This window comes from Streptomyces sp. GESEQ-35 (genome assembly GCF_017948485.1).
In the GTDB taxonomy this organism is placed as follows: Bacteria; Actinomycetota; Actinomycetes; order Streptomycetales; family Streptomycetaceae; genus Streptomyces.
On record NZ_JAFFSX010000010.1, the window covers coordinates 1 to 112,633 of the forward strand.

Annotated in this window: 107 protein-coding genes, 1 tRNA gene and 6 pseudogenes (1 of these 114 cut by a window edge); 58 read left to right on the forward strand and 56 right to left on the reverse strand. The window is 69.2% G+C overall.

Annotation, left to right across the window (positions count from 1 at the left end; translation table 11 throughout):
• Positions 1-213: 213 nt before the first annotated feature.
• The 3 genes and pseudogenes from KCH87_RS20490 (at position 214) to KCH87_RS20500 (ending at position 1,324) form a co-directional block, all read left to right on the forward strand.
• Positions 214-513 carry a hypothetical protein gene (locus KCH87_RS20490; protein ID WP_210587633.1) on the forward strand — a complete coding sequence of 100 codons (300 nt, stop codon included), beginning with the start codon at positions 214-216 and terminating at the stop codon, positions 511-513.
• Positions 440-727 (forward strand): annotated as a pseudogene (locus tag KCH87_RS20495) (hypothetical protein); the annotation flags it as partial. The gene KCH87_RS20490 and the pseudogene KCH87_RS20495, both read left to right, overlap by 74 nt.
• Before the next feature lie 45 nt (positions 728-772).
• Positions 773-1,324 (forward strand): carbonic anhydrase, encoded by a 552-nt coding sequence (locus tag KCH87_RS20500; protein ID WP_210587634.1) that lies wholly within the window; start codon positions 773-775, stop codon positions 1,322-1,324.
• Positions 1,325-1,350: 26 nt separating this feature from the next.
• Here KCH87_RS20500 and KCH87_RS20505 read toward each other — a convergent pair whose 3' ends face one another.
• Positions 1,351-2,043 (reverse strand): GntR family transcriptional regulator, encoded by a 693-nt coding sequence (locus tag KCH87_RS20505; RefSeq protein WP_210587635.1) that lies wholly within the window; start codon positions 2,041-2,043, stop codon positions 1,351-1,353.
• A 224-nt stretch (positions 2,044-2,267) separates the two neighbouring features.
• On the opposite strand from KCH87_RS20505, the gene KCH87_RS20510 reads away from it, so the two are divergent.
• Positions 2,268-3,122: an acyl-CoA dehydrogenase family protein gene (locus KCH87_RS20510; protein ID WP_210587636.1), complete on the forward strand. Its 855-nt coding sequence runs from the start codon at positions 2,268-2,270 to the stop codon at positions 3,120-3,122.
• A gap of 17 nt (positions 3,123-3,139) precedes the next feature.
• Here KCH87_RS20510 and KCH87_RS20515 read toward each other — a convergent pair whose 3' ends face one another.
• Positions 3,140-3,829: a GntR family transcriptional regulator gene (locus KCH87_RS20515; protein ID WP_210587637.1), complete on the reverse strand. Its 690-nt coding sequence runs from the start codon at positions 3,827-3,829 to the stop codon at positions 3,140-3,142.
• A 258-nt stretch (positions 3,830-4,087) separates the two neighbouring features.
• Between KCH87_RS20515 and KCH87_RS20520 the strand changes: the two genes are divergently transcribed.
• The 5 genes from KCH87_RS20520 (at position 4,088) to KCH87_RS20540 (ending at position 10,224) form a co-directional block, all read left to right on the forward strand.
• A complete protein-coding gene (locus tag KCH87_RS20520; protein ID WP_210587638.1) occupies positions 4,088-4,567 on the forward strand; it encodes an NAD(P)H-dependent oxidoreductase subunit E in 480 nt (159 codons plus the stop codon).
• Positions 4,564-6,207, forward strand: a complete 1,644-nt coding sequence (locus tag KCH87_RS20525; RefSeq protein ID WP_247196521.1) for an NADH-quinone oxidoreductase subunit NuoF — start codon at positions 4,564-4,566, stop codon at positions 6,205-6,207. Before KCH87_RS20520 ends, KCH87_RS20525 begins: the two co-directional genes overlap by 4 nt.
• Positions 6,204-9,020, forward strand: coding sequence for a formate dehydrogenase subunit alpha (gene fdhF, locus KCH87_RS20530; protein ID WP_210587639.1), 2,817 nt, complete (start codon positions 6,204-6,206; stop codon positions 9,018-9,020). The genes KCH87_RS20525 and fdhF overlap by 4 nt, the downstream gene beginning before the upstream one ends.
• A 1-nt stretch (position 9,021) precedes the next feature.
• Positions 9,022-9,234, forward strand: a complete 213-nt coding sequence (locus tag KCH87_RS20535; RefSeq protein WP_247196522.1) for a formate dehydrogenase subunit delta — start codon at positions 9,022-9,024, stop codon at positions 9,232-9,234.
• Positions 9,235-9,300: 66 nt separating this feature from the next.
• Complete coding sequence (locus KCH87_RS20540) at positions 9,301-10,224, forward strand: LysR family transcriptional regulator (protein ID WP_210587640.1); 924 nt, start codon at positions 9,301-9,303, stop codon at positions 10,222-10,224.
• A gap of 69 nt (positions 10,225-10,293) precedes the next feature.
• Here KCH87_RS20540 and KCH87_RS20545 read toward each other — a convergent pair whose 3' ends face one another.
• Complete coding sequence (locus tag KCH87_RS20545) at positions 10,294-11,889, reverse strand: FadD7 family fatty acid--CoA ligase (RefSeq protein WP_210587641.1); 1,596 nt, start codon at positions 11,887-11,889, stop codon at positions 10,294-10,296.
• 254 nt (positions 11,890-12,143) lie between these two features.
• Between KCH87_RS20545 and oxc the strand changes: the two genes are divergently transcribed.
• On the forward strand, positions 12,144-13,895 hold the full coding sequence (gene oxc, locus KCH87_RS20550) for an oxalyl-CoA decarboxylase (protein WP_210587642.1): 1,752 nt from the start codon (positions 12,144-12,146) through the stop codon (positions 13,893-13,895).
• Positions 13,896-13,952: 57 nt separating this feature from the next.
• Positions 13,953-15,209 (forward strand): formyl-CoA transferase, encoded by a 1,257-nt coding sequence (gene frc / locus KCH87_RS20555; protein ID WP_210587643.1) that lies wholly within the window; start codon positions 13,953-13,955, stop codon positions 15,207-15,209.
• Positions 15,210-15,304: 95 nt separating this feature from the next.
• Here frc and KCH87_RS20560 read toward each other — a convergent pair whose 3' ends face one another.
• Positions 15,305-15,730, reverse strand: a complete 426-nt coding sequence (locus KCH87_RS20560) for a PAS domain S-box protein (RefSeq protein WP_210587644.1) — start codon at positions 15,728-15,730, stop codon at positions 15,305-15,307.
• Between the two features lie 170 nt (positions 15,731-15,900).
• On the opposite strand from KCH87_RS20560, the gene KCH87_RS20565 reads away from it, so the two are divergent.
• Positions 15,901-15,985, forward strand: a tRNA-Leu gene (locus KCH87_RS20565).
• Positions 15,986-16,165: 180 nt separating this feature from the next.
• Here KCH87_RS20565 and KCH87_RS20570 read toward each other — a convergent pair.
• Positions 16,166-17,356, reverse strand: coding sequence for a recombinase family protein (locus KCH87_RS20570; protein WP_210587645.1), 1,191 nt, complete (start codon positions 17,354-17,356; stop codon positions 16,166-16,168).
• A 710-nt stretch (positions 17,357-18,066) separates the two neighbouring features.
• Between KCH87_RS20570 and KCH87_RS20575 the strand changes: the two genes are divergently transcribed.
• The 4 genes and pseudogenes from KCH87_RS20575 (at position 18,067) to KCH87_RS50090 (ending at position 20,648) form a co-directional block, all read left to right on the forward strand.
• A complete protein-coding gene (locus KCH87_RS20575) occupies positions 18,067-18,645 on the forward strand; it encodes an ester cyclase (RefSeq protein ID WP_210587646.1) in 579 nt (192 codons plus the stop codon).
• Positions 18,646-18,678: 33 nt separating this feature from the next.
• A pseudogene (locus KCH87_RS20580) lies at positions 18,679-18,991 on the forward strand (NAD(P)H-dependent oxidoreductase); the annotation flags it as partial.
• A 210-nt stretch (positions 18,992-19,201) separates the two neighbouring features.
• Entirely contained in the window at positions 19,202-20,134 is a 933-nt protein-coding gene (locus KCH87_RS20585) for an LLM class F420-dependent oxidoreductase (RefSeq protein WP_210587647.1), read from the forward strand.
• Positions 20,135-20,519: 385 nt separating this feature from the next.
• Complete coding sequence (locus tag KCH87_RS50090; RefSeq protein WP_282612967.1) at positions 20,520-20,648, forward strand: hypothetical protein; 129 nt, start codon at positions 20,520-20,522, stop codon at positions 20,646-20,648.
• Positions 20,649-21,025: 377 nt separating this feature from the next.
• Here the strand turns inward: KCH87_RS50090 and KCH87_RS49140 are convergent, their stop codons facing one another.
• Positions 21,026-21,298: a pirin family protein gene (locus KCH87_RS49140; RefSeq protein ID WP_308298869.1), complete on the reverse strand. Its 273-nt coding sequence runs from the start codon at positions 21,296-21,298 to the stop codon at positions 21,026-21,028.
• Between the two features lie 300 nt (positions 21,299-21,598).
• On the opposite strand from KCH87_RS49140, the gene KCH87_RS20595 reads away from it, so the two are divergent.
• The gene (locus tag KCH87_RS20595; protein WP_210587649.1) at positions 21,599-22,096 is read left to right on the forward strand and encodes a MarR family winged helix-turn-helix transcriptional regulator; all 498 of its coding nucleotides are present in this window, start codon (positions 21,599-21,601) and stop codon (positions 22,094-22,096) included.
• Between the two features lie 405 nt (positions 22,097-22,501).
• Positions 22,502-22,921 carry an ester cyclase gene (locus KCH87_RS20600; RefSeq protein WP_210587650.1) on the forward strand — a complete coding sequence of 140 codons (420 nt, stop codon included), beginning with the start codon at positions 22,502-22,504 and terminating at the stop codon, positions 22,919-22,921.
• Positions 22,922-22,930: 9 nt separating this feature from the next.
• Here the strand turns inward: KCH87_RS20600 and KCH87_RS20605 are convergent, their stop codons facing one another.
• Positions 22,931-23,134, reverse strand: coding sequence for a hypothetical protein (locus tag KCH87_RS20605; protein WP_210587651.1), 204 nt, complete (start codon positions 23,132-23,134; stop codon positions 22,931-22,933).
• A gap of 105 nt (positions 23,135-23,239) precedes the next feature.
• Here KCH87_RS20605 and KCH87_RS20610 point away from each other — a divergent pair, with 105 nt between their 5' ends.
• From KCH87_RS20610 to KCH87_RS20625, 3 genes are all read left to right on the forward strand, one after another.
• Positions 23,240-23,773 (forward strand): nuclear transport factor 2 family protein, encoded by a 534-nt coding sequence (locus KCH87_RS20610; protein ID WP_308298870.1) that lies wholly within the window; start codon positions 23,240-23,242, stop codon positions 23,771-23,773.
• Between the two features lie 600 nt (positions 23,774-24,373).
• The gene (locus KCH87_RS20615; RefSeq protein ID WP_247196524.1) at positions 24,374-24,958 is read left to right on the forward strand and encodes an MEKHLA domain-containing protein; all 585 of its coding nucleotides are present in this window, start codon (positions 24,374-24,376) and stop codon (positions 24,956-24,958) included.
• A 38-nt stretch (positions 24,959-24,996) separates the two neighbouring features.
• A complete protein-coding gene (locus tag KCH87_RS20625; protein WP_374199010.1) occupies positions 24,997-26,676 on the forward strand; it encodes a ketol-acid reductoisomerase in 1,680 nt (559 codons plus the stop codon).
• A gap of 83 nt (positions 26,677-26,759) precedes the next feature.
• On the opposite strand, the gene KCH87_RS20630 is transcribed toward KCH87_RS20625, so the two are convergent.
• The 20 genes from KCH87_RS20630 to KCH87_RS20725 form a co-directional block, all read right to left on the reverse strand.
• Positions 26,760-26,927, reverse strand: coding sequence for a hypothetical protein (locus KCH87_RS20630; protein ID WP_308298871.1), 168 nt, complete (start codon positions 26,925-26,927; stop codon positions 26,760-26,762).
• A gap of 178 nt (positions 26,928-27,105) precedes the next feature.
• Entirely contained in the window at positions 27,106-27,348 is a 243-nt protein-coding gene (locus tag KCH87_RS20635; RefSeq protein ID WP_210587652.1) for a hypothetical protein, read from the reverse strand.
• Between the two features lie 179 nt (positions 27,349-27,527).
• Positions 27,528-28,355, reverse strand: a complete 828-nt coding sequence (locus tag KCH87_RS20640; RefSeq protein ID WP_210587653.1) for an alpha/beta fold hydrolase — start codon at positions 28,353-28,355, stop codon at positions 27,528-27,530.
• Between the two features lie 110 nt (positions 28,356-28,465).
• Complete coding sequence (locus KCH87_RS20645) at positions 28,466-28,873, reverse strand: M20/M25/M40 family metallo-hydrolase (RefSeq protein WP_210587884.1); 408 nt, start codon at positions 28,871-28,873, stop codon at positions 28,466-28,468.
• 72 nt (positions 28,874-28,945) lie between these two features.
• Positions 28,946-29,104, reverse strand: coding sequence for a muconolactone Delta-isomerase (locus KCH87_RS20650; protein WP_210587885.1), 159 nt, complete (start codon positions 29,102-29,104; stop codon positions 28,946-28,948).
• A gap of 4 nt (positions 29,105-29,108) precedes the next feature.
• The gene (locus KCH87_RS20655) at positions 29,109-29,336 is read right to left on the reverse strand and encodes a hypothetical protein (RefSeq protein WP_247196526.1); all 228 of its coding nucleotides are present in this window, start codon (positions 29,334-29,336) and stop codon (positions 29,109-29,111) included.
• Positions 29,333-30,499 (reverse strand): amidase, encoded by a 1,167-nt coding sequence (locus KCH87_RS20660; RefSeq protein ID WP_210587654.1) that lies wholly within the window; start codon positions 30,497-30,499, stop codon positions 29,333-29,335. Before KCH87_RS20660 ends, KCH87_RS20655 begins: the two co-directional genes overlap by 4 nt.
• On the reverse strand, positions 30,496-31,011 hold the full coding sequence (locus KCH87_RS20665) for a flavin reductase (RefSeq protein WP_308298872.1): 516 nt from the start codon (positions 31,009-31,011) through the stop codon (positions 30,496-30,498). Before KCH87_RS20665 ends, KCH87_RS20660 begins: the two co-directional genes overlap by 4 nt.
• Positions 31,012-31,064: 53 nt before the next feature.
• A complete protein-coding gene (locus tag KCH87_RS20670) occupies positions 31,065-32,012 on the reverse strand; it encodes a PDR/VanB family oxidoreductase (protein WP_210587655.1) in 948 nt (315 codons plus the stop codon).
• Positions 32,013-32,060: 48 nt separating this feature from the next.
• The gene (locus tag KCH87_RS20675; protein WP_210587656.1) at positions 32,061-32,822 is read right to left on the reverse strand and encodes an SDR family NAD(P)-dependent oxidoreductase; all 762 of its coding nucleotides are present in this window, start codon (positions 32,820-32,822) and stop codon (positions 32,061-32,063) included.
• Positions 32,819-33,346, reverse strand: a complete 528-nt coding sequence (locus tag KCH87_RS20680; protein ID WP_210587657.1) for an aromatic-ring-hydroxylating dioxygenase subunit beta — start codon at positions 33,344-33,346, stop codon at positions 32,819-32,821. Before KCH87_RS20680 ends, KCH87_RS20675 begins: the two co-directional genes overlap by 4 nt.
• Positions 33,336-34,595: a Rieske 2Fe-2S domain-containing protein gene (locus KCH87_RS20685; protein ID WP_210587658.1), complete on the reverse strand. Its 1,260-nt coding sequence runs from the start codon at positions 34,593-34,595 to the stop codon at positions 33,336-33,338. Before KCH87_RS20685 ends, KCH87_RS20680 begins: the two co-directional genes overlap by 11 nt.
• The gene (locus tag KCH87_RS20690; RefSeq protein WP_210587659.1) at positions 34,592-34,951 is read right to left on the reverse strand and encodes a hypothetical protein; all 360 of its coding nucleotides are present in this window, start codon (positions 34,949-34,951) and stop codon (positions 34,592-34,594) included. The genes KCH87_RS20685 and KCH87_RS20690 overlap by 4 nt, the downstream gene beginning before the upstream one ends.
• Positions 34,952-34,965: 14 nt before the next feature.
• A complete protein-coding gene (locus tag KCH87_RS20695; RefSeq protein WP_210587660.1) occupies positions 34,966-36,078 on the reverse strand; it encodes an acyl-CoA dehydrogenase family protein in 1,113 nt (370 codons plus the stop codon).
• Positions 36,079-36,333: 255 nt separating this feature from the next.
• Positions 36,334-37,905, reverse strand: coding sequence for a cation acetate symporter (locus tag KCH87_RS20700; RefSeq protein ID WP_210587661.1), 1,572 nt, complete (start codon positions 37,903-37,905; stop codon positions 36,334-36,336).
• A 6-nt stretch (positions 37,906-37,911) separates the two neighbouring features.
• Positions 37,912-38,262: a DUF485 domain-containing protein gene (locus KCH87_RS20705; RefSeq protein ID WP_210587662.1), complete on the reverse strand. Its 351-nt coding sequence runs from the start codon at positions 38,260-38,262 to the stop codon at positions 37,912-37,914.
• A 242-nt stretch (positions 38,263-38,504) separates the two neighbouring features.
• Positions 38,505-39,980, reverse strand: coding sequence for a PAS domain S-box protein (locus KCH87_RS20710; protein WP_210587663.1), 1,476 nt, complete (start codon positions 39,978-39,980; stop codon positions 38,505-38,507).
• 20 nt (positions 39,981-40,000) lie between these two features.
• Positions 40,001-40,690, reverse strand: a complete 690-nt coding sequence (locus tag KCH87_RS20715) for a response regulator transcription factor (RefSeq protein ID WP_210587664.1) — start codon at positions 40,688-40,690, stop codon at positions 40,001-40,003.
• 16 nt (positions 40,691-40,706) lie between these two features.
• Positions 40,707-40,979, reverse strand: a complete 273-nt coding sequence (locus KCH87_RS20720; protein WP_210587665.1) for a hypothetical protein — start codon at positions 40,977-40,979, stop codon at positions 40,707-40,709.
• A 36-nt stretch (positions 40,980-41,015) separates the two neighbouring features.
• The gene (locus tag KCH87_RS20725) at positions 41,016-41,459 is read right to left on the reverse strand and encodes a nuclear transport factor 2 family protein (protein ID WP_210587666.1); all 444 of its coding nucleotides are present in this window, start codon (positions 41,457-41,459) and stop codon (positions 41,016-41,018) included.
• 405 nt (positions 41,460-41,864) lie between these two features.
• Between KCH87_RS20725 and KCH87_RS20730 the strand changes: the two genes are divergently transcribed.
• Together KCH87_RS20730 and KCH87_RS20735 are read left to right on the forward strand one after the other, a co-directional pair.
• Positions 41,865-44,282 (forward strand): SpoIIE family protein phosphatase, encoded by a 2,418-nt coding sequence (locus KCH87_RS20730; RefSeq protein ID WP_210587667.1) that lies wholly within the window; start codon positions 41,865-41,867, stop codon positions 44,280-44,282.
• A 2-nt stretch (positions 44,283-44,284) separates the two neighbouring features.
• Entirely contained in the window at positions 44,285-44,461 is a 177-nt protein-coding gene (locus tag KCH87_RS20735; protein WP_210587668.1) for a hypothetical protein, read from the forward strand.
• 73 nt (positions 44,462-44,534) lie between these two features.
• Here KCH87_RS20735 and KCH87_RS20740 read toward each other — a convergent pair whose 3' ends face one another.
• Positions 44,535-47,333: a LuxR family transcriptional regulator gene (locus KCH87_RS20740; protein ID WP_210587669.1), complete on the reverse strand. Its 2,799-nt coding sequence runs from the start codon at positions 47,331-47,333 to the stop codon at positions 44,535-44,537.
• Positions 47,334-47,494: 161 nt separating this feature from the next.
• Here KCH87_RS20740 and KCH87_RS50425 point away from each other — a divergent pair, with 161 nt between their 5' ends.
• Complete coding sequence (locus tag KCH87_RS50425; RefSeq protein WP_210587670.1) at positions 47,495-50,203, forward strand: LuxR C-terminal-related transcriptional regulator; 2,709 nt, start codon at positions 47,495-47,497, stop codon at positions 50,201-50,203.
• Between the two features lie 52 nt (positions 50,204-50,255).
• On the opposite strand, the gene KCH87_RS50095 is transcribed toward KCH87_RS50425, so the two are convergent.
• The 3 genes from KCH87_RS50095 to KCH87_RS20760 form a co-directional block, all read right to left on the reverse strand.
• Positions 50,256-52,985: an AAA family ATPase gene (locus tag KCH87_RS50095; protein ID WP_210587671.1), complete on the reverse strand. Its 2,730-nt coding sequence runs from the start codon at positions 52,983-52,985 to the stop codon at positions 50,256-50,258.
• A 507-nt stretch (positions 52,986-53,492) separates the two neighbouring features.
• Positions 53,493-54,128, reverse strand: a complete 636-nt coding sequence (locus tag KCH87_RS20755; RefSeq protein WP_210587672.1) for a nuclear transport factor 2 family protein — start codon at positions 54,126-54,128, stop codon at positions 53,493-53,495.
• A 524-nt stretch (positions 54,129-54,652) separates the two neighbouring features.
• Positions 54,653-54,907: a hypothetical protein gene (locus tag KCH87_RS20760; protein WP_210587673.1), complete on the reverse strand. Its 255-nt coding sequence runs from the start codon at positions 54,905-54,907 to the stop codon at positions 54,653-54,655.
• 112 nt (positions 54,908-55,019) lie between these two features.
• On the opposite strand from KCH87_RS20760, the gene KCH87_RS20765 reads away from it, so the two are divergent.
• Positions 55,020-55,592 (forward strand): TetR/AcrR family transcriptional regulator, encoded by a 573-nt coding sequence (locus tag KCH87_RS20765; protein WP_210587674.1) that lies wholly within the window; start codon positions 55,020-55,022, stop codon positions 55,590-55,592.
• A 499-nt stretch (positions 55,593-56,091) separates the two neighbouring features.
• On the opposite strand, the gene KCH87_RS20770 is transcribed toward KCH87_RS20765, so the two are convergent.
• Both KCH87_RS20770 and KCH87_RS20775 read right to left on the reverse strand, forming a co-directional pair.
• Positions 56,092-56,376, reverse strand: coding sequence for a hypothetical protein (locus KCH87_RS20770; RefSeq protein WP_210587675.1), 285 nt, complete (start codon positions 56,374-56,376; stop codon positions 56,092-56,094).
• A gap of 155 nt (positions 56,377-56,531) precedes the next feature.
• Entirely contained in the window at positions 56,532-57,083 is a 552-nt protein-coding gene (locus KCH87_RS20775; RefSeq protein WP_247196527.1) for an HdeD family acid-resistance protein, read from the reverse strand.
• 229 nt (positions 57,084-57,312) lie between these two features.
• Here KCH87_RS20775 and KCH87_RS20780 point away from each other — a divergent pair, with 229 nt between their 5' ends.
• The 6 genes and pseudogenes from KCH87_RS20780 to KCH87_RS20795 form a co-directional block, all read left to right on the forward strand.
• A complete protein-coding gene (locus KCH87_RS20780) occupies positions 57,313-57,741 on the forward strand; it encodes a DUF1003 domain-containing protein (protein ID WP_247196528.1) in 429 nt (142 codons plus the stop codon).
• Positions 57,742-57,785: 44 nt separating this feature from the next.
• Positions 57,786-58,097: a WhiB family transcriptional regulator gene (locus tag KCH87_RS20785; protein WP_210587677.1), complete on the forward strand. Its 312-nt coding sequence runs from the start codon at positions 57,786-57,788 to the stop codon at positions 58,095-58,097.
• Positions 58,098-58,122: 25 nt separating this feature from the next.
• A complete protein-coding gene (locus KCH87_RS50430) occupies positions 58,123-58,401 on the forward strand; it encodes a hypothetical protein (protein ID WP_308298873.1) in 279 nt (92 codons plus the stop codon).
• A 286-nt stretch (positions 58,402-58,687) separates the two neighbouring features.
• The gene (locus tag KCH87_RS50435) at positions 58,688-59,116 is read left to right on the forward strand and encodes a hypothetical protein (RefSeq protein ID WP_308298874.1); all 429 of its coding nucleotides are present in this window, start codon (positions 58,688-58,690) and stop codon (positions 59,114-59,116) included.
• 95 nt (positions 59,117-59,211) lie between these two features.
• A complete protein-coding gene (locus KCH87_RS50440; RefSeq protein ID WP_308298875.1) occupies positions 59,212-60,102 on the forward strand; it encodes a hypothetical protein in 891 nt (296 codons plus the stop codon).
• A pseudogene (locus KCH87_RS20795) lies at positions 60,103-60,793 on the forward strand (alpha-amylase); the annotation flags it as partial. It lies immediately after the preceding gene.
• Positions 60,794-60,819: 26 nt separating this feature from the next.
• Here the strand turns inward: KCH87_RS20795 and KCH87_RS20800 are convergent.
• Complete coding sequence (locus tag KCH87_RS20800; RefSeq protein ID WP_210587678.1) at positions 60,820-61,287, reverse strand: SsgA family sporulation/cell division regulator; 468 nt, start codon at positions 61,285-61,287, stop codon at positions 60,820-60,822.
• A 529-nt stretch (positions 61,288-61,816) separates the two neighbouring features.
• Between KCH87_RS20800 and KCH87_RS20805 the strand changes: the two genes are divergently transcribed.
• A complete protein-coding gene (locus KCH87_RS20805; protein ID WP_210587679.1) occupies positions 61,817-62,368 on the forward strand; it encodes an HdeD family acid-resistance protein in 552 nt (183 codons plus the stop codon).
• Positions 62,369-62,786: 418 nt separating this feature from the next.
• Here KCH87_RS20805 and KCH87_RS20810 read toward each other — a convergent pair whose 3' ends face one another.
• Complete coding sequence (locus KCH87_RS20810) at positions 62,787-63,749, reverse strand: LuxR C-terminal-related transcriptional regulator (protein ID WP_210587680.1); 963 nt, start codon at positions 63,747-63,749, stop codon at positions 62,787-62,789.
• Positions 63,750-64,262: 513 nt separating this feature from the next.
• On the opposite strand from KCH87_RS20810, the gene KCH87_RS20815 reads away from it, so the two are divergent.
• Entirely contained in the window at positions 64,263-64,454 is a 192-nt protein-coding gene (locus tag KCH87_RS20815) for a hypothetical protein (protein WP_210587681.1), read from the forward strand.
• A gap of 129 nt (positions 64,455-64,583) precedes the next feature.
• Positions 64,584-64,739 (forward strand): annotated as a pseudogene (locus KCH87_RS50445) (nuclear transport factor 2 family protein); the annotation flags it as partial.
• Between the two features lie 189 nt (positions 64,740-64,928).
• On the opposite strand, the gene KCH87_RS20825 reads toward KCH87_RS50445, so the two are convergent.
• The 6 genes from KCH87_RS20825 to KCH87_RS49165 all read right to left on the reverse strand — a co-directional run bounded on the left by KCH87_RS20825 (position 64,929) and on the right by KCH87_RS49165 (position 69,810).
• The gene (locus KCH87_RS20825; RefSeq protein ID WP_210587682.1) at positions 64,929-65,909 is read right to left on the reverse strand and encodes a LuxR C-terminal-related transcriptional regulator; all 981 of its coding nucleotides are present in this window, start codon (positions 65,907-65,909) and stop codon (positions 64,929-64,931) included.
• Positions 65,906-66,844, reverse strand: a complete 939-nt coding sequence (locus KCH87_RS50450) for a helix-turn-helix transcriptional regulator (RefSeq protein ID WP_210587683.1) — start codon at positions 66,842-66,844, stop codon at positions 65,906-65,908. Before KCH87_RS50450 ends, KCH87_RS20825 begins: the two co-directional genes overlap by 4 nt.
• 343 nt (positions 66,845-67,187) lie before the next feature.
• A complete protein-coding gene (locus KCH87_RS20835) occupies positions 67,188-67,958 on the reverse strand; it encodes a pirin-like bicupin family protein (protein WP_210587684.1) in 771 nt (256 codons plus the stop codon).
• Positions 67,959-68,022: 64 nt separating this feature from the next.
• Positions 68,023-68,490 carry an ester cyclase gene (locus KCH87_RS20840; protein WP_247196529.1) on the reverse strand — a complete coding sequence of 156 codons (468 nt, stop codon included), beginning with the start codon at positions 68,488-68,490 and terminating at the stop codon, positions 68,023-68,025.
• A 67-nt stretch (positions 68,491-68,557) separates the two neighbouring features.
• Positions 68,558-69,235 carry a TetR family transcriptional regulator gene (locus tag KCH87_RS20845; protein ID WP_210587685.1) on the reverse strand — a complete coding sequence of 226 codons (678 nt, stop codon included), beginning with the start codon at positions 69,233-69,235 and terminating at the stop codon, positions 68,558-68,560.
• Positions 69,236-69,477: 242 nt separating this feature from the next.
• Positions 69,478-69,810, reverse strand: coding sequence for a hypothetical protein (locus KCH87_RS49165; RefSeq protein ID WP_247196530.1), 333 nt, complete (start codon positions 69,808-69,810; stop codon positions 69,478-69,480).
• Between the two features lie 456 nt (positions 69,811-70,266).
• On the opposite strand from KCH87_RS49165, the gene KCH87_RS20855 reads away from it, so the two are divergent.
• The gene (locus KCH87_RS20855; RefSeq protein ID WP_247196531.1) at positions 70,267-70,551 is read left to right on the forward strand and encodes a nuclear transport factor 2 family protein; all 285 of its coding nucleotides are present in this window, start codon (positions 70,267-70,269) and stop codon (positions 70,549-70,551) included.
• A 186-nt stretch (positions 70,552-70,737) separates the two neighbouring features.
• Here KCH87_RS20855 and KCH87_RS20860 read toward each other — a convergent pair whose 3' ends face one another.
• Both KCH87_RS20860 and KCH87_RS20865 read right to left on the reverse strand, forming a co-directional pair.
• Positions 70,738-71,139, reverse strand: coding sequence for a tautomerase family protein (locus KCH87_RS20860; RefSeq protein ID WP_210587686.1), 402 nt, complete (start codon positions 71,137-71,139; stop codon positions 70,738-70,740).
• Positions 71,140-71,279: 140 nt separating this feature from the next.
• On the reverse strand, positions 71,280-72,077 hold the full coding sequence (locus KCH87_RS20865; protein ID WP_210587687.1) for an acetoacetate decarboxylase family protein: 798 nt from the start codon (positions 72,075-72,077) through the stop codon (positions 71,280-71,282).
• Positions 72,078-72,191: 114 nt separating this feature from the next.
• On the opposite strand from KCH87_RS20865, the gene KCH87_RS20870 reads away from it, so the two are divergent.
• On the forward strand, positions 72,192-72,818 hold the full coding sequence (locus KCH87_RS20870) for a TetR/AcrR family transcriptional regulator (RefSeq protein WP_210587688.1): 627 nt from the start codon (positions 72,192-72,194) through the stop codon (positions 72,816-72,818).
• 214 nt (positions 72,819-73,032) lie between these two features.
• Here KCH87_RS20870 and KCH87_RS20875 read toward each other — a convergent pair whose 3' ends face one another.
• The 4 genes from KCH87_RS20875 to mdlC all read right to left on the reverse strand — a co-directional run bounded on the left by KCH87_RS20875 (position 73,033) and on the right by mdlC (position 77,415).
• Positions 73,033-73,434, reverse strand: coding sequence for a tautomerase family protein (locus tag KCH87_RS20875; RefSeq protein WP_210587689.1), 402 nt, complete (start codon positions 73,432-73,434; stop codon positions 73,033-73,035).
• 157 nt (positions 73,435-73,591) lie between these two features.
• A complete protein-coding gene (locus KCH87_RS20880) occupies positions 73,592-74,353 on the reverse strand; it encodes an SDR family oxidoreductase (RefSeq protein ID WP_210587690.1) in 762 nt (253 codons plus the stop codon).
• Between the two features lie 72 nt (positions 74,354-74,425).
• A complete protein-coding gene (locus KCH87_RS20885) occupies positions 74,426-75,586 on the reverse strand; it encodes an alpha-hydroxy-acid oxidizing protein (RefSeq protein ID WP_210587691.1) in 1,161 nt (386 codons plus the stop codon).
• Positions 75,587-75,804: 218 nt separating this feature from the next.
• Positions 75,805-77,415 carry a benzoylformate decarboxylase gene (gene mdlC, locus KCH87_RS20890; RefSeq protein ID WP_210587692.1) on the reverse strand — a complete coding sequence of 537 codons (1,611 nt, stop codon included), beginning with the start codon at positions 77,413-77,415 and terminating at the stop codon, positions 75,805-75,807.
• A 233-nt stretch (positions 77,416-77,648) separates the two neighbouring features.
• Here mdlC and KCH87_RS20895 point away from each other — a divergent pair, with 233 nt between their 5' ends.
• Both KCH87_RS20895 and KCH87_RS20900 read left to right on the forward strand, forming a co-directional pair.
• A complete protein-coding gene (locus KCH87_RS20895) occupies positions 77,649-78,284 on the forward strand; it encodes a non-oxidative hydroxyarylic acid decarboxylases subunit B (protein WP_210587693.1) in 636 nt (211 codons plus the stop codon).
• Entirely contained in the window at positions 78,247-79,728 is a 1,482-nt protein-coding gene (locus KCH87_RS20900) for a UbiD family decarboxylase (protein WP_210587694.1), read from the forward strand. Before KCH87_RS20895 ends, KCH87_RS20900 begins: the two co-directional genes overlap by 38 nt.
• A 14-nt stretch (positions 79,729-79,742) precedes the next feature.
• Here the strand turns inward: KCH87_RS20900 and KCH87_RS50455 are convergent, their stop codons facing one another.
• On the reverse strand, positions 79,743-82,571 hold the full coding sequence (locus KCH87_RS50455; protein ID WP_210587695.1) for a LuxR C-terminal-related transcriptional regulator: 2,829 nt from the start codon (positions 82,569-82,571) through the stop codon (positions 79,743-79,745).
• 537 nt (positions 82,572-83,108) lie between these two features.
• Positions 83,109-83,801, reverse strand: a complete 693-nt coding sequence (locus tag KCH87_RS20910) for a SpdA protein (protein WP_210587696.1) — start codon at positions 83,799-83,801, stop codon at positions 83,109-83,111.
• A gap of 397 nt (positions 83,802-84,198) precedes the next feature.
• On the opposite strand from KCH87_RS20910, the gene KCH87_RS20915 reads away from it, so the two are divergent.
• The 3 genes from KCH87_RS20915 to KCH87_RS20925 all read left to right on the forward strand — a co-directional run bounded on the left by KCH87_RS20915 (position 84,199) and on the right by KCH87_RS20925 (position 88,386).
• Complete coding sequence (locus tag KCH87_RS20915) at positions 84,199-85,014, forward strand: ABC transporter ATP-binding protein (protein WP_210587697.1); 816 nt, start codon at positions 84,199-84,201, stop codon at positions 85,012-85,014.
• Positions 85,011-87,497, forward strand: a complete 2,487-nt coding sequence (locus tag KCH87_RS20920; protein WP_210587698.1) for an FtsX-like permease family protein — start codon at positions 85,011-85,013, stop codon at positions 87,495-87,497. Before KCH87_RS20915 ends, KCH87_RS20920 begins: the two co-directional genes overlap by 4 nt.
• Positions 87,498-87,744: 247 nt before the next feature.
• Complete coding sequence (locus tag KCH87_RS20925; protein WP_210587699.1) at positions 87,745-88,386, forward strand: TetR/AcrR family transcriptional regulator; 642 nt, start codon at positions 87,745-87,747, stop codon at positions 88,384-88,386.
• 45 nt (positions 88,387-88,431) lie between these two features.
• Here KCH87_RS20925 and KCH87_RS20930 read toward each other — a convergent pair whose 3' ends face one another.
• The 5 genes from KCH87_RS20930 to KCH87_RS20950 all read right to left on the reverse strand — a co-directional run bounded on the left by KCH87_RS20930 (position 88,432) and on the right by KCH87_RS20950 (position 93,977).
• Complete coding sequence (locus KCH87_RS20930; protein ID WP_210587700.1) at positions 88,432-89,238, reverse strand: amidohydrolase; 807 nt, start codon at positions 89,236-89,238, stop codon at positions 88,432-88,434.
• A gap of 12 nt (positions 89,239-89,250) precedes the next feature.
• Positions 89,251-90,429, reverse strand: coding sequence for an alpha/beta hydrolase (locus tag KCH87_RS20935; RefSeq protein ID WP_210587701.1), 1,179 nt, complete (start codon positions 90,427-90,429; stop codon positions 89,251-89,253).
• A gap of 94 nt (positions 90,430-90,523) precedes the next feature.
• Entirely contained in the window at positions 90,524-92,026 is a 1,503-nt protein-coding gene (locus tag KCH87_RS20940; RefSeq protein WP_210587702.1) for an FAD-dependent monooxygenase, read from the reverse strand.
• Positions 92,027-92,169: 143 nt separating this feature from the next.
• The gene (locus tag KCH87_RS20945; RefSeq protein WP_210587890.1) at positions 92,170-93,153 is read right to left on the reverse strand and encodes an endonuclease/exonuclease/phosphatase family protein; all 984 of its coding nucleotides are present in this window, start codon (positions 93,151-93,153) and stop codon (positions 92,170-92,172) included.
• A gap of 137 nt (positions 93,154-93,290) precedes the next feature.
• The gene (locus tag KCH87_RS20950) at positions 93,291-93,977 is read right to left on the reverse strand and encodes a M15 family metallopeptidase (RefSeq protein ID WP_210587703.1); all 687 of its coding nucleotides are present in this window, start codon (positions 93,975-93,977) and stop codon (positions 93,291-93,293) included.
• Between the two features lie 87 nt (positions 93,978-94,064).
• On the opposite strand from KCH87_RS20950, the gene KCH87_RS20955 reads away from it, so the two are divergent.
• The 5 genes and pseudogenes from KCH87_RS20955 to KCH87_RS20975 all read left to right on the forward strand — a co-directional run bounded on the left by KCH87_RS20955 (position 94,065) and on the right by KCH87_RS20975 (position 97,591).
• Positions 94,065-94,760, forward strand: coding sequence for a response regulator transcription factor (locus tag KCH87_RS20955; RefSeq protein ID WP_210587704.1), 696 nt, complete (start codon positions 94,065-94,067; stop codon positions 94,758-94,760).
• Positions 94,761-94,770: 10 nt separating this feature from the next.
• Positions 94,771-95,865 carry a HAMP domain-containing sensor histidine kinase gene (locus KCH87_RS20960; RefSeq protein WP_308298876.1) on the forward strand — a complete coding sequence of 365 codons (1,095 nt, stop codon included), beginning with the start codon at positions 94,771-94,773 and terminating at the stop codon, positions 95,863-95,865.
• Between the two features lie 27 nt (positions 95,866-95,892).
• Positions 95,893-96,359 (forward strand): annotated as a pseudogene (locus tag KCH87_RS20965) (ATP-binding protein).
• 81 nt (positions 96,360-96,440) lie between these two features.
• Positions 96,441-96,851, forward strand: a pseudogene (locus KCH87_RS20970) (dienelactone hydrolase family protein); the annotation flags it as partial.
• Positions 96,782-97,591 carry an NADPH-dependent F420 reductase gene (locus KCH87_RS20975; protein ID WP_282612971.1) on the forward strand — a complete coding sequence of 270 codons (810 nt, stop codon included), beginning with the start codon at positions 96,782-96,784 and terminating at the stop codon, positions 97,589-97,591. The pseudogene KCH87_RS20970 and the gene KCH87_RS20975, both read left to right, overlap by 70 nt.
• Before the next feature lie 20 nt (positions 97,592-97,611).
• Here the strand turns inward: KCH87_RS20975 and KCH87_RS20980 are convergent, their stop codons facing one another.
• Positions 97,612-98,649, reverse strand: coding sequence for a LacI family DNA-binding transcriptional regulator (locus KCH87_RS20980; protein WP_210587707.1), 1,038 nt, complete (start codon positions 98,647-98,649; stop codon positions 97,612-97,614).
• A 165-nt stretch (positions 98,650-98,814) separates the two neighbouring features.
• Here KCH87_RS20980 and KCH87_RS20985 point away from each other — a divergent pair, with 165 nt between their 5' ends.
• The 10 genes from KCH87_RS20985 to KCH87_RS50770 are packed head-to-tail and all read left to right on the forward strand — an operon-like array spanning position 98,815 to position 108,939.
• Entirely contained in the window at positions 98,815-99,735 is a 921-nt protein-coding gene (locus KCH87_RS20985) for an NAD(P)-dependent oxidoreductase (RefSeq protein ID WP_210587708.1), read from the forward strand.
• Positions 99,732-100,967, forward strand: coding sequence for a Xaa-Pro peptidase family protein (locus KCH87_RS20990; protein WP_210587709.1), 1,236 nt, complete (start codon positions 99,732-99,734; stop codon positions 100,965-100,967). The genes KCH87_RS20985 and KCH87_RS20990 overlap by 4 nt, the downstream gene beginning before the upstream one ends.
• A gap of 12 nt (positions 100,968-100,979) precedes the next feature.
• Entirely contained in the window at positions 100,980-101,951 is a 972-nt protein-coding gene (locus KCH87_RS20995; protein ID WP_308298877.1) for a thiamine pyrophosphate-dependent dehydrogenase E1 component subunit alpha, read from the forward strand.
• Positions 101,939-102,916, forward strand: coding sequence for an alpha-ketoacid dehydrogenase subunit beta (locus KCH87_RS21000; RefSeq protein ID WP_210587710.1), 978 nt, complete (start codon positions 101,939-101,941; stop codon positions 102,914-102,916). The genes KCH87_RS20995 and KCH87_RS21000 overlap by 13 nt, the downstream gene beginning before the upstream one ends.
• An 11-nt stretch (positions 102,917-102,927) precedes the next feature.
• On the forward strand, positions 102,928-104,154 hold the full coding sequence (locus KCH87_RS21005) for an amino acid ABC transporter substrate-binding protein (protein ID WP_210587711.1): 1,227 nt from the start codon (positions 102,928-102,930) through the stop codon (positions 104,152-104,154).
• A gap of 7 nt (positions 104,155-104,161) precedes the next feature.
• Positions 104,162-105,043: a branched-chain amino acid ABC transporter permease gene (locus KCH87_RS21010; RefSeq protein WP_210587712.1), complete on the forward strand. Its 882-nt coding sequence runs from the start codon at positions 104,162-104,164 to the stop codon at positions 105,041-105,043.
• Positions 105,040-106,833, forward strand: coding sequence for an ATP-binding cassette domain-containing protein (locus tag KCH87_RS21015; protein ID WP_210587713.1), 1,794 nt, complete (start codon positions 105,040-105,042; stop codon positions 106,831-106,833). The genes KCH87_RS21010 and KCH87_RS21015 overlap by 4 nt, the downstream gene beginning before the upstream one ends.
• Positions 106,827-107,582, forward strand: a complete 756-nt coding sequence (locus KCH87_RS21020) for an ABC transporter ATP-binding protein (protein ID WP_210587714.1) — start codon at positions 106,827-106,829, stop codon at positions 107,580-107,582. Before KCH87_RS21015 ends, KCH87_RS21020 begins: the two co-directional genes overlap by 7 nt.
• 1 nt (position 107,583) lies before the next feature.
• Positions 107,584-108,663, forward strand: coding sequence for an alpha/beta hydrolase (locus KCH87_RS21025; RefSeq protein WP_210587715.1), 1,080 nt, complete (start codon positions 107,584-107,586; stop codon positions 108,661-108,663).
• A gap of 24 nt (positions 108,664-108,687) precedes the next feature.
• Positions 108,688-108,939: a hypothetical protein gene (locus tag KCH87_RS50770; protein WP_374199011.1), complete on the forward strand. Its 252-nt coding sequence runs from the start codon at positions 108,688-108,690 to the stop codon at positions 108,937-108,939.
• Positions 108,940-108,953: 14 nt separating this feature from the next.
• Here the strand turns inward: KCH87_RS50770 and KCH87_RS21035 are convergent, their stop codons facing one another.
• Positions 108,954-110,711, reverse strand: coding sequence for a coagulation factor 5/8 type domain-containing protein (locus KCH87_RS21035; RefSeq protein WP_210587716.1), 1,758 nt, complete (start codon positions 110,709-110,711; stop codon positions 108,954-108,956).
• A gap of 227 nt (positions 110,712-110,938) precedes the next feature.
• Between KCH87_RS21035 and KCH87_RS21040 the strand changes: the two genes are divergently transcribed.
• Positions 110,939-112,255, forward strand: coding sequence for a sugar ABC transporter substrate-binding protein (locus tag KCH87_RS21040; protein WP_210587717.1), 1,317 nt, complete (start codon positions 110,939-110,941; stop codon positions 112,253-112,255).
• A gap of 14 nt (positions 112,256-112,269) precedes the next feature.
• Positions 112,270-112,633 carry the 5' end (the start) of a carbohydrate ABC transporter permease gene (locus tag KCH87_RS21045; RefSeq protein WP_210587718.1) on the forward strand. It continues 635 nt past the right edge of the window, so the window shows 364 of its 999 coding nt (coding positions 1-364); its start codon is at positions 112,270-112,272; its stop codon lies off the right edge, out of view.

Sequence of the window (112,633 nt, forward strand, 5' to 3'; positions counted from 1 at the left end):
ATCCTTCTCGGTGAACTCGGTATCCCCCACGACGAGTTGGCCCAGCTCAAGGCGCAGGGCGTGATCTGACCGCTTGATAGGCGCCGTCTATCAACTGGAAGTTGTTCTGTCTTTGACCACCGCTCGCGGCCCGGCCGAAGCTGATCTCGAAGCGGTCACGGCGTCGGATCCGCCGCACGCGCGAGAGCGGCAGAAAGGCGCAGGGGCCAGACCATGAGCACCATCGAAGACCCGGCGGAAGACGGCCTGGAGGTCACCCCACCCCAGACCTGGGCCACCGGCCCCGCGCCGGGCGAGCGGGCGAAGAACGAGTACTGCGAGAACGGCGCCAAGCACCTCAACGACGAGGCGACCTCGCGCCGCGTCACCGCGGACTTCTTCCGGGAGCACTCCGTCGCGGAACTCGGCGAGAAGCCCGACTACTGGCTCAACCAGCAACGCCCGCCGGATCGTCCTCGTCAACCCCGTCAACCCCGTCAACCCCGTCGACCTGGAGGCGTTCGGGCTCGCTGACCGCAGCGTGGTGGACCTGGTGAGCGTGTGGAGCGACGGGGTGGAACGACGGGCGGAGAGGTTCCGGGTGGCCGCCTGCCCGACAACTCCCGGTTCGGCCGCGGCCTATTACCCCGAGACCAACGTCCTCGTGCCCTTGGGCAGCGTGGCCGACATCAGCGACACCCCCACGTCGAAAGGCGTCGTGGTCCGACTGCAAGCAACGCACACGTAAGGCCTGGTACGCGTCTCGAACCCGACCGGAGTGAGGTAGCCCAGCATGTCGACTCCAGCATCCCGTTTCGTCCAGCCCACCCGATCCGCACCCGTCGCCGGGACGGTCACCGACCGGCTCGTGGAAGCCAACCGCGCCTACGCCGCCGGATTCGTCGACCCGGGTATGGGCGCTCGCCCCGTCCTGCGTGTGGCCGTCGTGGCCTGCATGGACGCCCGTATCGACCTGCACGCGGCGCTCGGCCTGGAACTGGGCGACTGCCACACCGTCCGCAACGCGGGCGGAGTCGTCACCGACGACACGATCCGCTCCCTGACGATCAGCCAGCGTGCGCTCGGCACCCGCAGCGTCATACTCATCCACCACACCGGCTGCGGTCTGCAAACCCTGACCGAGGACTTCCGGCACGAACTGGAGATGGAGGTCGGCCAGCGCCCCGCCTGGGCGGTGGAGGCCTTCCGGGACGTCGACCAGGACGTACGGCAGTCGATGCAGCGGGTGCGCACCTCGCCGTTCCTGCCGCACCCCGATGACGTGCGGGGCTTCGTGTTCGACGTGACCACCGGGCTGCTGCGGGAGATCGACCCGCAGTCCTGAGCCGACGCCCCGGCCCCGCCCGCGCGTCAGACGCTCCGGCCGGTCACCGCGGCGATCTGCCGGCAGTAGAAGTCGGTGGTGTTCCGCGTGTGCCGGCGCATGAGCTCCTCCGCGCGTTCGGGGTCGCCGTCGGCGATGGCCTCGATGATGCGGGCATGCTCGCTCCAGGCGTCCTGACCGCGTGGTTTGGCGATCGGCATGTAGTACCAGCGCACGCGTCGGTCGACCTGGGGGATGAGTTCGGCGAGGACCGCGTTGCGGGAGAGGCGGGTGATGTGGGTGTGGAGGGCGGCGTTGGCCTCCACGATGGCCCGTGCGTCGCAGGCCGCGAGAGCGGTGAGGCCGGTCTGCTGGAGTTCCCACAGCCGGGCCACGTCGTGGGGAGTGGCGTGCAGGGCGGCGCCGCGCGCGGAATGGGTTTCGAGGAGCCCCCGGACGCTGAGGAGCTGGGCGCACTCCTCCGTGGTGGGGGAGTGGACGAAGGCGCCCTGAGAGGGGCGCAGGTCGACCCAGCCGGCAGTGTGGAGCCGTTGCAGCGCCTCGCGTATCGGCTGGCGGCTGACGCCGAGCTGCTCGGCGAGTTCGGCCTCTACGAGGTGCTGGCCCGGTTTGAGCGAGCCATTGATGATCAGTTCGGTCAGGGCGTCGTAGACGGCCTGGCGCAGTGGGGCGGGCCGACTGATCGGGCCGCGGGCTGCCACGGTGGGTGTGTCGGGCATGGGCCCTCTCTCCGTCGTTCGAGCGCTGACGCCAAGCCGTCGTTGCCAATGATCGGCTACGGAATACTGAGTTTAGTATGCAATAGCCACTGCCGCGCGGCCCTCGTTGCGAAGTCGTGGAATTCGCCTGGTTCCCCCTCTGGCGTCTGAAGCTGGATGCAGAATACTGTATGCAGTCATCGCCCTGGCAGTGGACCAGAAGCCGTTCCCGAGGGGGTCACCCCGTGTCGTACCGCACCGCTCTCTCAGAAGTCCTGACCAGTGTCATCGAACCCGCCGCCGAAGCGACCGGCATCGAGGGCAGGTTCCCCCGTGGCGCGGTGACGGCCCTCGGCCGTGCCGGACTGTTGGGGCTCACCGTCTGCACCGAATTCGGCGGCGGCGGACGGGGGTTGCCGGAAGCCGTCGAGGTCGTGGCCCGAACAGCGCGCGTCTGCCCGGCGACGGCGGCCGTGCTCCAGTCCCACTACACGGCGGTCGCCGTCATCGAGTCGTACGGCAGCCCCTGGGTACGCGGCGAGATCGCCGCCGGACGTCACCTCAGCAGCCTCGCTCTCGCCGAGACGGGGACGGAGACGGAGAAGGAGAAGGAGATGGATGTGGGCGGGGTGGCGGCGCAGGGCGGCGCCGATCGGCAGCCGACGCAGGACCAACTCCTCGTGCCACGTTCCACCGCCGCCCGATCCGGTGACGTGGCCGCACTGCGTGGTCGTAAGAACCAGGTGGTCGCGGCGGGAGAGGCCGACAGTTATGTCTGGTCCTCCCGGCCGCTCGCCGCACCGGACGGTCTGACTCTGTGGGTGGTTCCGGCGCACGCTCCGGACCTGTTCGTCCCGGCCAGGCCCGGCGGCGTGGGGCCGGGCGGCAGTGCGACGTCCACGGTGCTCGCCGACCCGGTGCTCGTGCCCGCCGACGCGATGCTCGGCGGGGACGGCACCGGGCTCGACACCGTGCTGCGCACGGTCCTGCCGTGGCTGCTCGAACTGCGGGCCGCCGGTGCCGGCGCACTGAGGCCTCCGGCCGTCGACGTCTCCGTCGGAGCGGCCCGCCGCCACGCCGGCTCCCTCGCGTCGTCCTGAATCGCGCCCCGGAGGTGTCAGTCCTGGCTCGCCCTGGCGGCGATCTGCCTGCGGTAGAAGTCTGTGGTGCGCTCGGTGTGCTTGCGCATGATCTCGCCCGCGCGGTCCGCGTCGCCCTTGGCGATGGCTTTGATGAGCTGGGTGTGCTCGTTCCAGGCTTCCTTGCCGCGGGGCTTGGCGATGGGGGTGTAGTACCAGCGCACCTTCTGGCCGACCTGGGCGATCAGCTCCGCCAGTACGGCGTTGTCGGCCATGGCGATGATGTAGTCGTGCAGGGCGGTGTTGGCCGCGACCAGGCGTTCGATGTTGCCGTCGGCGAGAGCGGCAACACCTTCGAGCTGAAGTTCGTCAAGACGTGTGACGTCCTCGGGCTTCGCGTTCTGGGCGGCGAGCTGGGCCGAGTAGGTTTCCAGTACCGAGCGGACGCCGAGGAGTTGGGCGGCCTCCTCCTCGGTGGGGGAGTGCACGAAGGCTCCCTGGGCGGGCCGCAGATCGACCCAGCCGGAGGTCTGCAGGCGCTGGAGGGCCTCACGGACCGGTTGCCGGCTGACACCGAGGTGCTCGGCGAGTTCGGCCTCGACCAGGTGCTGGCCGGGCTTGAGCGAACCGTTGATGATCAGCTCGGTGAGGGCGTCGTACACGGCCTGACGCAGAGGTGCCGGGCGGGTGACGCGCCGGGACGCTGCGGCCGTGAGTGCCTCGCGCATGGTTGTCCGTTCTGCCGCCGGGCCTCGGAAGGCGGCGGCTTTGCCAAGTGGTGGCCGCCGAGGGGTTGCCGACGGCGGCGTCAGCATACAGGTTTTGGTATGCAGGATGGCGTGTGCAGTCGGCCTCGAGGTCCTGATGGGCGTCCTTCTGGGTGTACCTTTCTCGATTGAGTTCTGTATACAGAAGCCTGTATGGGGTATTGTTTCAGTCTCCTGCAACCCTCGCCGGGGACCCGTGTGACGGAAGGCGAAGCGATCATGACGACCAGCGGGAGTGACGTGACGGTCGAGAGCGTGGTCCGGAGTGTGGTGGCCCGGCACCGGGGCCAACGCGGTGCGCTGCTGCCCGTACTGCACGCCCTTCAGGCGGAGTTGGGTCATGTGCCGCAGGAGGCGATCCCGGTGCTGGCCGACGAGCTCAACATCTCCCGCGCGGACGTCCACGGAGTGGTGACCTTCTACCACGACTTCCGTCGCGAGCCCGCGGGACGGTCCACCGTGCGTATCTGCCGAGCCGAGGCGTGCCAGGCCCTGGGCGCCGAGCGCCTGGTGGGCTACGCCCGCGAGGCCGGACTGACCCTGGGGGAGACGACGGCGGACGGTTCGGTCACCGTCGAGCAGGTCTTCTGCCTCGGCAACTGCGCACTCGGCCCGTCGGTGGAGGCGAACGGCAGGCTGTACGGACGCGTCGGCCCCGCCCGACTGGGCTCGATCCTCAACGGGACGGTCTCCTCATGAACCACCTCGTGAACAACACATCGCACTCCACGGCAACGGTCTACGTCCCCCGCGACTCGGCCGCGAAGTCCGTCGGCGCGGACGAGGTCGCGCAGGCACTCCAAGATGCCTCCCGCCGCGGGGACTTCGCCATCGACGTCGTACGCAACGGATCGCGCGGCATGCTGTGGCTGGAGCCGATGGTCGAGGTCGTGACCCCGCAGGGCCGCGTCGGCTACGGGCCGGTGGCACCCGAGGACGTGGACGGACTCCTGGCCGCAGGGATGCTGGACGGGGCAGACCACCCACTGCGGCTCGGCATGGTCGACGAACTGCCCTGGCTGGCCCGCCAGAACCGCGTCACCTTCGCCAGAGTCGGCGTCACCGACCCCCTGTCCACGGAGGACTACGAGGCGCACGGCGGCCTCGCAGGCCTGCGCGCCGCCCTCCGACTCGCCCCCGCCGACGTGGTCACGGAGGTCACCGCCTCCGGACTGCGCGGCCGGGGCGGCGCAGGATTCCCCGCCGGCATCAAGTGGAAGACCGTGCTGGAGTGCGCAGACGAGCTGAAGTTCGTCTGCTGCAATGCCGACGAGGGCGACAGCGGGACCTTCGCCGACCGGATGGTCATGGAGGGCGACCCGTTCATGCTCATCGAGGGCATGACGATCGCCGCGCACGCGGTCGGCGCGAGCGAGGGCTACTTCTACATTCGCTCCGAATACCCGGACGCGATCGCCACGATGCGCGCGGCGATCGTCATCGCACGTGAGCACGGCTGGCTCGGCAAGGGCATCCTCGGCTCCGCGCTCGACTTCGACCTGCATGTCCGCGTCGGCGCCGGCGCGTACATCTGCGGCGAGGAGACCTCCATGCTGGAGAGCCTGGAGGGCAAGCGGGGTATGGTCCGCGCGAAGCCGCCGATCCCCGCGATCGAGGGCCTGTTCGGCAAACCCACCGTGGTGAACAACGTCCTCACCCTGGCCACCGTGCCCGTCGTCCTAGCCGAGGGCGCGAAGGCGTACCAGGAACTCGGCGTCGAACGCTCCCGAGGCACCCAGGTGTTCCAGCTCGGCGGCAACATCGCGCGCGGAGGCATCGTGGAGACCGCCTTCGGAATCACCCTGCGCGAACTCATCGAGGAGTACGGCGGCGGGACCCACTCCGGGCGCCCGGTACGCACCGTGCAGGTCGGCGGGCCGCTGGGGGCGTATCTGCCGGAGTCGATGTTCGACCTGCCGATGGACTACGAGGCGTTCGCGGCGGCCGGTGCGATGGTCGGGCACGGCGGCATCGTCGTCTTCGACGACACCGTCGACATGGCCGCCCAGGCGCGCTTCGCGATGGAGTTCTGCGCCGAGGAGTCCTGCGGCAAGTGCACACCGTGCAGGGTCGGTTCGGTACGCGGCGTCGAGGTCATCGACAAGATCGTGACCGGCACACACCGGGACGAGAACCTGGCCCTCCTCGAAGACCTGTGCGACCTGATGACCGAGGGTTCGCTGTGCGCGATGGGCGGGCTGACACCGATGCCCGTCCGCAGCGCCCTCGCCCACTTCCCCGACGACTTCCACGGCGGCCGTCAACTCCTGGAGATCCAACCCGTACAGGGGATCCAACCCGTACGAGCGAACGGCGTGAGGACGGAGGGAACGGCATGACACTTCTCAAGGAACCCGACTTCGGAACCCCGGAACGGCCCGGACCGGCAACGGTGTCAGTGGAGGTGGACGGCCTTCCGGTGACCGTCCCGGAGGGCACGTCGGTGATGCGCGCGGCCGCGCAGGCCGGCGTCGAGATACCCAAACTGTGCGCCACCGACAGCCTGGAGGCGTTCGGCTCCTGCCGGCTGTGCGTGGTGGAGATCGACGGCCGGCGCGGCACCCCCGCGTCCTGCACCACACCGTGCGCCGACGGAATGAAGGTGAGCACCCAGACCCCGAAGGTGGAGAAGCTCCGCCAGGGCGTCATGGAGCTCTACATCTCCGACCACCCGCTGGACTGCCTCACCTGCCCCGCCAACGGCGACTGCGAACTCCAGGACATGGCAGGCGTGGTGGGGCTCCGCCAGGTCCGGTACGGCTACGAGGGCGAGAACCACCTCGACGCCGAGAAGGACACCTCGAACCCCTACTTCGACTTCGACCCGTCCAAGTGCATCGCCTGCTCCCGCTGCGTGCGGGCCTGTGGCGAGGTGCAGGGTACGTTCGCGCTGACCATCGAGGGGCGCGGCTTCGAATCCAAGGTCTCGCCGGGCGCCGGCGAGACCTTCATGGACTCCGAGTGCGTCTCCTGCGGGGCCTGCGTGCAGGCCTGCCCGACGTCGACCCTCCAGGAGAAGTCGGTCGTCGAACTCGGCATGCCCACCAGGTCAGTTGTGACCACCTGTGCGTACTGCGGAGTCGGCTGCTCCTTCAAGGCCGAGTTGCGCGGCGACGAACTCGTGCGCATGGTGCCGTACAAGGACGGCGGCGCGAACGAGGGTCACTCCTGTGTGAAGGGCCGCTTCGCCTTCGGCTACGCCACCCACCCCGACCGGGTTCTCAAGCCCATGGTCCGCGAGCGGATCACCGACCCGTGGCGCGAGGTCGAATGGGACGAGGCGATCGGCACGGTCGCCCGCCGCATGCGCGAGATCCAGGACCGGCACGGATCGAGTGCGGTCGGCGCCATCACCTCCTCGCGCTGCACCAACGAAGAGGTCTACGTCGTACAGAAGATGGTGCGCGCGGCTTTCGGCAACAACAACGTCGACACCTGCGCCCGGGTCTGCCACTCCCCGACGGGATACGGCCTCAAGCAGACTTTCGGCGAGTCGGCCGGCACCCAGGACTTCCGTTCGGTGGCCGAGGCCGACGTGATCGTGGTGATCGGTGCCAACCCCACCGACGGACACCCGGTGTTCGCCTCCCGGATGAAGCGCCGGCTGCGCGAGGGCGCGAAGTTGATCGTCGTGGACCCGCGCCGTATCGACCTGGTGCGCTCGCCGCACATCGAGGCCCAGCACCACCTCCAGCTCAGGCCGAGCACCAACGTCGCCGTCGTCAATGCCATGGCGCACGTGGTCGTCACCGAAGGCCTGGTCGACAGGTCCTTCGTGGACGCCAGGTGTGAAGGCTTCGACGACTGGGCGGAGTTCATCGCCCGCCCGGAGAACAGCCCCGAGGCGGTGGAAGAGATCACCGGCGTCCCGGCCGAGGAACTCCGGGCCGCGGCAAGGCTGTACGCCGAGGCACCCAACGGAGCCATCTACTACGGCCTCGGCGTCACCGAGCACAGCCAGGGCTCGACCATGGTCATGGGAATGGCCAACCTCGCGATGGCCTGCGGCAACATCGGTCGCGACGGCGTCGGCGTCAACCCCCTGCGCGGCCAGAACAACGTACAGGGCTCCTGCGACATGGGCTCGTTCCCGCACGAGCTGCCCGGCTACCGGCACGTCTCCGACGACGCCGTACGTACCGTGTTCGAGAACCTCTGGGGTGGAACGATCCTCTCCGAGCCGGGACTTCGTATACCGAATATGTTCGACGCGGCGATCGACGGCACCTTCCGCGGCCTGTTCGTCCACGGCGAGGACATCGCCCAGTCCGACCCGAACCTCAAGCACGTCACCGCCGCACTCGAAGCGATGGAACTGGTCGTCGTACAGGACCTGTTCCTCAACGAGACGGCCAAGTTCGCGCACGTCTTCCTGCCCGGCGCGTCCTTCCTGGAGAAGGACGGCACCTTCACCAACGCCGAACGCCGCATCAACCGCGTGCGCGCGGTGATGAAACCGAAGACGGGCAAGCACGAGTGGCAGATCGTCAGCGAGATCGCCACCGCGATGGGTTATGCGATGGCGTACGACCATCCGAGCCAGATCATGGATGAAATCGCCTCCGTCACACCGACGTTCACCGGGGTGTCCTTCGAGGTGCTGGACAAGCTCGGCAGCGTCCAGTGGCCGTGCAACGAGCGGGCTCCGGAGGGGACGCCCATCATGCACGTGGACGAATTCGTCCGAGGCAAGGGCAGGTTCGTGGTCACCTCGTACGTCCCGACGAACGAACGCAGCACCCGCCGCTTCCCGCTGGTCCTCACCACGGGACGCATCCTCAGCCAGTACAACGTCGGCGCGCAGACCCGCCGTACCGGCAACGTCGCCTGGCACCCCGAGGACATCCTGGAACTGCACCCCCACGACGCCGAGGACCGCGGCATCACCGACGGCGACATGGTCACCCTGGCCAGCCGCGTCGGGCAGACGACCCTGCGCGCCGAGATCTCCGACCGGATGCCGACCGGGGTCGTGTACACCACCTTCCACCACCCGGTCACCGGCGCCAACGTCGTGACCACCGAGAACTCCGACTGGGCCACCAACTGCCCGGAGTACAAGGTGACCGCCGTACAGGTCGCCCTCGCGCGCCCGGACCGGCACACCGACACCGAAGTCACCGAGAACGACCTCGTCACGGTGGTGGACTGAGATGACAGCGACCGTGCCGTCCGAGCTCAGGATGGCGAACGACATCGCCGCGAACCTCGGCCACCTGCCGGGGGAGCGGGCCGCCGAGGAGATCGCGGGACACATCGGCAGGTTCTGGGACCCGCGCATGCGGACCAGGCTGTACGAGTTCGTCGACGCCGGAGCCGACGGTCTCGACCCCCTGGTGGTGGCAGCCGTGAGCCTGCTGCGCTGACCCGCGCGCCTCAGTTCCGTATGCTCGGACGAAGATCGCGGGAGCCTCGCTCGAAGGGAGTCGTTCATGCTGTTCAGGCAGCTCGAATACTTCGTGGCGGTGGCGAGGGAGCGGCACTTCGCCCGGGCGGCGGAATCCTGCTACGTGTCCCAGCCCGCGCTCTCGGCGGCGATCGCCAAGCTGGAGCGCGAGCTGAACGTCACGCTGATCAACCGCGGGCACAACTACCAGGGCCTCACCCCGGAGGGCGAACGCCTTGTGGTGTGGGCCAAGCGGATCCTCGCCGAGCAGGACGCGTTCAAGGCCGAGGTGGCCGCCGTGCAGTCGGGCATCACCGGAACGCTGCGGCTCGGCACGGACCCCACGGCCTCGACGACCCTGGCGCTGCCCGTGGCCGCCTTCTGCGCGGCGCACCCGCTGGCCAAGGTGCAGGTCCGCTCCCGGCTGTCGACGAAGGAACTCCACCGCCAGCTGCGCGACTTCGAACTGGACGTGGCGATCGCCCACTTCGACCCGGGCGACCAGGAAGGCCTCCAGGTCGTTCCCCTGTACCAGGAGCGGTACATGCTGCTGGTGTCCGACGACCAGCTGACGTCACAGGCCTCCACCATGACCTGGGCGGACGCGGCCCAGCTGCCGCTCGCGCTACTCACCCCCGATATGCGGATCCGGCAGATTGTAGACACCGTGTTCGCGGAGAAGGGATACGTGGTGACGCCGCAGGTGGAGACGGACTCCATCGCGTCCCTCTACGCGCACGTGGGTGGCGGTGGGTGGGCGAGCATCGTGCCGAACACCTGGCTGCGCGCGATGCCGGTGATCGGCCGGACGAGAGCGCTGCCGCTGGTCGACCCGGAGGCCGGGGCCCAGGTCTCGGTGGCGATCCATGCGGGAACCCCCGGTTCGGTTGCCGCCCGGGCGTTCGTCAACGCGGCCACGGGGTTGTCGCTGGACGACTTCTTCGACGGGCCGCTTCCTACCGTGCGGTAGCGCTCCGGTGGTTGGGCGGTTCGTTCTGGCGCGGGCCGGTGGGGGCTGGTCGCGCAGTTCCCCGCGCCCCTATGGGGCGTATGGGGCGCTGCCATACCTAGCCTGCACCCCCTTCCTGTCCAAGCCCCCCTTCGCGGTGTGCGGCAGCGCGGCGACCAGTTCGAGCCGGTCCGGCACCTCGAACGCGGCCAGGTGGTCGCGGCAATACTGAAGGATCTCCTCCGTCCCGATGCTCTCGCCCTCGCGCACCACCACGGCAGCACCGACCCGATGCCCGTACATCGCGTCGGGCACGGCGAAAACGGCCGCCTCGGCCACCCCCGGGCAGCCGGCCAGGATGTCCTCGACATACTCGGGGGAGATCTTCTCGCCGCCGCGGTTGATGAGGTTCTTGATCCGCCCGGTCAGCGACAGATACCCGTCCTCGTCGAGCGTGCCCAGGTCACCGGTGTGCAGCCACCCGTCGACGAAGGTGTACGACGTCCCGTCCCGGTCGGCGAGATAGCCGCGGGCGACGGTGGGACCGTGCACCCACACCTCGCCCTCCACTCCCGCCGGACACGGACGCCCGCTCCGGTCGACGACCCGGACCTCGACCCCGGTCGCCCGGCCGACCGACCCCTGCTTCAGCGCTCCCCGCTGGGGCAGCGGTTCGCTGGTCGCCTGGTGCGTGGACTCGGTCATTCCGTAGGCGGACAGCAGCGGCGCGCCGAATGTGCGCTCCAGCGCCCGCTGTGTCGCGCTGTTGAGGGGTGCGCTGCAACTGCGCACGAACTTCAGTGGCGGAGCCTGCGGCCCCGGGTACTCCCTCTCCGACCGGTCCAGGAGGATCTCGTGGATGGTCGGGACCGCGGTGAACCAGGTGGCCGCGGCGGCCCGCATGTCGTCCCAGAACGTGCCCGCCGAGAACCGTCCCCGTTCCGGCAGCAGGACGCAGCCCCCACTGGCCAGGGAGGCGAGCAGTGCCGCGAACAACCCGTGGCCGTGAAAGAACGGCATCACGGCGACCGTCGCGTCACCTGGGCCCAACTCATAGGTGGCGCAGATGGTCTGGATGGACGCGGCCACGTTGGCGTGGGTCAGCGGGACCATCTTCGCCCGGTCGGTGGTGCCGGCGGTGAACAGGACGAGGGCGTCGCCGCCCGACAACTCGCCTGCGGCACCACGGACTTGGGGCGTGGCGAGGATGTCCGGCTCCAGCACGACCGCCGCCGTGCCCGCGCGGGAGGCGTCCACCCGCAAGGGCCACGCCGGCACGGGCAGCGGGACGCCGGTCGCGGCCGGACCGAGGAGCACCGCCCGTGCACCCAACGCCTCCAGCCGCGCCGAGAGTTGGGACCCGGGCAGCGCGGGATCCAGCGGCGCGACCACCAGACCGGCGCGCGCCGCGCCGAGCAGCGCGACGACGAACTCCGCGGTGTTGGCGCAGATCAGGCCGACCGCGTCGCCGCGGCGCAGCCCCGTGCGGATGAGACGGGACGCCACGTCGTCCGCGAGCGTCGCAAGAGCCCGGTAGGACAGGTGCACCCGCTCTCCGCCGACGACGAGGGCACGGGCGTACGGCCGTTCGCGCACCTGCCGGTCGAGGAGATCGACGAGGCCCGTGACCGCCGGAGGCCGGTAGCGGTTCGCGTCGCGCACGGTTGCCGCGGCCGGAGCGGCCATGACCCCACCTCCTCGCGCCCAGTCGGACGAAACCGTCCTCTGCGAGCCTGCGGTGGCGCACGGTGGGCGTCCAATACGTACTGGCGAACGGCCGATAGCAACCATCTATCAAGGGAGTTGCGCGGCCCCCACCAGCCATCGATAGATGCTGTTTATCGGCTGGTCGCCGATGGGTCTTGGACGCGGGCGGGCGCGCTGCGGATGGTGTGAGGAGTAGCCGCACGGCAGGACCTGCCCAAGGAGGACCTCGGACCATGACCGCCCCCTCGACACTGGAGACCGCGGCAGCAGCCGACGTTCCGACCGAGCTCACCGACGGGTACCACCTGGTCGTCGACGCGCTCAAGATGAACGACGTCGACACCATCTACGGGGTGGTCGGCATCCCGATCACGGACCTGGCCCGCCTCGCGCAGGCGCAGGGAATCCGCTACATCGGCTTCCGTCACGAGAGCAACGCCGGACACGCGGCGGCCGCCGCCGGCTACCTCACGAAGAAGCCGGGCGTGGCGCTGACCGTGTCGGCACCGGGCTTCCTCAACGGTCTTGTCGCGCTGGCGAACGCGACCACGAACTGCTTCCCGATGGTCCAGATCTCCGGCTCCAGCGAGCGCCACCTCGTCGACCTCAAGCAGGGCGACTACGAGGAGATGGACCAGCTCGCCGCCGCTCAGCCGTTCGTCAAGGCCGCCTACCGGGTGAGCCGGGTCGAGGACATCGGGCGCGGTATCGCCCGCGCGCTGCGCACCGCGATCTCCGGGCGCCCCGGCGGGGTCTACCTCGACATCCCCGCCGCGGTGCTCGGCTCCATCATGCCCGCCGCGGACGGCGCCAGGACGCTGAGCCGGCTCGTCGACCCGGCGCCGCGCCAACTGCCCGCGCCCGAGGCGGTGGACCGCGCGATCGAGCTCCTGGCGAACGCCGAGCGGCCGCTGGTGGTCCTGGGCAAGGGCGCCGCGTACGCCCAGGCGGACGCCAAGATCCGCGGGTTCATCGAGTCGACCGGCATCCCCTACGTACCGATGTCGATGGCGAAGGGCCTGCTGCCCGACGACCACCCGCAGTCCGCGGCCACGGCCCGTTCGATGGCGCTGAAGAAGGCCGACGTCGTGATGCTCGTCGGCGCCCGCCTCAACTGGCTGCTCAACCACGGCGAGGGGCCGTCGTGGAACCCCGACGCGAAGTTCATCCAGGTGGACATCGAGCCCAAGGAGATGGACAGCAACCAGCCCATCGCCGCCCCGCTCGTCGGCGACATCGCGTCGGTCCTCGACGCACTCGCCGAACGCACCAAGCCCGGCCAGATCGCGGCTCCCGCCGCCTGGCGCGAGGAGCTGGGGGCACGTTCGGCGCAGAACGTCGCCAAGATGGCCGAGCGCCTCAAGGCCGACCCGCACCCCATGCAGTTCATGGGCGCCCTGAAGGCCGTACGCGATGTACTGCATACACGCCCCGAGGCATACCTCGTCAACGAGGGCGCCAACGCCCTGGACATCGCGCGCAACGTGATCGACATGCACGTACCGCGCCATCGCCTCGACAGCGGCACCTGGGGTGTCATGGGCATCGGTATGGGATATGCGATCGCCGCCGCCGTCGAGAGCGGTGCACCGGTCGTGGCCGTGGAGGGCGACAGCGCCTTCGGGTTCAGCGGCATGGAGCTGGAGACGATCTGCCGCTACAAGCTGCCTGTCGTCACGATCATCATGAACAACGGCGGTGTCTACCGCGGCGACGACGTCAACCCGCTCGACGACGCGCCGTCCCCGACGACCCTGATGCTCGCCGCCCGCCACGACCTGATGATCGAGGCGTTCGGCGGCAAGGGCTACCGCGCGACCACGCCCGCCGAAGTCACCGCCGCCCTGACCGAGGCACTGGCCTCCGGCGGCCCGGCGCTCATCGACTGCGTGATCGACCCCTCGGCCGGCACCGAGAGCGGCCACATCTCGCACCTCAACCCGAAGGGCATCACCGTCGGCAACATCACGGCGGCGAAGAAGTAAGCGCCTTCACCCCCAACTCCCTCCCCGCACGCGTTCATTCACGAGAAGGAAGCCAACATGAGTGAAAAGCCGCTCGCCGGAATCAAGGTGATCGACTTCACCGGGGTGCAGGCCGGTCCCGCATGCACCCAGATGCTCGCCTGGTTCGGCGCCGATGTCATCAAGGTCGAGCGCATCAACGGTGGCGACGTGACCCGCAAGCAGCTGCGGGACATTCCCGACCTCGACGCCCTGTACTTCACCATGCTGAACAGCAACAAGCGTTCGCTGGCGATCAACACCAAGACCCCCGAGGGCAAGGAGGTCATGGAGAAGCTGATCCGCGAGTCCGACCTGCTCGTCGAGAACTTCGCGCCGGGCGCCATGGACCGCATGGGTCTCAGCTGGGAGTACATCCACGAGCTGAACCCGCGGCTGATCTTCGGCTCGGTCAAGGGCTTCAACGACGAGTCGAAGTGGAACGACCTCAAGGTCTACGAGAACGTCGCCCAGGCTGCCGGCGGCGCCGCGTCCACCACCGGTTTCTGGGACGGTCCGCCCACCATCAGCGGCTCGGCCCTCGGCGACAGCAACACCGGTATGCACCTGATGATCGGTCTCCTCACCGCGATCATCCAGCGCAACCAGACCGGAGTGGGCCAGAAGGTCTCGGTGTCCATGCAGGACGCCTGCCTCAACCTGACCCGGGTCAAGCTCCGTGACCAGCAGCGCCTGGCGAAGATCGGCTACCTGGAGGAGTACCCGCAGTACCCGCACGGCGAGTTCGGCGACGCGGTGCCCCGCGGCGGCAACGCGGGCGGCGGTGGTCAGCCGGGCTGGATCCTGAAGTGCAAGGGCTGGGAGACCGACCCCAACGCCTACATCTACTTCACGGTCCAGGAGCAGAACTGGAAGCGCACCGCCGAGGCCATCGGCCACCCCGAGTGGGTCGACGACCCGGAGTACACCACCGCCCGGGCCCGGCAGCCGCACATCATGGAGATCTTCGGCGAGATCGAGAAGTGGCTCGCCGACAAGACCAAGTACGAGGCGGTCGACATCCTGCGCGAGTGGGAGGTGCCCTGCGCCCCCGTGCTCAGCATGAAGGAGCTCGCAGAGGACCAGGACATGCGCAAGAGCGGCACGATCGTCGAGGTCGAGCAGAAGGAGCGCGGCACCTACCTGACCGTGGGCAGCCCGATCAAGTTCTCCGGCTGGAAGCCCGACATCAAGGGCGCGCCGCTGCTCGGCGAGCACACCGACGAGGTGCTCGCGGACCTCGGCTATGACGCGGACGACATCCGCAAGCTGCACGACGGCCAGGTCGTCGCCTAGCGACAGGTCTCCTGACGATGACAGGAGCGGCCGTGGCCTTCGGGCCACGGCCGCTCCTGTGCTGTCCGGTGCGTTCCGGTGTTGTCGGGTGAGGCTCAGACCGTCGCCTCGGCGCGCCGCCGCATCAGCTCCCGCTCCCGCTCGCGTCGCGCGGTGACGTCCCGGATGACCGCTCCGCAGTACGAGCTGCCGTCGGGGGCCGGCAGCAGCACCACGCTGAACTCGATCGACAGCTTCCGGCCGTCCGCGCCCAGTGCGGGAACGTTCAGCAGGTCCGCCTCCCCGTACTTGCTGGACCCGCGGTCCATGGCCTCCTGGAAGCCGTCCCAGTGACGCTTCCGGTGCTTCTCGGGAATGATCACGTCCAGACTGCGACCGGCCACGTCGTCCGCGGAGAAGCCGAAGATGCGCTCCGCGCCCCGGTTCCAGTAACGGATCAGTCCCTCGCCGTCGATGATCACTATGCCGTCGGGTGCCTGGGTGGCCATTCCCAGCACCACTGCGGGATCCAGATCTTCCATGTCGCCTCCGAGCCGGGGCCATTTGGTGGCAACAGTATACAGAATACTGTTGTCATGTACCCCAGTGGTCCTCCCGGACGACGGATATGCAAGTGAAGGGCGCTCTGAAATCTTGGTATTGTTGTCCACGTCGCCGCGCGGAACACCTCCGTCCAGGCGGCAGACACCTGGTCCGGGTGGCGGAATGGCAGACGCGCTAGCTTGAGGTGCTAGTGCCCTTTAACGGGCGTGGGGGTTCAAGTCCCCCCTCGGACACGCACAGTACGCCCACCGGTGTTGGCCGACTCTCGGCCAACACCGTCTGCGTTTCATGGTCATACGTCAGCCGCAGCCCGAGCTGCCGGTAGCCCTCGGCCTTGTCAGCCGGATCGGTCCGGTGCAGCACGGACAGCAGGCCGCCGAGGGCGTCAACCAGGCCACGGATCTCCTCGCGGCTCATCCGTCGGCGGGTTCCCCGCCGGCTCTCGGCCTGCGCCAGTTTGGCGGCGCTCGCAGCCCGCTCGGCTTGCACCTCCCGGCTCCATGTGGCCACGAGGGTGGGGTCGGCTCCGGCTTCGAGGGCGGCGCGATGCCGGGCGAGCTTGCGGTCACACTCGGCCAGAGCACGCCGCAGGGGCTCCGTCTCCGCGTCCGCGGTGGCTGGGCCTGCTCCAGTGCGGTGAGCGAGTGCTCGATGCGCGTCGGAGCGAACGCCAGCGCGGGCCAGGCGTCCAGGGGATCGCACAGGTCGGCCTCGCGCAGGTAGACGTTGAGGGGGTGGTCGATCTTGTTGGCCACGGCGTACTCGCGCGGGAACCGGCACCGGTAGTACGTCTGGTCGTGAGCCCAGTTGCCCTGCATACGGCGTCCGCAGGCGCCATGGACCAGCAGGCCCTTGAACGCGTACCCGTGCCGGGTGCGCACGACGTGTCGCCCGGCGGACGTGGGACCGCGGGAGGCTATCAGCCGCTGGACGTCCTCGACGTCGATGAGGGATTCGTCCTTGCGCTGCTTGTTCCACACCTGGTGGCCGGTGTAGCGGGGGTTGGTCAGGATCACGCGGACCGCGCTCTTGGACCAGGCGATGCCGCACCGGTGCCGGTTGCGCCCCGGGTCGTACGCGGCGGGGCAGGGGACGTTGTCGTCGGTCAGGCGCTGGGCGATGGCGAAGATCCCGATCCCGGCCAGGTACTCGGCGAAGATTCGCCGCACGACCGGGGTAGTGACCGGGTCGGGTTCCAGACGGTGCAGCCGCTTGCCGTCGGCGGCCTTGCCCGGGTTGGGGTGCGGCCCGGCATCGGTCAGCCGGTAGCCGTAGGGCGGGCGTCCGCCCAGATAGCGGCCTTCGAGCTTGGCCTGGGCGGTCATCGCGGTCCGTACCCGGATTTTGATGCGGGTCCGTTCGCCCTTGCCGACCCCGCCGAAGACCGGCATCACCAGGTCGTGCGCTTCGGATTCGGGGTCGATGGGGCCGCCGGCTTCCGGCACCCACAGGGGAACGCCGTAGTGGACGAAGACGGGGAAGGTCAGGCTGAACTGGTTGCCGTAGAAGGCTCGTTGGGGCTCCCCGATCACCACCGCGTCGAAGCCGCGGTCGGGGCGTTTGAGCGCGTCCAGCAGAGCGGAGGCCTGCGGGCGGCGCTCCACGGGATCGACCGCGACTGCCCGACGTCGAAGAACTCCGCCACGATCACCCCCACTGGCGGCGCTACTTGGCCAGTAGGGCGTTTCTGTGACGTCCATAGACCAGACGGAATCTGGGTGCGAGACACGGAGCAAATGGGCGCCCAGGCCGGAGCCTGGAAGGCCGTGAAGCTGCATGTTGAACACAAATCACTTCAAAAAGGCCAAGCAGCAAGAGCGACGTAACACCGCAAGACATACCTAAATGCCCAGTTAGGGCCAGTTACGCGCTCCTGGCCGTGCAGGCCGGACCGGCCGGCGGTTGCCCTCTCGCCTCACGGGTGTTGCCGTCCCATCCAGGTGCCGCCGCGGTGAGGCGTGCGGCAAGCACTGACAGCCGCAAGGTCGGCCGCGGGAGGGCGCCTCCTGCCGGGTTCCGCGCCTGCCGGACAGGGCCCCGTGCGGCCGGAACGACCTCCCCCGCCGCGCGGGTCCGATCGCCAGGATTCCCTGGGTAACTTGAGTAGAACAAGTGACCTCATTGCTGAATTCCCGTATCTGCCAGTGATACTCCTCGCCTTGCTCGCCAAGTAACTTGAACGCTAAAGTCATTCGTGATGGCGGTGCGCGACGCAGCTCGATCACCGTCCCCCTTCCGTACAGGATCGAACGCACGGCACCAGACCACACGAGTACCTGTCCCGATTCAGGGGCGTATTGCTAAGGAGATCGGCATGAAGTACTGGCAGCGCATCGCCGTGGGTGCAGCCCTGACCGCCGCCGTGGGCGGCGTGACCGCCGTTGGCTCCGGGGCGAACGCGCAAACTTCTGTCCACCGGGCTGCCGCTCCGGCGTCTGCGGGAATGGTCCATGGCGGTGAGTCCGCGAGGGTTGCGGCCAACAAGCGAGTGGTGAAGGCGTTCATACAGGACGTCCTCAACGAGCACCATGGGGATCGCGCCGCCCGCTATCTGACCCCGGATATGGAGTGGCACGGCGGCACGGTCGGCAACGTGGCCGGCCGAGACAACGTCGCCGGGCTGTTGTCGAGTGTGGTGAACTCGATCCCTGACCTGCACGCCGCCGAACAGGACATCTTCGGCCAGGGTGACAAGGTTGTCGTGCGCCTGGTCGTCACCGGCACACTGCAGGCCCCCCTGCTGGGCATACCCGCCAGCGGGCAGTCGGTCCGATGGGACGCGGTCGACGTCTACCAACTGCGGGACGGCAAGATCAGTGAGGAGTGGGCCGCCGAGGACTTCACCGCGATCCTCAACGACACCGGTACCTACAAGGCGCCCTGGATTCAGTGATCCGCACCCGATCGGGCGCGCGGCCCAACCTGGTGGTCGGCGCACGCCACGGTCACCAACGACATCCCGGTGGCGACCGTGGCCGACATCGAGTGGGCCGACGCCGTCATCTTCGGCACCCCCACCCGGTTCGGCAACACAGCCAGCCAGTTGAAGCAGTTCATCGACACGCTCGGCGGGCTGTGGGCGCAGGGCAAGCCGGCCGACAAGGTCTACAGCGGCTTCACGGCCACGGCCACAGCCACCGCGCACGGTGAAGTTCGCCGACGGCAACCCCTACAGCACCAGCCACGTCAACGGCCAGGGAGCCATACCCGTCGACGACACCGCCTGGGCCGCCGCCCGCGCACACCCGGTGACACCTGCTGACGCGTCTGATCGGCTCGCGGAGCCTCGTGCGGGCTCCGGACGCGACCTGGTCGGCGACGCAGGGGGCCGCACCAGCTTGATTCCGCCGAAAAGTGCACCAAGCGACTCAGACCTCCGGTCCGCCTTACCCGAGCCCCACGATCACCTTGTGTTGAAGCTGAAACCCATCGCATAGGAGCGCACAGTCATGACGACCCGGCTTGGACTCGGCCTCCCGCAGAATCGGCAGTACGACCTCGGCAAGGACGTGCCCGACGTGGCACGCGCCGCCGAAGCGATCGGATACGACAGCCTCTGGGTGTATGAACGGGCGCTGTTCCCGGAGCCCCAGACCCAGCCCCTGTACGGCATACCGGGCCTGCCCTGGCCCGACGCGTACCGGGGCGTCGCCGAGCCGCTGGTCACGCTGACCCTCGCTGCGGCGGCTACCGAGCGGGCCGAGCTGGGCACCGCCGTGCTGGTCGCCCCATTGCACATCCCCTTCCGGCTGGCGAAGTCCCTGGCCACCCTGGACACGGCGAGCGGCGGCCGGGTGATCGCAGGCCTCGGCACCGGCTGGTCCCTCGACGAGTACGCGGCCTCCGCGATCCGCCCCTTCGAGGAACGGGGCAAGGTCATGGACGAGGTGATCGAGGTGTGCCGGGCGGTGTGGGGCCCGGACCCGGTGATGTACGAGGACGGCCGGATCACGAAGATTGCCTCGGCTGTCGTCGGCCCCAAGCCGGCTCGCCCCATACCCATCCTGTTGCCCGGGAACACTCCGCGTGCGATGCGCCGACTCGTCGATCACGCCGACGGCTGGGTTCCCGGCGCCGATGGGGCCGGTCAACTGGCCGCGCAGTGGAGGCAGTTGCAGGACCTGGCCGCCGAGCGTAACCGCACCGAACCGCTTCGGACGGTGGTGCGCGTCAACCCCATCTACTCGGCCAAGCCGCACGGCGGCCAGGACCGACAGCCCTTTCAGGGCAACGTCGAGCAGATCGTCACCGACCTGATGGAGTACGCCGAGATCGGCCTTGACGAGTACCTGATCGACCTCCAGTGGTTCACGCGGGACGCACAGGAGTTGAAGGCCGTGGCCGCAGAGGTCTACTCGACAGCCCGGGCAGCCGGCTTCTGATGGGTTCGGCCAGTCCTCAGGGAAGCTCGACCGGGGCGGTCTCGTCGCAGGTCGTCGCTGGAGCCCGGTTTGGCCCCGGTAGGTCCTCGCCCGCCGAAGTGGTGTGGCCCTATTCATGACTCGCAGGATCAGGCACACATTCCGTGAGGCCGTTCTTCGGCTGCTGAGTGATTCGTCTGATGACGAGCACTCAGGGGACGGGGGGGCCTGCCCTGGATGTGCGGTGACGTCCAACCGAGTGCACAGCACGTATTCCGGCCGCCGCACGCCTGCAGCCCGGCGAGTTCTGGAGGCTGTCGCCGTCGCGCCGGCTGGCCGAACCGGGAGCTGTCTCGTCGCTGTCCTGCACGCACCGGTGAGTCGGACGACACTGCTTCGGGCGGTCATGGCCATGCCCGATCAGGCCTGGACCCTTCCCAGGGTGCTGGGCGTCGATGACTTCGCCATCCAACGCGGACAGCATTTCGGCACCCTGCTCACCGACTGCGAGACCAGCCGGCCACTCGATCTGTAGCCCGGCCGTGACGCTACGACCCTGGCCGGCTGGCTGCGGGAACATCCCGGCTCCGAGATCACCTGCCGTGACCGGGCCGGTCCTTGGGTCGAGGGCGCCCGCACCGGGGCTCCGAGCGCGATCCAGGCCGCCGGCCGTTCCACCCCTGGCAGAACCTCGGCACTGCCGCCGAGCGCAACGTGCGCCGCCACAACAACTGTTTGAAGGCGGCCGCCGTCAAGTGCTGAGGGCCTGACGAACGACGCTGCTGCCGGCCATGCGGACGCCGGGAAGGAATCGTTGCCCATCGAGGACATGGCATCCACGAGATCGCCCGGGAACTACACACGAGCGGTAGCACCGTGCGTCGCACCGTCTGCGCCGAGACCCCCGACGAATTACTGACCGGACGGAGCCAGCCCGGGGTAGATCACGCCGGAGTGGCCGCTGGAGTCCTGGTGGACCAACGAGCCCCGAAGAACCCAGGTGACGATCTCCATATCCCGGTGCGGGTGCGTTTCGAAACCCGTACCCGGCTGCACCAGGTCCTCATTGTTGACCAGCAACAGACCGTGGTGCGTGTTGGCCGGATCCGGCTGGTGAGCGCCAAGGGAGAACGACTGGTTGGAGTCGAGCCAGGACAGCCGGCTCGCCTTGTCGCTGCCCGGCACGTCGCACGTCCACGGCAGGCATGCGATACCAGAGACCCAAGACCTCCGAGCGCCTGCTCTGCCGCCTAGTGGGCCCGGACTATTTTTAACATTCAACGTTCGCCCTACGCCTCGATCGCGTGAGCGTTCAAGTGATGCGTTCGGATCCCGTAAGAGGAGGTCCGACGTGGCAACCTCTCCTGCCCACGGAACCAGGGCTTCTCGTGGCCCGCCGGGTCGACTTCGCAGACCCGCTCGCCCCTGCTGGAGCTGGATGATCCAGGCCTTCGTCCGCCGTGGCGAGGCTGATACGCTCGCCGAATGTCCACCCCTGACTCGCCTCGGCAGGCCGACGAGCATGCCGACCAGTGGCTGACGCCGCCCGAGTTGGCGTCATGGATGTCGGTGGTGCGTCTGATCACCCGGCTTCCGTGGGCCCTCGATGGCCAGTTGCAGCGCGACGCGGAGCTGAGCATGGTCGAATACATGGCCATGGCGACGCTGGCCAAGTCGCCCGAGTGGACCTTGCGCATGAGTGTGCTTGCCGAGCACACCAGTTCGTCACTGTCCCGGCTGTCGCACCTGGTGAAACGATTGGAAAGTCGTGGCTACGTCCGGCGCGAACCGGACCCGGGTGATGGACGCTTCACCAACGCCATCCTCCTGCCCGACGGCATGAGGAAGCTCGAATCGGCTGCGCCCGGCCATGCCGCCTACGTCCGGCACCTCGTGGTGGACAACCTCTCCGGTGAGCGCCTGCGCCGACTCGGCCAGGACGCCGAGCGCATCCTGCAGCGCATCGACTCACCCGTGCGCTGAACGCGCCGGTCGCGCGCCCCAACAGGCGCCTCACTCCGACTCGGCGGCGGTTACCCACACTCTGGCGGCGGCGCAGCCACCACCGCACCCCCGCCATGCAGCTCGAGTGTTTGACTCGCGTTCGGCGCCGGGTCACCCAATTGCCACAACGTCAGTCTTGCGTGGACCAATCACTTGAGTGTTAAAGTCATTGGTGTGAAGGCGGGGCTCGCCACAAACGGGGTTCTGTCGCACCGGCCTTTGCGGGGCCGCCGTAGGGCGCTCCCATGCGACGCGCCGTACTTCACTTCAGGAACGACCCGGCGCCGCCCAGAGCACCTGCACCGGTGGTGCCACTTCATTACCCCTCGTATGCCGGCTCCACCTGCGGGGTGGTACCGGCCGTGTGAACCAGGAGGACCGGAAATGCACCCCAACGAGAAGATCGCTCGCCGTTCCTATGAGCTTGCCGAGGTGGTGGACGCCGCCGGCTTCATAGACGCGTTCACCGAGGACGGGACCTTCAACATGATGACGGTCCCCATCACCTACCGGGGCGCCGAGCTCGGCACGATGGTCGAGAGCCTCGCCGCTGCGTTCCCCGACATGCACCGCGAGCTTCGGCGGGTCTACGTGGTCGGCAAAAACATGGTCATGGTGGAGCTGCGCCTGCAAGGCACCCACCTCGGCCCGTTCCGGACGGCCAACGGCATCCTCCAACCGACCGGCAGGCGCGTCGACGTCCCCACCCTGGACATGATCGAAATCGTCGGCGACAAGATCAAACAGTTCGACTGCTACCCGATGGGCACCGTCAGGCTCCGCCAGCTCGGCGTGCCGGCCTGACACGGCCGCCTAGGGCATCACGGTCAACGTCGTTTCCTCGGCGTTCACCGTCACGCCTTGATTGGCAAAACGGTCGTCGGCGGGGCGGCCGCGCCGCCCGGCATCGACTGACTCCTCGCCGACGAAGAGGCGAGCAAGCGCACCGCCGTGCCCGAAGACATCGTCGGCACGGTGCCGTTCCGCACCGGCGACGACGTCGAGTTCGTACGCCACCGACGGCGGCTGCACCCGCAGCCCCGGCCCCGATCAGAGTCACCTGTGTCCGCCTGAAGCCCATCGTGAAAGGCAGTACCGATCATGCCTGAGTTCGATTCCTCCGTGAACCGTCGTTCGTTCCTGGCCGGGTCAGCGAAGATTGCGGCCATCCCGGCGCTCGCTGCCGTGGCCGGCGGTGTCCTCGCCGAGCCGGCCGCCGCCGACTCCCAGGGAAAGTCCACGGTTAGCAACAACGAGAGCATCATTCGCCGTGCTTATCAGATTGCCGACGACGTGGACATCCCCGGCTGGACGGCGTTGTTCACCGAGGACGGGACCTTCACCGACGTGTCGGTCCCCTTCACCTACGTCGGCAACACGCTCGACAAGCCGATCGCGGACTACGCGAAGGCGTTCCCCGACATCCACCGTGAGCTTGAGCGGGTTTTCGTGGCTGGCAACATGATCTTCGTGCAGTTGCGCCTGCAGGGCACCCACACCGGCCCGCTGGTGACGCCCAGCCGCACCATCCCCCCGACCGGCAAGCGCATAGACGCCCCCTGCGCCGATGTGTTCGAACTCAAGAACGGCAAGATCAAGCGGTTCGACCACTACCCCGAGTACACCGTCATCGCCTCGCAGCTCGGCGTGTCCTGAGTCGGCGGTAACCCGCGCACCTCCAGGTCCGACCCTCCAGGCCCTGGTCGGCCCGCGAACAGGCGACACGTGGGCGCTCATGCCCCATCGGGGAGTCGTGGCGCGCGTGGGCGAAGCGGTCGTTTCCGGAAGCTTCCTGATGGTGTACCCAATACCGCCTCTTCAACGGTCGATCGGCTGCGACAGCCGCGAACTGTCCGATGGCGAAGAGGATGTGTCGCTGGGACCGCATCACGCAGCCAATAGGGCAAGATGAGTGGGTGTCGAACATGGGACTTCGCCGCCAGAGGTGCAACCGACAGGAAAGCGGCCCACGCCGGGGGTGAATCATCACCATTGGGATCGGCGCCGCCGGCCGGCAACCGGGCCAGAGTCTCCGCGTCCTTGTGCTCCACCACGTGATGGGCGGGTGTCCAGTAGTCACTCGCCAAGGCATCCAACCGCCACCGCAGCACATCCGCCAGCGACTAGCGGCGCATGCGGCGTGCATGCCTCGTCCGGCACTGAGCGACGACCCATGTTCCGTTGTGATCCCTCCATCCCCTTCGATGAATGACGAGAGGCGGATCTCAATGGCCATGCTGTTCTACGACGCCGCCGATGACGGCCGACAAGAACCGGCGCGAGTCAGCCGTCGCGCGCCGCGCAAGCCGATGTGCCGGAATGAGGCCTATGTCTGAGCACGGCCGAGCCGAAACCATCGATGGCGCACACCTGCCGTCGCAGAGCCGCGACATGGCCTTCGCCCACCTTCTCCTGTCCAGTTATCAGCGGCTGACGGGCAGTTCCTTGTGTCCTCCGGGGTTCTTGCACACTGGTGAGACGGTCCGCTGGCTCTACGAGGCGGCGCCCTTCGGGCTGCTCGCGCATGGCACGGGCGCGGATCCAATCTTCGTATACGCGAACGCAGTGGCACAGAAATGCTTCGAATACAGCTGGGAGGAATTCGTCCAGCTTCCGTCCCGGCTGTCCGCAGACTCGGAGGCGCAGGGCGACAGAGAGGCATTCGTGCGATCGGTGGCAGAGCATGGATTTGTCTCCGGTTACCGAGGCATGAGACTCGCCAAGTCCGGCCGCAGATTCTGGATAGAGGACGTCACGATGTGGAACCTCGTGGACGCCGACGGCTCTTACCACGGCCAGGCCGCGGTGTTCCGGTCGTGGACGGACGGCCGAGAGGGGTGAGTGGACAGCCCATTCGGCCGGACGCGTCGACTTCGGTGATGAACTCGGCTGAGCGCGGCACTGGATGCAGCGAGCGGCAAGGTGATCGGTTCCTTGCACCGTCGGCATCGGGCCGAGGAGTTCAAGAAGACCTGGCTGCTGGCCCACCCCCGCTTCCACCTGCACTTCACACCCGGGACCTGTCGGCCACCGGACACACAAAAGAGCCAACCTCAAACAGACAACATCAAACAGACGAAGGGGAGCGCGTGACATCTGAACTGGACTTCGAGACCGCCGTATTCGACAGGGAGTACATCACTCTTGGTGGGCGCCGCGAAGCGATCGTGCGGGGCGGGCGTCATCTGTTTGACCGGCTGCCCGCGGCTTTCGAGGGTGTGCGACAGATTGGGGTCATCGGCTGGGGGTCCCAGGGACCTGCCCAGGCGCAGAACCTGCGGGACTCCCTCGGTGATGCCGTCAAGGTGACTGTCGGGCTGAGGAGCGGATCGCGATCCGTTGAAGCCGCTCGTGCGGCCGGGTTCAGCGAGCAGGACGGCACGCTCGGAGACATGTTCGACGTTATCGCAGCATCGGACATGGTGCTCCTGCTGATCTCCGACGCGGCTCAGGCCGAACACTTCCGGGAGATCTTCGCCGCTTTGCGCCCGGGTACGACCCTGGGCCTCTCCCACGGATTCCTCCTGGGTCACCTCACCGACATCGGCGAGACGTTCCCGTCGGATGTCGACGTGATCGCAGTCTGTCCCAAGGGCATGGGGCCGTCGGTGCGCGCCCTGTACGTGCAGGGCGCCACGGTCAACGGAGCCGGTATCAATGCCAGTTTCGCCGTCGAACAGGACGTGACCGGCCACGCCGTCGACCGCGCCCTCGGTTGGTCCGTCGCCCTGGGTACCCCTTATACCTTCCAGACCACGCTGAAGTCGGAGTACCTGTCGGACCTGTCGGGCGAACGCGCCATTCTGCTCGCGGGTGTCCACGGCATCGTCGAAAGTCTCTACCGCCGCTTCCGCGATCACGGCATGAGCGACGAAGATGCCTTCCGCCACTCCGTGGAGTCGGTCACAGGCCCCATCTCGAAGACGATCTCCACCGATGGCCTGATCGGCGTCTACCGGCGGCTCGACGCCGATGGCGCCAAAGTCTTCGCAGACGCCTACTCGGCCGCCTACCCCGTCGGCCTGGAGCTGACCGCCGAGATCTACGACGAAGTCAGCTCGGGCAACGAGATCCGCAGCGTCATCATGGCCGGAAAGCGCTTCGACCGATTCCCCATGGGCAAGATCGACCAGGCCGACATGTGGCGGGTCGGCCAAACCGTCCGTGCCCACCGCACCGCCGACATCCCCCTCAACCCGTTCACCGCTGGGGTCTTCTGCGGGGTCATGATGGCCCAGGTCGACTTCCTGCTCCAGCAGGGCCACCCCTACTCGGAGATCGCCAATGAGTCGGTCATCGAGGCCGTGGACTCGCTCAACCCATACATGCGCGCCCGCGGTGTCGCCTACATGGTGGACAACTGCTCCACCACCGCGCGCCTGGGCGCCCGCAAGTGGGCACCCCGCTTCGACTACCTGCTCACCCAGAAGTCCTATCCGGCCGTGGATGAGAAGGCCGTCGACTCAGCCCCGTTCGCGGCCTTCGAGCAGCATGTCATTCACGGAATCCTCCGTGTCTGCTCCGAGATGCGCCCGTCTGTCGACATCTTCGTCGAATAGGCCTCAACTCTTCAGTCCGGCCTCAGGATTGTCGGGTACGGGTGTGTAAGCGGTGGGTGCGGCGGTAGGCGGCGGCCACCCGGTCAGGTTGTTTCGGGCGGTCCCGGCCGAAGCCGACGGTGGAACTCATCGAACGCGAAAACCCGGTCGGAGAAGCGGTCCACCATTTCCTCAATCCGGTCCGGCTTCGCCTCGCGGTCGGGGTCCGGCCACTCCTTGCACACCTTGGTGCGCTGGAAGGCGGGCTCCACCCATTTCAGAGCAGCTCACCGCGGTCCGGCTTTTCCGCGCCGTCGCGGCGGAGCCGGGCGAGGGAGGCGCCGTCTGCCTCCTTGGCAGGCAGTCGTTTGGTTGTCTGGATTCCGGTGGCCTTTGGCCTGGTCCCCGTGGTGGCCGGCTCGGCGCCGATGGGAGCCAGCGCGAGCCAGTTCAGCAGGCCGGCTGCGCATCGGGCACGCTGTCGACGACGCTCGGGAGGTCGAACACGATGTCCTGCCGGTCAGGTTCGTTGGCCGGCAGTTGCATCAGTACGTTGCCGTCGGCACCGCCGGGATCGGTAACGATCTTGCCATCGGGTAGCCGGTAGGTGTCGAGCATGGCGGCGCCCATGCCATCTCCGCCCGCCGACATCCCCGCGTTCTGCAGTTCGACGAGTTCAGGCTGCTCGGTCACCCAGTCGAACGTGCGTCCGTACGAGAGGTCCCTCGGTCGCCGCCAAGGCGAGACCGCCAATTGCGCCTACGCCTTGGCCGGCACGTCTGATGAAGCCGATGTGGATGCGCACCTCCCGATGCCGTCTGCGTACGGTCGCCTCGAAGCGGGCCTTGTCGGAGATGACGTTGGCCTGGGTGTCAGAGGTGTGGCGGCAGGTCCGAGATGAACTGCTCCAGCAGGGCGGCCAGTTCCTCCGGAGTCTCCTCCTGCGGCGCGTGTCCGGCGCCGGTTATGACCTGGACGGAGCCGCGCCACAGGGTGGGGGCGTGGAGCTTGTGGAGGTAGTCCAGGCTGACGAACTGCTCGTCGGCGCCGTGCAGGATGGCCAGCGGTCTGCCCAGGGTGCCCACGGCTTCCACCTCATCGGCATACGACGTGCCGGCCAGGCCGGCTCCCAGCTCGCTGCGGGCCGCCGGGTCCGTGGCCAGGATGTCGGCGACCAGTTCAGCGGTCGGCAGTGGTGAACCCGGGGCCAGGCAGGAGGCGGCGTAGGCGAGAGCGCTGTCCCGGTCCACGTCGGCGGTGAAGCCGGTCTGGAGCGAGGGGTTGGGCAGGAACGCCTCGGGAATGTCCGCCGGCCCGCTGACGGGCGGGGTGCCGAAGATGACAAAGCCGGCCGCGTCCGGCAGTGCGGCGGCCGCCTCCAGCGCGATGTGGCCGCCCAGGCTCCAGCCGACGATCACCGCATCCTGTGCGTCGAGCGCCTCGACGAAACCGGTCAGGACGGCGGCGTAGCCGGGCAGGGAGTACACACCCGAGCCTGCCGCCGGTGCCGGGGACGCTCCGTGCCCGGGAAGATCGAGTGCCAGGCAGCGGTGGCGGCGGCCGATGGGGCCGTCCAGGAGATGGTTCCAGGTCCTGGACGAGGAGGAGTTGCCGTGGATCAGGACGACCGGGCGTTCCTCGCCGTGGCTTTGCCGATAGGCGATGTCCAGGTCTGACACGCGTACCAATTCGTGGGTCATGAGGACTCCTTGGAGGGACTACGGGTGGCTCTGCGGCCGGTGGGGTCGCGGACGGTGAACATGGGCCGGAGCAAGTGAACATGGGCCGGAGGAAGGGGAGCCGGAATCGGTCACGGCTGAGCCAGTCTGCGCAGCGCGAGTTCGGCGTAGAGGGCCGCGCCGTCGGCGAGCACAGTGTCGTCGAAGACGGCGTGCGGGGAGTGGTTGTAGGCGGCATGGGCGGGGTCGGCGCCGGGTGAGCAGGCGCCGAAGGTGACCAGGGCGCCGGGGACCTCGTGCAAGACGCGGGAGAAGTCCTCGGAGGCGGGGAGCGGGGTGTCGGCCCAGGCGAAGCGTTCCTCGCCGTGCAGCTCCGCGACGGTATGGGCGGCGAACTCGGCCTCGGCGGCGTCGTTGACGGTCACCGGGTAGCCGGGTTCGTAGACGATGTCGGTCTCCAGCGCGTGGGCCGCGGCGATGCCGCGTACGGTACGGACGATGCCGTCCTTGGCACGGGTCCGGGCGGTTTCGGAGTGGATGTCTGGGCGGTCGGCACTGGTCCCGCGCGGATGAGGTCGAAGCCCTCATCCGCTGGCTCAGGGGACCGCCCGTCAGCGGATGGCGGAGGGGTGCCGGGCCAGCGGGGTCACGGTGATGTTCATGTGGGGGAAGAGCGGCAGGCCCCACAGGATGTCGTTGAGCCGGTCGTTGTCGGGCACGTCGAAGATGCTGAGGTTCGCGTACCGACCGGCGCAGCGCCACAGGTGCAGCCACTCACCGGACTGCTGGAGCTGCTGCGCGTATTCCTTCTCCGATCACGGACGCCTGCGTCTCGCCGTAGGTGAACGGGCGGGGCGGCGCGTCGGCCACGCCGGTCAGCCCTGCGTCGGTGTGGACGCGGACGAGGACGTGTTCGGCGGTTCGCACCTCGCCGCTCGCGAAGCGCAGGGGTTTGGTGTACGGGATCGCGTACGGGACGGCCTCGATCGCGGTGATCTTCACTGGATGGCCTCCTCGGCTCTGCGGGCGACACCGAGCAGGCGGCCCACTCGGTCGGGGTGGCCGACCAGTTGGAGGCCGAGCGGCATGCCGTGCGGGTCGCGGTGGCCGGGGACGGTCACCACGGGCAGGCCCAGCAGTTGCCAGGGGCGGCTGAGAACCGGGTTGCCGGTGGCGTCCAGACCGTGCGGGGCGGGGCCTGGGGCGGCCGGGCCGAGGATCGCGTCGACACGGGTGAGGAGTTTCAGGACCGCGGCGCGTGCCGTGCGGGCGGTGATGAGCGCCGCCCGGTACTCGTCCTCGGGGGTCTTGCGGCCGCGTTCCAGGAGGTTGTTCAGGTGGCTGCTCAGCGACTCGGGGTGCCGGGCCTCGGCGGCGAGGGTGCGGGCGGCCTCGTAGGCCATGACGACGGCGTGGGCGTCGGCCAGTTCGGGTGTGCTGAGGACGGGATCCAGTGCGTCCGCCCCTAGCGCACGGGCGGTGCGCTCCAGTACGTCGAGCATCGCCGGGTCGATGTCGGCCAGTTCGGTTCCGCGCCACACCAACACCCTCATGGAACGCGGGTCTTCGGCCGTGGTGCCGTCGACGGCCTCGATCGCCGCGGCCAGATCGGCGACCCGGGCCGCGAGCAGCCCTGGCGCGTCCAGGCTCGGGCTGAGGCCGGTGAAGCCCTGTGTGGACCAGGCGCCCACGGGAGCGACGTACCCGGCGACACCGCAGTAGGAAGCGGGTCTGGTCAGTGAACCGGCGGTCTGCGAGCCCAGGGCGAGGGGCACCACGCCCGCGGCGACGGCGGCGGCCGAGCCGCTGGAGGAGCCGCCCGGGGTGTGGGCGGGGTTGTGCGGGTTACGGGTGGGGCCGGGCTGGAAGTACGCGAACTCGGTGGTGACCGTCTTGCCCAGCGGTACGGCGCCCGCCTGGCGCAGCCGGTCCACCAGCCAGGCGTCGCCCTCGGCGACCCGGCCCCGACGCAGCACGGAACCGCACTCGGTGGGCAGCCCGGCGACGTCGATGATGTCCTTCACGCCGAACGGCAGGCCGTGCAGCGGACCGTCCGCGACCTGCCGCGCCGCCGCGCTGGCGCCGTCCGCGTCCACGCGAACCCAGGCGCGGATCTCCGGCTCGGTCTGCTCCAGGCGCACCAGCGCGTCCTCGACCGTGGTCATGTCCCCGCGCCTTCGGGGAGGAGGGGCGCGGCGTCGAGCCGGTGGAACGCCCGGTTGTAGTAGACGAGGCTCTGGCCGCCGGCGCGGGTGCGGATCTGCTCGATGTCGATGAACAGCACGCTGTGGGAGCCCATGGGGACCGTGTGCTTGATCGTGCCGACCGCGGTGACCAGGGCGTCCTTGAGGACCGGCACGTCGTGGGTTCGGTCCCAGACGTCCCAGGTGAAGCGTTCGGCCATGGCGACCTTGGTGGCTCCGGCGAAGTGCAGGGCGAGTTCCTGCTGGTCTCCGCCGAGGACGTTGAGCCCCACGCGTCCGTTCGCCTTGAAGACGTCGTGCATCGCGCTCCCGCGGTTCACGCACGCGAGGATCGTCGGGGGATCGTCGGTCACCGAGCAGACGGCGCTGAGGGTGATGCCGCAGCGGCCGTTCGGCCCGTTGGTGGTCAGGATGTTGACGGCTGCCGGAAGGTGAGCCATCGCCTCCCGGAAGTCGGTCCGGCTGGGGGGCACGGTTTCCCCCCTCCTCTCGTTGTCGTACGTCTCGTTGTCGTACCTCGGAGCGCTCACCACAGCTCGACTACCAGCCGCGGCGACTTCGCACGTGACACACAGGCGGCGATCTGATCCCCGGCCGCCTTCTCCTTCGCGGACAGGCAGTGGTCCCGGTGGTCGGGTTCGCCCTCGACCACCCGCAGCACGCAGGTCCCGCAGATGCCCTCGCGACAGGAGGTCTCCACCGGGACGCCGTTCTCCTCCAGCACCTGGGCAATGCTCTTCCCGGACGGCACGGCGTATACCTCACCCGTGTCGAGTTCGACCTCGAAGGCTTCTCCCGCGTCGGACGGCTCACCGGCCTGGAACAGCTCGGAGTGGATCTGCTCCTCGGGTACGCTGCGGGCCGCGAGCGCGGTGACACGGTCCATGAAGCTCCGCGGACCGCAGGTGTAGACGTGTGCCGCCGCCGGCAGGCAGGCCAGTTCCGCGGCGAGCGCCTCAGCGGCTGCCTCCCGGCCGAGCCCGCAGTGGAAGACGACTCGGCCGGCGAACCCGGATTGCCTGAGCAGTCCGTCGAAGGCCGCCTCGGCGCGGCTGCGCGTCACATAGTGCAGCCTGAACTCCTCGCTGCTGCTGTGCAGTTCGTACGCCATTGCCAGCAGCGGTGTGATACCGATGCCCGCCGCCACCAGGTGGTGCTCGACAGCGTCCCGGGCGAGGCCGAACAACTGCCGGGGCGTGCCGATGGTCAGCTCCGTGCCCGGTCCTGTCTTGTCGTACAGGGCCTGGGAGCCGCCGCGTGAGGGGGCTTCGCGTTTCACGGCGATCGTGTAGGCGCCGGTGTCTTCCGGCGGGCCGCACAGCGAATAGGGACGGGTGATTCCGGTGGGCCCGGTCACGTCGATGTGCGCGCCGGCCTCGTAGAGGGCGAGGGCGGCACCGTCGGAGCGGACGAGCCGGAGGACCTTGATGGTGTCGGTTTCATCGACGGTGTCGGTGACGGTGACAGGGAACATCCGTCTGCCTTCGGGTTCGGGTGTGGAGCTGACGCGCCGACGGCGCTGTCAGCGCATGTACAGGCCGCCGTTGGCGTCCCAGCAGGCTCCGGTGACCGCGTCCGCGTGTTCGGAGGCGAGCAGGACGGCCATGTCGGCGATGAACCGGGGGCGCCCCAACCGCTGTACGGGGATGGCCTGTTCGATCGCGGCGAGCTGGGCGGGCGGAACCATCGCGCGGACCACCGGCAGGTCCTGCGGTCCCGGCGAGATGGCGTTCACCGTCACCCCGTTCGGGCCGAGTTCGCGGGCGAACACCTTCGTCAGGGTCGCCACTCCGCCCTTCGCCGCGGCGTAGTGGGCGCCGGTCGCCGTGCCGCCGTTCTGGCCGGCGAGCGAGGCGATGTTGACGATGCGTCCGTAGCCGCGCTCGGCGAAGTAGGCACCGAACACCTGGCAGCCGTAGAAGGTGCCGTTGAGGTTGGTCGACACGACCGCCTCGAAGCTTTCGGGGCTGATCTCCATCAGCCTTTCGACCTTGGACTGCCCGGCGTTGTTGACCAGCACATGAACCGCGCCCCAGCGTTCCACCAGGTGGTCGCGGACCCGGGTGAAGGCGTCCTTGTGGCGAACGTCCAGCGCCAGCCCGACCGCCTGGCCGCCCTCCGGATCGAGGCCCGCCGCCGCTTTGACCGCGGCCTCCTCGTCCAGATCGGTCAGCGCGACGCGGTAACCCCGGTCGTAGAGCCGGCCCGCGATGCAGGCACCCAGACCACCGGCCGCCCCGGTCACCAGCGCGACGTGCGGCATCTCCTCCTCGTGCGGGCTCACAGCAGGAACCCCGACGCCGTGACGGCGTCCTCGGAGTTGACCAGCCGCACGATCTTCCGGGAGATGCGCGGCCCGTCCGCACCGAACACGATCCGATGGGTGACGTCGGCGGCCAGGACGAAGGTCTCCTCCCGCTTGTAGCCGACCAGGATCTGCGCGGAGCAGACCTCGATCGCGTCCTCCTCGCGTCCCGTCACCACGAACCGGGAGACCGAGCGGACGGTACGGGCCGCGGCCGCCGCCGAGATGGAGAACCCGCCGGTGAGGCGCTCAATACGCATACGGCGCATACGGTCGTCGTCGTAGACGAGGTTGAGGCGGGAGGCGAAGTCGGTCGCCTCGCGGTCGATGGGGACGACGTACTCGCCGCCCTCGGACCACAGTCCGTCCCATTCCTCGTAACGTCGGGCGTCCAGCAGATGAGCCTCGCGCCAGATCAGCGACACGGCGGCGAGGGCACGGGGGTCGTCGAGCGGGAGTTCCGCGACCTCGTCAATCGCCGTGCCTGGGGCGTTACTTGGCATGGGTCATCATCCTCTTCCACATCGCGTACGCCTCCCGCATCCCGGTCTCGTCGGTCGCGTGGGAGGTGGGCTGCCCGAAGTCGTTCGGCTTCTCGCGGCCCAGGCCGCGGTTGACCAGGATCGGCATGTCCGTGCCGCCGGCCACGCCGCGCTGGACGCGGTTCCACGCCTCGGCGTCGTCGGGGCTGCCGAAGCCGAAGGGGCCCTGGAAGTGCTCGTGGATGCGTAGTCGTTCGCGGTTGACGATCTCCGGGCCGCCGTCGAGGCCGAGGGCGATGTGCCGGATCTCCGTCTCCGCGACCGAGACCGGACGCAGGACGCGGAAGAACGACATCGACATGGCCACGTTCGGGAACAGGTTGAGGTTGAAGCCCGCGCCGTGCATCGAGCGCACGATCCGCCGCACCCGCTCCGGAGGCAGGTCCTTGGACAGCTCCTCGACGACATGGCTGAAGCGGTCCTGGAGCTTCTCGGTACCGTCGTCGACGTCCAGGTCGACGTGTTCGGCGACGGAGACGGACACGCTGTGGCCGTTGCCGAGGGCATGGGTGACCGCGGTCTCGTCGGTCATGATCGACAGCATGCTCGCGGTCTCGGCGTCGACCGAGGACATCCAGGAGCGGTGCACGATCGGGAAGTGGTACCAGTCGGTCGTGTTCTCCAGCTGGATCTTCCAGTTGCCCCGGAAGCGGAACCTGTGCTCGCCCTGCACCTTGATCGGATAGCCGGCGCCCTGCTTCATGAAGCGGTCGATCCACAGGCGGGCCCCGCCGAGGAAGTCCTCCAGCGGCTCGATGTCGTGGTCGAAGCTCGCGAAGACCATGCCCGCGTACGTGCCGACCTTGACCCGTTGCAGCGGCATGTCCTTCTTCTCGACGACGTCCTCGTAGCCCTCGGGGTACGGGATGCCGCGCAGGGTGCCGTCCAGGGCGTACGACCAGGCGTGGTACGGGCAGGTGAAGCCGTTGCCGTTGCCCTTGGGTGTCTCGCAGACGCTGGCGCCGCGGTGGCGGCATCGGTTGAGCAGGACGTTGATCCCGCCCTTGCGGTCCCGGCTGACGATGACGGGTCGGCGGCCGACCCACGCCGTCTTGAAGTCGCCGGCCTTGGCGACCTCGCTCTCGTGTGCCACCCACACCCACGTGCGGTGGAAGATCCGGTCCATCTCGCCTTCGAAGAGGGCCGGGTCGGTGTAGAGAGTCCCGGCCACGCGGTCGGACTCGACCAGGGAGGAGACGTCGGGGTTCATCGGGCCACTTCCGGCTCAGGAAGCGGCCGGCCGACGCGCGCCTCGATCTTCATGTAGCGCCACAGGCCGTGGTCGCCGACCTGGACGGTGCGGAAGAGGTTGCAGGCCGCGGCGACGGTCGGCTGGTCGACGACGTCGGCGAGGACGTAGCACGTCCAGGGCCAGGAGTCGGAGGGGCCGACCATGTGCAGGTCATCGTCGACGGTGCCGAGGACCGTGACGCCGGGCAGCTCGTACAGCTGGGTGAGCATGGTCGTGAAGCCGTCCCAGACTGACTTGCCCTGACCGGTCGGAAGGTCGAAGAAGTTCTGGTTGACGCCGATGCAGAACAGCACCCGCAGTGGTGCGTCGGACATGGGTTTCCTGCCTTTCAGAGGTAGCCGGGGAAGGGCTGGACGCCCATCAGGACCGCGCCGGCGCCGTCGTACATGCCCTCCTGGAGGAAGGCGTGCTGCGGTACGACCGAGGCGTCGCGCAGGTAGCGCTGCATGGGGCTGCCGTCGGCGATGGCGGCGATGCCGCCCAGTTGGTACGCGACGCGTACGACCTCGAAGGAGGTCTTGGCGAGGTGTGCGGAGGCGAGCCGCAGCAGACTGGCCTGCTCCGTGGTCGCGGAATCTCCCGCTGCCACCGTGGCCCAGGTCTCCTCCGTCGTCTCGTAGAAGAAGGCGCGCGCCGAACGGAGTTGCGCCTCGGCCTGGCCGACCGCGATGCGGTAGGTGGCGCGCTCGGCGGGCTTGGGCGCGCCGGTGTAGCCGGCCCGGCCGCCGTCGGCGATGGACAGGTCGAGCGCGGCGCGGGCCACGCCGAGGCCGACGACAGCAAGGACCTGCGCGGCGTACGGGATGGTCGGGTAGCGGTACAGCGGTTCGTCGACGGTGGGCTCTCCGCCGCGGACGAACGTCCAGTCCTCCGGTACGACGACACCGTCGACCACCAGGTCGTGGCTACCCGTGCCCCGCATGCCGATGACGTCCCAGTTCTCGGCGATCTCCACCTGGTCGGGCCGCAGCACGGCGGTGAGCGGCCGGCCGGCCCTGTCCGCACCTGCCTTGATGCCCACGCCGAGCAGGTCCGCGCCCATGCAGCCGCTGGCGAACTTCCACCGGCCCGAGACCCGGTGGCCGCCCTCGACGAGTTCTGCCTCCTGTACCGGGAAAAGACCGCCCGCGAAGGCCACGTCGGGCCCGTCGGCGTACAGCCGCGCCTGTGTCTCCAGGGGAAGTGCGGCCAGGTATACGGAGGACGAGCCGAAGCTCGCGACCCAGCCTGCCGAGCCGTCGACCATCGATATCCGCTCGATGAGGCGAAGGAATTCGGCGGGAGGCAAGGCGTCGCCGCCGAACAGCTTCGGGGTGCTGGCCCGGTAGATACCCACACTCTTGAATTCAGAGATCACATCCCGCGGGACGTGCCGCTTTTCCTCGAATTCAGAGCGCCGCTCGGCCACCAGGGCCAACACCTGATCGAGCGTCTGCGTCATGAGAGGCTCTCCTCGCATTTCTGGGCAGTTCTTTCCTCCGCCTTGTCATCACGTTATGTGCGGCGGATCCGCTCCCACCATTGGGACTTGGATGCTTCGTGTAGGGGATTTCCCGTACGCTCTTTGCCGGCCGGATCGCACGGTCGTCGTTCGGGCCGCGGCCGTGCTCGACGCTGGTGGCGCAGCCGCCTGTCGAGCCGACGCCCTGCCGGGTCCGGCCCGGCAGGGCGTCGGCTCACCACTCCGTCCCTTCGGTCAGCCGGCGGCCGTGCTACCCGCAGCGACCGCAGGCTGCTCGACAGGACGGGAACCGGAGTCGTACCCGGTCAGCGCCTTGAGACGCATGGCGAGGAAGGTCGCCCGGCCGCGGTCGGCCGCCTCACCGCGGGCGGGGAACAGCAGGGCGACCGCCACCGAGACCAGCAGGCTGAGCGGCACCGACACCAGGGCGGGGTTGGAGAAACCGAGCACCGCGTCGGGTCCGTTCAGCGCCGGGCTGAGCAGGATGATGCCCAGGGAGACCGCCAGCCCGACCACCATTCCGCTGATCACAGCCCTTGCGGTCATACGCCGCCAGTAGATCGTCAGCAGCAGCGCGGGCATATTGGCGCTGGCCGCCACGGCGAAGGCCAGTGAGGCCAGGAAGGCGATGTTCTGGTTCTGGGCCGCGAGCGCCACCATGATCCCGATCCCGCAGGTCGCCAGGGTCGCGATGCGAGCCGCGTACATCTGGCCGCGCGGGGTGGCGGTGCCGCGCTTGAAGACCTGGCCGTAGAGGTCGTGTGCGATGGCGCCGGTGGTCGCCATCACCAGTCCGGCCAGAACCGCGAGGATGGTGACGAAGGCGACCGCCGCCACGAGGGCCAGCAGCACCCCGCCGCCCAGCGACTCCGCGAGCTGCGCGACTGCCAGGTTCCCGGCCGGGTGCTTCTTCGCGATCGCGTCCTTGCCGACGAGCATGGCAGCGCCGTAGCCGATCACCGGAATCATCAGATAGAAGGCGGTGAACACCCAGATCGCGGTGACCGCCGACGACCGCGCCGCCTTGGCGTCGGGGACGGTGAGGAAGCGGATCATCACGTGGGGCAGCCCCAGGACACCGAGTACCAGGCCGACCACCATGGACAGTTGGTCGAAGCCGGCCAGCGGCGTGCTCCGGACGGGGGCGACCGCCTGCTGCCCGAAAGTGTGCAGGGCTTCACTGAACGCGCCCAGCGGGTTGAAGTCGTACTTGTACAGAACCAGCACGAACAGCGCCGCCGTGCACGCCATCATCAGCGTGGTCTTGACGATCTGGATCCAGCTCGTCGCCAGCATGCCGCCCAGCAGGGTGTAGACGGTGGTGAGACCGCCGATGACGAGAACGGCGACGGTGTAGTCGATGTCGAAAAGCAGCGTGACCAGCAGGGCGGCGCCCACGAACTGCGCGACGAGGTAGAGGGTGCTCACCACGACCGTGCTGACGGCCATGACCGTGCGGATGTCACGCCCGGGGAACCGTGCCGCGAGCACATCGGCGAGCGTGTACCGGCCGAGGTTCCGCAGCGGCTCGGCGACCAGCAGCAAGGCGAGCACATAGGCCACGGGGACGAACACGGCGAGGTAGAAGCCGTTGAATCCGGCGAGCGCGATCGCACCGGTCACGCCGAGGAACGATGCCGCGGAAATGTAATCACCCGCGATGGCGATGCCGTTCTGCCGCCCGGTGAGCTGACCGCCTGCGACGAAATGGTCCGCAGCCGAACTGCTGCGGCGATTGGCGGCGTAGGTGATGCCCAGGGTGATCAGCACCAGGGTGAGGAACATGCCGGCGGAGACGAGGTCCATGGCCGTTCAGCCTTTCTTCTGGAGGGCTTCGGCCGTGGCTCTGTCGAGGCCGGCGGCGCGCGAGGCATAGCGGGCCGCCACCAGGACAGCGACGACGAACTGCAGGAACGCGAATACCCATGCCCAGGTCAGCCCGCCGAAGGCGAGACCGTCCAGGGCCGAGGTGAACTGGCCGAGGACGGGCAACGGGAAGAAGACGAGACACACCGCGGCGGAAAAGGTGAGCACCAGCCTGATCCGCTTCGCCGCTATGTTCTCCAGCGCCTCTCGTACGGCTCCATCGAGAGTTTGCATACCGGCTTGCCGGTCCTGTGATTCTTCGATCACCGATTCCTCGGTGACGGGTTCTTGGGTCACGTGTGGCTCCCGACTCCAGTGAGGCTGTTCAACGCCGGTATTGCGGCAGCAGCGCTGGACTACGCAATGGCGTGGGCAGCGGATTGCCTGGATTGCAGTGAGTGGAAACACCGAGAGTTTCCACTTTCCGATGATGCCGGGGATGCTATTTCCGTTCCGGAATGGCACGCAATCAGGGTTCCACCCACGCAGCTGCGGGTTTTCCCTAAGGGGATAAAGAATCCTTTACGGGAACCTGATGCTCAGGCCGAGGGGAGGGCGAAGGAGAAGGTCGCTCCGTGAGGAGTGTTCTCCGTGGCCTCGATGCGGCCTCGGTGCCGGGTGACGATGCGGTGGCTCAAGGCCAGGCCGATGCCGTTTCCGTTCTCCTTCGACGTGAAAACGCCGTCGAAGACCTTGCCCCCCGGCACCATGGAGAGGCCCTGTCCGTAGTCGCGTACGGTCAGTTCGGCATACCCGTGTGTGCTCCGGGTGGCCAGTTCGACTCTGCGCTGTTCCACCGGCCACCGCGCCATCTCGTCGATGGCGTTGAAGGCGAGATTCATCACGACCTGTCCAATGAGGACCTTCTCGCAGCGCACCGGCAGCGGCTCGGCCGTCAGATCGAGGACCAGGCCGACGGAATGCTGCTGGGCTTGCAGGTCGATGAAGTACAGGCAGTCCCTGACGATCGCGTTGAGGTCGATCAGTTGCTCGGACTGTTCGAGCCGTACGACGTACTGCCTCAGGCTCTTGAGGATCTGGCTCGATCGCTCGATCTGGCGTTTGGCGTTCTCCAGCCCCCAGGCGACCTGCTCGTGATCGGCGAGGTCGGACTCGCCCAGCCTGCTGCGGGCGCCCTCGATGAAGTTGTACGCGGCGGCGAGCGGCTGGCTGACCTCGTGGGCGATGGCCATCGCCATGTCCCCCATCGCGTTGTACCTGGCCAGGTGGTTGAGGTACTGAGTGTCCCGGCGGTGTTCCTCCTCGGCGCGCACCCGGTCGGAGATGTCATGGAAGAGCAGAAGATGTCCGCGCAGGTCGCTCTCGATGTCGATGTACTGACAGGTGCCCGCGTACCACCGGGGTTCGCCGCCGGGCGCGGCCAGCCGGTACCGCGAATCCTGGGGAGGTGCGCCCTTGGATGTCTTCTCTATGCTCTGCGCCAGGACAGTCCGGGACTCGGGATGGCAGAAGCGGGCGAAGTCCGATCCGGTCAGCGCGGCGACGTCCGCGTCCAGCAGTTTGGCGGCGGACTCGCTGGCGAACGCCACCACACCGTCGCCGTCGAGGACGACGATGCCCTCCGCGAGACTGCCCAGGAACGCCCGCATCCGGCCCTCGGTCCGGAACAGGTCCCGCTGGGTGGCCTTCTCCTCGGCGATGTCGCGGAACTGCACCATCAGAATCGGCCGGGACGGCAGCTCCACCCGGATCGCGATGGCCTCGGTCAGGATCTCCTCGCCGCTCTTGGAGCGGTAACACCATTCGGTGGCGCTCACCCCGTGGTCGACCGCCCGGCGTAGCCAGCGGTGTCCGAGTTCGCGGCTGTACTGCTGTGCGTTCTTGCTCATGTCCGGCGCCTTGAGCGGCTTGAGCTCGTCGACCGTCCACTCCAGCAGTTCGCAGGCGGCCTTGTTCGCCCAGAGGATGTCGTACGTCCTGGCGTCGTGCAGCAGCACGCAGTACTTCAGCGCCTGGACGAGTTCCCGGTAGTCGTCGGGTTCGAGGTCGGCCACACCGTTGCTCCGTATCCGTGTCACTGGGACGGCAGGTCGAGACCTGCCTGAAGCACGTCTCGGACGAGGGTCGCCATACTCTCGGCGCCGGCCTTCTCCCGAATGCGGGTGCGGTGCACATCGACGGTCTTGGCGCTGATCCCCAATCGGGTCGCGATGTTCTTGCTGGGCACGCCGTCGATCACCAGACGAAGGATCTCGCGTTCACGCAGGCTGAGGCCGGCCAGGCGTGCCTGGAGCCGCTGGTGTCCGGCCGCCAAGGCGAACCGTTCCTGCGCGGTTCGCAACGCCTGCTGGACGACCTCCAGCATGTGCTGAGGATCGTAGGGCTTCTCCAGGAAGTCCACGGCCCCGTTCTGCAGGGCCCGCACCGACATCCTGATGTCGCCGTGGGCGGACACGAAGATGACCGGGATGACTGATCCGGCCCGGTTCAGGATCTCCTGCAGTTCGAAGCCGCTCACTTCCGGCATGCGTACGTCCAGCACCATGCAGGCGGGCTGGTCCCGGTCGTAGGACTCAAGGAAGGTCTGCACGTCCGTGAAGCAATGCGACCGCATCCTCACCGACTCCAACAGCCAGGCCAGTGACCTGCACAACTCCTGATCGTCGTCGATGATGTAGACGACGCCGCCCGGGGGGTGCCGGTCCGTCGGACCCGGCGACGTCTGGTGGGCCTGCGGTACCGGGGATGTGTAAGGGGCACTCATGGTCATCATCTCCGGCTCATTCGTCCCACGCCGCTCGGGCCGTCCAGTAGCTGCTGCCGTCCGCCCTGATCCCATGCTCCCACTCGCTGGTCCGGCGCAGCGCCGGCTCGACATGGGCGGTCTCGCGGTCGGCGGCGTCCGGCCCGTCCTCGGCGACCTGCCAGTGGACCCAGTTGATCTCCCGGCCCGCGGCGTCGTGGACGAAGAGGTCGACATGATGCCAGCCGTAGCCGTGCAGGTCGTCATAGCAGGTCAGGAAGGTGGTGTGCCCGCCGTCCAAGTCGGTCATCGCTCTCTGTTCTCCCTGCGCAGACAACAACTGCGCTCACCTCGCCAGCGGAGCGCTGAAGAGCTGCTCGGTCCGGAACTGCTGGATCAGCGCCCGCCGCTCGTCCAGCTGGAAGGTCACGTCCAGCCTGGCCACCATCATCTCGGCAGCGCCCGATTCATAACGTGAGAGCTGTTGCATCAACCAGCTTCCCCGGGCTGTCGAGTCGCTGAGCTCGATGGTTCCAGGGAAGAGCAGGTGCACATTCTCCTGGAAGTGACTGTGCGGCGGCAGGTACGCCGAAATCATGTCGATGATCGGCTGCCGGCCCTGAGTGCGGCCGAACTTCTCACCGTACTTCCGGCCCCCGCCTTCCCAGACCGCGTCGTCCGTGAACAGATCGCCGAGTTCGCCCCCCTCCGCACCGTCCGGGCCTGGAACATCACACAACTGCAGGTAACGGGTAAGAGTGCTCATCACCCGGTCGCGCGGGAAAGCCATGGGCGATTCCTCGAATCCCGAAGGTGTCTTTCCAATGAGACTAAGAATCCGAGGGGTCCGGAACAACCCTGGTATCGGGGAATTCGCGTGGGAAGAACCTTTCCCGGTGTAAAGGTTTCCCCTACTGCGCAGCACAGCACGCCCGTCATGCGGCCGGGGGAGGCGAAGGGCTCAGGGCCGGGCATCGCAGTGTGGAACCTCGCGTCCGCAGCCGATGTGTCGGCCACAGGAGATCGCCGCACGCGCTATTCGGGACATCCGTGACTTTCGGACGGTAATCTGATGGAAAAGTACATCCATGCGTTTCTTCTCTCTGCGGCGGACTGTCCACAGACGTTGCGGTCCGTCCCCGACAAACGGTCGACACCAGGTGCCGGGATCAGCGAGGAAGCGAGGCACGCTGCGATGAACAACTCAGCCGCCGCCGGAGACGGCCGTAACCAGCCGTGGTCATCGCCCGCTCGGAATGCCGCCGTGGTCACCGTGGACGGCGCCGGTACGGTGACCCGGTGGAGCCCAGGTGCCGCGCAGCTGCTGGGGTACGCCCCCGAAGAGGTCGTAGGACGGCCGGTGGGAGACCTCCTCGCCGACGGTGACGGGCCACTCCCGCAGGCCCGGGACGGTTGGACGGGCGAACTGACCTTCCGATACCGGAAGCACCATCCGCTGACGCTGTTGGTGCGCACGCACGCTCTCGGGCGCGGACGTGGCACGGAGTGGCTACTGGTCCCGGCCGAACCGGAGGGAGCGCCGGTCGGCCTCGACGATTCGGCCGTGCTGGACTGGCTGTTCAGGGATTCGCCGGTGGCTCTCACCGTCTACGACACCGAACTCCGCTTCGTTGGCCAGAATGCCGCGATGAGCAGCATGGTCGGCATATCGCAACAGCAGCGCCGCGGAAGGCAACTCAGAGATGTCCTGACAGGCCCGGACACCGAGCGGTGGGAACAGCGGATGCGGCAGGTACTGAGGACGGGCACCCCCGTAGAGGGCTTCACGATCCGGGGACGCACCCCGGCCGACCCGGACCACGATCACGTGTTCTCGGCGGACGCTTCAGTCCTGCGCAGTCGGGCCGGACGGACGCTGGGGGTATGTGTCACGGTCCGCGACGTCACCGAGCAGCACCTGTATCGCCAGCGACTCGCCATTCTGAATGAAGCCAGTACCCACATCGGCAGCACGCTGGACGTACGGAAAACGGCACAGGAACTGGCCGATGTCGCCGTCCCACGGCTCGCCGACTTCGTCAGCGTCGATCTCCTGGAGCCCCTGCTCCAGGGCGACGAGCCGGGCCCGGTCACCGATCGTGCCGTGCTGCGCCGGATGGCTCACCAATCCGTCCGCGACGGCGCTCCCGAAGCCGTGGTCAAACTGGGCGACATCGACATCTATCCCGGGCACTCGCCTCCGGCCCGCTGCCTGGCCGCCGGACGGCCCGTGCTGTTGCGGGCCATGGACTCCGACATCGCCGCGTGGTTCGCCGACGACCCGTTGCGCGCGGCAAGGGCTGAACAGTACGCGTTCCGCTCCTGGCTGCTGGTACCCGTACGGGCGCGGAGCGTGACCCTCGGGGTGACGGTGTTCTGCCGATCCCGGGATGAACCGTTCGAGGAGGAGGATCTCCGCCTCGCAGAGGAGATCGTGACGAGAGCGGCGGTCAGCCTGGACAACGCCCGGCGCTTCACCCGGGAACGCAACGTCTCGCTCGCCCTGCAGCGCAGCCTGCTTCCCCGGCAGCTTCCCCATCAGTCCGCGCTGGAAGCCGCGTTCCGGTACCTGCCGGCGAGTTCCCAGTTCGGTGTCGGAGGCGACTGGTTCGACGTGATCCCGCTGTCTGGAGCGCGGGTCGCCCTGGTGGTCGGCGACGTGGCGGGGCATGGCCTCCATGCCTCGGCCGCGATGGCCCGCATGCGCACCGCGGTCCGCACCCTCGCCGACGTCGACCTGCCCCCGGACGAGCTGCTCACGCAATTGGACGACCTGGTCACGCACCTCTCAGACACGGAAGACGGGGACTCGGCCGAAGTCCCCGTCTCGGACACCTGGGCGACGTGCACGTACATGGTGTACGACCCCGTCTCGACGACCTGTTCCCTTGCCTGCGCCGGCCATCCGCCCCCCGTTCTCCTCACCCCGGACGGCACCGCTGCCTTCGTCGACGTCCCGGTGGGCCCTCCGATCGGCCTGGGCGGGCTGCCTTTCGAGACCACCGAGCTGCGTGTGCCGGAGGGCAGCGAAATCGTCCTGTACACCGATGGACTGATCGATCTGCGTGCCACGGACGTCGATGATGCGCTGGAACGACTGCGAGAAGCCATTGCCAAGCCCGCGGCCTCGCTGGAGTCACGGTGTGACGCTGTTCTCGACGGTCTGCTCCCCGGACCTCCCGACGACGACGTAGCCCTCTTGATCGCCCGCACTCGTGCTCTGCACGAGGACAAGGTCGCCGTTACGGATGTGCCGACGGACCCGGCCGCCGTCTCCGGCATCCGTTCTTGGGCCACCGACCGGCTCGAAACCTGGGGTCTGGAGGAAATGACCTTCGTCACCGAACTCGTCGTCAGCGAGCTCGTCACCAACGCGATCCGCTATGGAGCTCCCCCCGTCCATCTGCGCCTGATCAAGGACACATCACTGGTCTGCGAGGTCTCGGACACCAGCAGCACGGCTCCCCATCTCCGCCGAGCACGTATCTTCGACGAGGGAGGGCGCGGCCTGCTCCTGGTGGCCCAGCTGACCCAGCGCTGGGGTACCCGGCACAACCGTTCAGGAAAAACAATATGGTGCGAGCAACTTCTGACTGATTCCATCACAGCGTAGGCATGCGAGTCGCCCGCGTTGAGGTCCAGGATCAGGGCATCGAGGAGCAGCAGCGCGCTCTGCTCGAACAGCGTGCCGCCGAACTGGCGGGTACTGGCCGTCGGGACCTCGATCACGGCGTCGGCGAGCTGTGCAAGAGTGCCCAACCCTCGCTGCACTCCCCACCGCCAGGCCGTTGACGGGCATGCCCTGCGCGGACAGCAGCACCATCATCTGTGCCCGCCGCCAAGTCAAAGCTTCTCTGATGCGGCACTAGGTGCGCCGACCCGCTGGCAAACGCGATGTCAGCTGGGCGGCGAGCTGGGTCCGCGACGTCACGTTGAGTTTGCGGAATACCTTGCGAAGGTGGTAGTCGACGGTGCTGGGGCTGACGAACAGGTTCGCCGCGATCTCGCTGTTGGACGCACCGGCCGCCGCGAGGTCCGCTATCCGCGATTCCTGCGGAGTGAGGTCGAGGGCGGTCTCCGGGGCACGGGTCCGGGTGCGTTCGCCGATCGCTCGCAGCTCAACTGCTGCCTGCTCGGCGAACCGCTCCGCCCCCATGGCGGCGAACATGTCGTACGCGGTGTACAGCTCGTGCCGGGCGTCGCGTCGCCTCTTGGCCCGGCGGAGCCACTGGCCGTAGAGCAGGTGCGTGCGCGCGAGATCGACCACCATGCGGCATCGCTTGAGCTGGCTGATGGATTCCAGGTAGGCGCCCTCGGCGTCCGCGCCCTCGGCCAGCAGCGCCTCGCAGCGGGAACGCAGCCCGAGCCCCCAGGGGGTGCCGGCGGCGAGTGCCCGTTCGGACAGGGTTCTATAGGCTGTGGCCGCAACCTCGCGACGACCGGCCCTGACTGCTGCCTCGATCAGCTCGGGCATGGTCCCCTCGGCCGTATAGGCGGGATCGTCATCGATCACGGTCAGCGCGCTGGACATCGCCGCCTCGTAGTTTCCGGCGAACAGGTCCGCCATGGCGGCGTTGTACCTACCGATGTCCGCCGGGCCGCCCTGGCTTCGAGCGGCAGACTCGCGGACCTGGGCCAGCCCGGTCGCACGGGCCTCGGTCACGTGGCCGCGGTAGGCGAGCAGCACACCGTTGCTGCGGCTGTTGGTGCCGAGCACGGCGGGACCGTGACTCACGGTCAGCACTTCCAGCATCATGGCCCACCTCGCGTCGGCTTCGCGGAAGTGTCCGGCCATGGCGTCCGAAACCGCATGGAAAGCCAACGCGACCGGCAGGGTGGTGAACGCCCCCGCGGCACGCGCCAGGTTCACCCAGCGGTCCGATATTTCAAAGGTGGCCTTGTCATCCCACAGGCTGCCGGCTGCCGCAGCCCCGAGCGCGAACCACCGCAAGCCCACTGCGGGATCGAGGTCGTCGGCCAGCAGCGCGGTCACCGCGGCGCGGAACGGCTGCACGGAAGCCTGGTAGCCGAGCGTGAACCGGGCGCTATACCCCTCGAGCAGCAGGTCGCTGATGGACGGTGACGCGTCGGCAACAGGCGGCAACGCGTGCGCCAGGCGGGCGATCTCCCTGGTCAGCACCGGCCCGGACCAGATGGCCGCCTCCAGCGCCCCGAGCATCGTGTCGCGGGCCAGCCTGTCGTCATGCTTGAACACCTGGGACGCTCCGGCCAGGATGCGCGCGGCCTCCGCGGCGTCACCCTGCGCGAAGCGGATAGCGCCCTCCAGCGATTGCGCGTGGCCACGGGCCACCGCATTCGTAAGCCGTGGCTTGGCGCTGTCAAGCGCCGTCTGGGCCCCGGGAGGGTCACCGGCCATGAGCGTGGCCTCGGCCAGCGCGACTTCGCGCACTGCGCGGTGCCCGTCGTCAGGCGTCAGGTCGGCCGAGCGCCGCAGCAGCGCGGCCCTGGCCGCGTAGCCGCCGCGGGCGGCCGCGCGTTCGGCGGTCCACTGGAGCTCGGCGGCGAGCTTCTCGTCCGGGGCGGTCGCAGCCGCCGCCAGGTGCCACGCCCGCAGCTCTGGGTTGCCCGCTTCGCCCAGAACCTGGTGAGCTCGTCGGCGCTCAGCGGCGTCGGCGCCGTAATAGACCGCGGACCGCACCAGCGGGTAGCGGAACCGGACAGAGCTACCGGAAAACTCAAGCACACCACTCCACGCCGCCTCGGCTGAGGCAGCGTCCGGGTCGATGCCCGCCTTCACCGCAGCACGCCACAACGGGGCGCGCTCACGCTCGGGGTCCGCGGCGGCCAGCAGCGTGAACGCCTGGGCGTCCGCTTGCAGACCGCGCACCTGGCGCAGGAAATGTTCCTGGAGACGCCGGCCCAGCGGAAGCGGTTCGGGTAGCGCGGCGTGGCCGGAAAGCTGGTCGGCCGTGTACTTGCTTCCCAGTTCCACCAGCGCGAGCGGGTTATTGCGCGTATCCGCCAGGATGCGGTCAACGGCTTGAGCGTTGAGGGCTCCGCCCGCGACCGAGCTGAGCAGACCGCGGGCATCGGTGTCGGGCAGTCCGTCCACCGTGATCGTCGGAAGGTGCTCGAACACCTGCCGTGCGGCAGGCTCGCCAACGGCGACGATGAGACCGACGCGGTCGGCGTGGAGACGGCGGCCGACGAAGCCGAGCACCTGCGCCGATTCGGGATCAAGCCAATGAGCATCGTCGACGACGCACAGCAGCGGCTGTTCCTCAGCCGCCCGAGAAAGCAACGTCAGCGACGCCAATCCCACCAGGAACCGCTCAGGAGGCGGTCCGGTCTCCTCGCCGAAAGCGACCCGCAGCGCGTACCGTTGCGGCGGCGGCAGTTCCCCCACCAGCGGCAGGAACGGGAGCAGCAGGTGGTGCAGGCCGCTGAACTCCATGCTGATCTCCGACTCGACACCGGCGATGGTGCAAGCCTGCATGTCCGGCGACACGTCGACCGCGTATCGCAGCAGGGTCGTCTTTCCGATGCCGGGCGCTCCGCGCAGCACCAGCGTGCCGCTGAGGCCATCGCGCACCGTGCCGAGAACCCGGTCGATCGCCGCCCGCTCCGTCTGGCGGTCAAGCAGCGCGAACTCCTTACCCGGCCGGTCTGCCCGCTGCGGTCCAGCACGCTCATCGACAGCCACCGATTCCTCCGCCGGGTCTTCTCCACTCTCGGATCAAGCTGTCATCAGCCTCGGCGGCACGGCATCATCCAGTTCTGATGATTTCTGCCTGCCAGCAACCCACCTCACCGGATGACGCCATGGAATCAGACTTCACCGTCGGTCGCACAGCCCGTCCTGGCGTGGGCGGAGTCGTCCCCCGGCCGGGACTGTTCGAGGTGCTCCAGACGTCGGCACGGGTGGCTGTGGTGTCAGCACCGGCGGGCGCCGGCAAGACGGTTCTGCTGCGGTCGTGGATCAGCGAGGCAGGCCTGGAGGGACGCGTCGCGTGGGTGTCGGTGAGCCCGGATGAGCGTGATCCGCAGCAGTTCTGGCCGGCGGTGCTCGGTGCGCTCCGCCAGACAGTCCCGGGGGCGGCGCTGGTGCGGGAACTGACGGCGGCACCGGACCTCGACGGATGGGCGGTCGTGGAGCGGCTGCTGAAGGACCTGGCACCGCTGGACAACCCGGTCTGGTTGGTGATCGACGACGTGCACGAGCTGGGCTCGGTAGATATCCAGCGGCAGCTGGAGCTGCTGGCGATGCGGGCACCGCCGGAGTTGCGGTTCGTCCTTGCCACCCGGCACGACGTGCGGCTGGGCCTGCACCGACTGCGGCTGGAGGGTGAACTGACCGAGATCCGCCCGGCCGATCTGCGGTTCAGCCTGGCCGAGGCGCGGGAGCTGTTCGCCGTGGCAGGGATAGAACTGGCCGAGCCGGCGCTGGTGATGCTGCACGAGCGGACCGAGGGCTGGGCGGCCGGGCTGCGGCTGGCCGCGCTCTCTCTGACCGGGCACCCTGATCCGGCGCGGTTTGCCGCGGAGTTCTCGGGCAGCGAGCGGACGGTGGCGGAGTACCTGCTGGCCGAGGTGCTGGAACGGCAGAGCCCGGAGGTACGCCGCCTGCTGCTGCGGACCAGCGTGCTTGAGCGCGTCAGCGGCCCACTTGCCGATGCCCTCACCGGGGGCGCGGGCGGGGAGCGGGTCTTGCAGGAATTGGAGGCCGCGAACGCGTTCGTAGTGTCGCTGGACGCGGCGCGGTCCTGGTTCCGCTACCACCATCTGTTCGCCGGCCTGCTGCAACTGGAACTGCGTCGCACTGCACCTGAAGAGGTCGACGCGCTGCACCGGGCTGCCGCACGGTGGTTCGCGGACCACGGGCATCCGGTGGAGGCGGTCCGGCACGCCCAGGCGGCGCGCGACTGGGCGTCGGCCGCCCGCCTGCTGGCCGACCACTGGCCTGGCCTGCACCTGGACGGGCAAGCGGCCACCGTGCACGCGCTCCTGGCGGGGTTTCCCGCCGAGGCGCGCGCGGCGGATTCCGAGCTGGCGGTGCTGGCCGCAGCGGATGAGCTGGCGGCGGGATCGCTCGAGGAAGCAGAGCGGTTGCTGGGGCTCGCGACAGGGAGAACGGCGTCGGTGCCGGTGACCCGGCGCAGCCGGCTGGGCGTGCTGGTCAGCATGGTCCGGCTGATGCTCGCCCGGCAGCGGATGGATCTTCCGGCGGTGGCCGCCGAGGCGAAGGCGCTGAGGGTCGTGGCCGACGCTCCGGATACGGCGCCGCTCGGACTGAGCGGGGACCTACGCGCACTGACGCTGATAACTCGCGGTATCGCCGAGTACTGGGGTGCCCGCCTCGCGGAGGCCGAACCGCACCTGGAACACGGCATCGCGCTGGCGCGCCGGATCGGCCGGCCATACCTGGAATTCCTCGGCCTGGCGCACTGCACGTCGATCGCCAGCGTGCGGTCGTCACCGTACGCACTGGCGGAAGAGCGTGCCAGGCAGACCATCGAATTGGCCAGGCGGCACGGCTGGACCGACGAGCCTGCCGTCGGCATCGCCTACATATCGCTCGCGGCCGGGCTGATCTGGCGACGACAGCATGAGGAGGCGGGGGAGTGGGTGCGGCGCGCCGAGCGCACCCTCCGGGCGGAGGCCGAGCCCATGACCGCCATGGCGATCCGCTACGTCCGAGCGCTGCTGGAGTTGGCGCGTGGCCGTGACCAGGAAGTGCTGGCGACATTCCAGGCCGCCGAGCGGCTGTCCCGGCTCCTTGACGCGCCGGACTGGCCGCTCATGCGGACCCGCGCGCTGCGGCTGCACGCTCTGGTGCGGCTGGGCGAAACCGGACGCGCCGAGCAGGACATCGCGGAAATCAGCGAGCAGGACCGTGACAGCGGCGAGATACGCATGGCTGTAGCGGCGCTGCGGATCGCCCGGGACGACCCGCACGCGGCGACCGTCGCGCTCGCACCGGTCCTCTCCGGCGCCGCACGAGTTCCTCCGACGACCTGGCTGGCGCACGCCTACCTGCTGGAGTCGACTGCCCGGGACGCACTCGGTGACCCGACCGCCGCCGGGCACGCCATGCGGCGCGCGCTTGAAACAGCCGCATCCGATGGCGCGCTGACGGCGTTCCTTTTCCATCCGCCCACTCAGCAGCTGTTCGATCGCTACGCCCCGGATGGCAGCGAGCAGGCAACCCTGGTGGGCGAGATCCGTAGCCTGCTCCCAGCGGAGCCAGGACCAAAGGGGTTTGGGGCGACAGAGCCTCCCCGGTCGGCAGACCCACCGTGGCTGGTGGATCCGCTCACCCAGAGCGAGATCCGGGTACTGCGCTACCTACCGACCAACTTGTCGGCTCCAGAGATCGCCCGCGAATTGTTTGTGTCGGTGACCACAGTCCGTACGCACCTTCGCCACCTGTTCATCAAGCTCGGCGCACACCGTCGCACCGAGGCTGTGGCAGTGGCCCGCGCCCTCGGCCTGCTCGCAGCGTCCCCGGACGCACACATACGTGGCGCCCATAGCCCGACAGCGCTCGACGCCCCGACGTCCACCGGAAAGTAGCCGCTGATTCCCCACGGCTACAGGCGCCGCCGATACGCCGAGAACAAGCCGCTCAGCCTGTGATGCCGGCACCGACGAGGGCCTGGGCGAGGAGGACGCGCCGGCTGACGCCGAGCTTGCGGTAGACGCTGCGCAGGTGGTAATCGACGGTGGCAGCGCTGAGGAACAGCCTGGTGGCGATATCCCGGTTGGTGGCGCCGCCCGCGGCCAGCTGGGCGATCTGGAGTTCTTGCGGGGTGAGCCGGACACCGGCCGGATCCGCTTGCTTGTGCCGATGCTCGCCGGTGGCGGCCAGTTCGGCGCGGGCCCGGTCGGCGAAGCCGTACGCGGGCATCCGCTCGAAGCTTTCAAGTGCGGTGCTGAGCTGATGGCGGGCGTCGCGTCGGCGCCGTTGACGGCGCAGCCATTCTCCGTAGACCAGACGAGAGCGGGCCACCGCGAGAGCGACGGGGGTGCGCTGGAGGTAGTCGATGGACTGCTGATAGTCGTCGTCGGCGTCGGGGTGGTCACCCCTGAGTAGCGCCTGGCAGCGCGCCGTCACTCCAAGGACCCATGGTGTGCCGGCCGCCGCGGCGAGCGGGGAGAAGTCATCGAGGGCGGCCCGGGCGATCTCGGGTCGGCCGCAGCGCATGGCAGCTTCGATCACATCTTCCGGTGACAGCAGCGACCACAGCGCGCGAGCGTCGAGGGCGGCGTCGAGCGCCTCCTCATAGCGGCCGGCTCCCAGTTCGAGCACCGCGACCGCCAGGCGGATCGTATCGCGCCACACATCTGGGATCGGCTCGCTGAGCAGGCGGTCAGCCAGGGCCCTGCCCTCGGCCAGTTCGCCCCGCAGGCCCAGCAGCCAGACGTCGGCCTGGGCGAAGCTGGGGCCCCAGCCCTGGTCGCCGACCGCTTCGGCAAAGGCGCGGCCCTCGGCCAGGGCCGCTTCCGCGGTGGTGAGGCGACCGGCCCGCAGATGGTCGTACCCGAGCGAGAAGAGCGCCGGGACGAGCGCGGCAACCGCTCCGCGGTCTCGGAAGGCGGGTATCCAATACCGCTCCAGATCCGTCCAGGTGGAATGGTCGAAGACGAGGCCGGACGCGTACAGCCACGCCACCAGGCGGGGCATGCTGGTATCCGGAGAGTCGCGCACGGCGGCGAGCGTCCGGATCCCTTCGCGCAGCAGCGCATAGCCCTCAGTCGTACGGCCGTCACGGATGGCGGCGAAGCCGTCGAGCAGCCCGTCACCGGCCGCCCCAGTCGCGGGCCGGGGAAGCTCGCGGACGGCCAGAACGACCTCAGCGGCCTTCTGCCAGCCTTCGAGCTGGGCGACGCTGAACCCTTCGAACAGGGTGTCGCGTGCCAGGCGGAGATCCTCCGGCCCCATCTCCTGGGCCGCACCGACCAGCAGCTGGGCGGCCTCGGCGACCCGGCCCTCAGCCTGCAGGAACAGGCCCTGTACACGCCGGGCTCGGGCCAGCGCCAGCGGGTGAGTCAGGTGCGGGACGGCCTGTCCGGCGAGCGCGGCCGCCCCGGCGACATCGCCCGCCACGAGGCCTGCCTCTGCGGCAGCCAGCCGACGCTCGGCGTCGCGCACCGGGTCGGCGGTCAGATCCGCGGCGCGACGGAGGAACGTCTGCTCGCTCTCCCACCCGCCGCGGCGGCGGGCACGGCCGGCCGACGACTCAAGTTCCCGCGCCACCACCTCGTCCGGGCCATCCGTCGCCTCTGCGAGGTGCCACGCCCGCCGATCCGGATCCCTGTACGGATCGGTCACCTGCGCCAAGGCGGCGTGCACCCGCCGCTGCTCACCCGGCGACGCACCCCAGTAAGCCGCCGTCCGCATCAGCGGGTGGTTGAACGCCACCCGCGGCGACAATGACAGCATCTGCCCGACCTCCGGCAGCATTGCCACCTCGGGGTCCAGCCCGAGCACTTCCGCTGCCCGCCGTACCTTCTCCGGGTCGCCCAGGTGCTCGGCCGCCGCCACGAGCAGCAGGGTTTGTGCCGCCGGTGTCAGCTTCCTCACCCGGTCCAGGTACAGCCGCTCAAGACGCTCTCCCACCCGCATCGGCAGGCCCGGTACCGCGTCCGGTATACCGCGTCCCTCTCCTAGCTCCCTGCCCAGCTCGATCAGCGTCAGCGGATGACCGGCGGCCACGGCCAGGACGCGGCGCGACAGGGGCTCGGCCACTCTGCCCCCTGCCGCCTGCTCAAGCAGTTCCCGCCCGGCGTCCGGCTCCAGCGCCCTCACCCGGAGCTCGGGAAAGCCGTTCAGTGCCGCGGCACGCTCCTCGCCGTCACGCAGCGAGAAGACCAAGCCCACCCGGTCGGCCAGCAGGCGGCGTGCCACGAAGGCCAGCACCTCCTGTGACACCCGGTCCAGCCACTGAGCGTCGTCGACAACACACAGGACCGGTTGCTTTTCGGCCGCGTCGGTCAGCAGCGTCAAAGTCGCCAGGCCGATCAGGAATGGGCTCGACGCCTTGCCTGCCGCCAGCCCGAACACCGTCTCGAGCGCGGTGCGCTGCGGGACCGGCAGGTCCGGCAGGCCTTCGAGGAAGGGGACAAGCATCTGATGCAGCCCGGCGAAGTCGAACCCCATCTCGGCCTGAGTGCCCATGGCCTGCGCGAGGCGCGTTCCCGCTTTCACGGCCCGTTCGGCCGTCTCTCCCAAGAGCGCCGTCTTCCCTATCCCCGCCTGGCCCCGCAGCACCAGTACTCCGCTCGACCCGGCCTGCACCTCGTCCAGGAGCTTCTGGACGACCTCAATCTCGGCGGTCCGGCCGACCAGCCCCACGTTCGCGACCCTTCAGGCGTACTCGTGGCGACAAGGACAGCAACACGTCGGCCCCTGCGCCTCGACTCGGCCTTTGATAGTACATAGCACAGGGAAACTCCCGGGGTCAGCGGCGACGCTTGCCTCAGAAGCCGTACCGGAGTCGTTCGCCGCCTCGTTGTGACCGGCCCGTGGCGAGTGCCAGCAGGGGCCTGTCGTAGTCGATCACCACGCCTGACGTTCGGCGCGGTCGTCGCGCCAGAGGGCGCGTTGTGGCCCCGCTGACCTGGCGCGACGAGTACTGCGACGTGCGAATGACCGCTCGCGGAAGCGCGTCGCGACCAGGATCGCCTGGTCACGTCCGCGCTGCTGTCGGACGCCGGACTGATCACGCAGCAGCGGGCACGCACAGTAAGTACCCGCACAGTGGAAGGCCGCACAGTCCGGTTTGCGCCGGCGTGCCGGCAGCAAAGCCACGGCGGGTGATGCGCGGCCGGTAGCGCCGGGCATCACCCACCGGGGAACGGCTCAGCCCTTGTTGACTGCCGAGGCCCAGTCGAAGTCCACGCCCATCTGGGCGTACATGGTCGAGTACCCGACGAAGCAGTTGAACTTCTCGACCTTGCCGTTGTCCAGGTACCAGAAGTCGGCAGTCGGTACGTCGACCTTCGCGCCGGTCGGCTTGACGGTGCCCGCCGGGGACTGCAGCGGTCCCTTGAACGTGCCCTGGATCGCCAGCTCGATGCTGACCACGTCGCCGTTCACGGTGATGCTCTTGAGCTCACGGTGAACATCGGGGAAGAGGTTGGCCATGTACGTCGGAACGCCACCGAGCGCCTCGCCCTGGTAGGCCTGGCCGGCGACCACGTCGTTGAAGACGCCGTCCTTGGTGAAGCTGTTGACGAACGCGTTGACGTCCAGACTGTCGCCCTCCGCCACGTGGTACGCGCGCAGGACGACGGCGAGGTTCTCCCTCTCGTGCTTGGTGAGGTCGCGGTCCGTGAGCGGCAGCTTCGACAGCTCGCGAGGACTCAGGTCCGCGCGGACCTGCGCGCTGCTGGCGGCAGGGCTTGCGGCCTGTGTCGGCGCGGCGGCGATGGCAAGACCACCCATGCTCGCGATCGCGACCGTGGCGATGATCGTCTTTCGTCCAAGCAACTTCATGTCGTGTTCCTCCAGGTTGGTTCTCAGGATCTGAGTTCCGTTGCAACGGCCTCTCGTCCTTTGTTAATCAAGTGATTGCTTTACTTTATGCCGATGGCTCAGATTGTCAAGCCAATGTTTGAATTGTGTGGTCGCGCAGGCTTCGCCCTTCGATCGGCGCGGCCGCGTTGCGGCTGGTCAGGTCGGGTCTGCGGTAGCGATCCGGGGCGGCTGCTTGATGCCGCAGTCGCGGCGGGGGGCGGCTTGCTCGCTGCTCAGCGGGGCGGTTCGGGTGATCTGTCCGCGTCGCCGTGAGGGTGACCTCGTGGACGTAGCCGAGCTTGGTGCTGATTCGGTTCCAGGTCTGGCCGATGCGGCGTTCGGCGGCGCGACTAGCGGCAGGGCGAGCCGGCGCGGCAGCACGTGTGCGCGCTTGTGGTGTTCGAGTGGTGGAAGGCCGGCCGCAGTGCCAGCACCGTTTTGAGATCACGAAATCCACGCTCGGCCTCCAGGGGTGTTGCAGCCGACCGCGGTCTCCTCGGTGGTCAGGTGCGGGTCGGAGGTGGTGGCAGGTACTTGCTGTCCAACCGTTCCTCCGTCTCGATCTTGGCGCGCTCGATAGCCAGTCGTCCGCTATCCGAGGTCCTCGACCACCGCTTCAAGGTGGGGTGTTCGATCAGCGCACACTCGGCGCGTACGTGGGCGGCTTCCGCCTTCTCGCGGGCCTTGGCGCCGGTGCCGCGCTTGGCGTCGCGCTCACGTTGGGACCGGATCCGCTCAAGTTCAGCCTCGATCCGCAAGGCGGCTGTTTGACAATGAAGTCAAGCAACTGCTTGACTTCATGCTGTGATACGGGCGAAAACGACGGACCTGCGCCGAGAGGCTGGTCAGCGCACGCGGGACGGCCTGCAGATGGCCGCCCTGGAACTGCTTGCACAACGGGGCCAGGACGGTGTGACACTCCGCGAGATCACAGATCGCGCCGGAGCCAACGTCGCCGCGGTGAGTTACCACTTCGGGTCGCTGAAGGCGCTGTGCGACACGGCGATAGAGCACGCGTTGGAACGCTATCTGGACGCGCAGATCCTGGCACTCGATTCCCTTGGCTCCACTTCGACACTCTATGAGGTGGCGGCAGCCTTCGCCCGGCCGATGGTGCGCGCACTGGCGGCCGGTGGACAAGACCTGGCTGTGATGCGGACCGTGGCGCGCGTCGGCATCGATCCGCCCCAGGGGTGGGAGCGGCTGGCCGGCAAGTTCGACCAGAGTCGCCGGGAGGCCCTGCGGGTGCTGACAGCGAACCTTCCCGGAGTCGACGAGCAGGAACTGATCTTCCGTACGCGATGCGCGGCCGGCCTGCTGAACTGGCTCGCGCTGGCGCCCATCGGCGCCGAGCTGGCCGCCAAGTCCGCCGAGCAGGTCGAGCGGCTGCTGGTACCTGTGGTGACTGGGGCGTTCCGCGGGGACGCAGCCGTCGGCCGCTGACCAGGCCAAAGGTCACCGGAATCCAAACAACTCAAACGATATTTGACAAGGAAGCCGACGGCACCTCCCTCGCCCAGCTCCGTCGCGACGGCGCGGGAGAGCCGCACGGCGCTGAGCTGCTCTGCGCGACCGTACGGCGCCGAGAACGAGGTGCCTGATCAGGCGGAGCTGGTTCGTGGCGCGGGGGTTGAAGAAGCCGAGGGTGCCGATGTGGTCTGATGCCGAGAGCCACGGTCTCGGCGACGGCTTTGTCCCGATCCTTTGACGGCTGGTCGACAACCGTCTACCCGTGGCGCATGACGTTGTCGCGGGCGAGTTCGATCAGTTCGTCTCTCTGCCTGGAGAGAATCATCGTCCCGGTATAGAGGCCGACACCCTTCACCTGACCGAGCGTCACGTGCGGTGGCAGGGAAACCTCCCGCCGCGACTGAGCCGCCGACGGGGCCGGTCCTGGGGCGGTCGGGAAGGAGTGACGGCCGCACGCACGTCAGTCAGTCACTCACTTCGCTGCCTCGGTGGCGTCGGCGGCGTACTCCTCGGCGTCGGCGGCGGCTTTCTGCAGCTGCTTCAGATCGCGTTCCTCCTGGCGTTCTTCGATCTTCTTGCGGGCCGCGGCCACATGCCCCTGCCAGGATGTCTGCACCTGGCTCCAGGCGCCGGTGACGAGCGCCGTCGCCGCCTGCCCGCTCGCCGTCAGCCGCTGAGCGCCCTGCTCGGCCCGGTGCTTCGCATCGGCCACCGCGGCCGACAGGTTCTGCCGGTCCGCCGAGAGACTGGCCTCCACCGTGCGCTGCGCGTCGCGGGCCTTCTCCGAGAGTTCGGCGAGCTTGCTCGCCGGGGCGGCCGGGCTGGGCGGAGGTGCCTGGTTCGAGATGAGTTCATCCCTTGGTTGACGTGCTGTTCGATGAAGGACGTGCTGATTGCGGTGCGGGGACCGAGTCAGTGGGAGCCAACAAGCCGACCTCTGGTCTGAACGGCGCGACGGGTCCTCGCGGACAGCGCGAGCACGAAGGCGCCGTGCAGAATGCTGAAGACGCCGAACACGGAGGTGAGCGTCACCGCTCCGCTGTCGGGCCGCGCGGCGAGTGCGAACCCGAGGAAGATGGAGACGAGGCCGCCGAGCAGCCACATCGCCCGCTCGCCCGCACTCTCGCCGTGCCGGAACGACAGCGCCACCTCCATGATGCCGGTGACCAGTGCCCACGCCGCGACCCATAGCGTCAGCACCAGTGCTGTGGCGCCCGGCCACGTCAGCGCGCCGAACGCCGTGGCAAAGGACAGCGCGGCCAGCACCAGATACCCGAGGACCGGGCCGGCGCGGTCACTGCTGAAGGCACGTATGAGATCGATGCCGGCGGTGAGAAGGGCGTAGACGGAGAACGCGACGACGAACACCGCCAGGGTGATGCCGGGCCACGCCAACGAGACGACTCCCATGACCGCGGCCAGGAGCCCTCGCCAGAACAGCGGGGTGGCGGTCGACTTGGCCATGTGCATGCCCTTCTCGTTCGGAAACTGCCCGCCGGCGCGGCGGGGGCACGGAGGCGGCACAGCGCTCACCCTGCCGGAGCGTGACTCCGCCGGCTTCCGTCGAACGACTCAATGCGCGGCTTACCCCTGCGCATGCGGCGTCGTACGCAGTCGATCGGCGGAAGGGCGGCAACCGCCCGGCGCATACGCTGCCAGCGGCATCTCGTGGAAAGCGAACCGAGGAGTGGTCATGGGCTCTGGGATGGATGAGTCGCGCATCTGGCTCCGGAACGAGCAGGCCGTCCTGGCGCGGATGCGCGGAACCCAGGACCGGATCGCGGACGCGATCACCACCTTCGCCGGGACCATGCAGTTCGTCTACATCCACGCGGTGTGGTTCACGGTCTGGATCGCCTTCAACGAAGGGCTGTTCGGCCACTCGGCGGTCTGGGACCCGTACCCCTTCGGGCTGCTCACGATGATCGTCAGCCTTGAGGCGATCTTTCTGTCCACGCTCGTGATGGTGAGCCAGAACCGCCAGGCCGCCCGCGAGAAGGTCCGCGCCGACTTGGACTTCGAGACCAACATCCGCTCGGAAGTGTGGTCGGTTCACATGGGAAGTGCCTACGGTGCGCACGTCAGTCAGACGACTGAAGCGCCGACGCCGACCAGGCGGTGACGATGCCCTTCACCGGACCGAACTGTCTCCGGGAAGGAAACGTCATGATCCATCGCCACCGCCCTCTCCTCGCCTACTGGGACTGGCAGCAGCACGCACTCTGCCGCGGTATGGACAGCTCCGTCTTCTTCGCCCCGCACGGTGAACGCGGTCCCGAGAAGCGGGCGCGGGAGGAGAAGGCCAGGGCCATCTGCAGGCGCTGCCCTGTGATCGAGGCCTGTGCCTGGACCGCCATGAGCGGTCCTGAAACGTACGGCGTCTGGGGAGGCATGTCCGAGGGGGAACGCATACCGCTTCGGCCACGGCGGCCGCGCAGGGCCGTGGCCGCCGAGTCCGAAAAAGCCGAATCCGAGTAAAGGCGCTGCAACGGAAGGGCGTGCGATGACGGCGAACAGTAGCAGTGGGGACGCCGAGCGGCTGCGGCTCGCGGATGCCGACGCGGGGCGGGCGGCATGGCGGCGCTGGGGTCCCTACCTGAGCGAGCGGCAGTGGGGCACGGTGCGGGAGGACTACAGCCAGGGAGGTGACGCATGGTCGTACTTCACCCATGACCAGGCCCGCTCCCGGGCCTACCGCTGGGGCGAGGACGTATCGCCGGCGTCAGCGACGACAAACAGCGGCTGTGCTTCGCGCTCGCCCTGTGGAACGGGCGCGACCTGATCCTCAAGGAGCGGATGTTCGGCCTCGCCAACGCGAAGGGCAACCACGGCGAGGACGTCAAGGAGTACTACTTCTTCGACGTGTTCGTCGAGTACGCCGAGGCCGGCCCCGAGGACCTGGTGACCAGGAGACCCTCTTCACCGAGAACGACACCAACAACGAGCGCGTCTTCGGCAGTCCGAACGCCACCCCGTACGTCAAGGACGGCATCGACCGATACGTCGCCCATGGCGAGACCGGCGCCGTCAACCCCGGGCACACCGGTACCAGGGCCTCCGTCCACCATGTGCTCACCGTGCCCGCGGGCGACAGCACCACGGTCCGGCTGCGCCTGGCAGGCGGCCAACTCGACGATCCCTTCGACGGATTCGAGCAGGTGCTCCAGGCGCGGCGGGCCGAGGCCGACGTGTTCTTCGAGAGCGTCGTTCCGGACAGCCTCGGCGAGGACGAGCGGCGGGTCGTGCGGCAGGCGCCGGCCGGGATGCTGTGGAGCAAGCAGTACTACTACCTCGACGTGGAGCGCTGGCTGGCCGAGCGCGGCGTGGATCCGCTGGCCGCCGATCCGCGGATCCGCAACAGCGCCTGGTACCACATGGCCAACGACGCGGTCATCTCGATGCCGGACACCTGGGAGTACCCCTGGTTCGCGGCCTGGGACCTCGCCTTCCACACCATCACGCTGTCCCTGGTGGACATCGGCTTCGCCAAGGTGTAACAGGGATTGCTTCTGCGCCGCCTGTAACTGCACCCCACTGGCCAGATCCCGGCGTACGAGTGGAACTTCGGCGACGTCAACCCGCCGGTGCATGCGTGGGCGACTCTCTTCGTCTACGAGCTGGAGAAGCACCGCACGGGCCACGGCGATCGCCTCTTCCTGGAGAACGCGGCTTCCTGGGCCTCGACAAGATCGCCATCGAACGGGCCGCGGAGAACCCTGTCTACCTGGAGCAGGCGCAGACGCCGTTCGAGCACTTCGCGTGGATCGCGGTCGCCATGAACCGTATCGGCGAGGACAACGCGTCTCTGTGGGGCGAGGAGGACGGCTTCTTCTACGATGTCCTGAGGCTGAACGACGGCAGCGCGGCCCGGCCGAACGTCCGCTCCCTGGTCGGTCTCGTTGCGCTCGCCGCGACCAGCGTGGTCGGCGCCTGGACCGATCGCCGCTTCCGCGAACTGGTGGAGGGTGCACGGGACTTCGTGCGGCGACATCCGGCCGTCGAGGCCCTCGTCTCCTCCGCCAACACCGTCGGGTCCGGCGCGGAGGGAAGGCACCTGTTCGCGCTGGACTGGCTGCGCCGGATCCTGGCCCGGATGCTCGACGAGGAGGAGTTCCTCGGCCCGCACGGCATCCGCTCGCTGTCGCGGTACCACGCCGCGCACCCGTACACCTTCGAGGTGCGCGGTGAGACCTACGACGTCGGCTATCAGCCCGCCGAGTCCGATTCCGGGATGTTCGGCGGCAACTCCAACTGGCGTGGCCCGGTGCGGTTCCCGGTCAACATCCTGCTCATCCTCCACCTTCCTGCGCGACGGGGAGGGCCACCGCCCGGTGCACGGCGCCCAGCCGAAGTTCGCCAAGGACCCGCACTGGAAGGACCTGATCCTGTTCTACGAGTACTTCCACGGCGACAACGGCGGCGGCCTCGGCGCCGGGGACTGGGGCGCCCTGAGGGAGGAGCCTCTGTCATGACCGTGATCTAGATCTACGAGATCAACACCGTGGTGTGGCTTGGTGAGTTGAGCGCCCGGTACGGACGTACTGTCGCCCTTGGCGAGGTGCCCGGTGAGGTCTGGGACGAGGTCGCGCGGCCGGGAATCGACGCGGTCTGGCTGATGGGCGTGTGGGAACGCAGCCCGGCCGGGCTTCGGATCGCCCTGCGCAACGAGGAGTTGCTCACCTCCTTCCGCCAAGCCGTGCCCGACCTGACCACCGGTGATATCGCCGGATCCCCGTACTGCATACGGAACTACGTGGTCGACCGGAGCATCGGCGGGCCGGAGGGACTCGCCGAGGCACGGGCCCGACTCGCCGCTCGGGGAGTGCGCCTCATCCTCAACCAGGTCCCCAACCACGTGGCCTCCGACCACTCCTGGCTCACCGAGCGCCCGGGCTGACCCGTACTTCCCGCCGTGGCCGGACGTTGTCCAGCTGAACGCCTTCAGCGACGACATGAGTACGGCGGCGGTGGAGACACTGGTGGCGATCGGCGACCAGGCGGACGGCGTGCGCTGCGACATGGCGATGCCGCTGATGAACGACGTGTTCGCGAAGACGCGGGGAGACCGGGCGGGAGCGGCCCCCGCGGAGGACTTCTGGCCGAACGTCATCCCGCGTGTCCGGGAGCGCCACCCCGATCTCCTCTTCGTCGCGGAGGCGTACTGGGACCTGGATGCGGAGTTCGGGTAGGCGGCGAGGGGTCAGCGGTCCCACTGTGCCAGGACGCGTTCGAAGGACTCGTCCCAGTCCATTGACAGCCCTTCCGTGCCGAAGGGGACAGACCTGAGCGTGCGGACAAGCCAGGCGTGTAGTGGAGCGACGCGGATTTCGAGGAGCGCCGCGCCGATCCGTCCCTGCAGCAGCACCCAGAGACTGTGTCCGTCATGGCGCCGGCACGGCGGCCAGATCCGGACGTCGCCGTGGCCACTCGGTTGGTGCAGGCCCGCTATCAGCAGGTCCCGCGAGAGCGCCCAGGCGACAACACCTCCGGTGGCGTTGGAGAATTCGACTCGCACCTCGAGGGGCAGGGACTCGTCGTAGCTGAAGCGGGCCTGGAGCGGCAGGCTCTCGTTCAGGGACACGTGCAGCCAGATCGTCAAGGTGAGATCCGGGCAGCCGTGCTCCGCGGGGCGTATGTCCCCATCGGGATTGTTCTGCGGGTTGGCCATGCGCTTCCCTTTCTGTGATGAGGCCGCCACCGAAGCGGTGGCCAACTGGGGCGGTACCAGGTGGAGGACCAGGAACGCGCCCACCCGGGCCCAGAACCCTCTTCCAGGTGAAGCGCGCGAGCTGCGCCGGCGGAACCGACGATGCACCGCCGGCCGTCTCGGCCTCGGAGGCGAGATCCGCAGGACCATGTGGGGCTCCTCGTCGGGGCTGAAGGCCAGGGTTCGGCGCCGATCCCGTTGAGGCCACGTCCCCCAACGCCGGAAGCACTGATGGTCTCGCCAGGGCGCAGGCCGAGGCATCCGTCGCATGACTGCACCACCCCTGCGTGTCCTCAGCAGGACGGGTCCACGGCTCGATCCGCCCCGTGGGATGAAGCACCGACGCAGTCGGATGACGGATCACCAACAAGGTCGGCCGCCCTAGCGTTCAGGGGGACAACACGACCCCGAGCAAGGCCGGGTGTACCACCGTGCATCCCTCGCTTCGTGCCAGGAACGAGGCCACACCCTCACCGAGTGGGAGATCATCATGCTCAGTTCACCCAACGCACTGCTCTGGCGCAGTCTGCTGGCGGTTGCCGTCGGAGTGGTAGCCGTGGCGTGGCCCGACATCACCATCGGCGCCTTCGTCATCCTGTTCGCCGTCTACGCATTCATGGGCGCGGCAACGGACGCCATGCGCGCCTTCAGCAGCGATCGGGTGGGCCCGGTCTTCGGCTGGCTGCTCCTTGCCCTGCTGTCGCTTGTCGCGGGTGTGGTCGCGTTGGCCTGGCCCGGCATCACCGCGCTGGCCCTCACGATCTGGATCGGCGCGTACGCCCTGGCCACGGGTGCCCTGGAGGTCGGCCTGGCCTTCCGGCGCGGGGAGAAGCCGGGTGAGCGGGCCCTGTTCATCCTGACCGGCCTGGTGTCGATCACACTGGCCTTCGTGCTGTTCGTCCGGCCGGACATCGGTGCGGTCTCGCTGGCCTCCGTCTTCGGGCTGTTCAGCATCGTGTACGGCATCGGGGGCATCACGGCGTCCGTCCAGGAACGCCGCGTCCTGAAGGATGTCGGCGGCGCAGAGCCAGTGGGCGTCTGAGCTGGGCGATGTCCAGGACCCCGCGACCGGCGAGCGCCCTGACCGACATGACTTCGCGTGGGGGCGCTTCGGCGGAAAGCAGGATCAGTGGACAGCCGGAGGCGGGCGGCCCGAGGATCTCCGGAAGGCGATCAGCGGCCGTCCGCGTGTTCACCGACGACGAGCCGCACGGCCGTGGAGGCACGTGCGGGTACCGAGGATCTCACGGTGGCCGTCGGCGTTGACGTCGCCTACCCGCTCACCGCGCTCATCGTCCAAGAAACGTGGGGCACGGTCCTGCGCGCCGCCTTCGTGCCGCACTTGCAGATGTCGACGAAGTTCTTCTACATCCTCACCGCCGTCATCGACACCGTGATCAGCCCTTGCATGTTGGCGGCCTCAGTGAGCGCGAGGATCGTCTGCGCGCCGTGGTCAACGGTCATCCCGGCAGCATCTCTATGCCGGTCAGGTCGAGACCGCTGAGCTGGGCGCGCGAGGCAATGCCGACCTTGGGAAACACGTGGGAGAGATGGCTGCCGACCGTACGGGGAGAGAGCCCGAGCCGCCAGCCGATCTCCTGGTTGGACAGGCCCTGGGCGGCGAGCCATGCGATCTGGCGCTCCCTCGGGGTGAAGCCGTAGGGGTCCACGCCCGCGTCCCCCGCTCGCGCTGCCTGCAGCTCTGCCGCGACGCGCCGGGTCCACCCGTCGGCACCCAGTGCCGCGAACCCCCGGTGGGCGCAGGTGAGTTGCGACCGCGCCGTGGTCGTTCGGTGGCGGCGGGCCAGCCAGCTGCCGTAGGCGAACCGCGCTCGCGCGTCGGTGAACGGCATGGCTGCGGTGTCGGCGTCCTGGAGCGCCGCGAGGAACAGCCGCTCCGCGTCGGACTCTTCGGCCGTCAGCGCCGCCGCCCTGAACTCCAGGCGCCGCGGGATGCCGTACCGCTCTCGGCGGGCACGCGCCAGCACGGCGTTGGCAACGTCCTGGCGTCCGACGGCGATCGCCGCCTCGGCGATGTCGGCGACCGCCCATGCCGCGACGGCTGGATGGCCGGACACACCCTCTCGCAGTTCGTGCAGGGCGCTCTCCGGGTCTCCTGCGCCCAGCGCCGCCAGGCCGCGCAGCCATCGGGCCCGGGCGGCCAGCATGCGGTCCCCGTGGGGAACGGCGAAGGCGAGGACCCGGCTGGTCCGCTGCCATACCTCGGCCTGGTCGCCCCGGATGGCGAGCAGATGGCTGAGCGCGAGCTCGGTCGCCAGGGCGTCGGCGACCCCGACCTCGGCGCTGCGCGCCACGGCCATCCGGATAAGCTGTTCAGCCTGCTCGAACCGGTCCAGCATCAGTGCGATGGCCTGCAACGCCGGCAGCACTGCGGCGCTTCCGGCGTGGCGTTCTGGTTGCATCGCCCCTCCCACAGCATCGGTGTTCATGTTCGTCAATGCTGTCGAGCACCCATACCGCTCGAATCACGCGATCGCGTAGTACCTGGAACCAATTGAGCCTTGGCGATCTCGCTAGTGCTGACGACGCCGACCGAGGGCCTCGATGTCCAGGCCGAGCGCCTCAATCCTGTCGGCAGGAGAGAAGACCACGAATTACCGGGATCCGACCGCGGTACCGCGCGAGCCACGATTCAGGTGCAGGAAGCACAGGCACCCATCGCTGCATGGGGGACTGGTATGAACCGAGCACAGCCGGAGCAGGCGACTACGCGGCACCGCCGGCGATCGAGCGGCGGCGTCCACGCTATTTCGTACCGCTCGCCGAAGCCCGGAAGAGATCGGCGGCATGCAATTGCTGCCGCGCCGACGGGAAGGAGTGCGGTTCACCACGGCCGGAACTGCGCTGCTGGACGGATCGCGCACCGTGCTGTCACTCGTGGACCACGAATGAAGGGGACGCGCCAGGCACCGAGCATGGGACGGCAGCGCGTGCGGGTGAACCTGCCGCCGCACCCTGCCGGCTACGGGCTGCGGCCGTGGATCGAGCAGTCGCCGGCCCGGGCCCGCACGGAACTGGCTGCCACCGGCCAGCACACCCGCGGGCGCGCGCCCGCGACCGGCGTCCAGCTCACCCCGCCAAATATTCCTCAGCGCCGCCACCGTTGACTACCACCTGCGCAGCCTCCACCGAAAACTCGGCATCAACCGGCGCAGCGGTCTCGCGCTCGCGCTGCTGGACGTCGGACTGGTCGCCGAATCCGAACAGAAGGGATCACCACAACCGTCCATCCACCGATCACCGGTGCCGAAGCCGCCGACGACCGGCTCACCGTCAGGGAACTTGTCGACTCCTACGCGCACTGCGCCGACCAGCGCGACGCCAAGGGCCAGATGGCCTTGTTCACCGAGGACGCCCACGTCGTCGTTCACATGGACGCCCGCGACCCCTGGCCAACGCAGGACCTACACGGCAGCGCGGCCCTGGCGCCTGGTCTTCGACGTGGAACCGGACGGGACACGGACGCTGCCGGTCGCCTCCTTCCGCTGCCTCGACACCGTCGTCGAGCAGGACGGGGGTGGCTGTCCGCCGAGCGCCGCCTGACGGTCAGCCGAACCTACACCCGGCCATCGATTTTCTGATCATCGGTCTGATAGCCGAAGGGCGCTGGGACTTGCCCCGTCGGGCGGCGACCCGGCAAACAACCTGGGGAGTTCGCGGCGGGACCGGACGCCGACGAGTGGGAAGGCGCGGTAGAGGTGGGAGGCTACCGTGCGTGGTGAGATCGACAGTCGCTCGCCGATGTCGCGGTTGGAGAGCCCCTCGGCGGCCAACCGTAGGATCCGTAGGCTGTGAGCGGTGAGCGTCTCGGTGGCGGACGGTGTGTGCTCGCCGGGCACCCGGACCCCGGCGGCCCGCAGCTCCGCCCGGGCCTGTGCAGCCCACGGCGCGGCCGTCAGCCACTCGAAGCGGTTGAGGGCCTCGCGGAACGCCGCGCGCGACTCGTCGCGGCGCCGTGATTTGAGCAGCCGACCGTAGTCGAGCAGGAGGCGTGCGTGCTCCATGGGTCTGCGCGGCATGAGCGGTGAGTGAAGGGCGCGTTCGAAGAAGGGCTCGGGGTCGGCCGTACCGCTCTCGGTAGCCCAGAGTGCGTGAGCGTGCGAGACCCGGGCCGTCGTCATCGGCTCGGCGTCGGAGATGAGGTGCGGTCCGTTTGACAGCATCCGGAGCGCTGCGCTCAGCTGCCCTTCGGCCAGTGCCACCCGTATTACGTCCACGTAGGCGCGCCGCGCGGCCGCCAGATCCAACGGCGCCGTGAGGTTCCGGAGAACCTGCCAGGCCGCCGTCGTGTCCCCGACCGCGAGGTGGCTGAGTCCAGCGGCGTGGTCGAGCAGGCCTGTGGTCTCCTGGTCGTTGTGGGATGTGGCCAGCCGCCTGAGTCGATCGCATCGCCTTTGGTCAAACGCGCCGCGGTGGGCAGCGATGGTCAGGTCGAGCGCGTGCAGCCTGATGACCTCCGACCAGCGCTGAGCCTTTCGTAGGTCCTCCTCGTCGGCGGTCAACCTGGCGCGAAACTGCCGCCACTGCCCGGTGGCGACGAGAGCGTCGTAGTCCATGGTCATCCCGACGGCCTCCTCTCGCCGCCCAGGACGACGTCGCTGAGCTGGACGCGTGTGGCGACGCCGAGGATGGGACAGAGGCGGTACAGAGGGGAGGCGATCGTCCGGGGGGAGAGAGCGAGCCACCACCCGATCTTCCGGTTGGACAATCCCTGGGCGGCGAGCATCGCGATCTGATGCTCTCTCGCGGTGAGGCCGTCGTGGTCCGCATGCTTGGGCCCGGTGCCCGTGCACTGCAACACCGCCGTGGCGCGCCGCGTCCACCCTTCGGCGCGTAGACCCGCGAACCCCTGCTGGGCCTGATTGAGGAGCCGACACGCCGCGGTCGTCTGACGGCGCCGGATCAGCCAACTGCCGCAAGCGAGCCAGGTCCGCGCGCCGGTGTATGGCATGGGCGCGGTGTCGGTGCCCGGGAACGCCGCGCGGAACAGCTCATCGGCGGCCGACTCGTCGGCCGTGAGCGCCGTCCCTCGGAGTCCCACGCGCCGCGCGCCGCCGTACGGGCCTCGTCGGGCGTGCGCTGGCACGGCAGTAGCGACGTCCTGGCGTCCGACGGCGGTTGCCGCCTCGTCGACGTCCGCGACTGCCCATGCGGCGATGGCCGGATGGCCGGACCGTTCGGCCACGCCCTCCCGCAATTCGTGTAGTGCGCTCTCCGGATGCCTGGCGCCGAGCGCCACCAGGCCGCACAGCCACCCGGCCCGGGCCCCGAACAACCGGTGCCCGCCCGGCTCCGCGAAGGCCAGCACCCGCCCGGTCCGTTCCCAGACCTCGGTGTGGTCGCCTCGGATGGCCAGTGAGCGGGTAAGTGCCAGCTCCGTCGTCAGGGCATCGGCGACGCCCGCCTCGGCACCGCACTCCACGGCCACCCGGATCATCAACTCGGCCTGCCGGAACCGGTCCAGCCCCAGCGCGATGAGCTGCAATGCCGGAAGCACAGCTGCACTTCCGGTGTGCTGACCAGGTCGCATCGGCCCTCCCACAGCGTCGGTGGCACCCGGCTGGGTGCCCGGGTTTGTCAATGCTGTCGGGTGTCTTGGGCCGCTCGAATCACGGAATCGCGTAGTCTCCGTCCCCGGCTGGAGTGACTCGTGAGCCGCTTGCCCCGGGTCTGATGGAGCCTCCACCGATCCCGGAACGGTTCAAACCACTGTCGAATCCCCAGCCGGGTGACTGCGTGATCGCGGCAGGCAGATCGTGCTTTCTCGGCATGCGCCGACCGGCAGCCGTGTTGCGCTGGCCCGCGCGGGCCGGTGCCCAGCGCCGCTCGCCTCCGCAGGGTCAGATCGCGAGGTCCGCGTGCATCTCCCAGACGAGAATTTCCGCGGGCGTGGAGGTGCTGATCCGCTGGCCGCCGCTTGCGGTGAGGCGGACCGCGTCGCCCTCTGCCAGCGTGCCGGTGCCTTCGAGTTCGACGGAGCCGCGGGTGACGAACAGGTGCAGATAGGGGGCCTCGGGCAGTTGCACCGGCCGGCCGGGGAGCAGTCGGGCCGCGTGGAATGCCGCGTGGGGGTTCCTGATGCGGATAGTGGCGGCATCGTGGTGCTCAGCCATGCCGGACGCGACCGTGACCAGGCCGCCCGACAACAAGTCGTGGTCGATTTCCTGCTGCTCGTAGCCGGGCGTCCCACCTGACTCGCCGGGCGGGATCCACATCTGGATCAGGTGCACCGGGTTGGTGTGGGGCTCGCCGCCGAGGCGCCAGGAGTCGTTCTTCTCCGAGTGCAGGATGCCGGTGCCGGCGCTCATCCGTTGGGCGAGCCCCGGGTAGATGACGCCGGAGTTGCCGGCCGAGTCCTGATGCACCAGTGCTCCCTCCAGGACCCAGGTGACGATCTCCATGTCCCGGTGCGGGTGGGTGTCGAAGCCGGTGCCCGGCCGGATGGTGTCCTCGTTGTGGACCAGCAGCAGGCCATGGTGGGTGTTGCCCGGGTCGCGGGGCTGACCGCCGACCCAGAACGAGTGCCTGCCGCGAAGCCACGACAGGTTGGTCTCCGACCGGTCGTCGGACCGGCGGACATCGATGAGCGGTGCGGATGGGGTGGTGCCCATGGGTTCGTCCTGCCGAATCGAGGTGGGTTCGCCGGAAGTGGGCGTGAGGCTGCCGTGAGGCCGGTCAGCCCGCTGTGGCGGTCGACGCCGTGACGGCGGCGGCGAAGTCCGGCTGAACGCCCAGTTGGGCGAGCATGACGCTGACGCCGACGTAGCAGTTGAACTCCTTGATCTTGCCGTCCTTGATGTACCAGAAGTCGGCGGTCGGGATGTCGAGCTTGGCGCCGGTCGGCTGTATGACACCCGCGGGCGTCTCGAACGGCCCAGTGAACGTGCCGTGGATCGTCAGCTCGACGGCGGCGATGTCGCCCATGACGTGGAACCGGTGGAACTCGCGGTGGACGTCGGGCGCCAGCCGGCTCATGAAGACGACCAGGTCGCCCAGGTGCTCGCCCCGGTAGCTCTCCCCGGCGACGACGTTGTTGAACACGCCGTCCTCGGCGAACAGGTCCATGAACCCCTGGACGTCCAGGACGCTGCCCTCGGCCGCGTTGTACGCCGCCCGGACCACGGATTCTGCGTCGGGAGTCATGGCCTCTCACCCCTTCAACGAAGAAATCAAATGCTTGATTAATGATGCAACCAGACCTCAGAATTTGTCAAGCATGCATTTGACTTGTTTGGGTCCGGCGACCTTTGGCCAGGTCAGCCGGTGTGCGGTGCCCCTGGAGCGCCCCCGCCACCACGGGGACCAGCAGCCGCTCGATCTCCTCGGCGGACTTGGCGGCCAAATCGGCGCCGATGGGCGCCAGCGCGAGCCAGTTCAGCAGGCCGGCCGCGCACCGTGTACGGAAGACCAGTTCCTGCTCGTCGACTCCGGGAAGGCTTGCCGTCGGCACCCGTAGGGCATCCCGGCGGGTCTGCTCGAACTTGCCGGCCAGCTGCTCACACCCCTGCGGCGATTCGATGCCGACGCGCGCCACGGTCCGCATGACCGCCAGGTCCTCCCCGCCGGCCGCGAGCGCGCGCACCATCGGCCGGGCGAACGCCGCGGCCGGCTCCTGAAGCGTCGAGGTGGGGTCAAGGGAGTCGAGTGCCTGGATCTGCGCGTCCAAATACCGTGCCAATGCATGCTCGATCGCCGAGTCGCACAGTGCCTTCAGCGATCCGAAGTGGTAGCTCACGGCAGCGACGTTGGCTCCGGCGCTCTCCGGGATTTCGCGGAGCGTCACGCTCTCCTGGCCCCGCTGTGCGAGCAGTTCCAGGGCAGCCGCCAGCAGGCTGTCCCGCGTACGCTGACCTGCCTCTCGACGTCGATCCGTCTTCTCTGCCCGCACAGACTGAAGTCAAGCAGCCGCTTGACTTCAGCGCGGATGGTGATCGTCGCCTGCGTCGAAAGCCTGGCGGTATCGCCCGCCGCCAAACGTCGCGAAGCCAGCGGCGCGGCCGCACGGTCAATCAGCACTGCGCATCGCCCTGGCGAATCCCGGCGCTCCGGAAATCCTGTCGATGCGTTCCTGCTTCTCACGAACAAAGTCAACGTGGATGAGTCGCGGACGCACCGAAGGCTCGGCCTCGGTCAAGGGTGGCCTTGGTCAATCGTCTTGGGCGGGGCACTGGCTCCAACTGCCCACCAAGCGGGGGCGCATGCCACGGCGGCGTCGACCAGGTTGTCCTTGGTGATGGACGGATCGCTGAGCCATGCCCTGATCGCTCCGGGGAAGCCATGGGCGAGGAACTGGGCGATCACCTGGTGGTCGGCGCCCGGGAGGCCGGCGCCGGTGGCGCGGGCGAGGAAGGTGAGGGCGTAGCCGTTGAAGTGGCGGACCAGCGCGTCGTAGACGCCGCGGTCCGCCGGATCGTCGAGGGCGTGCCGGTAGACGCCTGCGAACCGCTCGACGTGGTCGGCCACCTCCGCGACGGCCAGTCGCAGCAGTTCCGGCCCCGGGTTCCCTCGGCGCGGCGCTGGTCCTCCAGCCGGTGGCCGGTCTCCAGGTCTGCGTAGAGCGCCTGGACGAGTGGATCGAGGGTGGTGCTGTAGGGAAACGGGTCGCTGCGAGGCGAGTTCCACGGCGGCCCGCTGCAGGGCGGTGATCGTCCGCGCCATGCGGGGATCGGTCCTCTCGCTCGCAGAACTCACAGAGCTGCCCTCCAGTCCCTGCCGACGGGTTGCGGTCGGCTCGCGACCAGTGCTCTTATGCATGTGTCAAATAGTTTGGATGGCGGGAGCCGATATGTCTTCCCATTCTGCGATCTCACCCCAGGAAGTCGCCGACCGGCTGGCCATCCGCGAGCTGATCGACGCCTACGCGCACTGCGCGGACCGTAGGGACGCCAAGGGGCAGATGGCGCCGAGCCGACCCAGGAGTTGCACGGACGCGAGGCCCTCGCGCCGGTGTTCGACAACCTGAACACGTACAAGGCCACCACTCACTTCAACGGCCAGAGCACCCTGTCCCTCGACGGGGATCGGGCCGGCGGTGAGACCTACTGCCTGGCGCACCACATCTCGTTCGGCACGGACGCCGAGCGCACGATCATGATCGCGTCTATCCGCTATCTCGATCAGTTCGTCAAGCGGAGCGGCGACTGGTTCTTCGCCGAGCGTCGGCTGCTTGTCGACTGGACCGAAACCCGCCCCTGCGCACCCTGAGCACCTGGAAAGACCGACTCGAAGGCGGCGCGCGACCCCACCCGAGGCACAGCGGCGCCTGTCCGTAGGACCAGGGCGAAGGGCAAGCGGTACTACGACTGGGCCGCCGCCCGAGTTCCCTCCGTGGCCGAGCAACGAAGCTCTACGTCGGACAAGGGCCCACTGGCTGTCGCCCTGGCCTCGGCTTTACGCCTCGTGCTGCAACAGCCATTCCTTCTCTTGACCCGGGTCGGGCAGGACCTGGCCGGCTATTACAGCGGAACGAGCGGGACTGTCCTGGATCACCACCAGGATGCGGTGCTCTGCTATCCCAGTGATGCGGGAAGCGGCGGCGGACAGCTCGAGGGCCAAGCGGGTCGTCTCCTCCTGCGGGTGGCCTCGGCGTGCCCAGCCGCCGATCAGGAGTGGCGCCCCGGGTTCTCCACCGACGTAGACGCTTTCCTGAGGCAGTTCGGAGAAGAGCACGTTGACGTAGGCGGGCGGGACGTGGTTGATCTCCGCATGGATCCGGGCGATCTCGGCGGCCAGGGCGCCCTTGGCACCGGCCCTCAGAGTTCCCTGAGCGGTGGTGCAGGTGTAGATGGGCACGTCGACTCCTGAGCTGTGAGACCTGTGGGCGTGCCCCCAAGGCATCGGGGGGCACGGCTGCGTTGGCGATGGTTCGTGGTGGAGGAGGGATCCCGCGGCGTGAGGGCTGGCTGCAGCGCCCTCGCGGTGTGCGGGGTGGGTTAGTTGCTGCCGTCGGCGAGGGTCTTGAGGTCGGTGACGGTGTAGGCGAGATCGAAGTGGAATCCCTTGCCGGTGCGCTGGATGGGCAGGTCGGCGAGTTCCTCGCCGTGGGCGGGGAGGAAGGCGAGGTCGGCGGTGCCGACCCAGGCGTCGCTGATGGCGGTGTTGTCCAGGACGGACATGACCAGTTCGTGGACGGCGGGCTTGTCGTGTTGTCCGGCGGCCAGGCGGGGGAAGTGGCGGAGGTTGACCACGGGGCGGTTCATCAGAGCCGCGGGGTCGGGGACCGGCTGCTCCAAGGTGATCTTGGCTTCGGCGATGCGCTGTCCGGTGGCGGAGGCGGTGGCGGCGAACTGCCCGCCCTCGCCGAGGGCCGGGGTGCCGGGGCCGCCAACGGAGTAGGCGCGGGTCTGGTGGACGGCGCCGAGCTTCTTGGGGAAGCCCTGGACCCAGCCGCGGGCCATGGCGGAGTCGTTGTCGACGTAGATGTAGGGGCACCAGGCCACGGGCGTGTCGTTGTAGTGCGCGTCCAGGGTGATCAGGAACTCCCGGTACTGCGAGCGTGCGGGGTCCAGGTACTCCAGGCCGGTGGAGGAGTACTGCCAGTCGATGAACATCGCGACGCCGCGGCCGGCGGAGTCCGGGTCGGGCGTCAGGCCCTCAGGCAGGGTCGCGGCGGCGGCGGCCGGGTCGGTGAAGAATTCCACGCCCACCACGGTGCCGGCGTAGTGCCACGGCGGAGCGGGCGCCAGATTTGCGATACCGCGCGGAGACAGAGGGACGGTGTAGCCCTTCATGACACGAACTCCTTCGAGAAGGTCAGAGTGAAACGATACGTAGCGTTTCACTCGCTTGAACGCGACAGTAGCACGCCTTGACCCAAGAACGAAACGATCCGTATCGTTCTAGTCATGGCACTAGTCTTCTCGTCAGGTTCGGTGACCGGTGGGCCGCGTTCTGCTTCAAAGATCCTTGACGCGGCACGGGATGTCCTGTCGGGACAGGGATACGCGGCGCTGACCATCGAAGCCGTTGCGGCGGCCGCGGGCGTCGGCAAATCGACCATCTATCGCTGGTGGCCCAGCAAGGAGGCGCTTGTCGCCGACGCGCTCGCCCAGATCTTCCGCGCCGAGGAGATCCCCGATCTGGGCGACACACACGCCGAACTGCGCTGCGCCGTCGACATGACCATCGACAACTACGCCAACGAGGACATGGCCGCCTCGCTGCCCGCACTCGCCGCCGGCCTCCTCCCTCACCCCGAACTCTTGGCTCGGTTCCGGGAGGCTTTCTTGCACCGCAAGCGCGAGAACATCGCCGCCGCGCTGCACCGCGGAATCCAACGCGGAGACCTGCCCGACGATCTCGACACCGACCTCGTCCAGGACATATGGGCCGGCACCATCCTCTACCGACGACTCATGATCGGCTCCCCCCTCGACGCCGACCTCGCCGAACACCTCGTCCAACTCGTCACCAACCGTCCGCCGCTGCTCCCTCATCGTGGAGCGGGGGCGCGTGCAGTTACGGACCCGTGAAACGGGCTGCGTGCAGGAGTTCGGAAGAAAGGTTCAGGCTGAGGCCAGAGTCTCCGGTGTCTTTCACCAGTTGCACCGCTGCTGCTGGCGGAGCTGCACGCGGCCGACGAGTTGGACTGGTCGCGGGCCTGCGTGGATGCCCCTCACAGCCGCGCGGCGAAGGGGCGAAAGCCCCCGTCGCCGGTAGCTACCGGCGTGCCAATAGGCCGACCGTTCAAGCCTCGGTCTGGCGCAACCACTCGCTTTCCTTGCCCGGTTCGGGCAGCACCCGACCGCCTTCGACAGCGGACCGGGCGGGACCGTCCTGGAGCACCACCATGATCTGGCTTTCGTCCACGCCGGAGATCCGTGCGGTCGCAGAAGACAGTTCCTGGGCCAGTCTTGTCGCCTCCTCTTGAGGGTGGCCTCGCCGTACCCAGCCGGTGAGGATCAACGGTGTCGCCGGTTGTCCGCCTGCGAAGACACTGTCCGGAGGCAACTCGGAGAAGACCACGTTGACGTAGGCCGGTGGCACATGGTTGATGTCCGCGTGAATCCGGGTGATCTCGGCTGCCAGCAGAGCCTTCAACTCGCTGGTCAGAGATCCCTGGGCCGCCGTGCAGGTGTAGATGGGCATTTTGACTCCTCAACTGTCCGGGGCGGCGCGGCTGTAAGGTTTCCGGCCGCTGCTGCCACTGGAGCTGGCCGTCCTCGATGTGATCCCCACAGGTGGCGACGGCGTCGCCGCAGTCCGCGCGAAGCCCGCGGTACGCGGCGTTGACCCTGAACCCCTGCTAGAAGCCTCGGCGTACGCCCCCGTCGATCGACAGCATCACGCCTGTCAGATACGACGCGGCGGGCGAGAGCAGGAAGGCGGCGCTCCGGCCGAACTCGTCCGGGGTTCCGTACCGGCGCAGGGGGACGTCGGCAGTCGCACGCTCGCGGGTGGCGTCTGCGTCTTCAGCCCGGTCGTAGAGTTCGCGCACCCAGTCGGTTTCGATGTGGGCGGGCACGAGGCCGACGGCACGGATGCCCTGCGGGCCCAGCTCGTTCGCGAGATTCTTGGCGTAGCCGGCCAGGCCCGGCCTGAAGGCATTGGAGATCGCCAGGCTGGGAATCGGCTCGTACACGGAGGTGGAAAGGACGAAACCGATGACACCTCCCTCGCCCAACTCCACCGCGACGGCACGGGACAGCCGCACCGCACCGAGGAAGACCGTCTCGAAGGCGGCGCGCCACTGGTCGTCGTCGATGGTGTCCGACGTACCTGTCGGCGGCCCGCCGACGCTGACGAGCACCCCGTCCAGTCGCTTGAAGGCATCACGGGCCGCAGCGATCAGCCGTTCCGGAGCCCCGGCGTCGGCGTTGTCGGCCACGACGCCGACTACCTGCCCCGTGCCGCCGAGTTCCTCCTCGGCCGCGGCCACCGACTTCTCGCTGCGGCCACTGACCACCACCCTTGCGCCCTCCGCCACCAGCTCGCGTGCGGCGGCCCTGCCCAACCCGCGGGTGCCACCGGTGACGATGTACACCCGGTCCTTCAGTCCCAAGTCCATGACTACTGTCCTTGCTTCGTGAGTTCGAACCGGTCATCCGTTAGAGCTTCGGCACCCGTCAGACCGCGGGTGTCAGGTGAGGCGGCGGAGGGCGTCGGGGGTGAGGTCGGCGAGGGTGGGGTAGCCGTCGACGGCCATGATCAAGTCGGCTTCGGCGAGCAGGGCCCGTAGGACGTGGACGATGCCGGCTTCGCCGCCGTAGGCGAGGCCGTACGCGTAGGGGCGGCCTACACCGACGGCTGTGGCGCCCAGGGCGACGGCCTTGACGATGTCCGCTCCCGTGCGGACACCGGAGTCGAACAGGACCGGCATGCCGTCGGCGGCCTCGACCATGGCGGGCAGAGCGTCGAGGGCGGGCAGGCCGCCGTTTGCCTGGCGTCCGCCGTGGTTGGAGCAGTAGACGCCGTCCACGCCGCCGTCCTTGGCGCGGCGGACGTCCTCGGGGTGGCAGATGCCCTTGAGGATCAGCGGCAGGTCGGTGATCGAGCGCAACCAGGGCAGGTCGTCCCAGGTGAGCGGGTTGCCGAAGATCCGCACCCACTCGGCGACCGCGGCCTTCGGGTCATCCTCCGGGCTCTTGGTGAGGCGGGAGCGGAAGACGGGGTCGCTGGTGTAGTTGGCCAGGCAGTTCCCGCGTAGCTGGGGGAAGTTGCTGGTGGTCAGGTCGCGGGGGCGCCAGCCGGTGATCCAGGTGTCCAGGGTGACCACAATGCCCTTGAACCCGGCCTTCTCGGCACGGTGGATCAGGCTCTCGGCCAGCTCCCGCTCGGTAGGGGTGTAGAGCTGGAAGAAGCCCGGGGTGTCGGCGAGCTCGGCGGCGACCTGTTCCAGTGGATCGTTGGTCAGCGTGGAGGCGATCATCGGCACACCGGTGCGGGCGGCGGCGCGTGCAGTGGCGAGATCGCCGTGGCCGTCCTGCGCGCACAGTCCGATGACGCCGACCGGAGCCATGAACAGCGGTGAGGGCAGGTGTATCCCGAACACGTCGACGGACAGGTCCCGGGCTGTGGCGCCCACCATCATGCGCGGGATGAGGCCCCAGCGTTCGAACGCGGTGACGTTGGCCCGCTGGGTCCGCTCGTCGCCGGCGCCGCCCGCGACGTAGGAGCGGACCGAGGCGGGCATCGATGCCTGAGCCAGCGGCTCCAACTCGTCGTAGGTCATCGGGAAGCGCGGTACCACCCCGCGCAGCCCGTCCTTGTAGATCTCGTCCTGATAGGTGCCGTAAGCCATGATCCGGACCTCCTTCACGCCCGCCGGGTTCGCTCCGTGCCCGCGTCTGTTCGAGCACATGGGCATGGCCTTCGTCGTGATCGGCTGTGCTCCGTCAGCCACCGCCCAGGTTGCCCAGGCAGTGCTCCGATGCCCGCCGACAGGCATCGGGGCACTGCTGTCGAGCCCACCGAGACCCAGGCGTGGAAGATGCACGCCACCTTCACGCTCGACCAGCGCTACAGCATGGCTGTCTGGGGCTGGGTGGAGACCACGATGACGGTGGTGGTTCCGGCGTCCAGGGCGGCGGTGAACTCCTTTTCGAGGGCTTCGGTGGTCTCCACCTCGACGGCCCGGCAGCCGTAGCCGCGGGCCAGGGAGGCGATGTCGATGCCGGGCAGATCGAGTCCTGGCACCCCAGGCGTCTCCTCCAGCACCGCGAAGGACTTGAGGATGGAGTACTCGTGGTTGTGCATGACCACGTAGACGATCGGCAACTGGTGCTGGGCGGCCGTCCAGATGCCCTGCACGGAGTACTGGAAGGAGCCGTCGCCGATCAGCCCGACCACCGGGCGGCTGACTCCGTTGGCGCGGTCGCCCAGAGCGACGCCGACGGCCGCCGGAGTGCCCCAGCCGATGCCACCGCTGGCCGTGGCGAAGAACGATCCGGACCGCACGGTGGGCAGCCACTCGATCTGCTGGGCCATGGTGGAGGTCGACTCGTTCACGATGACCGCGTCAGCAGGCTTGACCCTGCTCAGCGTTGAGTAGACCTCGGGCGGGGTCAGCGGGTTGTTGGGCGTTTGCGGGAGCTGGCGGGGCCGCGCCATAGGTTCGGGTGAGGTGCGGCCTGTGCCCTCCGCGACCAGGTCCACCAGCAGCTCGATGGCCGTTCGGGTGTCGCTGAGGAGGCTGTCGCCCATGCGCGCGTACGCGGCGACGGCGGGGTCGGCGGTGATGTGCAGCAGTTTGGTACCCGCCGGGAGGTATTCGCCGGGGACGTAGGGGTAGTAGCGGAAGACTTCGGCGCCGATCACGATCACCAGGTCGTGTTCGGCCAGGTGGTCGCCGATGGTCTTCACGGACATCCCGAGCGGGCCGCGGAAGAGCGGGTGGTCCTCGGGGAAGGAGGCACGGTCCAGCAGCGGGGAGCCGTAGACGGTCGCGCGGAGCTTCTCCGCCAGGGCGACCGCTGCGTCCCAGCCGCCGGCGCGGTCCACCTCGGGTCCGAAGACCAGGGCGGGGCTGCGGCTGGCCGAGATGCGGTCGGCGAAGAGCCGTAGCCGCTCGATGTCGGGGGCGACCCGGTCGCTGATGGTGCGTGTCCGGGTGAAGCCGTCCAGCGGCTGGTTCCAGTCGTCCATCGGGATGGACAGGTAGACCGGTCCGGCCGGGGGCTGCAGGGCCACCGCGTAGGCGCGCAGGAAGGCTTCGGGGACGTCCTCGGCCCGGTAGGGCTCGTAGGACCACTTCACCCAGGGCTTGGGCAGCGTCGCGGCCTCGCGGTTGCCCAGGTAGGGCTCGCCGATCAGCAGTTCCCGGTGCTGCTGCCCTGAGGTGATGATGAGCGGGGTGTTCCCCCGGTAGGCGGCGACCAGGTTCCCCAGGGAGTTTCCCACCCCGGCGGAGGAGTGCAGGTTGACCAGTGCGGGGCGGCGGGTGACCTGGGCGAAGGCGTCGGCCATCGCGATGACCGACGCCTCCTGGAGCCCCAGGACGTAGTGGAAGTCGTCGGGGAATTCCTGCAGGAAGGTCTGCTCGGTCGATCCGGGATTCCCGAACATCGTGGTGAGTTGCAGGGAGCGCAGCAGGTCGTAAGTGACGCTGCGGACGGTGGAGTTCTCGGTCATGGTGGCGCCCTTCAGCCGTGCGAGAGCATCAACTGAGCGTGAAATTACGCCTGCGACGAGGGGTTCGGCTTCGGTCGATTGACTGCATCGGCTTGGGTCGATCGCTTTCCTGCCGGGGCCGCTCCTGTTCTTTTGAGTCATCTGACGCATGCGGAGCGACCCCACCCGGGCGTGGAATCAGCCGTAGACCATTTCCAGCCGAGGCGATCGGATACGGAAGGCGGCGGACGCCCATGCCACGCAGAGTAATCGTGGGGATGACGGGGGCGACCGGCGCCGTGTTCGGTATCGAGTTGCTTCGAAGGCTGCGGGAGCAGTCGGATGTGGAGACCCATCTGGTGCTGTCCCCGTGGGCCAGGACGACCGTGCGCCTCGAAACCGGATTGTCGGCGCACGAGGTCACCGAGCTCGCGGATGCGACGCACGCCTGGAACGACCAGGGCGCGCCCATCTCGTCGGGGTCGTTCCGGGTGGACGGAATGGTCGTCGTGCCCTGCAGCATGAAGACGCTCGCGGGGATTCGCACCGGCTATGCCGAGGGGCTCATTCCCCGTGCGGCCGATGTGACGCTGAAAGAGGGGCGCCGGCTGGTGCTCGTACCGCGGGAGACCCCGCTCAGCGAGATCCACCTGGAGAACATGCTGGCGCTCTCGCGCATGGGGGCGAGGATCGTCCCGCCGATGCCGGCCTTCTACAACCGTCCCGAGACGATCGGCGACCTGGTCAGCCATCTCGTCGTCCGGGTCCTGGACCAGTTGGACATCCATGTGCCGTCGGCGCAGCGATGGAACGGCATGCCCCACTCTCCCGCACTGAAAGGAACCAGAACCGATGTCCGAGATCACCGACCTCCGGGCCTACCTCTCTGAACTCGAAGCGCTTGGGGACATCGAACGCATTTCCCGCGAGGTGGACCCGAAGCTGGAAGCGGCCGCGGTCACCCGGCTGTCCACCGAGAGGCGCCGGCCCGCCCCGTTCTTCGAGAACATCGGCGGAGTCGCCGAGGGATTCCGCATGATCGGCGCCCCGGGTGCCCTGTCCAGCAGTCCGGGGCATCCGCTGGCGCGCATCTCGCTTTCCCTCGGCCTGCCACACACCACGACCGCCGCCGAGTTGGTCGCGCATCTCGCCCAGGCGGGTACCAAGCCTCCGCTCCCGCCGCGGCGCGTGGACGCCGCCTCCGCGCCCTGCAAGCAGAACATCCTGCTGGGTGAAGACGCGAGTCTGGACCGCTTCCCTATTCCGTTCGTTCATCAGGACGATGGGGGGCCGTACGTCAACACCTGGGGCGTCATCGCCGCGCGCACCCCGGACGGCCGGTGGACGAACTGGTCGATCTCCCGGGTCATGATGATCGACGGTCGGCACATGACCGGGCTGGTGCTGCCGAGTCAGCACATCGGCATGGTCTGGCAGGAGTGGGAGGCCATCGGCGAGCCGATGCCTTACGCCATGGTCCAGGGCGGCGACCCGGGCATCGCGGTCGTCGGCGGTATGACTCTTCCGGCCGGCGTGGACGAGGTCGCCTACCTCGGAGCGCTGCTGGGCAAGCCGGTCGACGTGGTGCCGTGCGAGACCAACGACCTTGTGGTGCCCGCCAGTGCCGAGGTGATCATCGAGGGGCATCTGTCCGCCAGCCGGGACGCGGTGGAGGGCCCGTTCGCGGAGTTCCACGGCTGGGCGCTGCCCGAGACCTCGCCGCAGCCGCTGTTCAGCATCGACGCGATCACCTACCGGGACGACCCGATCTGGCCGCTGGCCGCCGCCGGACGCCCTGTCGACGACTCACATGTCGCACCGGCCGCGGGAATCTCCGCGGAAGTCGTCACCATCCTGCGCGAGGCGGGACTGCCGGTCACCACGGCCTGGCTGCCGCTCGGCGCCGCCTGCTTCTGGACCGTGATCACCGTGCCGCAGAACTGGCGCGAGGCGTTGCCAGGGATGGACACCGCACGGTTCGTGCACCGCATCGGCGAGGTGCTCAACGGCAATCGGGTCGGGCGCCTCTCCCCGGTCGTCTACGTGCTGGACGACGACGTGGACCCGTCGAACGACTCGGACCTGCTGTGGGCTCTGGGCACCCGGGTACATCCCTACCTCCGCCAGGAGCAGTGGTACGGGCCGATCATGCCCTGGTATCCGTGCTTCCTGGAGGAGGAACTGCACCGCGGCTGGGGAGCCGTCGTCGTGCATGACGCTCTGCTCCCGGCGGTGGGCAGCGGACGCGTTCCGCAGGCCAGCTTCGACGGCGTGTTCCCCGCCGATCTGCGGGCCAGGGTCCTGGCCGACGAAGCCGTCGCACCGAACGCGTAAGCGTGGGCGTGCGGCTACTGCTGAAGGTCCCCGCCTGGGTCGGCTTCGGGGTACTGGGCTTCCAGCGCAGCGCGGAGTGCGGCGCGGGAGGTGATACCGAGTTTGGGGAAGAGCCGGTGCAGGTGGGAACCGACCGTGCGGTGGGACAGGAACAGGCGCGCGCCGATCTCCTTGTTGGTGAGTCCGGTGGCGGCCAGCTCGGCGATCTGCCGTTCCTGGGTCGTCAGCACCGGCGGCGCCGTGTCCGACCGTGCAGCGATGGTCAGGCCGGTGGCGCGCAGTTCGTTGCCGGCCCGCTGCACCATCGCTCGCGCGCCGATCCGGTCGAAGGTCTCCATAGCGGCGCGGAGTTGGATGCGGGCGCCGGAGGTGTCACGGGTACGGCGCAGCCACTGTCCGTAGGAGAACTGGATGCGTGCCTGTTCCCAGGGATACCGGGCGGCTTCGGGAAGGGCCAGAGCTGCCTCGAACAGGGCGCCGGCCTCGTCGTCGTCCGCGGCCACAGCTGCGGCTGCGGCCGTGATCAGCGCGATGCGCGAGCCGATGCGGGGGAGGCCGGCCTTCTGGGCGGCGGCGACGTGTGCGCGGGCCTCTTCGCGGCGGCCGGTGCGCATCGCCGCCTCGACCAGGTCCAGCACCACCCACCGGTTCGGGATGCCGGCGCTCGGGGCACTGGGCGGATCGATCTGCGCCACCTGGGCGTGGGCTTCCTCGAAGTCGCCCTGGCCCATGGCCGCGAGATGCCGGGCAGAGCGGGCGTACGCCATGGTGGCGCTCATGCCGCGCGGCGCCGCCCAGGTGGTGGTCTCCTTGCTGCGCTCCCGGGCCAGTTCCACGTCACCGCGCAGCGCGGCACCCGATGCCAGCACGGCCCGGATCTGACGCTCCCAGAACGAGTAGCCGTAGCCGGTCGCCAGCTCCAGCCCCTGGAGCGCGAGGTTCTCGGCCTCGTCCCACTGCCCGTGCACATACGAGTCCTGGCAGAGCAGCATCAGCCCGGGGACCACCATGGCGATCGCGCCGCCGTCCCGCTCCCGCTCGATCATGCTCCGGACCGCGTACCGGTAGTCGGACAGGGTGTCCATCGCGACCGCCGCGAAGGCCAGCGGAATCACCTCCCAGGGCTCGGCGGCCGCCGGGAGAGCCGCGAATGCGCGGACCAAGCCTTCTCGGATGGAGTCCGAGGCCCGGGTGGGGTCGACATACGCGTCGTAGCACAGCTGGAAGGAGGCAACCTGCTCGGGCTCGAACCGGGCCATGGCCTTCCTGAGCAGTTCCCACGGTTCCGGCCGCAGGGTGTAGAGGCTGACAAGCAGCAGCGCGTAGAGGATGCCGTACTGGTCCCAGGAGTCCGGCCCTGCGGTCTCACTGGAATCGAGCGCCCGGGTCAGCAGCCCGTACGCGGCGGCTACGTCACCCTCGTTGTTCGTGAGCAGGTGGGCGGTGGCGGTGAAGACCAGCGCGGTCGGGGCATCCGGGGTCTGCCCGGCATCCGCCAGCAATGAGGTGACCTGGTCGAGTCGACCGGCCATGGTGGCGAGGTGGGCGGCCTCGACCAGGCGCCGGGACCGGTCTCCCGGATGCGGGCTGAGCTCACCCGCGCGCACCAGGGTGGCCACCGCGATCGACGCACGGCCACGCTGACGCGCCAGCAGGGCCGCCTTGTCGAGTGCCCGGGCCACCGCCTCGTCTGGTCCCGTGCTCGCCTCGGCCAGATGCCACGCCTGCCGCTCGGGGTCGAAAGCCAAAGCCTCGGCGAGGGCCCGGTGCACGGCCCGGCGCTCGCCGGGGAGGGCCAGGTACACGACCGCCGAGCGGGTCAGCGGATGGGCGAACGCCACCTGGCCGGAGGCGGCGTCGGCATGGACCATCCGTGCCCGCTGCGCCGGGGCCAGGTCGTCCAGGTCTATGGCGCCCTGGGTGGCGGTCCTTATGGTGTCCAGGTTGTCGTCAGCCGCCAGTGCAGCCAGGAGGAGCGCCTTCCGTGTCGTGGTGGGCAGCTGTTCGATCATGGGGGCGAAAGTTTCCAGCAGCCTCCCAGAGAGGGGCAGCACACTCGGCAGCGGCTGCCCACCGGAGCGCTGCCGGTCGTTGAGTGCCTCGGGCAGTTCCTGGAGGGCCAGAGGGTTGCCCGCGGCCTGGGCCAACAGCCGCCGCCGGACCGTCGGAGCCAGCGCGGGCCACCGGTCCTGCAGGAGCTCTGCCGCCGACTGGTCGTCCAGGGGCTGCACCGTCCGTTCCGGCAGCCGCACTTCGTGGAGGAGTCCCTCCAGCCCGGTGCGGGCGGCGGCGAGTAGCACCACGGGGGCGTGGGACAGCCGACGCGTGGCGAACCCCAGCACCGTGGCGCTGGCCGGATCGATCCTCGGCGCGTCGTCGGCCACCAGCAGCAGCGGGGATTCGGCGGCGGCCGCGCCGAGCAGGGCGAGTACGGCCGTCCCCGCCGTCAGGGGGTCCGGCAGAGCTCCCGGCGTCAGATCGAAGAGCTGGCGGAGGATGTCGCGCTGCGGGCCGGGAAGCTGATCGGCGTCCGTGCGCAGCGGGTAGAGCAGCTGGTGGACCATCGCGAAACTGATCCCGGCCTCGAACTCCATGCCGCAGGCGCGCAGCACGCGCATGCCGACGGCCCTGGCCCGGTCTGCGGCGACGTCCAGCAGCGCTGTCTTCCCCACGCCCGGGTCACCGCGCAGCAGCAGACCGCGGCCGAGCGGGCCGTACTGCGTGCGGTCCTGCCCGGCGAGCAGCGAGTCGATCAGCTCCAGCTCGCCCGCGCGCCCCACGAGGTCTCCGGGGCCGCAATCAGCGGGCTGCGCGGGATGCCGCCGACTGTCGGAAGTCGCCACAATGGCGAGGATAGGTTTCGCTGACGCCACGGCACAACGCGAACCGCGGGCGTGCCACCCAAGTTATGGGCCTTGGGTGCTGAACAGTCTGTCGATGCTGGTCAAGCCGATGGTCGGTATGGGTCGGGGATGGGAACCGATCCGAGTCGGTTCGAGGCTCAGTTCGTCAGCAAGACGGAGGGACCCGACGGAACATCGTGCACCCGGCCGTCTGCTTCACCGTGCTGCCAGGTGCCGTGGAACGCGCGGTCTCTGCCGGCATCGTCGGAGTCCGCGAACGCCTGCACCGACTGTCCCCACACCGCCGCGCACAGGTCCCGAAGCGCCCGCCACCCCAGCGTATGCAGGGCGAATTGAGGAGAGCCGGGCGCGACCGCTTGAGGGTGTGCACGTGTCGTTTGCGCTGCCCACCCACAGCCGGCGTGGGGTGAAACCGATGACGTCGGCGACACCCCCAAAGGGGCCTCGTCGTGTCACCACAGCTCGCCCAGCAACACCACCCTCGTGCGCAGGAACGAGCCCTGGGCAGACGCCCGATCAGCCGCGCCGCGCCTCCGCCTCGATCGCCGCATGATCGGTGGTGGTCGAGCGCACCATGGCGACGAGCATCCGGGACCTGGCCGCACCCACCCGCAGTCGCCTGCGCAAGGTCTCCGCTGAGATCGGCCGCTGATACGTCTCCCAGTGCCGTGCATCTTCCTCACGGGCACGCTGCAGGAGGTCGTCCTCGTCCGACCGCAGTCCTACCTGCTGGTCACCGGAACCGGAAGCCACGTCGGGCGAGTCAGCGACGCGTTCGTTGCTGTCTTTGGCCATCCGCCCCGCGTCCTCCACGGGATGTTGCGGGGCTTCCGGTATCGCGGATGCTGTCCGTCCGCCTTCGACACTGCTGATGGCTTGCAGGAGACCTGGTCCGACCTCGGCCCAGCCGATCAGCAGCAGTGGTCCGACCGCGTCAAAGGCCGCCTTGCCGGTCTGGCCGGCGAGCAGCGGATCGGTCACGTTCAGTGCCAAGGTCATCACGCTGGAGAAAACCAGCAGCCGACGCGCAGGGCGGAGTTGCTCGGGACCTGCGCCGTGCAGGGCGAGGTAGCGGATGCCCAGCAGGAGCCCCAGCACCGACAGATCCACCGCCGGAGCCACCAGGGGCGCCACCCACGGCGGCACGCCCAACCTCAATGCCAGGGTCCACACGTTCCCGAAGCCGAACAAGAAGGTCAGCCCCACCACTGACGCCATGATCATGGTGACAAGGCGAAGAGTGATCTCCCGTTCGAAGGAGGCGCCCGGACGCGTGCTCGTGGGCGTTGGCTGCCTGGCCATCTACCCCACCACCAGCCGCGTGTGCTGCGACAGGGTGTGGGCGTAGTGGTCGCGTCGGTCCCCGGACATGCGGAATCACCCCACCAGTCCCGTTTCGCGGGCAGGGAAACCGGCACCCGCCTCCGGCTCCCGGCCGAGCGCGGGTGCTCTGTCGTTTCAGCGGCTTTCTGGGCTCCTTCTCGAGCCCTGCGCGGTGCCCTCGGGTTATCCCCACCCCGGATCCGCCAGCAGCCGCCATGGTCCGCGATGACCGTGATCCGTAGCTTCGAGTCATCGGCTCGAAAAGATCGCGAGAGGACGGACCATGAGGCTGCGCAGCGGTAAGCGGCAGAAGACGGACGACCGGCCGGAGGCGCAGGGCACCCCCGGTCTCGCCGTCGAACTGCGCGGCGTCCGGCGGCAGTACGGCCGCGGCGCCGGTGCCGTGCACGCGCTCGCGGGCATCGATCTCGCCCTGCCGCGCGGCACGTTCACCGCCGTCATGGGCCCTTCCGGCTCCGGCAAGTCGACCTTCCTGCAGTGCGCCGCCGGCCTCGACCGGCCGTCGGCCGGCTCCGTGCGCCTCGGCGGTACGGAGATCACCCGCATGCGTGAGAACCAGCTCACCGAGTTGCGCCGCAGCCGCCTCGGCTTCGTCTTCCAGGCCTTCAACCTCCTGCCGTCCCTGACCGTCGAGCAGAACGTGCTGCTCCCCATGCGCCTCGCAGGGCGGCGCCAGGACCGCCGACGGGCCCAGGCGGTGCTCGCGCAGGTCGGCCTCGCCGACAAGGCGAAGCGCCGGCCGGGCGAGCTCTCCGGCGGCCAGCAGCAGCGCGTCGCCATCGCCCGCGCCCTGGTCACCAGCCCGGACGTGGTGTTCGCCGACGAGCCGACCGGCGCCCTCGACACCGGCACCGCCGCCGAGGTCCTCGGCCTGCTCCGGCACGCGGTGGACGCCCTCGGGGCCACCGTCGTCATGGTCACCCACGACCCGGCCGCGGCCGCCTGGGCCGACCGCGTGCTGTTCCTCGCGGACGGCGTCTTCGCCGGCGGCCTCGACCGCGGCTCGGCGGACCAGATCGCGGCGCACATGACCGCCCTCACCTCCCGTACCGGCGCGATGGTGGGGGTGGCGGCGTGAGGAGCTTCGCCCCCAACGGCCTCGCCCGCGCCGCCGTACGCTTCAAACCCGCGTCGTTCGCGGGCACGTTCGTCGCGCTGATGATGGCGGCGCTCATCGTCTCCGCCTGCGGCATCCTCCTGGAGACGGGCGTCCGCGCCTCGGTTCCGCCCGAGCGGTATGCGAAGGCGCCGGTCGTCGCGGCGGCGGACCAGTACGCCCGCTTTGTCACGGGCAGCGGGGACGGCCGGTCCGAGTCGGCGGACCTGCTGCCGGACACGGCGCGCGTGGACGCCGCGCTGGCGGACAAGGCGGCCCGTGCGCCCGGCGCGGAGGCGGCAGTACTGGACTTCACGTTCCCGGTGCGCCAGGGCGACGGCGCGCTGACGGGCCACGGCTGGGGATCGCACGCCTTCACCGGTGCCGCGCTCACCTCCGGGGCCGCGCCCCGTACCGGCGAGGTCGTGCTCGACGCCGCCGCTGCGCGGTCCGCGAAGGCGGGCGTCGGCGACACCGTCGCGCTCGAAACCGCCACCGGACGCGCCGACTTCCGCGTCTCCGGGCTGGCGAGGGCCGGATCCGGCGACGCGGCCCAGAGCGCGACGGGCTGGTTCGCCGACGCCCAGTCCTCCGCGCTCGCCGGGCATCCCGGGAAGGCCGACGCGATCGCCGTACTCGCGAAGGACAGGGTGGACGCCGACACCCTCGCCGCCGGCGTGAAGAAGGCGCTCGCCGGCTCCGGCGCCCAGGTGCACACCGGCGACGGCCGCGGCGCCGTCGAGGACCGCGGGCTCGGGTACGCAAAGGAGATGCTCACCGGGCTCGGCGGCTCCTTCGGCGGGGTCGCCGCCATGGTCGCCGTCTTCACGGCGTCCGGCACGGTCGCGCTGTCCGTCGCCCAGCGTGCCCGGGAGTTCGCGCTGCTGCGTGCCGTCGGCGCCACTCCGCGGCAGATCCGCCGCGCGGTCGCTGGCGAGGCACTGCTCGTCGCGCCCGCCGCGGGGCTGGTCGGCTGTCTGCCCGGGATCGGGCTCGCGCACTGGTGGTTCGGGCAGTTGACGGACCGCGGGGCCATACCGGAGGCCGTGGACCTGCACGTCTCCTGGATTCCGCTCGTCGTCGCCGTCGGCATGGGGCTGCTGACCGCGCTCGCCGCCGGCTGGGCGGCCGGGCGCCGGCCCGCGAAGATCAAGCCGGGGCAGGCGCTCACCGAGGCGTCGGTGGAGCGGCTGCGGCCGGGCGTGATCCGTACCGTGCTGGGCTTGGGCGCCCTCGTCGGCGGCGGGTTCCTCACCGTCCTTGCGGCCCGTTCGGCCGGGGAGGACGCGGCCAACGTCGCCCTCGGCGTCGTCATGCTCTTCATGCTCGCCGTCGCGCTGCTCGGCCCGCTGGTGGCGTGGCTGTGCGCGGCGCTGTTCGGGCTCCCGATGAGCGGCGGTGGCGCCGCGGCCTCGCTCGCGGCCGCCAACTCCCGTACGAACGCCCGTCGGCTGGCTTCCGCGATCACCCCGATCGTGCTGGCCATGGCCTTCGCCTCGACGCTCGTCTTCATGCACACGAGCGAGAGCCACGTCGCCGCGAAGCAGCTGCGCGCCGGCGTCACCGCGGACCACGTGGTCACGGACCCGGCCGGACTGCCCGCCGACGCCGTCGACCGGGCCGCCCGCGCGCCCGGCGTCGACACGGCTGTGGGCCTGCTCAGCACACAGGTGCTCGTGGCCGTCGGGTCGGGCGGCGGCCAGTGGCTTCAGGGCTCGGCGACCCAGGGCATCTCCGGCTCCGGCGCGCAGCTCGCGAAGGTGCAGGATCTCGACGTGCGCAGCGGCAGCCTGGACCGGGTCGGCAAGGGCGGGATCGCCATCGACAGGACGCTCGCCACGTCGGCGAAGGCCAAGGTCGGCGACAGGCTGACCGTGTACCTCCCGGACGGCACGAAGACCAGCCCCGAGGTCGTCGCCGTGTACGGCCGCGGGCTCGGCCTCGCGGCGGTGACCATGGACCGCGCGTCCCTGGCCGCGCACGTCACCTCGGGCTTCGACAGCACGCTGCTGGTACGGGGCGGAGACGCGACGGCCCTCGCCGCGCTCGGCAAGGTCACCGACGCCTCCGGCTACGCCGTCGAGCAGAACACCGACCGTGAGCTCAACGCCTGGGCCAACTACACGATGGCCGGCGTCCTCGGCGGCTTCGCCGCCGTCGCCGCCGTCAACACGCTCGTGATGACCGTCCTCGACCGCCGCCGCGAGCTCGGCATGCTCCGCCTCGTCGGCTCCACCCGCCGCCAGGTGATGCGGATGCTGCGCTGGGAGGGCCTGCTGGTGGCCGTGGCCGGCATCGTCCTCGGCACGGCCATCGCCGCCGCGACGCTGATCCCGATGATGCGGGGCCTCACCGGCGAGGCCCCGTACGTACCTCCGCTGGTGTACGCGGCTTTCGCAGGGAGCGCGGTGGGACTGGGCCTGCTGGCCGTGACCCTGCCGGCGAGGGCGGCGCTGCGACGCTGAGGGACGGCGGTGCTGGGGCGCGCGCTCGGCGTTCAGGGTCGGCGTCGTGCGTGGGCCTCCCGCCGTACCGCCGGCGAAAACGGATACGATAAGGCCGAAACTCCCGCTTGAGGGGGTGTGTCCTCAGTGAAGACCGGCCGAAGGGGTGACCGCGTTCATGGCTTCGGAGGTCCAGGCCGTTCCCGGAAGCCCCGCATGGTGGGCGAGCCGGACACCCGCTCCCGCGTACCGGCGAGGGCGTCCTCCGATGGACGCCGGGCGGATCGTCGAAACGGCCTTGAAGCTCATCGACGAGGTCGGGATTCAGGCGCTGACCCTGCGTATGCTCGCCGATGCCCTGAACTCGGGCACGGCGACGCTCTACCGGCACTTCGACGGCAAGGACGAACTCCTCGCACTTGTCGCCGACCGGATCCTGGGCGAAGTCAGCGTCCCGCCCGAGGAGTTGGACGGCCTGTCCTGGCGGGAGTCCGTGACGGTCGCGGCGGAGGCGCTCTACGCCACACTGTGCCGGCACCCCAACGCCCTGTCGTTGCTGGCCGCCCAGGTCCCCGTCGGCCCCAACGCGCTCCGGGGCAGGGAACGGCTCATCACCCTGTTCCTGCATCACGGGTTCCCAGTCGGCCTGGCCGCACGTGCCTTCACGGCCATCGGCCACTACGTCATCGGCTTCGCCATCCAGCAGCACGGCCCCGGGACACCACGCCCCGAGGACCAGTGGCAGCTTCGGGACTACTTCAAGTCCCTTGATCCGGCCGACTTTCCGGCCACGATCGCCACGGCCGACGAGTTGACCTCCGTGCCGCTCGACGAGGAGTTCCGGTTCGGGCTGGACCTGCTCCTCGACGGGCTGGAACGGACCGGATTCGACTCATCGCAGGAACCTTGAGCTGACGGCGTCGTCGACGGTTTCGCCGATTCAGTGCCAGCCGATTCAGTGCCGGCCGATCCAGTCGGCCACGGCCCGGCCCATGACCAGCTCCAGGTCACGGCCGCGCAGCCAGGGCAGTTCCTCGGTGAACATCGTCACCGCCTCGCGCCACGAGCAACGGAGGCGCGTGATGTCGGTGCCCCAGAACATCCGCTCGGCGCCATAGGCGTCGAAGACCTGGCGCAGCACGCCGTGTGTGCTGGTGAACGGGTACGGATCCGTTGCCATGCTCGGTACGGCGGTCGCTTTCATCGCGATGTTGGGGTGGCGCGCCAAGGCGAGCAGGGTGTCGAGGTGTGCGGCCGCGTCGGGCAGCTTCTCGAAGGGGTTGACCGCGAGGTGGTCGATCAACAAGCGCATGTTCGGGAATCGGGCCGCGATGTCGTCGACGGCGGGCAGGTACGGGGGCAACACCATGAGACCCACTGGGATCCCGCGCCGGTCGGCGGCCGCCCACAGCCAGTCGAGCCCGCCCGACGCGAGGCGGTCGGCCATCTCCGACGCCGCCAGCATGAAGCGCAGGCCCAGCATGCCGGGTTTGTCCAGCCAGGTATCGACGAGGGATTCGTCGGCGGCCTCGTCGAGGGGGAACCAGCCGAGGGTCGCGAACCGGTCGGGATGCTGTTTCGCCGCCTCGACGGCGTAGTCGTTCGCGCCGGCGTCCCAGATCGCGGGGCAGTTGACGGCGCGGTCGACTCCGGCCTCGTCCATATCACGCAGGGCGGTGTCGACGGTGTACGGCGCGCGCCAGTGGTGCGGCGGCGCGCTCTCGCCGGCCCAGAGGTGGACCTGTGCGTCGATGATGTGCACCGGGTTTTCCTCTCAGTTCACGAAGTCGGGGCTCGGCAGGCCGGACAGGCGCGCCGTCATCCAGTCGGCGATGAGCGCGTCACGGTCGTGCTTGTGGTTGTAGACGCAGTGGTTGCCGTCGGAGAAGACGACCATGTGCTTGTCGTCCGTGGGTGCTCCCTGGAGAAGGATCTGCGCGAGGTCCATCGAGACCATGGGGTCTTCGCCGCCCTGCACGACCAGCAGCGGGTAGCCGGTGTTGGGTCCGTCGGCGAGCGGGGTGACGGTCTTCCAGACGTCTACTGCCCGGTCCTCGTCGTCGGTTCCGCAGGCGGCGACCATCTTCGAGAAGAAGGTCCCCATGGTCGGTGGCACGAGCCATGGGGCGTGGATACCGCCGTTGTCGACGCAGGCGCGGATCCGGGGGTCCTGTGCCGCGACGGCCATGGCGACGCTGCCGCCCATGCTGTTGCCGATGAAGCCGATCGGGCGGCCCGGCGAGCGCTCGTCGAGGAAGTCGACGGCTCGCCCGTACGCGTCGCGCCACTGCGCGGTGAGGTAATGCTCGTGCGTGAGCCTCGTTTCGCCCTGTCCCGGACCGTCGAGCAGCAGCGTGTCGATGCCCCGTGCCGCGAGCGCCTCGCCGAGGCTGTCGAAATCCATGGCCCAGCCTTCGACGCCGCCGATGACGACGGCCGAGCCGACCGCGGTGCCGTCCGCGGGGACGAGCCACGCCACCAGGGGGCCGTGGTCGGTTTCGACCGTGACGCGCTCGCGGTCACCACTCGGTTCGGCGGCCTGTGCGTAGAGTTCCGCGGCGCGTACGAAGATCGCCCGGCGCTCCGGGGTGTCGGACAGCATCATCATCTGACTCATGCGCAGGAGAGCGGACGCACGGCGCAGGTGGCCGATCCGGGTGGGCCTCCCGGTGTCGCCCGGGGCGCCCTCGACGCGGCGCAGGCACACGTCCGCGAGCTCCGTGGCGGCCGACCGCCAGTCCTGCCCCTCGATCACGTGGGCACGCAGCTCGACGGCATCCGCGTAGTCGACGCCGTAGCCGGTCATGCGCTCCAGCGGGAACTGGCGCAGTGCGGCCTGCGATTCGGCCGAGAGCCTCGACGTGACCTCCTCCGTCTCCGCGCGCCTGCCGACGAAGTCCAGCGTCACGACCGGGGCCGAGCTGCCCTCGGCGACCGCCTGTTGTGCTGACATTCCTGAAACTCCTCATGATCGGCCTGGCGCGAAGAGGTTCGCCAGGCGGCTGCGTGACGACCTCACTCAGTCGTGCCGGCCGCGCCTACGTCGGTCACCTCGGAGCAAGTGCCTTGGCCGTGGGGGCGAAGGAGTCCGTCCAGTCGGCCGTGATGATGCTGCCGATGTATCCGTCGGGGCGGATCAGGATCAGTGCGTCGCCGTCGACGCCGTAGATGCTGGTCAGTTGGCCGGTGACATCGGTCAGGCAGCCACTGTCGATTCCGCGCCCACCGCGGACTGTGTGGCGGCGCAGTTCGGCGCCCTCGGCCGGCCACGTCAGGTGGGGCAGGGCCTCGGTGGCGTGGGGGCCGAAGGCCAGCAGGGTGAAGTGCGGCCCCTGGAAGACGTCGAACAGGCGGCTCGTGCCGGGTGCGGTGCACGGCGCGTCCGGCGCCCGGTCGCCCACGTGCAGGGTTTTGGTTGCCGGAGCGTCGGTGGGGGCGAGCGGACCGCCGTGATAGGTGAGCCCGAGCTGCCGCTCTTCGTCGCCGCGCTTCAGGCCGGCGACACGGTGCTTGCTGAGGCTCTGGTAGAGCTCGCTGGACTTGCCGAGAACGCCTGCGGCGATCGGGAGCCGTTCGGCCTCATAGCTGTCGAGCAGGCTGTCCGGTGCCCCGGCGATGACCTGGCCGAGCTTCCAGCCCAGGTTGTAGGCGTCCTGCACACCGGTGTTGAGGCCCTGCGCGCCGGCCGGCGTGTGCACGTGGGCGGCGTCGCCCGCCAGGAAGACCCGGCCCTGGCGGTAGTGCTCGACGAGGCGGACGTTGGGCCGGAACGCCGAGGTCCAGGTGATGTCGCGGAGCTTGTGGCCGGTGAGCGTGTGGAACCGGTCGGCCAGGGCGGCGTGTTCGAGGTTCGGTGTGTCGCCCGGCTTCAGCCGGATCATCACCTGGAACTGGTCGGAGTGCGGCAGCGGACACGCTCCTGCGGAGGCACGGGGCCACATGTGCCACCGGTCGCGGGACAGTCCGTCGATCGTGCAGTCGATGATGAGGGTCTTGTCGGCGTCGTCGGTCTCCCCGACGAAGCCGAGACCGGTGGCGATGCGGACGGCGCTCGCGCCCCCGTCGGCGCCGACGAGGTACCTGCCGCGCACCCGCTCGCCGGTGGAGAGCGTCGCCGTGACGCCGTCGGCGTCCTGCTCGAAGCCTTCCAGCGCGACCCCGTACTCGATGCTCAGTCCGAGGCGTTCGAGCAGGCGGTGCAGGATGGCGTCGGTGCGGTGCTGAGGCAGCAGCAGGACGTTCGGGTGGGGGACGTCCGGGGTCGGCTTGCTCCGCTGCTGCATCTTCCAGGGCGCGGTGACGGGCCCGAGGTGGAGTCCCGCGAGCGGGTAGGGGCCGCCCTCCGCCTGCGCCTCGTGCAGTACGCCGAAGTCCTCGAAGACTTCCTGAGTGCGGGGCTGGATCCCCTTGGCACGCGAGCCTTCGAAGGCGTGCGGCGCCTTGTTGACGACACGGACGCGAAGCCCGCGCCGCAGCAGGTCGGCAGCCAGGGTGGAGCCGGTGGGGCCTGCTCCGGCGACGAGGACGTCTGTGTCGTGGGGTTCTGTCATGGTGATCGACCTCAATGGGTTCTCTCGAACAGGACGGCGACCTGTCTGCTTTCATCGCGCGCCGCTGATATTGGATACGATGTAACCAATATATTGTGGTTACACCGTAGCCGTTTATGAGAGAGCGGGCAAGCCCGCGATGTTCACCAGCTGATTCCGGCCCCCACCGGTAGGTGGTCGCTGCCGGTGGACGGCAGCACCCACGAGCTCTCCGGCTCCACGCCGCGGACCAGGATCTGGTCGATCCGTGCCACCGGGAACCTCGCCGGCCAGCTGAAGCCGAAGCCGTCCCCGGCCTCGTCCTGGGCCGACCGCATCTGCGAGGTGAGGTCGGCGAAGGCGCGGTCGGCCACGGTGCCGTTCAGGTCGCCGAGCAGCACCACCCGCTCGTTCGGCTCGGCGGCGACGGCCTTGGCGAGCGACTGCGCGTTTCTGTCCCGGCTGTCCGTCCAGAAGCCCGTCCTGGGATTCACCCGTACGGATCCCAGGTGGGCCACGTACACGGCGAGGGGTCCGTGATCCGTGGCCACGGTGGTGCGCAGCGCCCGGTTGTAGGCCATCGTGACCTCGGCCGGCTTGGCGTCCCCGAGGGGCCCGTAGTCGATCTGGGTGTCGACCGGCCGGGTGTCCGACAGCGGCAGCTTGCTCCACAGGCCGACCGTGCCCTGCACCGTGTGGTACGGGTACGCCTTCGCCAGCGCCTTCTCGTACAGCGGCTTCGCCTGCGCGGTGATCTCCTCCAGGGCCAGCACGTCCGCCTTGGAGGCGACCAGGTCGCGGGCGGTGCCGGCCGGGTCGGAGTTGTCGGCGTTGACGTTGTGGCTGACCACGGTGAGGTCGCTGCCGGGGTGGGACTTGTCGCTGAACACCCCGCCGTAGAGGTTCAGCCACACCGTGACGGGCAGCAGCAGCGCGACCACCGCGGAGGCGGAGCGGCGCCACAGCGCCCCGGTCAGCAGAACCGGGACGAACAGGCCGAACCACGGCAGGAAGGTCTCCACCAGGCTGCCGAGGCCCCCGCGGTCCGTGATCCGCGCGTGCAGCAGCATCAGAAGGCCGAGCAGCAGCGCCAGCGCCGCGAGCACCGGACCGCGCTTCCAGGGCCCCGGCCGGGCGCCGACGCGGATCGCCCGGCGGATGCCCGCGCGCCAGGTACCGGAGCCGGGATCCCGGTGGCCGGCGCCACCCGGTCCGGCCTCCGCAGTGTCCCGCGCGCCGGCGGTCACGGTTTCCTGAGTGGCTTGTTGGGGGGTGGTCGCGCTGGTCACTGCTGCATCCTTGGGTCGTGTGTGGGGTCGGCATACATACGCGGGCAACCGTCATCGACGGCTTCGGGGCGCAGTTCGTAGTGCCAGGGCTCGTTGCTGTAGATCTGGCACAGTCCGTACTCGGCGCCGTGCTCGGACAGCCATGCCGTGGCGTTGGAGTGCCCGATGTCGATCGCGTCCCCCGACACGTGAGGAGACGTGTCCGCTGTGGCCACCCAGCGGGCGGCCTCCTCTTCCGAGCCGTACTTCGAGACCGCCTCACGAAGAAGCTGATCCTGGCGCTCCGGGGAACGCCAGCCGCTGTTGACGTAGAACCTGACGCCGAGATCAGCGGCATCCTTCGCGGCTACGCGCAGGGCCCGGAGCAGATCGGGGTCGAGTTCGGCTACGGCGGGATACCCGTCGTCGAACACCGTCACGCCGTCAGGAACGGCGCCGTCGGCCTCGCCGAACGCACCCTTGTGGTCCGCACGCCTGCGGTCGCCCTGAGGAGTGTCGATGGGTGGCGACGCGGGCGAGGAGGGCGACGCAGCCGAGGAAGGTGAAGCGGCCGGGGAGGACGCGGACGTCAACGACTGGTGAACGAGGACGCCGACAAGCGTCGCGCTGACGGCCACAAGGGCGGCGAGGACGGCCGATCGGGTACGGCGTGCTCCTGTTCCTGCTGGTTCGCGGTAGGACATGCCGCAAGTCAAGGCAGCGCGGTGTTGCCGGCACGTATGTGGTTTTCGATACGCCGACGATATGTTCCGGCTCGTAGCATCGGCAGCATGCGTGTGCTGATCGTCGAGGACGAACCCTTTCTGGCAGAAGCCATCCACGACGGCCTGCGCCTGGAGGCGATCGCCGCCGACATCGCCGGTGACGGCCACACCGCTCTGGAACTGCTGAGCATCAACGCCTACGACATCGCCGTCCTCGACCGGGACATCCCCGGCCCCTCCGGCGACGAGGTCGCCAAACGCATCGTCGCCCGCGGCAGCGGCACGCCGATCCTCATGCTCACCGCTGCCGACCGGCTCGACGACAAGGCCACCGGGTTCGAACTCGGCGCCGACGACTACCTCACGAAGCCGTTCGAACTCCAGGAACTCGTGCTCCGTCTCAGAGCACTCGACCGCAGGCGCGCCCACAACAGGCCACCCGTGCGTGAGATCGCAGGTCTGCGGCTGGATCCGTTCCGCCGCGAGGTCTACCGCGACGGCCGCTATGTCGCGCTCACCCGGAAACAGTTCGCCGTGCTCGAAGAACTCGTCGCTGCTGAAGGCGGGGTCGTCAGCGCCGAAGAACTACTGGAACGGGCGTGGGACGAGAACGCCGACCCGTTCACCAACGCCGTGCGCATCACGGTCTCCGCCCTGCGCAAGCGCCTCGGCGAACCCTGGATCATCACCACGGTCGCCGGCGTCGGCTACCGCATCGACACACAACCAGTGGCCGGACACGAGGGAGGGGAGCGTGGATAGGGCACCTGGTGTGAGCGTTCGCCTCAAACTCACCCTCAGCTACGCCGGGTTCCTCATGGTCGCGGGCGCCCTGCTGCTCGGCGCCGTCTGGGTGTTCCTCCTGCGTTACGTCCCCGATCGTGCGATGCTCATCAACCCCGATGACAGGCCGACGAACGGTGTGTTCCCCATCCGGTCCGTCCTCTTGGACGTTTTCGCTCCGAGGGCAGCCGCAGTGCTGGCGTTCCTGCTGGTGTTCGGCCTCGTGGGAGGGTGGGTTCTCGCCGGCCGCATGCTCGCCCCCCTGACCCGCATCACCGACGCCACACGCAGGGCCACGAACGGATCGCTCTCCCACCGAATCCGGCTGCCGGGCCGCGAAGACGAGTTCCGCCAACTCGCCGACGCCTTCGACACGATGCTCGTACGGCTCGAAGCGCACGTCGCCGAACAGCAGAGATTCGCAGCCAACGCCTCCCACGAGTTGCGCACGCCGCTGGCTGTCTCGAAGGCCCTTCTCGACGTGGCCCGCACCGATCCGACCCGTGACGCCGACGAACTCATCGAACGCCTCCACGCCGTCAACACCCGGGCGATCGACCTCACTGAAGCACTGCTCCTGGTCAGCCGTGCCGAGCAGCGGTCCTTCACCCGGGAACGCGTCGACCTGTCCCTCCTGGCGGAGGAAGCCACCGAAACACTCCTCCCCCTCGCGGAAAAGCATGGCGTCACCATCGAGACCTGCGGCGACATCACCCCCATGACCGGGTCGCCGGCGCTCCTGCTTCAGCTGACCACGAACCTCGTACACAACGCGATCATCCACAACCTGCCCGAACAGGGCACTGTGTGGGTGAATGCCGCCGTCCGCCCCAGGGCTGCGGTGCTCACTGTCGAAAACACCGGCGAGATGCTCACCCCGGAGCTGGCCGCGAAACTCACCGAACCCTTCCAGCGCGGCACCGAGCGCATTCACGCCGACCACGCGGGCGTCGGTCTCGGCCTGGCCATCGTCAAAACCATCACCCAGGCACACGACGGAACACTCACCCTCACCCCGCGCCCGGCCGGCGGAATCCGCATCACGGTGGAACTGCCCGCGACATCCCCGCACACCGACAGATGAGGAACCACTGAGCTAGCCTCAGGCCCTGTGATCGTATGGCTCAACGGCACCCACGGCGCAGGCAAGACGACGACCAGTGCACTCGTGCAGCAACTGATCCCGGATTCACGGGTGTTCGACGCCGAGAAGGTCGGCGCGACACTCATGGACATCACCCCGGGGCTGCCCGGGCCCGGGGGCTCGACTACGCCGGCGGAACTCTGGTGATGCCCATGACCGTCCTGGTCGAGCAGTACTGGCGCGAGATCAGCACGGGCCTCGCCCACCATGCCGTTCCGGTACGGCACTTCGTCCTCCACGCCGACCAGGACACCCTCCGCGGGCGCATCGCGGGGGACATTCTTGGCCCCAACTCCCCATTCCGTCTCACATACCTTGAGCCCTACGCGGAGGCGGCCCGCACATGGCTGCACCGCGAGGCCGAGGTCATCGACACCACGCACCTCACGCCCGCCCAGGCCGCCCTACAGATCGCCGAGGCCGTCAGGAGCTGAGGTGCGGCACCTGGGCCAGGTACAGGCTGCCCGTGGCGCCGGCGCGGAGGCCCGCGCCGCTGGACCTCGTCGGCCTCCGAAGGACCGGCGGGTGTCACCGGCTACTGCATGGGCGCCGCCCTGGCCCTGCGCACCGCGGGCAGTCACCCGGACCGGGTCGCCGCCGCGGCCGGTTTCCACGGCGCGTTCCTCGCCACCGACGCGCCGGACAGCCCGCATCTGCTCGCCGATCGCATCACGGCGGAGTTGTACTTCGGCCATGCGGACCAGGACTCCACCAACCCGCCCGAACAGATCGACCGCCTCGGCGCGGCGCTCACCGACGCGGGCGTCCGCCACCGCGCCGAGGTCTACACCGGCGCCCACCACGGCTTCACCCAGGCCGACACCGCGATGCACCACCCCGAGGCCGCGGAACGTCACTGGACAGCGCTGCTCGACCTGTTCAGCCGCGCTCTTCCGGCCCGGCACGACGCGATCAGTCATCAGTAGACGGAGAACGGAGACCTGACGCAATGACCACCAAGACCCTCGGACTCATCGGCAGCGGCATGATCGGCAGTGCTCTGGCCCGGCTGGCCGTCACCGCCGGCCTGGACGTCGTCCTGAGCAACTCGCGCGGCCCCGAGACCCTCGCCGGCCTGGTCGGGGAACTCGGCGACCGCGCCCGTGCGGCCACACCGGAGGAGGCCGCGCGCGTCAGTGACCTCGTGGTGGCGACCATCCCGCTGGAGGCCTACGGGCAGCTTCCCGCCGCGGCCCTGGCCGGCCGGACGGTCATCGACACGATGAACTACTACCCGGACCGCGACGGCAGCATCGCGGCCCTGGACACCGGCGAGGCGACCTCCAGCGAACTCGTGCAGCGCCACCTGCCCGGCTCCCGTGTCGTCAAGGCGTTCAACAACATCGACTTCCGCCGCCTGTTCACCGGCGCCCGCCCCGCAGGCGCCCCCGACCGCAGCGCACTGCCCCTCGCGGGTGACGACCCGGCCGCCAAGGCGGAGACGGCCCGGCTGCTGGATACCCTCGGCTACGACGCGGTCGACATCGGCACGCTCGCCGACAGCTGGCGCAGTCAGCCGGGAACGCCGGTCTACGTCCAGCCGTACATGGCGCAGCGGCCCGAGGGACTGAGCCGGGAAGAGACACAGCGCTGGTTCTTCAAGACGCCGGGCGTGCCGCTTCCCGCCGCCCGCGTGCAGGAACTGGCCGACTCCGCGACGCGCTGATCGCCCCGGGGACGGGTGCGTCAGGCCCCCTTCCCACCCAGCGTCCCGCCCCCCGCCACCGCGGTCGACCCCCGGACGATCAGCCTGCACGTCAGCCGGATGTGCAGCGGCTCGGGCAGGCCGTCGAGGATGCGGAGCATGAGGCGGGCGGCCTCGGCGCCGATCTCGTGTTGCGGGGTGCGGATCGTGGTGAGGGGCGTGGCCATGCGGTCGAGCATCGGCATGTCGTTGAAGCCGATGACGGACAGGTCATGGGGGCAGTTCAGGCCCGCTTCGGTGAGGGCGTCGAGCACACCGAGGGCCATCAGGTCGTTCCCGGCGAGGACGGCGGTGGGGCGGGGACGCAGGGCCAGCAGGTCGCGGGCGGCGGACCGGCCCGCTTCGGTGGAGTACACGGTGCCCGCGACGACCGGGCAGGCGCGGCGGTCCAGGCCCGACTGGTCCACGGCGTCCAGGAAGGCGCGGTGCCGCAGATGGCCGGTGGACAGGTCCTGCGGGCCCGCGAGATGGGCGATCCGCCGGTGGCCCAGGTCGACGAGATGGCGTACGGCGTCCCGTACTCCGGCCGCGTCGTCGCCGGTGACGCTGGAGTGGCGAGGGTTGTCGGTGATGCGGTTGAGCAGGACGAGCGGGGTGTCCGTGTCGGCGAGACGGTCGAGCAGGGGATGCTCACGGCGCGCGGTGGCCACGATGAAACCGTCGCTGCGGCGGCCCTGGAGCATGGCGACCATCCGCTCCTCCAGCTCCGGGTCGTTGTCGGTGTCGGTGAGCAGCGCCAAGTGGTCCGCGGCGCGCAGCACTTGCTCGATACCGCGCACGATCGGCGGGAAGAGCGGGTTGGCCAGGTCCGGGATCAGCACGCCGATCGTGCGCGAGCGGCGGGTGCGCAGACCGCGGGCGAGCGAGTTGGGCTCGTAACCGAGGGTCTCCGCGGCCCGGACGATCCGGCGGACGGTGTCCGGGGCCACCCGGTGGCGGGTCGCCGGGTTGAGCGCCTTGGACACCGTGCCCGGGTGGACGCGGGCCGCGCGCGCCACATCGGCCAGCGTGGCGCTCACCGTGCGCCGCCCCTTGACGCGCAGTCAGAGCGTTCATAGTGTCCAGAGCCTGAAGGCAATCGATTGTCGTCCATGAACTCCGAGCTTAGATCCGGGTCATGGAGCGCTCAATACCCGTGTCAGACCCATCGTTTGCCCTGCGTACGACGGCGGAGGGACCGCACGATGACGACGCAGACGGATCACCCGAAACCCCGGGTCGGCTGGATCGGAACCGGCCGTATGGGCAGCGCCATGGTCCGGCGCCTCCTCGCCGCCGGATATGAGGTCACGGTCCACAACCGCACCGCCGCGAAGGCCGAGCCGCTGCGCCAGGACGGCGCCGCCGTCGCTACCTCGCTCGCCCGACTCGCCGACCAGGAGGTGGTGTTCACGATGGTCGCCGCCGATGCCGCACTGACCGAGGTGACCCTCGGCGAGCACGGCCTCCTCCGGCAGACAACCGTCCCGGGCGTCCTCGTCGAATGCTCCACGGTCTCGTCGGAGACCTCCTTCCAGGTGCGCGCGGAGGCGGTCAAGGCAGGCGTACGGATGCTGGCGGCGCCGGTCAGCGGCAATCCCTCGGCGGTCGAGTCGGGCACGGCGGCGTTCGTCGTGTCGGGGCCGGTGGAGGCGTACGACGTCGTACGGCCGCTGCTGAGCGCGATCTGCGGAGCGGCGACCCATGTCGGGGAGGGCGAGGAAGCGCGGCTGGTGAAGATCGCCCACAATCTGTTCCTCGGGGCGGTCATCCAGTCCCTCGCGGAGATCACCGTGCTCGCCGAGAAGGGCGGGGTGCGGCGCTCCGACTTCCTGGCCTTCATCAACACGTCCGTACTCGGCTCGGTCTTCACCCGCTACAAGACGCCCGCGCTCACCACACTGGACTTCACCCCGACCTTCACACCCCAACTTCTCAGGAAAGACTTCGAGTTGGGCCTGGCCGCCGCTCGCGAGAGCGGAGTGAGCATGCCGGTCGCGGCGCTGGTGCACCAGCTGGTGCAGGGGGCCGAACAGGCGCAGGGGCAGGACGGGCCGGTGGACTTCGCCGTGCTGCTCGCGGAAGTCGCCCGCTCCGCCGGCCTGTCGCTGGAGGCGGAACGATGACGACCGCCGCCGCTCCCGGCCACAACGCCGTCGACTTCGAGTCCCGCGTCGACTTCGACCGGCTGCGCACCTACCGGCTCGCGCGTGTGCGCGAGGCGCTTGCCGACAGCGACCTCGGTGCGCTGCTGCTCTTCGACGTCAACAACATCCGCTATCTCACCGGCACCGTCATCGGCGAGTGGTCCCGCGACAAGATGACCCGCTACGCCCTGCTCACCCGCGACGGCGAGCCGTCTCTCTGGGACTTCGGCTCGGCCGCCCGCCACCACCAGCTGTACGCGCCCTGGCTGAAGCCGGAGAACTGCCGGGCCGGCATGCTCGGCCTGCGCGGCGCCGTACGCCCGGAGGCCGGGCTCTTCGACCGGGCGGTCGCCGAGATACACGACCTGCTCCGCGCGGCCGGTGCCGCGGACGCGCCCGTCGGCGTGGACATCGTCGAGCCGCCGTTCCTCTTCGCGCTCCAGCAGGCCGGGCTGCGCGTCGTCGACTGCCAGCAAGTCATGCTGGACGCACGGCAGTTGAAGAACCAGGACGAGATCCTGCTGCTCACCCAGTCCGCCGCCATGGTCGACGGCTGCTACCAGGCCATCGCCGAGGCCCTCAAACCCGGCGTGCGCGAGAACGACATCGTCGCGCTCGCCAACAAGTACCTCTACGAACACGGCTCCGACGACGTCGAGGCGATCAACGCGGTCTCCGGGGAACGCTGCAACCCGCATCCGCACAACTTCACCGACCGGCTGATCCGCCCCGGCGACACCTGCTTCTTCGACATCATCCAGTCGTACAACGGATATCGGACCTGCTACTACCGCACCCTGAACGTCGGTTCGTCCACGCCCCCGCAGCGCGCCGCCCACCGCCGCGCCCGCGAATGGATCGACGCCGCGATCACCCTCGTCAAGCCCGGCGTGACCACCGACGTCATCGCCCGCGCCTGGCCGCGCGCCCAGGACTTCGGCTTCGCCACCGAAATGGACTGCTTCGGCCTCCAGTTCGGCCACGGCCTCGGGCTCGGGCTGCACGAGCGCCCGATCATCAGCCGGCTGAACTCCCTGGAGCACCCGGAGGAGATCCACGAGGGCATGGTCTTCGCGCTGGAGACCTACTGCCCGGCCACCGACGGCTTCTCGGCGGCCCGGATCGAGGAGGAGGTCCTGGTCACCGCCGACGGCGCCCGGGTGCTCACCCTCTTCCCGGCCCAGGAGCTCTTCGTCGCCAACCGCTACTGAGGGGAGGCACCCGTGGACGTACGGCTCGACCTCTACCGCCGTATGGTGCGCATGCGCGCCCTGGAGAAGCGTGCATACGACCTGTTCCTGCGCGGCCTCGTCAAGGGCACCAGCCACCTCTCCACCGGCCAGGAGGCCGTGGCCGCCGGGTTCGCCGCCGCCCAGCGCCCCGACGACTACACCTTCGCCACCTACCGCGGCCACGCCCACACCCTCGCCCGCGGCGCCCCGATGGAGGCGATCCTCGCCGAGCTGATGGGCCGCGGCAGCGGGCTCATGTCCGGCAAGGGCGGCAGCATGCACCTGACCAGCACCGAGCACGGAATGATGGGCAGTTACGCCATCGTCGGCGCCCATCTCCCGATCGCCGGCGGCGCCGCCTGGTCGGCCCAGCTGCGCGGCTCCGGACAGGTCACGGTCTGCTTCTTCAGCGACGGGACGACCAACATCGGCGCGTTCCACGAGGCGCTGAACCTCGCCGCCGTATGGCAGCTCCCGGTCGTGTACGTCTGCGAGAACAACCAGTACATGGAGTACACGCCGATCGGAGCGGTGACCGCCGTGCGGCGTCCGGCCGCCGACCGGGCCGCCGCGTACGGACTGGAGCCGGTCGTCGTCGACGGCAACGACGTCGACGCCGTGTACGAGACGGCGCTCGCGGCAGTGAACAGAGCGCGCGAGGGCGGCGGGCCGAGCCTGATCGAGGCCGACACCTACCGGCAGGGCGGCCACTCGCGGGCCGATCCGGGGACGTACCGGCCGAAGGAGGAGGTCGAGGCCTGGCTTGCCCGGGACCCGATCCCCGCGTACCGGATGAAGCTGCTCGGCGATGGTATCGACGAGGACACCCTCGCCGGGATCGAGGACGCGGCCGCCCGCGAGGTCGACGAGGCGGCCAAGGCCGCCGAGGACGCACCGCCACCCGAACTCGCCCTGGTGGAACGGGACTTGTGGGCCGACGGAGGTGCGGCATGGCGCAACTGACCTACCGGGACGCCGTCGCACGCGGTATCGCGCAGGAGATGCGGCGGGACGAGCGGGTCGTGCTGCTCGGGGAGGACGTGGCGGCGGCGGGCGGGGTGTTCAAGACGACCGCCGGACTGCTCGACGAGTTCGGCCCCCGGCGGGTACGGGACACGCCGATCTCCGAACAGGCCATCCTGGGCGCGGCGATGGGCGCCGCGATGACCGGGCTGCGGCCGGTCGCCGAGATCATGTTCAGCGACTTCTTCGGCGTCGGCTGGGACCTGCTCGCCAACCAGATCGCCAAGACCCGCTACATGGCGGGCGGTCAGCTCTCCCTGCCGCTCGTCGTGCGCGCCGCCAACGGGGGCGGGCTGCGCTTCGGAGCCCAGCACTCGCAGGACGTCGCGAACTGGGTGATGGCGGTGCCGGGCCTCAAGGTCGTCGTACCGTCCACGCCGCGCGATGTGGTGGGCCTGCTCGCCGCCGCCGTACGCGACCCGGATCCCGTCATCTTCCTTGAGGCCAAAGGGCTTTACCCCGTTCGGGGCGAGGTCCCGGACGGCGAGATCACCGACACGCTGGGCTCCGCCGTCGTACGGCGTGCGGGCGGGGACTGCGTGATCGTCGCGCTGGGGCTGATGGTGCCGCGTGCCCTGGACGCCGCCGGACGACTGGCCCGTGAACACGGGGTCGATGCCGCCGTACTCGATCTGCGCAGTCTCGTCCCGCTGGACGTACGGGCCGTGCTGGAGGCGCTGGAGCGGACCGGGCGGCTGTTCACGGTGGAGGAGAACCCGCGGCTGTGCGGCTGGGGCGCGGAGGTGGTGTCGCTCTGCGCCGAGGAGGGCTTCACCAGTCTGGACGGACCGCTCGTACGGATCACCACACCCCATGTCCCGCTGCCCGCCGCCGACGCCCTGGAGGACGCGGCGCTGCCCAGCACGGACCGGATCGTCGACACGATCGCCAAGAGCATGGACTAGCTGGAGTCGTCATGGCTGGAAGGAACGGGCTCACCCGGAGGGAGTTCGCGGCCGCCGGGCTGGGGTTGGGGCTTGCGTTGGCCGGCTGCTCGGAGAACGGTTCTTCGGGCGGTTCCGGCGGCGATCTGCTCATCGGGGCCTCGCTGCCGTTGACCGGGCAGTTCTCGCAGCCGGGCCAGGAGGCCGAGCGCGGGTACCGGATCTGGCGGGAGATGGTCAACGCCGACGGCGGAATCCTGGGCCGCCAGGTCGAGTTGAAGATCACCGACGATGCCAGCAGCCAGGACACGGTGGTCGCCGACTACAACCGGCTGATCACTCAGGACCGGGTGGACTTCCTGCTCGGCACGTTCTCCTCGCTGCTCAACTACCCGGCGTCCGCGGTCGCCGAGCGGCAGGGCATGGTCTTCGTCGAACCGGCGGGCGGCGCCGAGAACATCTTCACCCGCGGCTTCAAGAAGATCTTCTTCGCGCAGCCCGCGCTCTCCGCCGACCAGGCGAACACCTTCGTGGACTGGGTGAAGTCCCTGCCGGAGGCGGAACGCCCGGCGTCGGCGGCCTACACCACGCAGGACGACCCGTTCACCCGGCCGGTCATCGAACGGCTGCAAGGGCTGCTGGAGGACCTGGGCATCAAGACCGTCTACACCAGCGTCTATCCGGCCGAGACCACCAACATGCAGCCCGTGGCCGCCGCCATCGCGGGCAAGAAGCCCGAACTCGTTGCGCACGGCGCGGTGTTCCAGGACGGCGTCGGGCTCGTACGGGCCCTGAAACAGCAGCAGTTCTCGCCGAAGGCCCTGTTCCAGATGTCCGCGCCGAGCCACGCCGGGCAGTACAGCAGCGGCATCGGCGAGGCCAACACACAAGGCGTCTTCTACTCGGTCAGCTGGCACGAGAGCGCGCCCACGCCGCTGAACAAGGAGTTCGTGGCCGCGTACGCGAAGAAGTACAAGGGCGCCGTCCCGGCCGAGGACGCCGCCGACGCCTTCGCCGCCGCGCAGGTGCTCCAGGCCGGTGTCGAGGGCGCGAACGGCACCGACCAGGACAAGGTCGCCGAGTGGCTGCACGGCAACGAGGTCGAGACCGTCCTCGGCCCGCTGAAGTGGGACGAGCGCGGCGCCCCGGTCGGCAGTTTCCTGCTCGCCCAGTGGCAGGGCGGCAAGGTCGAGATCGTCTCGCCGGCGGACGCCGCCACCGCCGAACAGGCCGTGTACCCCAAGCCGGACTGGCAGTGAGACGACGATGGCGGAGTTCGTCCAGACGCTGGTCCTGGGGCTGCTGATCGGCGGCGTGTACGCACTGATGGCCTCGGGCCTGACCCTGGTCTTCGGTGTCATGCGCGTCATCAACGTCGCCCAGGGCGCCTTCATCGTCCTGTCGGCCTTCGTGACCTGGTGGGTGTGGCGGGAGACCGGCATCGACCCGATCGCGCTGGCCGTCCTCACGACTCCGCTGATGTTCGGCTTCGGCTGGGCCTTCTACCGGCTGGTGGGCGCCCGGCTGCGCTCCGCTCCGCCGTCCATGTCGGTGCTGCTCATGTTCGGCGTGGCGCTGCTCGTCGAGGGCCTCCTCAACGTGACGGCCGGCAACCGCTACCGCTCCGCCACCCCCGGCTACTTCGACGAGTCGTACCCGCTCGGCCCGATCTCCGTCCCCAAGGCCGCGCTGTACGGCTTCCTCGCCGCGCTCGCAGTCCTCGCCGCCTTCTACGCCGTGCTGAACCGCACCTGGACCGGCCGCGCGATCCGCGCCTGGGCGCAGAACCCGTCAGGCGCGGCCCTCGTCGGAGTGAGCGCCGTCCCCACCGCCACGCTGGCCTTCGCGCTCGGCACGGCAAGCGCCGGCATGGGCGGCTCGGTGCTGTCGGTCCTGGTGCCGTTCTTCCCCGCCTCGCACTACGAGTGGATCGCCCGCATCCTCGGCATCATCGTCCTCGGCGGTCTCGGCAGCCTGCCGGGCGCCCTGACCGGCGCGCTGATCCTCGGCCTCGCCGAGTCGCTGACCTCGGTGTACATCTCCCCGCAGTGGTCGGTCCTGGTCTTCTACGGCGTGATCATGGCGGTGCTGATCGTCCGGCCGCAGGGGCTCTTCGGGGCCCGGGTACGGGAGGACGTGACCGCATGAAGGCCGTATTCACGCATGCCGGTGTTCCCTTCGCGGCACTGGTCGCGCTGGGCCTGTATCCGGTGCTCGGCATCGGCAGCGCGTATCACCTGACGGTCGCCACGCTCTGCCTGCTGCTCGCCGTCCAGGCCGTGAGCTGGAACATCCTCTCCGGATACGCCGGTTACGTCTCGCTCGGCCACAGCGCCTTCCTCGGCGCCGGAGCCTACGCGGGCGGCGTCGCCGCCGAACGCCTCGACATCGACCCCCTGTTGGGCGCGCCGCTCGGCGGGATCCTCGCCGCGCTCGTGGCGGTGGCGATCGGCGCGGTCGTCCTGCGCTCGCGCGGTGCGGCGTTCGTCATCGTCACCATCGCGCTGCTGCTGACCTTGCAGGTCCTTGCGACGAACCTGACCCAACTCACCCATGGCAACCAGGGGTTGGCGTTCCCGCTGCCGCCCTGGTCCCGCGAGACCGGCAACCGGCCCTTCTACTACGTCTTCCTCGCCCTGCTGATCCTGACCGTCGCCTTCAGCGCCTGGGTGCGCACCCGCAAGCTCGGCTCCGGTCTCGTCGCCATCCGGGAGGACGAGGGCAAGGCCGCCGCCATCGGCATCCCCACGACCCGCTACAAGGTGACGGCCTTCGCGTCGGGCGCCTTCTTCACCGGCGTCGCGGGCGGCGTCTACGGCTACTTCCTGTCGTACATCAGCCCCACCACCATGTTCGCGGTGCTCGCGAGCGTGATGGTGGTGCTGGCCGCCCTGCTCGGCGGGCGCGGCAGCCTGTACGGGCCGGTGGTGGGCGCGTTCGTCGTGGCCATCGGGAGCGAGGCGGCGACCGTGTACGGGGGAGGGTCGAGCAGCAGGCTGCTGCTCTTCGGGGGGTTGCTCACGGCCGTCGTGCTGTTCCTGCCGCAGGGGGTGCTGCCGGGGGCGGCCGCGTGGTGGCGGGCACGGCATCCCCGTCCGGTCGAGTACACCGACCAGGAGGGCGCGCTCGGCCGGCTGCCACCGGCCGTGGCCGTGCGTGCGGACGCCGGGCCGCCCGAAATCCTGCGGATCAGCGGGGTGTCGAAAAGCTTCGGGGGACTGGTCGCGGTCGACGGCGCCGATCTCGTCGTACGACGCGGCACGATCACCGGTCTGATCGGACCCAACGGGTCGGGAAAGACCACCCTGTTCAACCTGGTGACCGGCACCCTGCGCGCCGACGCCGGCGCGATCGCCTTCGACGGGCGCCGCATCGACCGGATGCCACCCTGGCGACGCTGCCATCTCGGCCTCGGCCGCACCTTCCAGACGACCAGGCTCTTCCCCGCGATGAGCGTGCTGGAGAACGTCGTCGCACCGCTGCCCGACGGCCGGTGGCGTACGGCGGTACGGGGCGGGGTCACCGGCGCCGAGGCCGGACGGGCCCGCGAACTCCTCGACTTCATGGGCCTGGGACGGTTCGCCGCCGAGCCGGCCGGATCGCTGTCGTACGGGCAGCAGAAGCTCGTCGAACTCGCCCAGATCCTGATGCTCGACACCCGGCTGATCCTCCTCGACGAGCCCGCCGGGGGCATCAACCCGGCGCTGGTCGAGCACCTGAAGGGCATCATCCGCCAACTCGCCGAGCAGGGCGTCACGTTCCTGCTCGTCGAGCACAACATCCCGCTCGTGCTGGACCTGTGCGATCCGGTCGTCGTGTTCTCGCAGGGGAGGGTGATCGCGGAAGGGCCGCCGGGGGTGATCCGCGACGATCCGGCGGTGCTGGAGGCGTACCTGGGCGAGAGCGTGGGCGAGAAGGAGGCCGATCGGACGTGCTGACCCTCGACAGGGTGGTGGCGGGGTACGGGGGCGGGGACGTGCTGCACGGGGTGTCACTGGAGTGCGCGCCGTCCACCGTGACCTGCGTCATCGGGCCCAACGGGGCTGGCAAGTCGACCGTGTTGAGAGTGATCTCGGGGCTGCTCGCCCCGCGCGCCGGGGAGGTGCGGCTGGGCGGCGAAGTGCTGTCCGGGTGCTCCACGCAGGAGATCCTCCGGCACGGTGTGGTCCAAGTCCCGCAGTCCCAGGCGCTGTTCCCCAAAATGACCATCGCCGAGAACGTGCTGATGGGCGGCTACCTCCTCCGCAAGAACCGCGCGCTGCTGCACGCCAGGCTCGCGGCCGTGGAGGAACTCGTCCCGCTGGTCCGCGAACGCGCCTCGGAACCGGCCGGCAACCTCTCCGGCGGACAGCGCCGCATGGTCGAGATCGGGCGCTGTCTGATGCTGGAGCCGAAGGTCGTGATGATGGACGAACCGTCCCTCGGCCTTGATCCACGCAGCCTCGCCGCGGTCGCCGCACTCATCGAGCGCATTCATCTCTCCGGCGCCACCGTCCTGCTGGTCGAGCAGAACGTACGGATCGGGCTCGGGCTCGCCACCCACGGGGTGGTCATGGAGGGCGGCCGGGTCCGACTCACCGGCAGGGCCGCCGAGATCGCCGGGCACCCCGACATCGGACAGCTCTATCTGGGTGCCCCGACCGCAGCCGGTTCCACGGTGAACACCCCACCTACCAAAGGACTTTGACGTGGACGCACGCATCGCCTCCGCCCTCGCCAACTGGGCGCCCCGCTTCACCACCAACGGCGTCATCGTCTCCGACTTCGAGGCGGTCACCGGCGGCCTGGAGCACTGGGGCCAGTGGTGCGCCGCCTGGTCGCGGGCGGCCGCCGTACACGAAAAGCTCGGCCGCGACGCCCTGACCGGCGGCCGTACCCGCTCGGCCGGAGAGCATCTCGCCAGGGCCGCCCTCTACTACCACTTCGGCAAGTTCCTGTACTTCGAGGACGTCGCCGAGGCCAGGGAGGCGCACAGCGCGGCGGTCCGCTGTCTGGGCGACGCCCTGCCGCACCTCGACCCTCCCGGACGGCGGATCGAGATCCCGTACCAGGGGGCGACCCTGGTGGGCGTCCTGCGACTGCCGGCCGGTCCGGGCCCGCACCCGGCCGTGCTGATGATTCCCGGCCTCGACTCCGCCAAGGAGGAGTTCCGCACCACCGAACGCACCTTCCTGGACCGGGGGTTGGCCACGTTCTCCGTGGACGGCCCGGGACAGGGCGAGGCCGAGTACGACCTGCCGATCACCGCCGCCTGGGAGGAACCGGGCCGGGCCCTCATCGACGCGCTCGCCGCCCAGCCGGGCATCGACGGCGAGCGGATCGCCGTCTGGGGCGTCAGCCTCGGCGGCTACTACGCACCACGCGTGGCCGCCGGCGACGAACGGGTGCGTGCCTGTGTCGCCCTCGCCGGACCGTACGACTTCGGCGCGGCCTGGGACCTGCTGCCGCCGCTGACCCGCGCGGCCTTCCGGCACCGCTCCCAGGCGCCGGACGAGTCGGCCGCGGCGGCGGCCGCCCGTACCCTCACCCTGGAAGGCCGGACCAAGTCCATCCACTGCCCCCTCCTCGTCGTCACCGGCAAACGCGACCGTCTCTTCCCCTGGCAGGACGCCCGCCGTCTCGTCGAGGAGGCGTCCGGCCCCGCCGAACTCCTCGCCCTCGACGAGGGCAATCACGGCTGCGCGAACCAGCCCGCCCACCACCGCCCTTACACGGCGGACTGGCTTGCGGAGGGAGGGCGCGCGGCCGGTCTTCGAGTCATGTCTTGACATCCGGATGAGAGGGTTCGTCGCTTGGGCGTGGCGATCGACGCCGCCCTGCTGGCGAGCGTGCCCAACTCCCACGAACGCGGCTGGGACCACCTCGGCGGCAGCGTCCGTGACTCCGTGCCGTTCGCCGCGTACCTCTCCTACAAGTGGGCCGGACATCCGCCCTCGACCCGGCCGGCATCGTCGAGCAGGACTGCCCCGCTGGTGACACCGGCAGGCCCTGGTTGCGCGGTGCCCGCCACCCGCCGGATCGGGGTGCCGGGCCGCCGCTGCTGAGAATGCCCTGTCTCTCAGGGGTACGACACCACCGTGGACGGCACCGTCGACGTCCCCGACGTGGGCGATCCGGTGTCGTTGATGACGCACTCGTACTGGCCCTGGCCGCCCAGCGAGACGACCAGCAGGTTGTGGAACTTCACGTCCGGCCGGACCGGCGCGGCGAAGCCGTGGTGCTGCACGATCGTCGGGTCGACGTTGTAGTAGCAGTAACTGCCGAGTCCCCAGCCCTCGTGCACGGTGACGTTGTCGCCGACCTTGTAGGCCGCGTAGCCCTTCATCGAGCCGTTCTGGATGGCGGCCTGGTTCGGGGCGTCGTACGCCTTCTCGTTCTGGAAGAAGATCGTGCGGCCGCGCTCGCCGAACCACTGCACGTCGTACTTGTTGAAGTGCTCCACGAACAGGCCGGTGGCGAGGACGTCGGCGCCGTTCACGACAACGCCGTAGTCGGCACGGTTGGTCTCCCAGCCGACGCCTGCGCCGTGGTCGGCGCGCCAGACCCAGGTGTGGTCGACGATGGTGTGGCGGCTGTTGATCACCATGCTGGTGGTCGCCTTGCCGGCGCCCGCGCCGCCGATGCGGATGAACACGTCCTGGACGGTGGTCGGGTTGGCGGAGTGGTCCGCGGCGGCGCCGGTCGGGCCGACCTCCAGCAGGGTCGCGGAGTTGACCGTCCCGGCGTCGACGAGGAACCCGGCCAGCCGCACGCCGTCGACGTCGGCGACCTTCAGCGCCGTGACTCCGTTGTCGGGCACCAGAGTTGCGTACCCGAGGCCCAGGACGACCGTACCCGCCCGGTTCACCTGGATCGGCTGGTCGACGTGGTAGATCCCCGGCGTCAGCAGCAGGTGAAGCCCTTGTGTGAGCGCCTGGTTGAGGGTGGCCGCCGAGTCGCCGGGCTTGGCGACGTAGAAGTCGGTGAGCGGCAGCGAGGTGCCGCGCGGCGTGCCGTTGCCCCAGGTGACGCCACGGGCGTTGACCCGCTTCTCCGGCAGGAAGATCCGGTACTCGCTCCCGTTCAGATACAGGAACGGCTTCTCGCGGGAGACCGGCGTGGTGTCGAGCGTGGTGTACGGCGGGTTCGGGAAGCTCTGCGCGGGCGCTCCCTCGACGCCGGAGAACACCTTGTTCCAGACGCCGTTGAGCCAGCTGCCGATCGCGCTGTCGCGGGTGTACCACTGCTGCTGCGAGTACGGCTGGACCTGGCCGTCGATCCGGCTGTCGGCTATGTAGCCGCCGCTCGCCCAGCCGTAGCCGTTGGGGGAGAGGTTGAGGCTGCCCCGGATGTGCATCCGGCGGAAGGGCGCCGCCTGGGCGACGGCCCAGCGGTTGGTGCCGTTGACCGGGACGAGCGCGAGGTTCTCCGCCGAACGCCAGAAGTTCTGCGTGGCGTTGCCGTTGAACCAGCCCGCGTCGACCGTGACATCCCCGTTGATGGTCGTGTCGTCGGGGGAGAGGCCGAGGCCCATGATCGAGGTGTAGAAGCCGAGTTGGGCGTTGAGGCCGTTGTAGGTGCCGGGCTTGAACAGGAGCGCGTAGCGGCCGGTGCCGAACTGCGCCGACTCCTGCTGGGCGAACACCTGGTCCAGCCTGGCCTGGATGCCGGACGTGGACGGGTCGAAGACGATCACGTTCGGACCGAGGTCACCGCCGCCGGGGAGGGCGCGCGGGCGCGGGCGGGACGGGGCGGCTGACGCGGATGCGGGCAGTGCCGCGAGGACGGGCGCGGCGGCTGCCGCGCCGAGCAGGGATCTACGGCCAAGGGTGGGCATGGGGCGGCTCCAGCTTCAGGAAGTATGCGGCTTCAGGAAGTGAATGTGGGGAGTTCTGGGAGCGCTCTCTCGCCGATGAATGCTTCAACTACCTGAACGGTTGCGTCAAGGGGTGCGACCGTACTTCGGCAAGTGATGTGCAAACCCTTGACGTGAGTCCCTTCCGAGGTTTAACTCACGTCCTAAATTAAGCCATGATGGCATTCCCTGAAGGGATACCAGGAGCCATGCGCAGCAACCGAGCCGCGGCCGTAGGCGCCGTCACCATGTCTCTCGCCCTGGCCGTCTCGGCCTGCGGAGGCGGTTCGTCCACGGACGGCGGGTCCAACGATTCGCCCAAGACGCTCACGTACTGGGCCTCGAACCAGGGCGCGAGTGTCGAGGTCGACAAGAAAGTCCTCCAGCCCGAACTCGACAAGTTCGAGAAGCAGACGGGCATCAAGGTCGAGTTGGAGGTCGTGCCCTGGTCGGATCTGCTGAACCGGATCCTCACGGCCACCACCTCCGGACAGGGCCCCGACGTCCTCAACATCGGCAACACCTGGTCGGCCTCGCTACAGGCGACCGGCGCGCTGCTGCCGTGGGACGCGAAGAACTTCGACAAGATCGGCGGCAAGGACCGTTTCGTCGACTCCGCCATCGGCTCGACGGGGGCCGAGGGGCAGGACCCGGCAGCGGTGCCGCTGTACTCGATGTCGTACGCGCTCTACTACAACAAGAAGATGTTCGCCGACGCGGGCATATCCGAGCCGCCGGCCACCTGGTCGGAGCTGATCGCCGACGGTGAGAAGCTCTCCAAGGACGGCAAGTGGGGCCTGAGCATCGAGGGCTCGAACCCGTCGGAGAACATCCACCACGCCGTCGTCTTCGCCAAGCAGCACGGGGCCGACTTCTTCACCGCCGACGGCAAGCCGGACTTCACCTCCGACGGCGCGGTCGAGGGGGTCAAGCAGTTCGTCGACCTGATGGCGAAGGACAAGATCGTCGCGCCCGGCAACGCCGAGTACGCGCAGAACCAGTCCGTGAGCGACTTCGCCAAGGGCAAGACGGCGATGCTGCTGTGGCAGTCCGCGTCCTCCAACCTCACGACGCAGGGCATGAGCGAGGACGACTTCGGCGTGGCCCCCGTGCCCGTGCAGTCCGGCACGCCGGGGACCGGCGAGAGCGTCAACTCGATGGTCATGGGCATCAACATGGCCGTCTTCAAGAACACCGACAACGTCGACGGCGCGACCGAGTTCGTGAAGTTCATGACCAGCGACGCCGAGCAGAAGATCCTCAACACGGCGTACAGCTCCATCCCGCCGGTCAAGACCGCTCAGACGGACACCGCCTTCAACACCACGGCGAACGCCGTCCTGAAGGAAACCCTCGCCAAGAGCGCCGTCGCGGCTCCGCAGGTCGCCGACGAGTCCCAGTTCGAGACGGCCGTCGGTACGGCGATCAAGGAGCTGTTCGCCGACTCGGCCGCCGGACGCGCGGTGACCACCGAGTCGGTGAAGGCCGCGCTCGAGAAGGCCCAGCAGCAGATGCCGACGAAGTGAGCGCGAGCACAAAGATGACCACCACGACCGCCTCGCCCGAGGCCGGCGATCGGACGGTACGCAAGAAATCCCCCGGGGCGGCGCGCGGCCCGCGCCGCCCCGGGCGGATCAAGCGCATCGGACTGCCGTACCTGCTCCTGCTGCCCGCCCTGCTCCTCGAACTCCTGGTCCACCTGGTGCCGATGGTGATCGGCATCTGGGTGAGCTTCAAGGAGCTCACCCAGTTCTACATCCGCGACTGGGGCACCGCGCCCTGGTCCGGCATCGACAACTACAAGATGTCGGTGGACTTCAACGCGCCCGTGGGCGAGGCGCTGCTCCACTCCTTCCTCGTCACCATCGCCTTCACCCTGCTGTCGGTCGGCCTGTGCTGGCTGA

Excerpts from the sequence above, each read along its gene's own strand:
- KCH87_RS20990 (WP_210587709.1), top strand. The coding sequence starts at position 99,732 with ATGACGACCGCCGCCGCTCCCGGCCACAACGCCGTCGACTTCGAGTCC.
- KCH87_RS20505 (WP_210587635.1), bottom strand. The coding sequence starts at position 2,043 with ATGCCCGACACACCCACCGTGGCAGCCCGCGGCCCGATCAGTCGGCCC.
- KCH87_RS20865 (WP_210587687.1), bottom strand. The coding sequence starts at position 72,077 with ATGAAGGGCTACACCGTCCCTCTGTCTCCGCGCGGTATCGCAAATCTG.
- KCH87_RS20680 (WP_210587657.1), bottom strand. The coding sequence starts at position 33,346 with ATGCCAAGTAACGCCCCAGGCACGGCGATTGACGAGGTCGCGGAACTC.
- KCH87_RS20525 (WP_247196521.1), top strand. The coding sequence starts at position 4,564 with ATGAACCACCTCGTGAACAACACATCGCACTCCACGGCAACGGTCTAC.
- KCH87_RS20900 (WP_210587694.1), top strand. The coding sequence starts at position 78,247 with ATGTCCGAGATCACCGACCTCCGGGCCTACCTCTCTGAACTCGAAGCG.
- KCH87_RS20755 (WP_210587672.1), bottom strand. The coding sequence starts at position 54,128 with ATGAAGTTGCTTGGACGAAAGACGATCATCGCCACGGTCGCGATCGCG.
- KCH87_RS21000 (WP_210587710.1), top strand. The coding sequence starts at position 101,939 with ATGGCGCAACTGACCTACCGGGACGCCGTCGCACGCGGTATCGCGCAG.
- KCH87_RS20915 (WP_210587697.1), top strand. The coding sequence starts at position 84,199 with ATGAGGCTGCGCAGCGGTAAGCGGCAGAAGACGGACGACCGGCCGGAG.
- KCH87_RS20835 (WP_210587684.1), bottom strand. The coding sequence starts at position 67,958 with ATGGGCACCACCCCATCCGCACCGCTCATCGATGTCCGCCGGTCCGAC.
- KCH87_RS20700 (WP_210587661.1), bottom strand. The coding sequence starts at position 37,905 with ATGGACCTCGTCTCCGCCGGCATGTTCCTCACCCTGGTGCTGATCACC.
- KCH87_RS20615 (WP_247196524.1), top strand. The coding sequence starts at position 24,374 with ATGACGGCCGACAAGAACCGGCGCGAGTCAGCCGTCGCGCGCCGCGCA.
- KCH87_RS21015 (WP_210587713.1), top strand. The coding sequence starts at position 105,040 with ATGAAGGCCGTATTCACGCATGCCGGTGTTCCCTTCGCGGCACTGGTC.
- KCH87_RS20660 (WP_210587654.1), bottom strand. The coding sequence starts at position 30,499 with ATGACCACGGTCGAGGACGCGCTGGTGCGCCTGGAGCAGACCGAGCCG.
- KCH87_RS20595 (WP_210587649.1), top strand. The coding sequence starts at position 21,599 with ATGTCCACCCCTGACTCGCCTCGGCAGGCCGACGAGCATGCCGACCAG.
- KCH87_RS20885 (WP_210587691.1), bottom strand. The coding sequence starts at position 75,586 with ATGGCTTACGGCACCTATCAGGACGAGATCTACAAGGACGGGCTGCGC.
- KCH87_RS20490 (WP_210587633.1), top strand. The coding sequence starts at position 214 with ATGAGCACCATCGAAGACCCGGCGGAAGACGGCCTGGAGGTCACCCCA.
- KCH87_RS20785 (WP_210587677.1), top strand. The coding sequence starts at position 57,786 with ATGATCCATCGCCACCGCCCTCTCCTCGCCTACTGGGACTGGCAGCAG.
- mdlC (WP_210587692.1), bottom strand. The coding sequence starts at position 77,415 with ATGACCGAGAACTCCACCGTCCGCAGCGTCACTTACGACCTGCTGCGC.
- KCH87_RS20585 (WP_210587647.1), top strand. The coding sequence starts at position 19,202 with ATGACGACCCGGCTTGGACTCGGCCTCCCGCAGAATCGGCAGTACGAC.
- KCH87_RS20765 (WP_210587674.1), top strand. The coding sequence starts at position 55,020 with ATGGCCGCCCTGGAACTGCTTGCACAACGGGGCCAGGACGGTGTGACA.
- KCH87_RS20895 (WP_210587693.1), top strand. The coding sequence starts at position 77,649 with ATGCCACGCAGAGTAATCGTGGGGATGACGGGGGCGACCGGCGCCGTG.
- KCH87_RS20730 (WP_210587667.1), top strand. The coding sequence starts at position 41,865 with ATGAACAACTCAGCCGCCGCCGGAGACGGCCGTAACCAGCCGTGGTCA.
- KCH87_RS20640 (WP_210587653.1), bottom strand. The coding sequence starts at position 28,355 with ATGACCCACGAATTGGTACGCGTGTCAGACCTGGACATCGCCTATCGG.
- KCH87_RS50430 (WP_308298873.1), top strand. The coding sequence starts at position 58,123 with ATGACGGCGAACAGTAGCAGTGGGGACGCCGAGCGGCTGCGGCTCGCG.
- KCH87_RS20695 (WP_210587660.1), bottom strand. The coding sequence starts at position 36,078 with ATGACGCAGACGCTCGATCAGGTGTTGGCCCTGGTGGCCGAGCGGCGC.
- KCH87_RS20780 (WP_247196528.1), top strand. The coding sequence starts at position 57,313 with ATGGGCTCTGGGATGGATGAGTCGCGCATCTGGCTCCGGAACGAGCAG.
- KCH87_RS20670 (WP_210587655.1), bottom strand. The coding sequence starts at position 32,012 with ATGTTCCCTGTCACCGTCACCGACACCGTCGATGAAACCGACACCATC.
- KCH87_RS20535 (WP_247196522.1), top strand. The coding sequence starts at position 9,022 with ATGACAGCGACCGTGCCGTCCGAGCTCAGGATGGCGAACGACATCGCC.
- KCH87_RS20935 (WP_210587701.1), bottom strand. The coding sequence starts at position 90,429 with ATGTCAGCACAACAGGCGGTCGCCGAGGGCAGCTCGGCCCCGGTCGTG.
- KCH87_RS21005 (WP_210587711.1), top strand. The coding sequence starts at position 102,928 with ATGGCTGGAAGGAACGGGCTCACCCGGAGGGAGTTCGCGGCCGCCGGG.
- KCH87_RS20800 (WP_210587678.1), bottom strand. The coding sequence starts at position 61,287 with ATGGCCAACCCGCAGAACAATCCCGATGGGGACATACGCCCCGCGGAG.
- KCH87_RS20600 (WP_210587650.1), top strand. The coding sequence starts at position 22,502 with ATGCACCCCAACGAGAAGATCGCTCGCCGTTCCTATGAGCTTGCCGAG.
- KCH87_RS20725 (WP_210587666.1), bottom strand. The coding sequence starts at position 41,459 with ATGGCTTTCCCGCGCGACCGGGTGATGAGCACTCTTACCCGTTACCTG.
- KCH87_RS20520 (WP_210587638.1), top strand. The coding sequence starts at position 4,088 with ATGACGACCAGCGGGAGTGACGTGACGGTCGAGAGCGTGGTCCGGAGT.
- KCH87_RS20575 (WP_210587646.1), top strand. The coding sequence starts at position 18,067 with ATGAAGTACTGGCAGCGCATCGCCGTGGGTGCAGCCCTGACCGCCGCC.
- KCH87_RS21035 (WP_210587716.1), bottom strand. The coding sequence starts at position 110,711 with ATGCCCACCCTTGGCCGTAGATCCCTGCTCGGCGCGGCAGCCGCCGCG.
- KCH87_RS20500 (WP_210587634.1), top strand. The coding sequence starts at position 773 with ATGTCGACTCCAGCATCCCGTTTCGTCCAGCCCACCCGATCCGCACCC.
- KCH87_RS20560 (WP_210587644.1), bottom strand. The coding sequence starts at position 15,730 with ATGGAAGATCTGGATCCCGCAGTGGTGCTGGGAATGGCCACCCAGGCA.
- KCH87_RS20720 (WP_210587665.1), bottom strand. The coding sequence starts at position 40,979 with ATGACCGACTTGGACGGCGGGCACACCACCTTCCTGACCTGCTATGAC.
- KCH87_RS20715 (WP_210587664.1), bottom strand. The coding sequence starts at position 40,690 with ATGAGTGCCCCTTACACATCCCCGGTACCGCAGGCCCACCAGACGTCG.
- KCH87_RS20870 (WP_210587688.1), top strand. The coding sequence starts at position 72,192 with ATGGCACTAGTCTTCTCGTCAGGTTCGGTGACCGGTGGGCCGCGTTCT.
- KCH87_RS20545 (WP_210587641.1), bottom strand. The coding sequence starts at position 11,889 with ATGGCCGCTCCGGCCGCGGCAACCGTGCGCGACGCGAACCGCTACCGG.
- KCH87_RS20840 (WP_247196529.1), bottom strand. The coding sequence starts at position 68,490 with ATGACTCCCGACGCAGAATCCGTGGTCCGGGCGGCGTACAACGCGGCC.
- KCH87_RS20880 (WP_210587690.1), bottom strand. The coding sequence starts at position 74,353 with ATGGACTTGGGACTGAAGGACCGGGTGTACATCGTCACCGGTGGCACC.
- KCH87_RS20875 (WP_210587689.1), bottom strand. The coding sequence starts at position 73,434 with ATGCCCATCTACACCTGCACGGCGGCCCAGGGATCTCTGACCAGCGAG.
- KCH87_RS20805 (WP_210587679.1), top strand. The coding sequence starts at position 61,817 with ATGCTCAGTTCACCCAACGCACTGCTCTGGCGCAGTCTGCTGGCGGTT.
- fdhF (WP_210587639.1), top strand. The coding sequence starts at position 6,204 with ATGACACTTCTCAAGGAACCCGACTTCGGAACCCCGGAACGGCCCGGA.
- KCH87_RS20735 (WP_210587668.1), top strand. The coding sequence starts at position 44,285 with ATGCGAGTCGCCCGCGTTGAGGTCCAGGATCAGGGCATCGAGGAGCAG.
- KCH87_RS20810 (WP_210587680.1), bottom strand. The coding sequence starts at position 63,749 with ATGCAACCAGAACGCCACGCCGGAAGCGCCGCAGTGCTGCCGGCGTTG.
- KCH87_RS20815 (WP_210587681.1), top strand. The coding sequence starts at position 64,263 with ATGGGACGGCAGCGCGTGCGGGTGAACCTGCCGCCGCACCCTGCCGGC.
- KCH87_RS50090 (WP_282612967.1), top strand. The coding sequence starts at position 20,520 with ATGGCCATGCCCGATCAGGCCTGGACCCTTCCCAGGGTGCTGGGCGTC.
- KCH87_RS20625 (WP_374199010.1), top strand. The coding sequence starts at position 24,997 with ATGAACTCGGCTGAGCGCGGCACTGGATGCAGCGAGCGGCAAGGTGAT.
- frc (WP_210587643.1), top strand. The coding sequence starts at position 13,953 with ATGAGTGAAAAGCCGCTCGCCGGAATCAAGGTGATCGACTTCACCGGG.
- oxc (WP_210587642.1), top strand. The coding sequence starts at position 12,144 with ATGACCGCCCCCTCGACACTGGAGACCGCGGCAGCAGCCGACGTTCCG.
- KCH87_RS20515 (WP_210587637.1), bottom strand. The coding sequence starts at position 3,829 with ATGCGCGAGGCACTCACGGCCGCAGCGTCCCGGCGCGTCACCCGCCCG.
- KCH87_RS20685 (WP_210587658.1), bottom strand. The coding sequence starts at position 34,595 with ATGAACCCCGACGTCTCCTCCCTGGTCGAGTCCGACCGCGTGGCCGGG.
- KCH87_RS20925 (WP_210587699.1), top strand. The coding sequence starts at position 87,745 with ATGGACGCCGGGCGGATCGTCGAAACGGCCTTGAAGCTCATCGACGAG.
- KCH87_RS20690 (WP_210587659.1), bottom strand. The coding sequence starts at position 34,951 with ATGTCCGACGCACCACTGCGGGTGCTGTTCTGCATCGGCGTCAACCAG.
- KCH87_RS20955 (WP_210587704.1), top strand. The coding sequence starts at position 94,065 with ATGCGTGTGCTGATCGTCGAGGACGAACCCTTTCTGGCAGAAGCCATC.
- KCH87_RS21040 (WP_210587717.1), top strand. The coding sequence starts at position 110,939 with ATGCGCAGCAACCGAGCCGCGGCCGTAGGCGCCGTCACCATGTCTCTC.
- KCH87_RS20540 (WP_210587640.1), top strand. The coding sequence starts at position 9,301 with ATGCTGTTCAGGCAGCTCGAATACTTCGTGGCGGTGGCGAGGGAGCGG.
- KCH87_RS21010 (WP_210587712.1), top strand. The coding sequence starts at position 104,162 with ATGGCGGAGTTCGTCCAGACGCTGGTCCTGGGGCTGCTGATCGGCGGC.
- KCH87_RS20940 (WP_210587702.1), bottom strand. The coding sequence starts at position 92,026 with ATGACAGAACCCCACGACACAGACGTCCTCGTCGCCGGAGCAGGCCCC.
- KCH87_RS20985 (WP_210587708.1), top strand. The coding sequence starts at position 98,815 with ATGACGACGCAGACGGATCACCCGAAACCCCGGGTCGGCTGGATCGGA.
- KCH87_RS20950 (WP_210587703.1), bottom strand. The coding sequence starts at position 93,977 with ATGTCCTACCGCGAACCAGCAGGAACAGGAGCACGCCGTACCCGATCG.
- KCH87_RS20775 (WP_247196527.1), bottom strand. The coding sequence starts at position 57,083 with ATGGCCAAGTCGACCGCCACCCCGCTGTTCTGGCGAGGGCTCCTGGCC.
- KCH87_RS20825 (WP_210587682.1), bottom strand. The coding sequence starts at position 65,909 with ATGACCATGGACTACGACGCTCTCGTCGCCACCGGGCAGTGGCGGCAG.